Annotated in this window: 116 protein-coding genes and 1 tRNA gene (1 of these 117 cut by a window edge); 92 read left to right on the top strand and 25 right to left on the bottom strand. The window is 63.7% G+C overall.

Features of this window, described 5'->3' with window-relative positions:
* From AC1EJR_RS18685 to dsbD, 32 genes are all read left to right on the top strand, one after another.
* A partial coding sequence (locus AC1EJR_RS18685; protein WP_477147380.1) for an EF-Tu C-terminal domain-related protein occupies positions 1 to 143 on the top strand: 143 nt, incomplete at its 5' end.
* An 81-nt stretch (positions 144 to 224) separates the two neighbouring features.
* Positions 225 to 533 carry a 30S ribosomal protein S10 gene (rpsJ, locus tag AC1EJR_RS18680; protein WP_006160488.1) on the top strand — a complete coding sequence of 103 codons (309 nt, stop codon included), beginning with the start codon at positions 225 to 227 and terminating at the stop codon, positions 531 to 533.
* Positions 534 to 902: 369 nt separating this feature from the next.
* On the top strand, positions 903 to 1,553 hold the full coding sequence (gene rplC, locus AC1EJR_RS18675; protein WP_092299452.1) for a 50S ribosomal protein L3: 651 nt from the start codon (positions 903 to 905) through the stop codon (positions 1,551 to 1,553).
* A 12-nt stretch (positions 1,554 to 1,565) separates the two neighbouring features.
* Positions 1,566 to 2,186, top strand: coding sequence for a 50S ribosomal protein L4 (rplD, locus tag AC1EJR_RS18670; protein WP_092299449.1), 621 nt, complete (start codon positions 1,566 to 1,568; stop codon positions 2,184 to 2,186).
* Entirely contained in the window at positions 2,183 to 2,497 is a 315-nt protein-coding gene (gene rplW / locus AC1EJR_RS18665) for a 50S ribosomal protein L23 (RefSeq protein WP_092299446.1), read from the top strand. Before rplD ends, rplW begins: the two co-directional genes overlap by 4 nt.
* Positions 2,498 to 2,499: 2 nt before the next feature.
* Positions 2,500 to 3,330 (top strand): 50S ribosomal protein L2, encoded by an 831-nt coding sequence (gene rplB, locus AC1EJR_RS18660; protein ID WP_092299443.1) that lies wholly within the window; start codon positions 2,500 to 2,502, stop codon positions 3,328 to 3,330.
* Between the two features lie 22 nt (positions 3,331 to 3,352).
* Positions 3,353 to 3,628: a 30S ribosomal protein S19 gene (gene rpsS / locus AC1EJR_RS18655; protein WP_092299440.1), complete on the top strand. Its 276-nt coding sequence runs from the start codon at positions 3,353 to 3,355 to the stop codon at positions 3,626 to 3,628.
* 9 nt (positions 3,629 to 3,637) lie between these two features.
* Positions 3,638 to 3,967 (top strand): 50S ribosomal protein L22, encoded by a 330-nt coding sequence (gene rplV / locus AC1EJR_RS18650; protein WP_010812393.1) that lies wholly within the window; start codon positions 3,638 to 3,640, stop codon positions 3,965 to 3,967.
* Between the two features lie 9 nt (positions 3,968 to 3,976).
* Positions 3,977 to 4,780, top strand: a complete 804-nt coding sequence (gene rpsC, locus AC1EJR_RS18645) for a 30S ribosomal protein S3 (RefSeq protein WP_092299437.1) — start codon at positions 3,977 to 3,979, stop codon at positions 4,778 to 4,780.
* Between the two features lie 2 nt (positions 4,781 to 4,782).
* Positions 4,783 to 5,199, top strand: a complete 417-nt coding sequence (rplP, locus tag AC1EJR_RS18640) for a 50S ribosomal protein L16 (protein WP_006576240.1) — start codon at positions 4,783 to 4,785, stop codon at positions 5,197 to 5,199.
* 11 nt (positions 5,200 to 5,210) lie between these two features.
* The gene (gene rpmC, locus AC1EJR_RS18635; protein WP_092299434.1) at positions 5,211 to 5,405 is read left to right on the top strand and encodes a 50S ribosomal protein L29; all 195 of its coding nucleotides are present in this window, start codon (positions 5,211 to 5,213) and stop codon (positions 5,403 to 5,405) included.
* Positions 5,402 to 5,680, top strand: a complete 279-nt coding sequence (gene rpsQ, locus AC1EJR_RS18630) for a 30S ribosomal protein S17 (protein ID WP_092299431.1) — start codon at positions 5,402 to 5,404, stop codon at positions 5,678 to 5,680. The genes rpmC and rpsQ overlap by 4 nt, the downstream gene beginning before the upstream one ends.
* A 279-nt stretch (positions 5,681 to 5,959) precedes the next feature.
* A complete protein-coding gene (gene rplN, locus AC1EJR_RS18625; RefSeq protein ID WP_017225233.1) occupies positions 5,960 to 6,328 on the top strand; it encodes a 50S ribosomal protein L14 in 369 nt (122 codons plus the stop codon).
* A 9-nt stretch (positions 6,329 to 6,337) separates the two neighbouring features.
* On the top strand, positions 6,338 to 6,646 hold the full coding sequence (gene rplX, locus AC1EJR_RS18620) for a 50S ribosomal protein L24 (RefSeq protein ID WP_477147374.1): 309 nt from the start codon (positions 6,338 to 6,340) through the stop codon (positions 6,644 to 6,646).
* Between the two features lie 25 nt (positions 6,647 to 6,671).
* Positions 6,672 to 7,214: a 50S ribosomal protein L5 gene (gene rplE / locus AC1EJR_RS18615; protein WP_092299425.1), complete on the top strand. Its 543-nt coding sequence runs from the start codon at positions 6,672 to 6,674 to the stop codon at positions 7,212 to 7,214.
* A gap of 9 nt (positions 7,215 to 7,223) precedes the next feature.
* Entirely contained in the window at positions 7,224 to 7,529 is a 306-nt protein-coding gene (gene rpsN / locus AC1EJR_RS18610; protein ID WP_092141234.1) for a 30S ribosomal protein S14, read from the top strand.
* 27 nt (positions 7,530 to 7,556) lie between these two features.
* Positions 7,557 to 7,952, top strand: coding sequence for a 30S ribosomal protein S8 (rpsH, locus tag AC1EJR_RS18605; protein WP_477147373.1), 396 nt, complete (start codon positions 7,557 to 7,559; stop codon positions 7,950 to 7,952).
* A 9-nt stretch (positions 7,953 to 7,961) separates the two neighbouring features.
* Positions 7,962 to 8,495, top strand: coding sequence for a 50S ribosomal protein L6 (gene rplF / locus AC1EJR_RS18600; RefSeq protein ID WP_092299420.1), 534 nt, complete (start codon positions 7,962 to 7,964; stop codon positions 8,493 to 8,495).
* 11 nt (positions 8,496 to 8,506) lie between these two features.
* Complete coding sequence (gene rplR / locus AC1EJR_RS18595; protein WP_477147379.1) at positions 8,507 to 8,863, top strand: 50S ribosomal protein L18; 357 nt, start codon at positions 8,507 to 8,509, stop codon at positions 8,861 to 8,863.
* A 21-nt stretch (positions 8,864 to 8,884) separates the two neighbouring features.
* Positions 8,885 to 9,403, top strand: a complete 519-nt coding sequence (gene rpsE, locus AC1EJR_RS18590; protein WP_092299417.1) for a 30S ribosomal protein S5 — start codon at positions 8,885 to 8,887, stop codon at positions 9,401 to 9,403.
* Between the two features lie 10 nt (positions 9,404 to 9,413).
* Entirely contained in the window at positions 9,414 to 9,596 is a 183-nt protein-coding gene (gene rpmD, locus AC1EJR_RS18585; RefSeq protein ID WP_006160440.1) for a 50S ribosomal protein L30, read from the top strand.
* A 22-nt stretch (positions 9,597 to 9,618) separates the two neighbouring features.
* Complete coding sequence (gene rplO / locus AC1EJR_RS18580) at positions 9,619 to 10,053, top strand: 50S ribosomal protein L15 (RefSeq protein WP_477147372.1); 435 nt, start codon at positions 9,619 to 9,621, stop codon at positions 10,051 to 10,053.
* Positions 10,054 to 10,102: 49 nt separating this feature from the next.
* A complete protein-coding gene (gene secY / locus AC1EJR_RS18575) occupies positions 10,103 to 11,446 on the top strand; it encodes a preprotein translocase subunit SecY (protein WP_477147371.1) in 1,344 nt (447 codons plus the stop codon).
* Positions 11,447 to 11,471: 25 nt separating this feature from the next.
* Positions 11,472 to 11,690: a translation initiation factor IF-1 gene (infA, locus tag AC1EJR_RS18570; RefSeq protein WP_477147370.1), complete on the top strand. Its 219-nt coding sequence runs from the start codon at positions 11,472 to 11,474 to the stop codon at positions 11,688 to 11,690.
* Positions 11,691 to 11,722: 32 nt separating this feature from the next.
* Positions 11,723 to 11,839 (top strand): 50S ribosomal protein L36, encoded by a 117-nt coding sequence (rpmJ, locus tag AC1EJR_RS18565; RefSeq protein WP_008642959.1) that lies wholly within the window; start codon positions 11,723 to 11,725, stop codon positions 11,837 to 11,839.
* Positions 11,840 to 11,858: 19 nt separating this feature from the next.
* Complete coding sequence (gene rpsM, locus AC1EJR_RS18560) at positions 11,859 to 12,224, top strand: 30S ribosomal protein S13 (protein ID WP_092299405.1); 366 nt, start codon at positions 11,859 to 11,861, stop codon at positions 12,222 to 12,224.
* A gap of 24 nt (positions 12,225 to 12,248) precedes the next feature.
* Positions 12,249 to 12,650 (top strand): 30S ribosomal protein S11, encoded by a 402-nt coding sequence (gene rpsK, locus AC1EJR_RS18555; RefSeq protein ID WP_008642963.1) that lies wholly within the window; start codon positions 12,249 to 12,251, stop codon positions 12,648 to 12,650.
* A 292-nt stretch (positions 12,651 to 12,942) separates the two neighbouring features.
* Positions 12,943 to 13,566, top strand: coding sequence for a 30S ribosomal protein S4 (gene rpsD, locus AC1EJR_RS18550; RefSeq protein ID WP_092299402.1), 624 nt, complete (start codon positions 12,943 to 12,945; stop codon positions 13,564 to 13,566).
* Positions 13,567 to 13,741: 175 nt separating this feature from the next.
* Entirely contained in the window at positions 13,742 to 14,722 is a 981-nt protein-coding gene (locus AC1EJR_RS18545; protein WP_092299399.1) for a DNA-directed RNA polymerase subunit alpha, read from the top strand.
* Between the two features lie 150 nt (positions 14,723 to 14,872).
* On the top strand, positions 14,873 to 15,268 hold the full coding sequence (rplQ, locus tag AC1EJR_RS18540; protein ID WP_011299296.1) for a 50S ribosomal protein L17: 396 nt from the start codon (positions 14,873 to 14,875) through the stop codon (positions 15,266 to 15,268).
* 107 nt (positions 15,269 to 15,375) lie between these two features.
* A complete protein-coding gene (gene cutA, locus AC1EJR_RS18535) occupies positions 15,376 to 15,771 on the top strand; it encodes a divalent-cation tolerance protein CutA (RefSeq protein WP_454757376.1) in 396 nt (131 codons plus the stop codon).
* A 52-nt stretch (positions 15,772 to 15,823) separates the two neighbouring features.
* A complete protein-coding gene (dsbD, locus tag AC1EJR_RS18530) occupies positions 15,824 to 17,752 on the top strand; it encodes a protein-disulfide reductase DsbD (RefSeq protein WP_477147378.1) in 1,929 nt (642 codons plus the stop codon).
* A 7-nt stretch (positions 17,753 to 17,759) separates the two neighbouring features.
* Here dsbD and AC1EJR_RS18525 read toward each other — a convergent pair whose 3' ends face one another.
* The 3 genes from AC1EJR_RS18525 to yihA all read right to left on the bottom strand — a co-directional run bounded on the left by AC1EJR_RS18525 (position 17,760) and on the right by yihA (position 21,046).
* On the bottom strand, positions 17,760 to 19,091 hold the full coding sequence (locus tag AC1EJR_RS18525) for a magnesium transporter CorA family protein (RefSeq protein WP_477147369.1): 1,332 nt from the start codon (positions 19,089 to 19,091) through the stop codon (positions 17,760 to 17,762).
* 9 nt (positions 19,092 to 19,100) lie between these two features.
* The gene (hemB, locus tag AC1EJR_RS18520) at positions 19,101 to 20,093 is read right to left on the bottom strand and encodes a porphobilinogen synthase (protein ID WP_477147368.1); all 993 of its coding nucleotides are present in this window, start codon (positions 20,091 to 20,093) and stop codon (positions 19,101 to 19,103) included.
* A gap of 281 nt (positions 20,094 to 20,374) precedes the next feature.
* Positions 20,375 to 21,046 (bottom strand): ribosome biogenesis GTP-binding protein YihA/YsxC, encoded by a 672-nt coding sequence (yihA, locus tag AC1EJR_RS18515; RefSeq protein ID WP_092299390.1) that lies wholly within the window; start codon positions 21,044 to 21,046, stop codon positions 20,375 to 20,377.
* 396 nt (positions 21,047 to 21,442) lie between these two features.
* On the opposite strand from yihA, the gene AC1EJR_RS18510 reads away from it, so the two are divergent.
* From AC1EJR_RS18510 to msrQ, 6 genes are all read left to right on the top strand, one after another.
* On the top strand, positions 21,443 to 22,102 hold the full coding sequence (locus tag AC1EJR_RS18510) for a c-type cytochrome (RefSeq protein ID WP_477147367.1): 660 nt from the start codon (positions 21,443 to 21,445) through the stop codon (positions 22,100 to 22,102).
* Positions 22,103 to 22,266: 164 nt separating this feature from the next.
* Complete coding sequence (locus AC1EJR_RS18505; protein ID WP_477147366.1) at positions 22,267 to 24,483, top strand: cytochrome c biogenesis protein ResB; 2,217 nt, start codon at positions 22,267 to 22,269, stop codon at positions 24,481 to 24,483.
* A 111-nt stretch (positions 24,484 to 24,594) separates the two neighbouring features.
* Positions 24,595 to 25,818, top strand: a complete 1,224-nt coding sequence (gene ccsB / locus AC1EJR_RS18500; RefSeq protein WP_092299380.1) for a c-type cytochrome biogenesis protein CcsB — start codon at positions 24,595 to 24,597, stop codon at positions 25,816 to 25,818.
* Positions 25,819 to 26,032: 214 nt separating this feature from the next.
* A complete protein-coding gene (locus AC1EJR_RS18495; protein WP_092299503.1) occupies positions 26,033 to 26,461 on the top strand; it encodes a COG4315 family predicted lipoprotein in 429 nt (142 codons plus the stop codon).
* Between the two features lie 141 nt (positions 26,462 to 26,602).
* Complete coding sequence (gene msrP, locus AC1EJR_RS18490; RefSeq protein ID WP_477113531.1) at positions 26,603 to 27,613, top strand: protein-methionine-sulfoxide reductase catalytic subunit MsrP; 1,011 nt, start codon at positions 26,603 to 26,605, stop codon at positions 27,611 to 27,613.
* A 14-nt stretch (positions 27,614 to 27,627) separates the two neighbouring features.
* Positions 27,628 to 28,308, top strand: coding sequence for a protein-methionine-sulfoxide reductase heme-binding subunit MsrQ (msrQ, locus tag AC1EJR_RS18485; protein WP_477147365.1), 681 nt, complete (start codon positions 27,628 to 27,630; stop codon positions 28,306 to 28,308).
* 45 nt (positions 28,309 to 28,353) lie between these two features.
* Here the strand turns inward: msrQ and lysA are convergent, their stop codons facing one another.
* Positions 28,354 to 29,613, bottom strand: a complete 1,260-nt coding sequence (gene lysA, locus AC1EJR_RS18480; RefSeq protein WP_441593423.1) for a diaminopimelate decarboxylase — start codon at positions 29,611 to 29,613, stop codon at positions 28,354 to 28,356.
* A gap of 31 nt (positions 29,614 to 29,644) precedes the next feature.
* Positions 29,645 to 29,902, bottom strand: a complete 258-nt coding sequence (lptM, locus tag AC1EJR_RS18475; protein WP_092299371.1) for an LPS translocon maturation chaperone LptM — start codon at positions 29,900 to 29,902, stop codon at positions 29,645 to 29,647.
* Between the two features lie 168 nt (positions 29,903 to 30,070).
* On the opposite strand from lptM, the gene cyaY reads away from it, so the two are divergent.
* The gene (gene cyaY, locus AC1EJR_RS18470) at positions 30,071 to 30,406 is read left to right on the top strand and encodes an iron donor protein CyaY (protein WP_092299368.1); all 336 of its coding nucleotides are present in this window, start codon (positions 30,071 to 30,073) and stop codon (positions 30,404 to 30,406) included.
* 90 nt (positions 30,407 to 30,496) lie between these two features.
* Here cyaY and AC1EJR_RS18465 read toward each other — a convergent pair whose 3' ends face one another.
* Positions 30,497 to 32,875, bottom strand: coding sequence for a penicillin-binding protein 1A (locus AC1EJR_RS18465; RefSeq protein WP_092299365.1), 2,379 nt, complete (start codon positions 32,873 to 32,875; stop codon positions 30,497 to 30,499).
* A 456-nt stretch (positions 32,876 to 33,331) separates the two neighbouring features.
* Between AC1EJR_RS18465 and pilM the strand changes: the two genes are divergently transcribed.
* The 11 genes from pilM (at position 33,332) to AC1EJR_RS18410 (ending at position 49,017) form a co-directional block, all read left to right on the top strand.
* Positions 33,332 to 34,402 (top strand): type IV pilus assembly protein PilM, encoded by a 1,071-nt coding sequence (gene pilM, locus AC1EJR_RS18460; protein WP_177219987.1) that lies wholly within the window; start codon positions 33,332 to 33,334, stop codon positions 34,400 to 34,402.
* Positions 34,403 to 34,419: 17 nt separating this feature from the next.
* The gene (locus AC1EJR_RS18455) at positions 34,420 to 35,067 is read left to right on the top strand and encodes a PilN domain-containing protein (RefSeq protein WP_092299361.1); all 648 of its coding nucleotides are present in this window, start codon (positions 34,420 to 34,422) and stop codon (positions 35,065 to 35,067) included.
* Between the two features lie 2 nt (positions 35,068 to 35,069).
* Positions 35,070 to 35,744 (top strand): type IV pilus inner membrane component PilO, encoded by a 675-nt coding sequence (locus tag AC1EJR_RS18450; protein ID WP_092299358.1) that lies wholly within the window; start codon positions 35,070 to 35,072, stop codon positions 35,742 to 35,744.
* A 38-nt stretch (positions 35,745 to 35,782) separates the two neighbouring features.
* Positions 35,783 to 36,319 (top strand): pilus assembly protein PilP, encoded by a 537-nt coding sequence (locus AC1EJR_RS18445; RefSeq protein ID WP_177219992.1) that lies wholly within the window; start codon positions 35,783 to 35,785, stop codon positions 36,317 to 36,319.
* Positions 36,316 to 38,448 carry a type IV pilus secretin PilQ gene (locus tag AC1EJR_RS18440; protein ID WP_092299355.1) on the top strand — a complete coding sequence of 711 codons (2,133 nt, stop codon included), beginning with the start codon at positions 36,316 to 36,318 and terminating at the stop codon, positions 38,446 to 38,448. Before AC1EJR_RS18445 ends, AC1EJR_RS18440 begins: the two co-directional genes overlap by 4 nt.
* A gap of 260 nt (positions 38,449 to 38,708) precedes the next feature.
* Entirely contained in the window at positions 38,709 to 39,281 is a 573-nt protein-coding gene (locus AC1EJR_RS18435; protein ID WP_092299352.1) for a shikimate kinase, read from the top strand.
* Entirely contained in the window at positions 39,278 to 40,384 is a 1,107-nt protein-coding gene (gene aroB / locus AC1EJR_RS18430) for a 3-dehydroquinate synthase (protein ID WP_477147364.1), read from the top strand. Before AC1EJR_RS18435 ends, aroB begins: the two co-directional genes overlap by 4 nt.
* Positions 40,385 to 40,436: 52 nt before the next feature.
* The gene (locus AC1EJR_RS18425) at positions 40,437 to 41,573 is read left to right on the top strand and encodes a deoxyguanosinetriphosphate triphosphohydrolase (protein ID WP_477147363.1); all 1,137 of its coding nucleotides are present in this window, start codon (positions 40,437 to 40,439) and stop codon (positions 41,571 to 41,573) included.
* Between the two features lie 81 nt (positions 41,574 to 41,654).
* Positions 41,655 to 42,386, top strand: coding sequence for a transposase (locus AC1EJR_RS18420; protein ID WP_477113528.1), 732 nt, complete (start codon positions 41,655 to 41,657; stop codon positions 42,384 to 42,386).
* A gap of 378 nt (positions 42,387 to 42,764) precedes the next feature.
* Positions 42,765 to 47,432, top strand: coding sequence for a glutamate synthase-related protein (locus AC1EJR_RS18415; RefSeq protein WP_477147377.1), 4,668 nt, complete (start codon positions 42,765 to 42,767; stop codon positions 47,430 to 47,432).
* Between the two features lie 121 nt (positions 47,433 to 47,553).
* Positions 47,554 to 49,017, top strand: a complete 1,464-nt coding sequence (locus tag AC1EJR_RS18410) for a glutamate synthase subunit beta (RefSeq protein ID WP_477147362.1) — start codon at positions 47,554 to 47,556, stop codon at positions 49,015 to 49,017.
* Between the two features lie 346 nt (positions 49,018 to 49,363).
* Here the strand turns inward: AC1EJR_RS18410 and AC1EJR_RS18405 are convergent, their stop codons facing one another.
* The 3 genes from AC1EJR_RS18405 to AC1EJR_RS18395 all read right to left on the bottom strand — a co-directional run bounded on the left by AC1EJR_RS18405 (position 49,364) and on the right by AC1EJR_RS18395 (position 50,800).
* Positions 49,364 to 49,699 (bottom strand): DUF1493 family protein, encoded by a 336-nt coding sequence (locus AC1EJR_RS18405; protein WP_477147361.1) that lies wholly within the window; start codon positions 49,697 to 49,699, stop codon positions 49,364 to 49,366.
* The gene (locus AC1EJR_RS18400) at positions 49,699 to 50,130 is read right to left on the bottom strand and encodes an STM2901 family protein (protein ID WP_477113527.1); all 432 of its coding nucleotides are present in this window, start codon (positions 50,128 to 50,130) and stop codon (positions 49,699 to 49,701) included. The genes AC1EJR_RS18405 and AC1EJR_RS18400 overlap by 1 nt, the downstream gene beginning before the upstream one ends.
* A 145-nt stretch (positions 50,131 to 50,275) precedes the next feature.
* On the bottom strand, positions 50,276 to 50,800 hold the full coding sequence (locus tag AC1EJR_RS18395; protein WP_477105956.1) for a GNAT family N-acetyltransferase: 525 nt from the start codon (positions 50,798 to 50,800) through the stop codon (positions 50,276 to 50,278).
* Between the two features lie 195 nt (positions 50,801 to 50,995).
* Here AC1EJR_RS18395 and AC1EJR_RS18390 point away from each other — a divergent pair, with 195 nt between their 5' ends.
* From AC1EJR_RS18390 to AC1EJR_RS18260, 27 genes are all read left to right on the top strand, one after another.
* A complete protein-coding gene (locus AC1EJR_RS18390) occupies positions 50,996 to 52,117 on the top strand; it encodes a tripartite tricarboxylate transporter substrate binding protein (protein ID WP_092299324.1) in 1,122 nt (373 codons plus the stop codon).
* Between the two features lie 134 nt (positions 52,118 to 52,251).
* On the top strand, positions 52,252 to 53,103 hold the full coding sequence (locus tag AC1EJR_RS18385) for an ABC transporter ATP-binding protein (RefSeq protein ID WP_255370940.1): 852 nt from the start codon (positions 52,252 to 52,254) through the stop codon (positions 53,101 to 53,103).
* Positions 53,100 to 53,876 carry a lipid asymmetry maintenance ABC transporter permease subunit MlaE gene (mlaE, locus tag AC1EJR_RS18380; RefSeq protein WP_092299321.1) on the top strand — a complete coding sequence of 259 codons (777 nt, stop codon included), beginning with the start codon at positions 53,100 to 53,102 and terminating at the stop codon, positions 53,874 to 53,876. Before AC1EJR_RS18385 ends, mlaE begins: the two co-directional genes overlap by 4 nt.
* A 38-nt stretch (positions 53,877 to 53,914) precedes the next feature.
* Positions 53,915 to 54,469, top strand: coding sequence for an outer membrane lipid asymmetry maintenance protein MlaD (mlaD, locus tag AC1EJR_RS18375; RefSeq protein WP_092299318.1), 555 nt, complete (start codon positions 53,915 to 53,917; stop codon positions 54,467 to 54,469).
* Positions 54,466 to 55,377, top strand: a complete 912-nt coding sequence (locus AC1EJR_RS18370) for an MlaA family lipoprotein (RefSeq protein ID WP_477147360.1) — start codon at positions 54,466 to 54,468, stop codon at positions 55,375 to 55,377. The genes mlaD and AC1EJR_RS18370 overlap by 4 nt, the downstream gene beginning before the upstream one ends.
* A gap of 236 nt (positions 55,378 to 55,613) precedes the next feature.
* Complete coding sequence (locus AC1EJR_RS18365; RefSeq protein ID WP_477147359.1) at positions 55,614 to 56,249, top strand: MlaC/ttg2D family ABC transporter substrate-binding protein; 636 nt, start codon at positions 55,614 to 55,616, stop codon at positions 56,247 to 56,249.
* Between the two features lie 137 nt (positions 56,250 to 56,386).
* Entirely contained in the window at positions 56,387 to 56,689 is a 303-nt protein-coding gene (locus tag AC1EJR_RS18360) for an STAS domain-containing protein (protein ID WP_441593416.1), read from the top strand.
* A 269-nt stretch (positions 56,690 to 56,958) separates the two neighbouring features.
* Positions 56,959 to 57,909, top strand: a complete 951-nt coding sequence (locus AC1EJR_RS18355; RefSeq protein ID WP_092299306.1) for an ABC transporter ATP-binding protein — start codon at positions 56,959 to 56,961, stop codon at positions 57,907 to 57,909.
* 74 nt (positions 57,910 to 57,983) lie between these two features.
* Positions 57,984 to 58,754: an ABC transporter permease gene (locus AC1EJR_RS18350; protein ID WP_369823521.1), complete on the top strand. Its 771-nt coding sequence runs from the start codon at positions 57,984 to 57,986 to the stop codon at positions 58,752 to 58,754.
* 44 nt (positions 58,755 to 58,798) lie between these two features.
* On the top strand, positions 58,799 to 59,050 hold the full coding sequence (locus tag AC1EJR_RS18345; protein ID WP_092299300.1) for a BolA family protein: 252 nt from the start codon (positions 58,799 to 58,801) through the stop codon (positions 59,048 to 59,050).
* A gap of 57 nt (positions 59,051 to 59,107) precedes the next feature.
* The gene (gene murA / locus AC1EJR_RS18340) at positions 59,108 to 60,358 is read left to right on the top strand and encodes a UDP-N-acetylglucosamine 1-carboxyvinyltransferase (RefSeq protein WP_092299297.1); all 1,251 of its coding nucleotides are present in this window, start codon (positions 59,108 to 59,110) and stop codon (positions 60,356 to 60,358) included.
* Positions 60,359 to 60,400: 42 nt separating this feature from the next.
* Positions 60,401 to 61,075 (top strand): ATP phosphoribosyltransferase, encoded by a 675-nt coding sequence (gene hisG, locus AC1EJR_RS18335; RefSeq protein WP_477147358.1) that lies wholly within the window; start codon positions 60,401 to 60,403, stop codon positions 61,073 to 61,075.
* Positions 61,076 to 61,113: 38 nt separating this feature from the next.
* On the top strand, positions 61,114 to 62,451 hold the full coding sequence (hisD, locus tag AC1EJR_RS18330; RefSeq protein ID WP_477147357.1) for a histidinol dehydrogenase: 1,338 nt from the start codon (positions 61,114 to 61,116) through the stop codon (positions 62,449 to 62,451).
* 39 nt (positions 62,452 to 62,490) lie between these two features.
* The gene (hisC, locus tag AC1EJR_RS18325) at positions 62,491 to 63,591 is read left to right on the top strand and encodes a histidinol-phosphate transaminase (RefSeq protein WP_092299288.1); all 1,101 of its coding nucleotides are present in this window, start codon (positions 62,491 to 62,493) and stop codon (positions 63,589 to 63,591) included.
* Between the two features lie 7 nt (positions 63,592 to 63,598).
* The gene (hisB, locus tag AC1EJR_RS18320) at positions 63,599 to 64,186 is read left to right on the top strand and encodes an imidazoleglycerol-phosphate dehydratase HisB (RefSeq protein WP_092299285.1); all 588 of its coding nucleotides are present in this window, start codon (positions 63,599 to 63,601) and stop codon (positions 64,184 to 64,186) included.
* Positions 64,187 to 64,283: 97 nt separating this feature from the next.
* A complete protein-coding gene (locus tag AC1EJR_RS18315; protein WP_092299282.1) occupies positions 64,284 to 64,907 on the top strand; it encodes a YchE family NAAT transporter in 624 nt (207 codons plus the stop codon).
* Positions 64,904 to 65,557, top strand: a complete 654-nt coding sequence (hisH, locus tag AC1EJR_RS18310; protein WP_177219986.1) for an imidazole glycerol phosphate synthase subunit HisH — start codon at positions 64,904 to 64,906, stop codon at positions 65,555 to 65,557. The genes AC1EJR_RS18315 and hisH overlap by 4 nt, the downstream gene beginning before the upstream one ends.
* A 184-nt stretch (positions 65,558 to 65,741) precedes the next feature.
* Positions 65,742 to 66,485 carry a 1-(5-phosphoribosyl)-5-[(5-phosphoribosylamino)methylideneamino]imidazole-4-carboxamide isomerase gene (gene hisA, locus AC1EJR_RS18305; RefSeq protein ID WP_092299279.1) on the top strand — a complete coding sequence of 248 codons (744 nt, stop codon included), beginning with the start codon at positions 65,742 to 65,744 and terminating at the stop codon, positions 66,483 to 66,485.
* A gap of 68 nt (positions 66,486 to 66,553) precedes the next feature.
* A complete protein-coding gene (gene hisF, locus AC1EJR_RS18300; RefSeq protein ID WP_092299276.1) occupies positions 66,554 to 67,324 on the top strand; it encodes an imidazole glycerol phosphate synthase subunit HisF in 771 nt (256 codons plus the stop codon).
* Between the two features lie 2 nt (positions 67,325 to 67,326).
* Entirely contained in the window at positions 67,327 to 67,728 is a 402-nt protein-coding gene (gene hisI, locus AC1EJR_RS18295; protein WP_477147356.1) for a phosphoribosyl-AMP cyclohydrolase, read from the top strand.
* Between the two features lie 2 nt (positions 67,729 to 67,730).
* On the top strand, positions 67,731 to 68,117 hold the full coding sequence (locus tag AC1EJR_RS18290) for a phosphoribosyl-ATP diphosphatase (RefSeq protein WP_477147355.1): 387 nt from the start codon (positions 67,731 to 67,733) through the stop codon (positions 68,115 to 68,117).
* A gap of 72 nt (positions 68,118 to 68,189) precedes the next feature.
* Positions 68,190 to 68,582: a DUF4870 family protein gene (locus AC1EJR_RS18285; RefSeq protein ID WP_092299268.1), complete on the top strand. Its 393-nt coding sequence runs from the start codon at positions 68,190 to 68,192 to the stop codon at positions 68,580 to 68,582.
* A 36-nt stretch (positions 68,583 to 68,618) separates the two neighbouring features.
* Positions 68,619 to 68,975: a histidine triad nucleotide-binding protein gene (locus tag AC1EJR_RS18280; protein WP_092299265.1), complete on the top strand. Its 357-nt coding sequence runs from the start codon at positions 68,619 to 68,621 to the stop codon at positions 68,973 to 68,975.
* Between the two features lie 152 nt (positions 68,976 to 69,127).
* A complete protein-coding gene (gene tatA / locus AC1EJR_RS18275; protein WP_092299262.1) occupies positions 69,128 to 69,364 on the top strand; it encodes a Sec-independent protein translocase subunit TatA in 237 nt (78 codons plus the stop codon).
* 77 nt (positions 69,365 to 69,441) lie between these two features.
* Complete coding sequence (tatB, locus tag AC1EJR_RS18270; RefSeq protein ID WP_092299259.1) at positions 69,442 to 69,957, top strand: Sec-independent protein translocase protein TatB; 516 nt, start codon at positions 69,442 to 69,444, stop codon at positions 69,955 to 69,957.
* Positions 69,958 to 70,051: 94 nt separating this feature from the next.
* Positions 70,052 to 70,840 (top strand): twin-arginine translocase subunit TatC, encoded by a 789-nt coding sequence (gene tatC, locus AC1EJR_RS18265; protein ID WP_092299256.1) that lies wholly within the window; start codon positions 70,052 to 70,054, stop codon positions 70,838 to 70,840.
* 254 nt (positions 70,841 to 71,094) lie between these two features.
* Positions 71,095 to 72,237, top strand: coding sequence for a porin (locus AC1EJR_RS18260; protein ID WP_477147354.1), 1,143 nt, complete (start codon positions 71,095 to 71,097; stop codon positions 72,235 to 72,237).
* 354 nt (positions 72,238 to 72,591) lie between these two features.
* On the opposite strand, the gene AC1EJR_RS18255 is transcribed toward AC1EJR_RS18260, so the two are convergent.
* Positions 72,592 to 73,785 (bottom strand): Do family serine endopeptidase, encoded by a 1,194-nt coding sequence (locus tag AC1EJR_RS18255; protein ID WP_092299249.1) that lies wholly within the window; start codon positions 73,783 to 73,785, stop codon positions 72,592 to 72,594.
* Positions 73,786 to 73,805: 20 nt separating this feature from the next.
* Between AC1EJR_RS18255 and AC1EJR_RS18250 the strand changes: the two genes are divergently transcribed.
* The gene (locus tag AC1EJR_RS18250; RefSeq protein WP_092299246.1) at positions 73,806 to 74,552 is read left to right on the top strand and encodes a Nif3-like dinuclear metal center hexameric protein; all 747 of its coding nucleotides are present in this window, start codon (positions 73,806 to 73,808) and stop codon (positions 74,550 to 74,552) included.
* Positions 74,553 to 74,577: 25 nt separating this feature from the next.
* On the opposite strand, the gene mscL is transcribed toward AC1EJR_RS18250, so the two are convergent.
* Positions 74,578 to 75,012: a large conductance mechanosensitive channel protein MscL gene (gene mscL, locus AC1EJR_RS18245; protein WP_092299243.1), complete on the bottom strand. Its 435-nt coding sequence runs from the start codon at positions 75,010 to 75,012 to the stop codon at positions 74,578 to 74,580.
* A gap of 218 nt (positions 75,013 to 75,230) precedes the next feature.
* Between mscL and petA the strand changes: the two genes are divergently transcribed.
* From petA to AC1EJR_RS18215, 6 genes are all read left to right on the top strand, one after another.
* Positions 75,231 to 75,848, top strand: a complete 618-nt coding sequence (gene petA / locus AC1EJR_RS18240; RefSeq protein WP_092299240.1) for a ubiquinol-cytochrome c reductase iron-sulfur subunit — start codon at positions 75,231 to 75,233, stop codon at positions 75,846 to 75,848.
* A 2-nt stretch (positions 75,849 to 75,850) separates the two neighbouring features.
* Entirely contained in the window at positions 75,851 to 77,254 is a 1,404-nt protein-coding gene (locus tag AC1EJR_RS18235; protein WP_477147353.1) for a cytochrome b, read from the top strand.
* A 37-nt stretch (positions 77,255 to 77,291) separates the two neighbouring features.
* On the top strand, positions 77,292 to 78,035 hold the full coding sequence (locus AC1EJR_RS18230) for a cytochrome c1 (RefSeq protein WP_477147352.1): 744 nt from the start codon (positions 77,292 to 77,294) through the stop codon (positions 78,033 to 78,035).
* A gap of 244 nt (positions 78,036 to 78,279) precedes the next feature.
* Positions 78,280 to 78,891 carry a glutathione S-transferase N-terminal domain-containing protein gene (locus tag AC1EJR_RS18225; protein WP_008643086.1) on the top strand — a complete coding sequence of 204 codons (612 nt, stop codon included), beginning with the start codon at positions 78,280 to 78,282 and terminating at the stop codon, positions 78,889 to 78,891.
* Positions 78,892 to 78,918: 27 nt separating this feature from the next.
* Positions 78,919 to 79,407 (top strand): ClpXP protease specificity-enhancing factor, encoded by a 489-nt coding sequence (locus AC1EJR_RS18220; RefSeq protein ID WP_092299231.1) that lies wholly within the window; start codon positions 78,919 to 78,921, stop codon positions 79,405 to 79,407.
* A 50-nt stretch (positions 79,408 to 79,457) separates the two neighbouring features.
* Positions 79,458 to 79,533: transfer RNA gene (locus AC1EJR_RS18215), tRNA-Thr, on the top strand.
* Between the two features lie 169 nt (positions 79,534 to 79,702).
* Here AC1EJR_RS18215 and AC1EJR_RS18210 read toward each other — a convergent pair.
* The 3 genes from AC1EJR_RS18210 to AC1EJR_RS18200 all read right to left on the bottom strand — a co-directional run bounded on the left by AC1EJR_RS18210 (position 79,703) and on the right by AC1EJR_RS18200 (position 86,330).
* Positions 79,703 to 82,855, bottom strand: a complete 3,153-nt coding sequence (locus tag AC1EJR_RS18210; protein WP_477113525.1) for a BPTD_3080 family restriction endonuclease — start codon at positions 82,853 to 82,855, stop codon at positions 79,703 to 79,705.
* An 11-nt stretch (positions 82,856 to 82,866) separates the two neighbouring features.
* Positions 82,867 to 85,581 (bottom strand): site-specific DNA-methyltransferase, encoded by a 2,715-nt coding sequence (locus tag AC1EJR_RS18205; protein WP_477147351.1) that lies wholly within the window; start codon positions 85,579 to 85,581, stop codon positions 82,867 to 82,869.
* A 332-nt stretch (positions 85,582 to 85,913) separates the two neighbouring features.
* Positions 85,914 to 86,330, bottom strand: coding sequence for a DUF6573 family protein (locus tag AC1EJR_RS18200; protein WP_477113523.1), 417 nt, complete (start codon positions 86,328 to 86,330; stop codon positions 85,914 to 85,916).
* 885 nt (positions 86,331 to 87,215) lie between these two features.
* On the opposite strand from AC1EJR_RS18200, the gene AC1EJR_RS18195 reads away from it, so the two are divergent.
* Positions 87,216 to 88,007, top strand: a complete 792-nt coding sequence (locus tag AC1EJR_RS18195) for a hypothetical protein (RefSeq protein WP_477147350.1) — start codon at positions 87,216 to 87,218, stop codon at positions 88,005 to 88,007.
* 868 nt (positions 88,008 to 88,875) lie between these two features.
* On the opposite strand, the gene AC1EJR_RS18190 is transcribed toward AC1EJR_RS18195, so the two are convergent.
* The 5 genes from AC1EJR_RS18190 to AC1EJR_RS18170 all read right to left on the bottom strand — a co-directional run bounded on the left by AC1EJR_RS18190 (position 88,876) and on the right by AC1EJR_RS18170 (position 94,522).
* On the bottom strand, positions 88,876 to 89,940 hold the full coding sequence (locus AC1EJR_RS18190) for a helicase RepA family protein (protein ID WP_477113521.1): 1,065 nt from the start codon (positions 89,938 to 89,940) through the stop codon (positions 88,876 to 88,878).
* Positions 89,937 to 90,155 carry a DNA-binding protein gene (locus AC1EJR_RS18185; protein WP_477113520.1) on the bottom strand — a complete coding sequence of 73 codons (219 nt, stop codon included), beginning with the start codon at positions 90,153 to 90,155 and terminating at the stop codon, positions 89,937 to 89,939. Before AC1EJR_RS18185 ends, AC1EJR_RS18190 begins: the two co-directional genes overlap by 4 nt.
* 354 nt (positions 90,156 to 90,509) lie before the next feature.
* Positions 90,510 to 91,763, bottom strand: a complete 1,254-nt coding sequence (locus tag AC1EJR_RS18180; protein WP_477113519.1) for a DNA primase family protein — start codon at positions 91,761 to 91,763, stop codon at positions 90,510 to 90,512.
* A gap of 268 nt (positions 91,764 to 92,031) precedes the next feature.
* The gene (locus tag AC1EJR_RS18175) at positions 92,032 to 93,051 is read right to left on the bottom strand and encodes a hypothetical protein (RefSeq protein WP_477113518.1); all 1,020 of its coding nucleotides are present in this window, start codon (positions 93,049 to 93,051) and stop codon (positions 92,032 to 92,034) included.
* A 58-nt stretch (positions 93,052 to 93,109) separates the two neighbouring features.
* Positions 93,110 to 94,522 carry a tyrosine-type recombinase/integrase gene (locus tag AC1EJR_RS18170; protein WP_477113517.1) on the bottom strand — a complete coding sequence of 471 codons (1,413 nt, stop codon included), beginning with the start codon at positions 94,520 to 94,522 and terminating at the stop codon, positions 93,110 to 93,112.
* 294 nt (positions 94,523 to 94,816) lie between these two features.
* Between AC1EJR_RS18170 and AC1EJR_RS18165 the strand changes: the two genes are divergently transcribed.
* From AC1EJR_RS18165 to AC1EJR_RS18145, 5 genes are all read left to right on the top strand, one after another.
* On the top strand, positions 94,817 to 95,515 hold the full coding sequence (locus tag AC1EJR_RS18165; protein WP_454757370.1) for a DUF3348 domain-containing protein: 699 nt from the start codon (positions 94,817 to 94,819) through the stop codon (positions 95,513 to 95,515).
* 10 nt (positions 95,516 to 95,525) lie between these two features.
* Positions 95,526 to 97,421, top strand: coding sequence for a DUF802 domain-containing protein (locus AC1EJR_RS18160; RefSeq protein ID WP_477147349.1), 1,896 nt, complete (start codon positions 95,526 to 95,528; stop codon positions 97,419 to 97,421).
* A complete protein-coding gene (locus tag AC1EJR_RS18155) occupies positions 97,418 to 98,065 on the top strand; it encodes an OmpA family protein (protein WP_092299162.1) in 648 nt (215 codons plus the stop codon). The genes AC1EJR_RS18160 and AC1EJR_RS18155 overlap by 4 nt, the downstream gene beginning before the upstream one ends.
* Positions 98,058 to 98,738 carry a DUF2894 domain-containing protein gene (locus AC1EJR_RS18150; protein ID WP_477113515.1) on the top strand — a complete coding sequence of 227 codons (681 nt, stop codon included), beginning with the start codon at positions 98,058 to 98,060 and terminating at the stop codon, positions 98,736 to 98,738. Before AC1EJR_RS18155 ends, AC1EJR_RS18150 begins: the two co-directional genes overlap by 8 nt.
* A 63-nt stretch (positions 98,739 to 98,801) precedes the next feature.
* On the top strand, positions 98,802 to 99,698 hold the full coding sequence (locus AC1EJR_RS18145) for an endo alpha-1,4 polygalactosaminidase (RefSeq protein WP_477113536.1): 897 nt from the start codon (positions 98,802 to 98,804) through the stop codon (positions 99,696 to 99,698).
* Positions 99,699 to 99,737: 39 nt separating this feature from the next.
* Here the strand turns inward: AC1EJR_RS18145 and AC1EJR_RS18140 are convergent, their stop codons facing one another.
* From AC1EJR_RS18140 to AC1EJR_RS18120, 5 genes are all read right to left on the bottom strand, one after another.
* A complete protein-coding gene (locus AC1EJR_RS18140; protein WP_211942914.1) occupies positions 99,738 to 100,241 on the bottom strand; it encodes a M48 family metallopeptidase in 504 nt (167 codons plus the stop codon).
* Between the two features lie 49 nt (positions 100,242 to 100,290).
* Complete coding sequence (locus tag AC1EJR_RS18135) at positions 100,291 to 100,512, bottom strand: hypothetical protein (protein ID WP_092299156.1); 222 nt, start codon at positions 100,510 to 100,512, stop codon at positions 100,291 to 100,293.
* 74 nt (positions 100,513 to 100,586) lie between these two features.
* Positions 100,587 to 100,889, bottom strand: coding sequence for a hypothetical protein (locus AC1EJR_RS18130; protein ID WP_255370936.1), 303 nt, complete (start codon positions 100,887 to 100,889; stop codon positions 100,587 to 100,589).
* Positions 100,890 to 101,095: 206 nt separating this feature from the next.
* Entirely contained in the window at positions 101,096 to 101,539 is a 444-nt protein-coding gene (locus tag AC1EJR_RS18125; RefSeq protein WP_255370935.1) for a hypothetical protein, read from the bottom strand.
* Between the two features lie 58 nt (positions 101,540 to 101,597).
* Positions 101,598 to 102,440 carry a hypothetical protein gene (locus AC1EJR_RS18120; protein WP_092299153.1) on the bottom strand — a complete coding sequence of 281 codons (843 nt, stop codon included), beginning with the start codon at positions 102,438 to 102,440 and terminating at the stop codon, positions 101,598 to 101,600.
* A 169-nt stretch (positions 102,441 to 102,609) separates the two neighbouring features.
* Between AC1EJR_RS18120 and ettA the strand changes: the two genes are divergently transcribed.
* Entirely contained in the window at positions 102,610 to 104,277 is a 1,668-nt protein-coding gene (gene ettA, locus AC1EJR_RS18115) for an energy-dependent translational throttle protein EttA (RefSeq protein WP_441593380.1), read from the top strand.
* 57 nt (positions 104,278 to 104,334) lie between these two features.
* Here the strand turns inward: ettA and AC1EJR_RS18110 are convergent, their stop codons facing one another.
* Entirely contained in the window at positions 104,335 to 105,468 is a 1,134-nt protein-coding gene (locus tag AC1EJR_RS18110) for a metallophosphoesterase (protein ID WP_477147376.1), read from the bottom strand.
* A gap of 288 nt (positions 105,469 to 105,756) precedes the next feature.
* Between AC1EJR_RS18110 and AC1EJR_RS18105 the strand changes: the two genes are divergently transcribed.
* Positions 105,757 to 107,864: the 5' portion of a carbohydrate-binding family V/XII gene (locus tag AC1EJR_RS18105; RefSeq protein ID WP_092299146.1), read on the top strand. Its footprint extends 319 nt past the window's final position; the window shows 2,108 of its 2,427 coding nt (coding positions 1–2,108); its start codon is at positions 105,757 to 105,759; its stop codon lies beyond the right edge, outside the window.

Raw genomic sequence — 107,864 nt, 5'->3', positions numbered from 1 at the left:
AGGAAATGGTCATGCCGGGCGACAACGTGTCGATCACGGTCAAGCTGATCGCCCCGATCGCCATGGAAGAAGGTCTGCGCTTCGCTATCCGTGAAGGCGGCCGTACCGTCGGCGCCGGCGTCGTGGCAAAGATCCTCGACTAAGCAATTGTTCCTGGGACATGTCCTCGGGCATGTCCCCTTTTATCTGGGCGCACGCGCTCATCGCTCTTTCAAGGAAATATCATGCAGAACCAGAAGATCCGTATCCGCCTGAAGGCTTTCGACTATCGCCTGATCGACCAGTCGGCAGCCGAAATCGTGGATACCGCCAAGCGCACGGGCGCGATCGTCAAGGGCCCGGTGCCCCTGCCGACCCGCATCCAGCGTTTTGACATCCTGCGTTCGCCGCACGTCAACAAGACCAGCCGCGATCAGTTCGAGATCCGCACCCACCAGCGCCTGATGGACATCGTCGACCCGACGGACAAGACCGTCGACGCGCTGATGAAGCTGGACCTGCCGGCCGGCGTGGACGTCGAGATCAAGGTGTAAGCTTGCCTGACCCGGGCCGGTCCTCCGGCCCGCTGCAGCACAGAACGGCGGACGCAAGTTCGCCGTTTTTGCTTCCGGGCAACACGTGTTCTGCCCGGATGGCGCCTGCATCGGCCCGCAACGTGCCGAAATTTACCGGGAAGTGCGGAAATCGTCCCCTTCCCGGCAAAAAAGGGCCAGCACCCTCAAGAAAAGGCGCCGTGCATGTTGCCCTTTCCAAACTACTGCGATATAGTGTAAGGCTACCCGTTTATCCGGGTAGTGGGGACCGTTTTGGTCGTGCGCAATCCTTTTCGCGCAACCCGCACATCGCACAGTTTTCGTGTATCAATCAGCCCCGGCCAATCGCAGCTGGGAATGGAGCAAACCATGAGCCTTGGCCTTGTAGGTCGCAAGGTTGGCATGACCCGTATTTTCACGGACGACGGTGATTCGATTCCCGTTACCGTGGTCGAGGTCGGCGACAACCGCGTGACGCAAATCAAGACGGACGAGACCGACGGTTATACCGCCGTTCAAGTCACCTTCGGCAGCCGCCGCGCAAGCCGCGTTACCAAGCCGCTGGCGGGTCACCTCGCCAAAGCCGGCGTGGAAGCCGGTGAAGTCATCAAAGAATTCCGCATCGATGCAGCCAAGGCTGCCGAGCTGCAAGCTGGCAGCTCGCTCTCCGTCGACCTGTTCCAGGTTGGCCAGAAGATCGACGTGCAGGGCGTGAGCATCGGTAAGGGCTACGCCGGTACCATCAAGCGCTATCACTTCGCATCGGGTCGTGCCTCCCACGGTAACTCGCGTTCGCACAACGTGCCGGGTTCCATCGGTATGGCGCAGGATCCGGGCCGTGTGTTCCCCGGCAAGCGCATGACCGGTCACCTGGGTGATGTCACCCGCACCGTCCAGAACCTGGAAATCGCCAAGATCGACGCAGAGCGCAAGCTGCTGCTGGTCAAGGGCGCCATTCCTGGCTCCAAGGGCGGCAAGGTCGTCGTTACCCCGGCCGTCAAGGCCAAAGCCAAAGCTTAAGGAGCGCATGTAATGGAACTCAAGCTCCTCCAGGACAACGGCCAGATCGGCGCCGGCGTTGCCGCGTCGCCTGAAGTGTTCGGCCGTGACTACAACGAAGCCCTCGTTCACCAGATCGTCGTCGCTTACCAGGCCAACGCGCGTAGCGGTAACCGTAAGCAGAAGGATCGTGAAGAGGTCAAGCACACGACCAAGAAGCCGTGGCGCCAGAAGGGTACGGGCCGTGCTCGTGCCGGTATGTCTTCCTCGCCGCTGTGGCGCGGGGGTGGTCGTATCTTCCCGAATTCGCCGGAAGAGAACTTCACCCAGAAGGTCAACAAGAAGATGTTCCGTGCCGGTATGCGCTCGATTTACTCGCAGCTCGCACGTGAAGGTCGTATCAACGTGGTGGACGGTTTCACTGTCGACGCGCCCAAGACCAAGCTCTTGGCCGACAAGTTCAAGGCCATGGGCCTGGACTCGGTGCTGATCATCACCGACAGCCTCGACGAGAACCTCTACCTGGCTTCGCGCAATCTGCCCCACGTGGCAGTCGTGGAGCCGCGCCAGGCTGACCCGCTGTCGCTCGTGCACTACAAGAAGGTGCTCGTGACCAAGGCCGCCGTCGCGCAGATCGAGGAGTTGCTGAAATGACGCAAGTAGCCAAGAACGATCATCGTTTGATGCAGGTGCTGCTCGCGCCGGTGGTTTCCGAAAAGGCAACCCTGGTCGCCGACAAGAATGAACAGGTCGTGTTCGAAGTGGCTCGCGATGCCAACAAGGCAGAAGTGCGCGCAGCCGTCGAACTGCTGTTCAAGGTCGAGGTGCAGTCCGTTCAGATCCTGAACCAGAAGGGCAAGCAAAAGCGCTTTGGCCGCTTCATGGGCCGTCGCAACCACGTAAAGAAAGCTTACGTGTCGCTGAAGCCGGGTCAGGAAATCAATTTTGAAGCGGAGGCCAAGTAATCATGGCACTCGTCAAGACCAAGCCGACTTCCCCGGGCCGCCGCTCGATGGTGAAGGTCGTGAACAACGACCTGCACAAGGGCGCCCCGCACGCTCCGCTGCTGGAAAAGCAATTCCAGAAGTCGGGCCGTAACAACAATGGTCATATCACCACCCGCCACAAGGGCGGTGGTCATAAGCACCACTATCGCGTGGTCGACTTCAAGCGCAACGACAAGGACGGCATCCCTGCCAAGGTCGAGCGCCTGGAATACGATCCGAACCGTAGCGCCAACATCGCGCTCGTGCTGTTCGCCGACGGCGAGCGCCGGTACATCATCGCCACGAAGGGCATGGTGGCTGGCCAGCCGCTGATGAACGGCTCGGAAGCGCCGATCAAGGCCGGTAACAACCTGCCGATCCGCAACATCCCGGTCGGTACCACGATCAACAACGTGGAAATGCTGCCTGGGAAGGGTGCGCAAATCGCCCGCGCTGCTGGTGGTTCCGCTGTGCTGCTGGCCCGCGAAGGCGTGTACGCCCAGGTGCGTCTGCGCTCCGGCGAAGTGCGTCGCGTGCACATCGAGTGCCGCGCCACCGTTGGTGAAGTGGGTAACGAAGAGCACAGCCTGCGCGTCATCGGCAAAGCCGGTGCGACGCGTTGGCGCGGTATTCGCCCGACCGTCCGCGGCGTGGTGATGAACCCGGTGGATCACCCGCACGGTGGTGGTGAAGGCAAGACCGCCGCTGGTCGCGATCCGGTTTCGCCGTGGGGTACCCCGGCCAAGGGTTACCGTACCCGCAGCAACAAGCGCACTGCCAGCATGATCGTGCAGAAGCGCCACAAGCGTTAATCGGTAGGTAGGAGCCTAGAACATGACACGTTCCGCAAAAAAGGGTCCGTTCTGTGACGCCCACCTGCTGAAGAAGGTGGAAACGGCTGCAGGCGGCAAGGATAAGAAACCCATCAAGACTTGGTCGCGTCGCTCGACCATTCTGCCGGAGTTCATTGGCCTGACGATCGCCGTTCACAACGGCCGTCAACACGTGCCGGTGTACGTTACGGAAAACATGGTTGGCCACAAGCTCGGCGAATTTGCGCTCACGCGCACGTTCAAGGGCCACGCGGCTGACAAGAAAGCCAAGAGGTAAGGTGCCATCATGGAAGTGAAAGCGATTCATCGCGGTGCCCGTATCTCCGCCCAGAAGACGCGTCTGGTTGCTGACCAGATCCGCGGTCTGCCGATCGAGCGTGCGCTCAACGTCCTGACGTTCAGCCCGAAAAAGGCTGCCGGGATCGTGAAGAAGGTGGTCGAATCGGCCATCGCCAACGCCGAGCATAACGAAGGCGCCGACATCGACGAGCTGAAGGTCAAATCGATCTTCGTCGACAAGGCAACCTCGCTCAAGCGCTTCACGGCACGGGCAAAGGGCCGCGGCAACCGCATCGAGAAACAAACCTGTCACATCACTGTGACGCTCGGCAACTAAGGAGTCACGATGGGACAGAAGATTCATCCGACTGGCTTCCGTCTGGCCGTCAGCCGTAACTGGGCTTCGCGTTGGTACGCCAACAACACGAAGTTCGCCGGCATGCTGAAAGAAGACATCGAAGTTCGCGAGTTCCTGAAGAAGAAGCTCAAGAACGCATCGGTTGGCCGCGTCGTGATCGAGCGTCCTGCCCGCAATGCCCGTCTCACCATTTATAGCTCGCGTCCGGGCGTGGTGATTGGCAAGAAGGGTGAGGACATCGAACTGCTCAAGGCCGAGCTGCAACGCCGCATGGGTGTGCCCGTGCACGTGAACATCGAGGAAATCCGCAAGCCGGAAACCGATGCGCAGCTGATCGCCGACTCGATCACCCAGCAGCTCGAGCGCCGTATCATGTTCCGCCGCGCCATGAAGCGCGCGATGCAGAACGCGATGCGCCTCGGTGCCCAGGGTATCAAGATCATGAGCTCGGGTCGTCTGAACGGTATCGAAATCGCACGTACCGAATGGTACCGTGAAGGTCGTGTGCCCCTGCACACCCTGCGCGCCGACATCGACTACGGCTTCTCCGAAGCCGAAACCACCTACGGCATCATCGGTGTCAAGGTGTGGGTCTACAAGGGCGACTACCTGGGCCGCAATGACGCGCCTGTGGTGGAAGAGCCTCAAGAAGACCGTCGTCGTCGCCCGGGTCGTCCGGAAGGCCGTCGCCGTGAAGGCGAAGGTGGCCGTCCGGGTGGCAACCGCCGCGGTGGTGCAGGTGCTGGCGCTGGTCGCCGCGCTGCGCCTGGCGATGCGAAGAGTGGAGAATAAGAATGCTGCAACCGAAGCGTAGGAAGTATCGCAAGGAGCAGAAAGGCCGCAACACGGGTAAGGCTACCCGTGGCAACGCCGTGTCTTTCGGCGAATTCGGCCTGAAGGCAATGGGCCGTGGTCGTCTGACCGCGCGCCAGATCGAGTCGGCCCGTCGTGCGATGACCCGTCACATCAAGCGTGGCGGCCGCATCTGGATCCGGATTTTCCCGGATAAGCCGATCTCGAAGAAGCCCGCCGAAGTCCGTATGGGTAACGGTAAGGGCAATCCGGAATACTACGTGGCTGAAATTCAGCCGGGCAAGATGCTGTACGAAATGGATGGCGTGAGCGAAGAGCTGGCACGTGAGGCGTTCCGCCTCGCGGCCGCCAAGCTGCCGATCGCCACGAATTTCGTGGTGCGTCAGGTCGGGACGTAAGGAGAGCAGGGATGAAAGCATCCGAACTTCGCGGCAAGGACGCCGCAGGGCTGAACCAGGAGCTCTCCGAGCTTCTGAAGGCCCAATTTAGCCTGCGCATGCAAAAGGCCACCCAACAGCTGCAGAACACCAGCCAGCTGAAGAAGGTGCGCAAGGACATCGCGCGTGTGCAAACCGTGCTGAGCGAAAAGGCAGACGCGAAATGACTGAAGCTGCAAAGACTGAAACGTCGCTTCGCCGGACTCTCGTAGGCCGTGTCGTTAGCGACAAGATGGACAAGACCGTTACGGTCCTGATCGAAAACCGCGTCAAGCATCCTCTGTACGGCAAGTACGTGCTGCGTTCGAAGAAGTACCACGCACACGACGAAGCCAACCAGTACAAGGAAGGCGACAAGGTCGAGATCCAGGAATCGCGTCCGCTGTCGCGGACCAAGTCCTGGGTGGTTTCCCGGCTGGTAGAAGCTGCGCGCGTCATCTAAGAACAACAGTTCTTCGCTGACTTGCAAGTCCAGGGTTATGTTGCTATAATCCTGGACTTCCGCTTTGTAGCGTTCGTCGAAGCTTCACCAACACGGCGTACCTCCGAAGCGAGCCAAGGCCTGGTGGTCCTGGAGTTGTCCGGGCTGCCTGGTGACTACCGACTTCCAAGTTGATCAACCCAAGCGGTACTGGCGCAAAGCCGGGGCCGACGGGACCAAGACTGACCGGCGGACTTCCATCTTGAGAAATCCGGCGGATTAAGTTGGGAAGATAACACCATGATTCAGACAGAAAGCCGGCTCGAAGTGGCCGATAACACTGGTGCGCGCGAAGTGCTGTGCATCAAAGTGCTGGGTGGGTCCAAGCGCCGCTATGCGAGCGTGGGCGACATCATCAAGGTGACCGTCAAGGACGCAGCGCCGCGCGGTCGCGTAAAGAAGGGCGATATCTACAACGCCGTCGTTGTACGTACCGCCAAGGGCGTGCGCCGTGCAGACGGTTCGCTCGTCAAGTTCGACAGCAATGCCGCTGTCCTGCTGAACACCAAGCTCGAGCCGATCGGCACCCGTATTTTCGGGCCGGTGACTCGTGAACTCCGTACCGAGCGCTTCATGAAGATCGTGTCGCTCGCACCGGAAGTGCTGTAAGGAGCCGCCATGAACAAGATTCGTAAAGGCGACGAAGTCATCGTCCTGACCGGCAAAGACAAGGGCAAGCGCGGTACCGTGCAAGCCATGCTCGGCGACAAGGTCGTTGTGGAAGGTGTGAACGTTGCCAAGAAGCACGCTCGCCCGAACCCGATGCTGGGCACCACCGGTGGTGTGGTCGACAAGGTCATGCCGCTGCATATTTCCAACGTTGCGCTCGTGGATGCCAATGGCAAGCCGTCGCGCGTCGGCATCAAGGTTGAAGAGGGTAAGCGCGTGCGCTTCCTGAAGTMGACCGGCGCCGTCGTGGCCGCTTGATTCTGGGCACAGATAGGAGTTGAGCATGGCAGCACGTCTGCAAGAGTTTTACAAAGAGAAGGTTGTGCCGGCGCTCATGGAGCAGTTCGGTTACAAGTCGGTCATGGAAGTGCCGCGTATCACCAAGATCACCCTGAACATGGGTCTTGGCGAAGCCATCAATGACAAGAAGGTCATTGAACTGGCCGTGGGCGACCTGACCAAGATCGCTGGTCAGAAGCCGGTTGTGACGAAGGCCAAGAAGGCCATCGCCGGTTTCAAGATCCGCCAGGGCTACCCCATCGGTGCGATGGTGACCCTGCGTGGCGAGCGCATGTTCGAATTTCTCGATCGTTTCGTGACCGTGGCCCTGCCGCGCGTGCGTGACTTCCGTGGTGTGTCGGGTCGTTCGTTTGACGGCCGTGGCAACTACAACATCGGTGTGAAAGAGCAGATCATTTTCCCCGAAATCGAGTACGACAAGATCGACGCACTGCGTGGTCTGAACATCAGCATCACGACGACGGCAAAGAACGACGAGGAAGCCAAGGCTCTCCTGAACGCGTTCAAGTTCCCGTTCCGCAATTAAGGGGTTACCGTGGCTAAACTGGCTCTGATTGAACGTGAGAAGAAGCGCGCCAAGCTGGTGGCGAAGTACGCCGCCAAGCGCGCAAACCTCAAGGCCATTATTGACGACCAAGAAAAGTCGGAAGAAGAGCGTTATCTGGCGCGTCTGGAGCTGCAACAGCTCCCGCGCAACGCGAATCCGACCCGCCAGCGTAATCGCTGCGCGATCACCGGTCGTCCCCGCGGTACCTTCCGCAAGTTTGGCCTGGCGCGTAACAAGATCCGCGAAATCGCCTTCAAGGGCGAAATTCCGGGTCTGACGAAAGCCAGCTGGTAATTACGCACAGGCTACAGGAGAAACAGTATGAGCATGAGCGATMCTATCGCCGATATGCTGACGCGCATCCGCAACGCCCAAGGCGTGCAGAAGGCGTCGGTGGTCATGCCCTCGTCGAAGCTGAAAGCGGCGATCGCCAAGGTCCTGAAGGACGAAGGCTACATCGACGACTTCGCAGTGCAGGAAGAAGGCGGCAAGGCACAACTGAGCATCGGTCTGAAGTACTATGCCGGCCGTCCGGTCATCGAGCGCATTGAGCGCGTCTCGAAGCCCGGCCTGCGCGTGTACAAGGGCCGTAGCGAGATCCCCCAGGTGATGAACGGCCTCGGTGTTGCGATCATCTCGACCCCCCAGGGTCTGATGACCGACCGCAAGGCACGTGCCACAGGCGTGGGCGGCGAAGTTCTCTGCTACGTCGCTTAAGGAGCAAACATGTCCCGTGTAGGTAAGGCTCCCATCTCGCTGCCGAAAGGCGCGGAAGTGAATGTGGCGGCTGGCGTGCTCTCCGTGAAGGGCCCGCTCGGTACGCTGTCCCAGCCGATTCACAACCTGGTCAAGGTCAGTGTCGAGAATGACACGCTGACTTTCGCGCCGGTTGACGAATCGCGTGAAGCAAACGCCCTGCAAGGCACCATGCGCGCCCTGGCGGCAAACATGGTCAAGGGCGTGACCACTGGTTTCGAGCGTAAGCTGAACCTCGTTGGCGTGGGCTATCGTGCCCAGCTGCAAGGCGCTGCGCTGAAGCTCCAGCTTGGTTTCTCGCATGACGTGATCCATGAGATGCCGGAAGGCGTGAAGGCGGAAACGCCGACGCAGACCGAGATCATCATCAAGGGTGCGGACAAGCAGAAAGTCGGTCAGGTTGCCGCTGAAGTTCGCGCGTACCGTCCGCCTGAGCCCTACAAGGGCAAGGGTGTTCGCTACGCTGACGAGCGCGTCATCCTGAAAGAAACCAAGAAGAAGTAAGGGGTGCAATGATGAACAAGAAAGACGCTCGTTTGCGCCGTGCACGTCAGACCCGCGCCAAAATCGCGGAACTGAAAGTCAATCGTCTGACCGTGTTCCGTACGAATTCGCACATTTACGCTCAGGTGTACTCGCCGTGCGGCACGCAAGTGCTGGMATCGGCCTCGACCGCCGAAGCAGAAGTGCGCAAGGAACTGACCGGCAGTGGCGCGACTGTTGCCGCCGCCACCGTGGTTGGCAAGCGCGTGGCCGAGAAGGCCCGTGCAGCCGGCGTGGAAACCGTCGCGTTCGATCGTGGTGGCTTCCGCTTCCACGGCCGCGTGAAGGCCCTGGCTGACGCTGCGCGCGAAGCCGGCCTCAAGTTCTAAGCGCACAAAGAGAGATACGTCATGGCAAAGATGCAAGCAAAAGTCCAGCAGGACGAACGCGACGACGGCCTCCGCGAGAAGATGATCTCGGTCAACCGTGTCACCAAGGTGGTGAAGGGTGGCCGGATTCTCGGTTTCGCTGCGCTGACCGTGGTCGGTGACGGCGATGGCCGCATCGGCATGGGCAAGGGCAAGGCCAAGGAAGTTCCGGTGGCCGTGCAGAAGGCAATGGACGAAGCCCGTCGCAAGATGGTGAAGGTTTCGCTCAAGAACGGCACGCTGCAACACGAAGTCATCGGCAAGCACGGCGCTGCCAAGGTGCTGATGATGCCCGCCAAGGAAGGTACCGGCGTGATCGCCGGCGGCCCGATGCGCGCAATCTTCGAAGTGATGGGCGTGACGAACGTGGTGACCAAGTCGCACGGTTCGACGAACCCGTACAACATGGTTCGCGCCACCATCGATGGTCTGCAAAAGATGAGCACGCCGGCGGAAATCGCTGCCAAGCGCGGCAAGTCGGTTGAAGACATCCTCGGCTAAGGTGAACGAAATGTCGCAACAAACCGTAAAAGTGCAACTCGTGCGCAGCCTGATCGGCACGCGCGAGGATCACCGCGCCACCGTTCGTGGCCTGGGCCTGCGCCGCATCAACTCGGTGTCGGAGCTGCAGGACACGCCCGCCGTGCGCGGCATGATCAACAAGGTCTCGTACCTGGTGAAGGTTCTGGCCTGATCCCGGGGACTTGGAGAGCAACATGCAATTGAATAACCTGAAGCCGGCCGACGGTTCGAAGCACGCCAAGCGTCGCGTCGGCGGTGGTATCGGTTCCGGCCTGGGCAAGACCGCCGGTCGTGGTCACAAGGGTCAGAAGTCGCGTTCGGGCGGCTTCCACAAGGTGGGTTTCGAAGGCGGCCAGATGCCGCTGTATCGTCGCCTGCCGAAGCGTGGTTTTACCTCGCTGACCAAGGCGTTCAACGCCGAGGTGACCCTGCGTGACATCGAACGCCTGGAAGCTGCTGAAGTGGACCTGCTGGTCCTGAAGCAAGCTGGCCTGGTGGGCGACCTGGTCAAGAACGCCAAGGTCATCAAGGCTGGCGAACTGACCCGCAAGGTAACGATCAAGGGTCTGGGCGCCACCGCTGGTGCCAAGGCCGCGATCGAAGCCGCTGGCGGCCAGATCGCTGAGTAATTCTGCAGCAGTATTCGCAGCATAGGCGAAGTCACAGTCGGAGCATCGTTTGGCCACGGCGAAACCCAATGCAAGCGCGCAGGCTAGGAACACGGCGAAGTACGGCGATTTGAAGCGTCGGCTGATGTTCCTGGTGCTGGCCCTGATCGTCTACCGCATCGGTGCACATATTCCGGTGCCGGGAATCGATCCGGAACAGCTCGCGAAGCTTTTCCAGAGTCAGTCGGGTGGCATCCTCGGGATGTTCAACCTGTTCTCGGGCGGTGCGCTGTCGCGCTTTACCGTCTTCGCGCTCGGCATCATGCCGTACATCTCGGCGTCGATCATCATGCAATTGCTGACGATCGTGCTGCCGCAGCTGGAGACGCTGAAGAAGGAAGGGCAGGCAGGGCAACGCAAGATCACGCAGTACACGCGTTACGGCACGGTGGTTCTGGCCACGTTCCAGGCGCTGTCGATTGCGGTCGCGTTGGAGTCGCAGCCGGGTCTGGTCATCGATCCGGGCCTGATGTTCCGGGCGACGGCGGTGATCACGCTGGTGACCGGTACGATGTTCCTGATGTGGCTGGGTGAGCAAATCACCGAGCGTGGTCTGGGCAACGGCATCTCGATCATCATCTTCGGCGGTATCGCGGCGGGCCTGCCCAACGCGATCGGCGGACTGTTCGAACTGGTMCGCACGGGGTCCATGAGCGCGTTCGCAGCGATTGTCATCGTAGCGATCGTGGTCGGTGTGACCTTCGCCGTGGTGTTTGTCGAGCGGGGTCAGCGCAAGATCCTGGTGAACTATGCCAAGCGTCAGGTCGGCAACAAGGTGTACGGCGGTCAGTCGTCGCACCTGCCGCTGAAGCTGAACATGGCAGGGGTGATTCCGCCGATCTTCGCATCGTCGATCATCCTGTTCCCGGCGACGATCGCGGGCTGGTTTACGTCCGAGTCGACGGGCGCGGTGGGACGGTTCATCAAGGACCTGGCCGCTACGCTGTCGCCGGGCCAGCCGGTCTACATCCTGCTGTACGCTGCTGCAATTGTTTTCTTCTGCTTCTTCTATACGGCTCTGGTGTACAACAGCCGCGAAGTTGCGGATAACCTGAAGAAAAGCGGTGCCTTCATTCCGGGCATCCGTCCGGGCGAGCAAACGACGCGCTATATCGACAAGATCCTGGTGCGCCTGACGCTGGCTGGTGCGATTTACATCACACTGGTCTGCCTGTTGCCGGAATTCCTGGTGCTGCGCTGGAACGTTCCGTTCTATTTCGGCGGAACCTMGCTGCTGATCATCGTGGTCGTCACGATGGACTTCATGGCCCAGGTTCAGTCCTATGTCATGTCGCAGCAGTATGAGTCGCTGCTGAAGAAGGCGAATTTCAAGGGTAATCTGACCTTGCGTTGATGCCGGGTCGGAACAGGCTCTAGGTATGGCAAAAGACGACGTCATCCAGATGCAAGGGGAGGTCCTGGAAAATCTCCCCAACGCGACGTTCCGCGTCAAGTTGGAGAACGGCCACGTAGTACTCGGGCATATCTCGGGCAAGATGCGAATGAACTACATCCGGATACTTCCGKGTGACAAGGTGACAGTCGAGCTGACCCCATATGATCTGTCACGCGCACGCATCGTCTTCCGGACGAAGTGAAGCGAACAGGAATTGAAGGAAAGAGGAAAATCATGAAAGTGCTGGCTTCTGTGAAGCGCATTTGCCGTAACTGCAAAATTATCAAGCGCAACGGTGTCGTGCGCGTGATCTGCTCGTCGGATCCCCGCCACAAGCAACGCCAAGGCTAATCGGAAAGAGGATTGACGAATGGCACGTATCGCAGGGGTTAACATCCCGAACCATAAGCATACCGAAATCGGCCTGACGGCTATTTACGGTGTTGGCCGCTCGCGCGCTCGCAAGATTTGCGAGGCCACCGGTGTTCCGTTTGACAAGAAGGTCAAGGACCTGACCGACGCCGACCTGGAAAAGCTTCGTGACGAAGTGGGCAAGGTCACGGTCGAGGGTGACCTGCGTCGTGAAACCACGATGAACATCAAGCGTCTGATGGACCTTGGTTGCTATCGTGGCGTCCGTCACCGCAGGGGCCTGCCGATGCGCGGCCAGCGTACCCGCACGAACGCCCGCACCCGCAAGGGTCCGCGTAAGGCCGGCGTGGCTCTGAAGAAGTAAAGCCGAAGGCATAGGAAGAAACTAATGGCAAAAGGTCCGAACAACGCCGCCCAGCGCGCGCGTAAGAAGGTCAAGAAGAACGTTGCCGACGGCATTGCGCACGTCCACGCTTCGTTCAACAACACCATCATCACGATCACCGACCGTCAGGGCAACGCCCTGTCGTGGGCGACCGCCGGTGGCCAGGGCTTCAAGGGTTCGCGCAAGTCGACCCCCTTCGCTGCCCAGGTTGCTGCCGAGAACGCCGGCCGCGTGGCGCAAGACCAGGGTATCAAGAACCTGGAAGTGCGCATCAAGGGCCCCGGTCCTGGCCGCGAATCGGCTGTCCGCGCACTGAACGCGCTGGGCATCAAGATCGCCGTGATTGAAGATGTGACGCCGGTGCCGCACAACGGCTGCCGTCCGCCGAAGCGCCGCCGTATCTAAGCGCCCGGTTGGTCCGGAGGCGAGCAGGGTTTCTCGCTMGTCCCCCGAGATGTGGTAATATCGCGCGTTGACCTGCTGCAATTCATTGCGGCAGGTTTTCGTTTTGCGTTCACGCTTTGCAGGGTGCCAGGTAACCGGCGCACTCGGTGTGGGCGATCGTCATGCTTTTGCGTTGCCTCCGCGTGGCCCAGGCCGCTGCGGATGAAGAACCATAAGCCCACCGTCCGTCACATGCAGATGACGGACTCGCGGCGCGTCCGAATGGCGTCGCGATCGATCAAAGGAAGATAAAGTGGCACGTTATACCGGCCCGAAGGCCAAACTTTCCCGCCGCGAAGGCACAGATCTGTTCCTGAAGAGCGCCCGTCGCTCGCTKGCCGACAAGTGCAAGCTGGACAGCAAGCCTGGCCAACACGGCCGCACCTCGGGTGCCCGTACGTCCGACTACGGCAACCAGCTGCGTGAAAAGCAGAAGGTCAAGCGTATCTACGGCGTGCTCGAACGTCAGTTCCGCCGCTACTTCGCCGAAGCCGACCGCCGCAAGGGCAACACGGGTGAAAACCTGCTGCAACTGCTGGAATCGCGCCTGGACAACGTCGTGTACCGCATGGGCTTCGGCTCGACCCGCGCTGAAGCGCGTCAGCTCGTGTCGCACAAGGCGATCCTGGTGAACGGCATTGCCATGAACGTGCCGTCGGCCCAGATCAAGTCCGGCGACATCATCACCGTGCGCGAACAGTCGAAGAAGCAAGTGCGTATCGCTGAAGCACTGTCGCTGGCCGAGCAGTCGGGTTTCCCGACCTGGGTGGCCGTGGATTCGAAGAAGTTCGAAGGCACCTTCAAGCAAGCCCCGGATCGCACCGATATTTCGGGCGACATCAACGAAAGCCTGATCGTCGAATTGTATTCGCGTTAATCGCCGAACCGATCATCGGACGATTCAGCGCTTGCCCCTACCGCAAGGCTTCGCTTTCAGCCCGACGCGCCGTTTGGCGCGCCGGGCTTATTGCCCATCGTGCGATGGGATTTTCGGGTTCCAAACGTCAGCCTTATCGGTGTAACGAGCCGAGGGTATTGAAAAGGACAACCTAATGCAAACAGCACTCCTCAAGCCAAAAATCATCGCCGTCGAACCGCTTGGCGACCATCACGCCAAAGTCGTGATGGAGCCGTTCGAGCGCGGCTACGGCCATACGCTCGGTAACGCCCTGCGTCGCGTGCTGCTGTCGTCGATGGTCGGCTATGCCCCGACCGAAGTCACGATCGCTGGGGTGGTCCACGAGTATTCCACCATCGATGGCGTGCAAGAAGACGTCGTCAACCTGCTCCTCAACCTGAAGGGCGTGGTGTTCAAGCTGCACAACCGCGACGAAGTCACGGTGTCGCTGCGCAAGGATGGCGAAGGCGTTGTCACGGCTGCCGATATCGAGCTGCCGCACGACGTCGAGATCATCAACCCGGGTCACGTGATCGCCCATCTGTCTGCCGGCGGCAAGCTGGACATGCAGATCAAGGTCGAGCAAGGCCGCGGCTACGTGCCGGGCAACGTGCGCAAGTTCGGCGACGAGTCGGGCAAGGTCATCGGCCGCATCGTGCTGGACGCGTCGTTCTCGCCGGTCCGCCGCGTGTCGTACGCCGTGGAATCCGCTCGTGTGGAACAGCGTACCGACCTGGACAAGCTGGTGATGAACATCGAAACCGACGGCGTGATCTCGCCCGAGGAAGCGATTCGTCAGTCGGCCCGCATCCTGGTTGACCAGCTGTCGGTGTTCGCCGCGCTGGAAGGTACCGAGTCGGCCGCCGAGGCCGCCTCGAGCCGCACGCCGCAGATCGATCCGATCCTGCTGCGTCCGGTGGACGACCTCGAGCTGACGGTGCGTTCGGCCAACTGCCTGAAGGCCGAAAACATCTACTACATCGGCGATCTGATCCAGCGTACCGAGAACGAACTGCTCAAGACCCCGAACCTGGGTCGCAAGTCGCTGAACGAGATCAAGGAAGTCCTCGCCTCCCGTGGCCTGACGCTCGGCATGAAGCTCGAGAACTGGCCGCCCGCAGGTCTGGAGAAGTAATTGGCGGCGCGGGATTCCGGCAACGGGGTCCCGCCTGTCATCGCGCCAAGGGCATGTTGCCTGCGGCATTGAAGCACTACCGGCCCGCGCCCGTGCCTTTGCATTGGCGATAGAAGAGCTGGTCAAACACTGAAATCGAAAGGAATCATCATGCGTCACCGTCATGGTTTGCGGAAACTGAACCGCACCTCGTCGCACCGTCTCGCGATGCTGCGCAACATGTCCAACTCGCTGTTCCAGCACGAGCTGATCAAGACCACCCTGCCCAAGGCCAAGGAACTGCGCAAGGTTGTCGAGCCGCTCATCACGCTGGCCAAGAAGGACACCGTTGCCAACCGCCGTCTGGCTTTCGCCCGTCTGCGCGACCGCGACATGGTCACCAAGCTGTTCACCGAACTGGGCCCGCGCTACAACGCTCGTCCGGGCGGCTACACCCGTATCCTGAAGTTCGGCTTCCGTCAGGGCGACAACGCGCCGATGGCGCTGGTCGAACTGGTGGATCGTCCGGAAATCACCGAAGCCCCGGCTGAAGAAGCTGCGGAATAAGTGATAGCCGTGCCCGTCCTCGCTGACGGGCAATCGAGCACCGCTTTACAATTGAGCCAGGCTTTTGCCTGGCTCTTTTGTTTTTGGCGACGTTTTCCGAGAATGACATGACCGTTTCAGAATCCGCTCATATCCAGCCGACCGGCGAGGCGGCAGAATCGGTGCTCGTGGCGATGACGAACCTGCCAGACGAGGCCTCGGCGGCGCGCCTGGCACGGGCAGTGCTGGAGGCCCGCGTGGCGGCCTGCGTGAACCGGCTCGCGCCGTGCCAGTCCGAGTACTGGTGGCAGGGCAAGCTGGAGCAGGCGCAGGAATGGCCGTTGCTGATCAAGACCACGCGCGCCCAGTATGCGGCCCTCGAGGCGGTGATCCGCGCCGAGCATCCTTATGATGTGCCGGAGCTCGTCGCGTGGCCGGTTGGAGCAGGATTTGCGCCATATCTGGCCTGGGTGCGGGAGGAAGCCAGCGGCATGCCCACTGGCGACGCCAACGCGCCGCGCTAACACTTTGAAGAATCGGAAAAGCGACATGGGATCGACGGGAACGGGCATCGGCATGGGGTGGAACGCCGTTGCGGAATGGCAAATGCAGGGTCGGCGGGTGCGGCAAATCGTCGCAATGCTGCTGATGCTGTGCGCCTGCCTGATGCTCGGGCGCGTGGCCCATGCCGCGACCGAGGAGGATTTCCTGCCGCCCGAGAAGGCATTCCGGTTCGCGGCGAAGCAGGTGGACCCGCAGACCATCGAAGTCCGCTTCGATGTGGCCGATGGCTACTACATGTACCGCGAGCGGTTTGCGTTCGCCACCCAGCCGGCCACGATCAAGCTCGGGCCGCCAGTGTTGCCGCAGGGCCAGGTTCATTTCGACGAGACCTTCGGCAAGGACATGGAGACCTATCGCGGCAGCGTGGTGGTGCGCGTGCCTGTGGTCCAGGCCCCCGCCGATGGCAGCTGGTCGCTGGTCGTGACCTCGCAGGGCTGCGCGGACAAGGGGCTCTGCTATCCGCCGATGGAGAGCATTTACAAGGTGGGCGGGTCGGTGCTCGGCAACCTGTTCGGCGACCGTACGACACCCGCACCTTCCACGCAGGCGCCGGCAACGCCTGACCAGCCTGCTGCATCCGCTAAGGCGCCGCCGGTCACATCCGGGGCCATCGCACTGCGGGATGACAACGATCGCATTGCCGGGGCGCTGGCAAGCCGCAATCTGGGTCTCATCGCCGCGCTGTTCTTCGGACTGGGGCTCCTGCTGACCTTCACGCCGTGCGTGTTGCCGATGGTGCCTATCCTGTCGTCGATCGTTGTGGGCGAGCATGTGACGCGCGGTCGGGCGCTGCTAGTCTCTCTGGCCTACGTGCTGGGGATGGCGGTGGTCTACACCGCTGTGGGCGTGGCGGCCGGCCTCGCCGGCGAAGGGCTTTCCGCCGCGCTGCAGAACCCGTGGGTGCTAGGCGCATTCGCCGCGCTGATGGTGGCGCTCGCGCTGTCGATGTTCGGCCTCTATGAACTGCAACTGCCCCAGCGCTGGCAGACACGGCTCACGGCATCCTCAAACCAGCGCCAGAGCGGCCAGATTTTCGGCGCGGCGGCCATGGGGGCGATTTCGGCACTGATCGTCGGCCCGTGCGTGACCGCGCCACTGGCCGGTGCGCTGGCCTATATCGCCCAGACTGGCGATGCGTTCACCGGCGGTGCGGCGCTCTTCGCAATGGCCATTGGCATGGGGGTGCCCCTCGTGCTGGTGGGCGTGGGTGCTGGCAACCTGCTGCCCCGTGCGGGCAAGTGGATGGAGGCTACCAAGCGCTTTTTCGGATTTCTGCTACTTGGCGTCGCGCTCTGGATGGTGACGCCCGTGGCGCCGGTGTGGGCCGTGATGGTTGCCTGGGCCGCGCTGCTAATCGTGGCGGCGGTCTATCTGGGAGCTTTCGATGCGCTTGGCCCCGACCCGCGCGGACTGATGCGGCTGGGCAAGGGCCTGGGCCTGCTGGCCGCGCTGGCGGGTGCGATCCAGCTGGTGGGGCTCGCCTCGGGCGGACGGGATCCGTTGCAGCCGCTGTCCCACCTCGGGGTGGTGACTTCCGGCGCCGCGCMCCAGGCGAGTGCGGATCACATTCGATTCGAGCGCGTCCGTTCGGTGGCAGAACTTGACGCCCGCGTGGCGCAGGCAGCCGCCAGTGGTCGGCCGGTGTTGCTCGACTTCTATGCCGACTGGTGCGTGAGTTGCAAGGAAATGGAGAAACTGACTTTTCCGGATGCGAAGGTGCGCGCCAGGCTTACCGACGTCGTTCTGTTGCAGGCGGACGTCACCGCCAACAATGCCGACGACCGCGCGCTGCTGAAGCGTTTCGGGCTATTCGGGCCCCCTGGGATCATCCTGTTCGGCCCTGATGGGCGCGAGCGCCCGGTCCGCGTGATCGGCTATCAGACGGCCACGCGCTTCCTGGACAGCCTCGAGCGCGCGCTCGGCCCCAAGACGCGTACCTGAACCAGCGTCAGCGGTCCAGCCAGCGGCCAATCGCCCAGATCGTGCCGATGGTGGCCACCACGCCGCCCATCAGGCCGATCGACCACCAGAACCCGTTCGCCTCCCGCAGCCACGGCATTCGATCGAAATTCATGCCGAAGACGCCGGTAATCAGGGTCAGCKGCATGAACAGCGCGGTGATGACGGTCAGCGTGCGCATGGTGCGATTGGTCCGATGGGCCACTGCCGAGAAGTGGATCTGCACTGCCGACTCGATCGAGTCCTCCAGTCGCCGGGCGTGGGCCAGTACGCGCAGGATGTGCTCCATCAGGTCCGCGATGCGGACCAGCAGGACCTCATCGCGGCCCGCCACCACCGTGCCTTCGCCGCCGTCGCCGACGGCAGGATCGTTACTGCTGTAGCGATTGTCGAGCAGGCTGTCGCGGAATTCCTGGAGCGCGTCGCGCTGCTCCTCGCTCAGGTGCTCGAGCCGGCGCAATTGGATCCGGGCGTCGAGCAGACCTTCCCAGCTCGAGAAGTTCTTCTGGGTGCTGAGCAGGGCGCGTTGCCAGCGGTCCAGCTGGCGAGTGAGTGGCGCGCGCAGGTCGAGGTAGCGGTCCACCATCGCATTGAGCAGCCGCAGCATCAGGTCCTCGGGTCGCGTGGGCGGCCGCACGCCATGCACGAGCGGCGTCTGGCCATTGGCGCGCGCGGAGACGGGGCGAGGGGCGCCGCATAGTTCGAGCAGCCGCTGCCGGACCTGGTCGACGGTCCGGGAGGGCCCGGGGCGCACCGTCACCAGCACGCTGTCGAAGACGAAGAAGGTCACGGGCTGGGTGTCGATGCGGGCCAGCGCCGGCAGGAAGCCGGCCGGATACTTGCGCGCGGGCTTCTGCGGCGCGGCGGCGGGTGGCGCAGCAGGCGCCACTGGCACGGTTGCCGCAGGCGAGCCCGCCACGGCAGCCATCCCCGCCGCGGGCATAACCGAGGCTCCGGGCGTACTCACTGCTGCGCCCAATGCAACCCCGCCGGCGCCAGCGTGCGCAGCGTCGGCTTCCGCGAAGAGCCTGCTCGTTTCAAACGTGAGCTTGCGGAAGATCATCATGTCGTACGCATTGGTCGTGTCGAAGAACGACGGATGCGTGGGATTGATGGCATCGACCAGGTGCAGGTCGTGGATCGGCGAGCCGGTCAGGCCCGCCAGACGATCGCGCCACGCGGCCGGCGCCGGGCTGACTTCGTCGAAGAGAAAGTCGGCCCAGACAAAGCGCGCGGCGGCGTTGCCGGCCAGGAAGTCGTGGGCCTCGTCCAGCGTGGTCAGCGGATGGACCTGGCTGGCCGAGAAGCCAAGCAGTTGCATGCGTGGGGGTCAGGCGGCCAGCAGCCGCGCGGCGTCGCGCGCGAAATAGGTCAGGATGCCATCGGCGCCGGCCCGACGGAACGCCAGCAGCGACTCCATCATGACCTTGTCGTGGTCCAGCCAGCCGTTCTGCGCCGCCGCCTTGAGCATGGCGTACTCGCCGCTCACCTGATAGACGTAAGTCGGGAAGCGGAACTCGTCCTTCACGCGCCGCACGATGTCCAGGTAGGGCATGCCGGGCTTCACCATGACCATGTCGGCGCCCTCCAGGATGTCCTGGGCCACTTCGCGCAGCGCCTCGTCCGTGTTGGCGGGGTCCATCTGGTAGGTCATCTTGTTGCCMTTGCMCAGATTGGCCGCCGAGCCCACCGCGTCGCGGAACGGGCCGTAGAACGCCGACGCATACTTGGCCGAGTACGCCATGATGCGCGTGTGGATGTGCCCGGCGTCTTCCAGCGCCGCGCGCACGGCGCCGATGCGGCCATCCATCATGTCGGACGGCGCGACGATATCCACGCCGGCCTCAGCCTGCACGAGTGCCTGCTTGACCAGGATCTCGACCGTAATGTCGTTGATCACATACCCGTTGTCATCGAGCACGCCGTCCTGGCCGTGGCTGGTGTACGGGTCCAGCGCCACGTCGGTCAGCACGCCCAGTTCGGGGAAGCGGTCCTTCAGCGCGCGCACCGCACGCGGCACCAGGCCTTCGAGGCGCGTGGCCTCGATGCCATCAGGCGTCTTGATCGACGGATCGATCACAGGGAACAGCGCGATCACCGGAATGCCGAGCTTCACGCAGTCTTCGGCGATAGGCAGCAGCAAGTCCACCGACACGCGCTCCACGCCGGGCATCGACGCCACTTGCTGGCGCTGGTTCTGGCCTTCCAGGATGAAAACCGGGTAGATCAGGTTGTCGGGCGAGAGACGATTTTCACGCATCAGACGGCGCGAAAAGTCGTCGCGACGCATGCGGCGGGGGCGGTACTCGGGGAAAGTGGACATGTCGGGATCGAGGCAGATTTCTGAACGGAAGCGGGACGAATGCGGGGCGCGCGTCACCGCGAAACCCCGCGGCCAGCCATCTCGATCGCGCGCCGAAAGAAAAACTAAACTTTTGTGCCTGCCCGCTATCATACTCGCGGACACCTTGTGTTGCTTCGCGCAGCGCGGGTGTCCCCCGCTACTCCTCCCTGAGCGGGTACCCGCCCTGAACCGGTGGGAAAGTTCGTCCCCGTTGCTTGCAACGGGGCTTTTTTTTGCCGGTTCGATGGCGGCCCGCCGGCTCAGGCGGCGGGCGCCTCCGGGGCCACGGGCGGCTGGGCCTCGGGCAAGGACAACCATCCGGCCACTACGCGCTGGGCTTCCTCGATGCCGCGACGCTTGAGGCTCGAGAACAGCTGGGCGCTCATCGGCGGGGGATTGTCCATCTGGGTCGAGTACTCGGCCAGGATACGACGCGTCTCGCGCAGGGCGTTGGCGTTTTCATTGTTCGTGAGCTTGTCGGCCTTGGTCAGCAGCACATGGATCGGCCGCCGCGTGGGCAGGAACCACTCCACCATCTGGCAGTCGAGATCCGTGAAGGGGCGCCGCGCGTCCATCATCAGCACCAGGCCGGCCAGTTGCTGGCGCGTCTGGACGTAGTCGGACAGCAGGCCCTGCCAGTGGAACTTGGCCGAACCGGACACCTCGGCGTAGCCGTAGCCGGGCAGGTCGACGAGGAAGGCCTGCGGGTCCGGTACCTTCACCGGCGCCACCGAGAAATAGTTGATGTGCTGCGTGCGCCCGGGAGTGCGCGAGGAGAACGCGAGCCGCTTCTGGTTGCACAGGATGTTGATGGCCGTCGACTTGCCGGCGTTGGAGCGGCCGGCGAAGGCCACCTCGGGGACGGCCGTGGCGGGCAGGTCGCGGAGGTGGTTGACGGTAATAAAGAAGCGAGCCTGGTGTAGGAGCGACATGCGGGTGGTGCGTTGAAGCACGGTGAGGCGTTGAGGCGGACGAGCGCGCGCGCCGGGGGCGCGCGGGCGGAATGCTCGCGCCGCGGGAAGGGGAGCCGGGACGGCTGGTGCGCCGGTGCCACACGGGCAGGGCCAAGACCTGAGCCAAGTCAATCCGGAAAGCGATTTATTGTACAATAACCCGGTTTACGGTCTCCTGAGCGGGTGACGTGTGGCATCCTTGCGGGTTGTAGTGCAGGGTGTCCTGTCCGGTCCGGGGCACCTTCGTGTATCCCGTTCCATCATGATCGGATGCACGATGCTCAGGCCCTTGCAATAAGGCGCGTCCTCACCGCCAGCAGGGGCAGATCGGCATGCATTACGGTGTTCATAACAATTCTGACAAGGTGTGTGCGAATGAACCGCATTGCGAAACTTCTGGGAGTCATGGCGCTGGCTGTTCCGGCCGCCGCGATGACAGGGCTGGCATCTGCCGCAGAGCAGGCCGCCGCCAAGGCTGATCCCGCCAAGGGCGAAACGCTGTACACCCAGGGCGCGCCCGATCGCAATGTTCCCGCATGTCTCTCCTGCCACGGCGCCGCCGGCAATAGCGGCGCGGCCGCCAATCCCAAGCTGGCAGGCCAGCAGGCTGAGTACACCCACAAGCAACTCTCCGATTTCAACGCCAAGACGCGTACTAACGCCATCATGACGCCGTATGCCTCCGCCCTGAGCGATCAGGAAATGAAGGACGTCGGTGCGTACCTGGCCAAGCAGCAGCTGAAGCCGGCCACGGCGAAGAACAAGGATACGATCGAGGCCGGGCAGAAGATCTACCGCGGCGGTATCGCGGCCAAGGGCGTGCCCGCGTGCGCGGCCTGCCATGGCCCGACCGGCGCCGGCATCCCGGCCCAGTACCCGCGCATCGGCGGCCAGTATTCTGAATACACCGAAGCGCAGCTGGTGGCGTTCCGCCAGGGCACCCGTAAGAATAATTCGGTCATGAGCACGATCACAGCCAGGATGTCGGATGCCGAGATCAAGGCCGTGGCGGATTACGTCGCTGGCGTCCGTTAAAGTCGTACCGGCCCACGCGCCACGGCACCTCCAGCGGTGAACCGGACGCGCGGGCAACAATCGAAGAGGGTGGCCCTGCCTGCAAGCGGGACCACCCTTTTTTCATGTTTTTGCGACGTCAGCCGCATGCTGCACCGGCATTACCCAGAAACCTGTCACCGCCCATGTCCACCCCATCCACTTCAGGGCTGCACCTGAAGACCCCCCACCGTGTGCTGCGCGACGGCGTGGAACTGCTGTCCTCGATGCGCTTCGCCATCACGCTGCTGACGGTGATCGCCATCGCCAGCATCATCGGTACGGTGCTCAAGCAGAACGAGCCGTATCCAAACTACGTCAACCAGTTCGGGCCGTTCTGGGCGGACCTGTTCCACGCGCTGTCGCTCCAGAAGGTCTACAGTTCCTGGTGGTTCCTGCTGATCCTGGCGTTCCTCGTGATTTCCACGTCCCTGTGCATCACCCGCAACGGTCCGCGGATGATTGCCGACATGCGCTCGTGGAAAGACCATGTGCGCGAACGCAGCCTGCGCGCGTTCCACCATCGTGCCGAGTACGAGGCCCCGCGCGGCCGCGAGGAGGCGGTGGGCAGGCTGACCGCGCTGCTGCGCAACCGTGGCTACCGCGTGAAGCCGGTGGCACACGAGGGGGCCACGCTGCTGGCGGCCAAGGCCGGGGCAGCGAACAAGCTCGGCTATATCCTGGCGCACACGTCCATCGTGGTGATCTGCATCGGCGGCCTGCTCGATGGCGACATGCTGATCCGCGCCCAGATGTGGTTCGGCGGCAAGAGCCCAATCGACGGCAACGCCATCATCAGCGAGATTCCGGCCAAGCACCGCCTGTCGGCCAGCAACCCCGGGTTCCGGGGTAATGCCTTCGTGCCCGAGGGCGCCACGGTGTCCACGGCCATCCTGAACATTGCCGATGGCGCGCTGGTCCAGGACTTGCCGTTCACGATCACGCTCAAGAAATTTTCGGTGGATTACTACACCACGGGCATGCCGAAGCTGTTCGCCTCGGATGTGGTGGTGACGGACCGCGCCACGGGCAAGCAGACCGAGGCAACGATCAAKGTCAATGAGCCGCTGATCGTCGATGGCGTGGCAATTTACCAGTCGAGCTTCGAGGATGGCGGCTCCAAGCTCAAGTTCGTGGGCTATCCGATGTCGGGCGCGGCGCACCGCACCTTCGCGCTGGCTGGCACGGTCGGCGGCAACGCCAAGCTGGCTGGCACCGGTACCGGGGCGGATCAGGAGGATCTGACCGTCGAATTCAGTGATTTTCGACTGATGAATATCGAGAACGTCACCGATGCCTCGGGCAAGCCCGACGCTCGGGGCGTGGCGCGCAAGTCGCTGAACCAGACGCTCGAGCAGCACCTGGGCGCGGCGGCCAGCACGGACAAGGAGAAGACGCTGCGCAACGTCGGCCCGTCGGTGCAATACAAGCTGCGCGACCGCACCGGCCAGGCGCGCGAATACAACAACTACATGGTGCCGGTGCAGCTGGAGGGCCAGTCGGTGTTCCTGGCCGGCATGCGGGAGTCGCCGAGCGAGGCGTTCCGCTACCTGCGCATTCCGGCCGACGACCAGAACGGCGTGGGCGACTGGATGCGCCTGCGCGCGGCGCTGCAGGACAGCGCGATGCGTGGCGAAGCCGCGCGCCGCTTTGCGGCCATCTCGATGCCTGGCGCCGATAAGGACACGCTGCGCAAGCAACTCGCCGAGAGCGCCCAGCGCGCGATGGACCTGTTCGCCGGCGCCACGCGCAGCGCGCCCGATGCGCCGCCGGGCGGCTTCACCGCCATCGCCGCGTTCCTCGAAAAGTCCGTGCCGCCCGCCGAGCAACAGAAGGCGGCCGATGTGCTGCTGAGGATTCTCAATGGCTCGATGTGGGAATTGTGGCAACTGTCGCGTGAGCGCGACGACCTGCCGGCCATCGCGAACGACGCGAAAAGCGGCGCTTTCCTGCAGCAGGCCATCAACACGCTGTCGKACAGTTTCTTCTACGGCGCGCCGGTTTTCCTGCAGCTCGATGACTTCCAGCAGATCAAGGCCAGCGTGTTCCAGATGACGCGTGCGCCGGGCAAAAACATCGTGTATCTTGGCTGTTTGCTGCTCGTTCTTGGCGTTTTTTMGATGTTCTACATCCGCGAGCGGCGCGTGTGGATCTGGATCAAGGACAGTGCCGCGCAGGGGCCGGACAATGCGGCGCAGCAGGCCGGCAGCCATGTGCTGATGGCCATGTCGACGCAGCGCCGGACGATGGATTTCGAGAAGGAGTTCACGGCACTGCGCGACGATATCGGACGCGCAGCCGGCGCGGGGCCATCGCCGGGGACGCACCCGTCGCACCCCTCAGCCGATTCGTCGGCACATTGATGCGCACCGATCACCGGGATTCACGGCATCAATGCCCGGTGATATGCGGGTGCGATCGATATAGTACATATGCATAACTCCCAAAAGCGCAGGAAATAGAGCAGGAATGTCATGTCGTCCAATGTCAACCACGCCAACCCGGGCCTGAACCCGTCGCGCGCCAACGCTTCCAATGCCGCCAACGCCTCGATGGCGGATGCATCGGAGGCCTACCTCGAACCCTCGTTCCTGCGCCGGCTGGGCTGGCTCGACTGGGCCTTCGCGCTGTTGCTGGTGGTGGGCGCCGGGTTTGCGCTCACGCGCTACGGCGCCTGGATGAATGTCTACGACAAGGCCGTGCTGGTGGCCGCCGTGCCCACCTTCGCGCTGCTGGGCTGGCACTGGAAGGCGGTGCGGCCGCTGATGGTCGGCATGGCCGTGCTGGCGCTGTTCGCGATCCAGCTCTACCAGGGCGACCTCGCTCGCGCTGAGCAGGCCTTCTTCCTCAAGTACTTCCTGTCGAGCCAGTCGGCCATCCTGTGGATGAGCGCGCTGGTCTACCTGTCCACGCTGTTCTACTGGGTTGGTTTCCTCGCGCGGTCCGATACCGGCTCGAGTATTGGCAGCAAGCTGCTGTGGGCGGCCGTGGTGCTCGGCTTCACGGGCCTGCTGGTGCGCTGGTACGAGTCGTACCTGATCGGCGCGGACATCGGCCATATTCCCATCTCKAACCTGTATGAAGTCTTCGTCCTGTTCACGCTGATCACCTCGCTGTTCTACCTCTATTACGAACGCCGCTACGCCACGCGCGCGATGGGGCCGTTCGTGCTGCTGGTGGTGTCGGCGGCGGTGGGTTTCCTGCTCTGGTACACGGTCACCCGCAACGCGCAGGAGATCCAGCCGCTGGTGCCGGCGCTGCAAAGCTGGTGGATGAAGATCCACGTACCGGCGAACTTCATCGGCTACGGCACGTTCGCGCTGGCGGCGATGGTGTCGGTGGCGTACCTGCTCAAGGAGCGCGGGATCCTGGCTGAACGGCTGCCGTCGCTGGAGCTGCTCGACGACGTCATGTACAAGGCCATCGCGGTCGGCTTCGCGTTCTTCACCATCGCCACCATCCTGGGCGCGCTCTGGGCCGCAGAGGCCTGGGGCGGGTATTGGAGCTGGGATCCGAAGGAAACCTGGGCGCTGATCGTCTGGCTCAACTACGCAGCGTGGCTGCACATGCGTCTGATGAAGGGCCTGCGCGGCACGATGGCGGCGTGGTGGGCGCTGGTCGGCCTGCTGGTCACGACGTTCGCGTTCCTGGGTGTCAACATGTTCCTGTCGGGGCTGCATAGCTACGGCGAACTCTGACGCTGAGGTCTCCCGCTTGATCGACGAAGGCCCGCTTTGCTCAAGCGGGCCTTTTTCTTTGTGGCTACCCGGTAGAAAGTGCTGCATTGGGCTTTTATTGACGCCTGCACCACATTTTTTTAACTTTTCGGGAATAAACGGATCACATCAGGTGTTTACTGAGGAAGTACGGCGTCGACTGGCGGCGCCGCCCTGGAGAAAAGGAGACCCAATGATGACCACTCATCGTCACACCGCTGCATCGCTGCTGCGTCCCGCCCTGCTGGCCGTGGCTTCCGCGTCCGTCGTGCTGCTGGGCGCGTGTTCCAGCATGGGCATGGGCGGCGGCAACATGCCTCCGACCGTCAAGGTGACGAACGGCGCGCTGACCGATCCGCAGGGCCTGACGCTGTACACGTTCGACCGCGACCCGGCGAATGGCGGCAAGAGTGTCTGTAACGCCACTTGCGCGACCAACTGGCCGCCACTGCTGGCGGAACCGGGCACCAGCGGCACGGGCAGCTACACCATCATCACGCGTGACGACGGCACCCGCCAGTGGGCCTACAAGGGTATGCCGCTGTATCGCTTCGCCAAGGATGCCAAGGCTGGCGACCGCGCCGGCGACAACCTCAATAACGTCTGGCACGTCGCCAAGCCCTGACCGTCTGCGCATTGCTCCCCGGGCCACGTCCGGGGAGATGTCGGACGGCAAACGGCGGGGAAATAGTTGTCAGGTTTCCCCGCACCATCCKACCAAGCCCCATGTCCAACAGAACATGCGGCCATCAGGAACGCTCCCATCATGTTGATCCCTTCCCCCAAATGGCTTCGTGGTGACGATATCGCCACGTCCGAAATCACCCCGCGCCATATTTTCGAGTCGCGCCGCCGCCTGCTCGCGATGGCCGCCGCCGGCGCCGCGGGCAGTGTGCTGACGCCGTGGTTCGCCCGTGAGGCGTTTGCACAGGGCAACCCGGGCAAGGGCCAGCGCCTGGCGGCCACGCCGAACAACACCTACGTGATCACCGAGAAGCGCACGCCTTACGAGGACGTGACCACGTATAACAATTTCTACGAGTTCGGCACGGACAAGTCGGACCCGGCCCGCAACGCCGGCACGCTGCGGCCCCGGCCGTGGCAGGTGTCGGTGGAAGGACTGGTCAAGCAGCCGAAGGTCTACGACATCGACGAACTCGTGAAGCTCGCCCCGCAGGAGGAGCGCGTCTACAGGTTGCGCTGCGTGGAGGGCTGGTCGATGGTGATTCCGTGGATCGGCTACCCGCTCGCCGAGCTGATCCGCCGCGTGGAACCGCTCCCCGGCGCGAAGTTCGTCCAGTTCATCTCGCTGGCCGACAAGAAGCAGATGCCTGGCATCAGCAGTTCCGTGCTCGACTGGCCGTATAGCGAAGGGCTGCGCATGGATGAGGCGATGCACCCGCTGGCGTTGCTCACCTTCGGCCTGTACGGCGAGGTGCTGCCGAACCAGAACGGCGCGCCGGTGCGCATGGTGCTGCCGTGGAAGTACGGGTTCAAGAGCGCCAAGTCGATCGTCAAGATCCGCTTCCTGGACAAGCAGCCGCCGACCAGCTGGAACCTGGCCGCTTCGAATGAATATGGCTTTTATTCGAATGTGAATCCAGACGTCGATCACCCGCGCTGGAGCCAGGCTACCGAGCGGCGCATCGGCGAAGAGAAGGGCGGCGGCGGTTTCTCCGCGCTGTTCGCGCCCAAGCGCAAGACGCTGCCGTTCAACGGCTACGGCGCGCAGGTGGCGTCGCTGTATCAGGGCATGGATCTGAAGAAGAACTTCTGATGGCGGAGCCGGACATGATCGMGAATCAAGCCACGGCGCCGCGTGCGTCGGCCGCCGCTGCGCCCGCCCCGCGCGCCGGCGGGCTGGCGACGCTGTCGCCGTCGGGCGTGCGCGCCGTCAAGGTACTGGTGTGGATCCTGGCGCTGCTGCCGTTCGCCCGATTGCTCTATCTCGGCGCCACGGCGCAGTTCGGCGCCAATCCGCTTGAATTCGTCACGCGATCCACCGGAACCTGGACGCTGGTCATGCTCTGCGTCACGCTGGCCATCACGCCGCTGCGCCGCTTCACGGGGTGGAACTGGCTGATCAAGCTGCGGCGCATGCTCGGGTTGTTTGCGTTCTTCTACGCCGTGCAGCACTTCCTGTTGTGGCTGGGCGTGGACCGCGGGTTCGACGTCGCGTACATGATCAAGGACATCGCAAAACGTCCATTTATCACGGTGGGGTTTGCTGCGTTCGTGCTGTTGGTGCCGTTGGCGGCTACGTCGACCAATGGCATGGTCAAGCGGCTGGGCGGCAAGCGGTGGCAGGCGCTGCACAAAGCGATCTATGCGATCGCCGTGCTCGGCATCCTGCATTTCTGGTGGCACAAGGCGGGCAAGAACGACTTCAGCGAAGTGTCGATCTACGCCGCCGTGGTGTTCGTGCTGCTGGGCCTGCGGATGTGGTGGTGGGCGCGCAAGCGCGCCGCGTAGCGAGGATGGCGCGCCCCCCGCCGTGCGGAGAGGGGCGCCGCTGGGTCAGCCCTTKAGCAGGTGCTCGCCCTTGAACAGGTCGGCCGGCAGTTCGCGCTCGCGCACCAGGTGCACGGTGTCGCCATCGACCATCACCTCGGCGGCGCGGCCGCGGGTGTTGTAGTTGGAACTCATCACGAAACCATAAGCGCCGGCGGACATCACCGCCAGCAGGTCGCCCGGCTGCACGGCCAGCGCGCGGTCGCGGCCGAGCCAGTCGCCCGATTCGCACACCGGGCCCACTACGTCATAGGTCACGGGCGCGTCGGCGCGCGGCGCCACGGGCTCGATCCGGTGGTAGGCCTCGTACATCGCCGGGCGCGCCAGATCGTTCATCGCCGCATCGACGATGCAGAAGTTCTTGGCCGCGCCGGGCTTCAGGAATTCCACCTGCGTCAGCAGCGCGCCGGCGTTGCCTACCAGCGAGCGGCCCGGCTCGAACAGCACCTCGCGGTGGCCATGGCCACGTGCTGCTACGCGGTCCAGCAGGGTGGTGGCGAAGCCGGTGATGTCGGGCGGGGTTTCATCGGCATAGGTGATGCCCAGGCCGCCGCCCACGTCGATGTGGTCCAGACGGATACCTTCGCGCTCAAGCGCTTCCACCACGTCGAGCACCTTGTCGAGCGCCTCCAGATAGGGCGCCACTTCCGTGATCTGCGAGCCGATATGGCAGTCGATGCCGACCACTTCGAGGTGCGGCAGCGCGGCGGCGGCACGGTAGGTCGGCAGTACGTCCTCGAACGCCACGCCGAACTTGTTGCCCTTGAGACCGGTTGAGATATAGGGATGCGTCTTGGCATCCACGTCCGGATTGATCCGCAGCGACACGCGCGCGCGCTTGCCCAGCCGGCCGGCCACGGCGTTCAGCCGGTCCAGTTCGGGGATCGATTCGACGTTGAAGCCGCGTACGTCGTGCTCCAGCGCCAGCGCCATGTCGGCCTCGCTCTTGGCCACGCCCGAGAACACCACCTTGCGCGGATCGCCGCCGGCGGCCAGCACGCGGAGCAGTTCGCCACCGGACACAATGTCGAAACCGGCGCCCAGCTGGGCGAACACCTGCAGCACGGCCAGGTTCGAATTCGCCTTCACGGCGAACTGCACATGCGCGTTGCGGCCCTTGCAGGCGGCGGCGTAGGCCTGGTAGGCCGTGGTCAGCGCGGCGCGCGAGTAGACGTAGGTCGGCGTGCCGAACTCGGCCGCGATACGGGCCAGCGGCACTTGTTCGACGGCCAGGGCGCCGTCGCGGCGGGTAAAGAAATCAGTCATGTTCTGCGTGCGGAGGGGCGAGGCGCCCAGGTTACTTCGTCGAATTCGTGTTCGTGGCCGGCTCGGCAGGAACCGGCGCGCTGGTGGCGGGTTCGCCCATCGGCCGTGCCGGTGCCACCGCGCCCGCCTGGCCCAGGCCCGGATCGGGCACCGTGGGCGGGGTCGGGGCGGGCGGTACCCGGGGCATGGTCAGCGGGCCGCGAACGCCGCATCCGGTCAGGGTCATCGCGAGTACGGCGGCAAACGCCGATACAATCGCACCACGACGCAGCTTCGGGGAGTCCTTCATTGTCTGAATGCCTTGGATGGCTTGGGGTGACTTTCTGGATGGCTGGCGAAACGGCCCGGAATCCGCAGGAATCCGCGGCAAGTCCCGACAATTTTCCATTTTTCCGCCAGCCGGATCGCGACCCGGGACGTCTGTCCGGGCGCGCTGCCGGCGGCCTTGGAGTGTAGCATGCCCCCCCTCACCGAAAGCGAGTTCCTGGTACTGGCCGGCAAGGCCCTGGACCGGCTGGAAGCCGACATCGAAACCGCCGCCGACGCGGCCGACGCCGATGTCGAGATCAACCGCACCGGCAATGTCATGGAGCTGGAATTCGAGGATGGCTCGAAGATCATCGTCAATAGCCAGGCGCCGATGCAGGAGCTGTGGGTGGCAGCGAAGGCCGGCGGTTTCCACTTCCGCCACGACGGCGCCAAGTGGATGGATACGCGCAGCGGCGCCGAACTGTACGCGGCGCTCTCCACCTATATGAGCCAGCAAGCGGGCGTCACGCTGACGCTCGGCTAAGGCAGCGCCGGCCCCAGCCAACAAAAAACCGGCCGAGTGGGCCGGTTTTTTGTTGGGGCGAAAATTACCGTCCGGATGCCGATCAGGCGTTCAAGCGCCGCCGAACATCTCCAGGATCTTGCGCTTCTCGGCTTCCGTATCCTGCGCCGGACGCGCGCTCTCGTCGGGTTTGCCGGGCCACGGATCGCCCAGTCCCACCGATGCCACGCCGGCACCCGCCGCGTTCTCCTCGAGCGTCCAGTCGCCGGCCACCATCACCACGCCTTCCGGCGCCTGCCGGTCGGGGCTCTCGGGCACGCCCTTGAGCGCCTTGCTCATATAGCTGACCCAGATCGGCAGCGCCAGGCCGCCACCGGTTTCGCGCACGCCCAGGCTCTTGGGCTGGTCGTAGCCCATCCACGCAATCGCCACGAGCTTCGGCGTGTAGCCGGCGAACCAGGCATCCACGGCATCGTTCGTGGTACCGGTCTTGCCGGCCAGGTCGTTGCGGCCCAGGCGCTGCTTGGCCGGGTTGGCCGTGCCGCTACGTACCACCTCGCGCAGCATGCTGTCGGCGATGAACGCGGTACGCGCATCCAGCACGCGCACGGCGTCCTGGCCAGCCTTCTGCGGACGGGTCTCGGAGATCACGTTGCCGCGCGAATCCACCACGCGCTGGATCAGGTACGGATTGACGCGATAGCCGCCGTTGGCGAACACCGAGTAGGCGCCGGCCATCTGGAGCGGCGTCACCGCGCCGGAGCCCAGCGCCATCGGCAGGTAGGCCGGGTGCTTGTCGGCCTCGAAGCCGAACCGCGTGATGTAGTCCTGCGCGTACTGCGTGCCGATCGCGCGAAGAATTCGTACGGATACGAGGTTCTTCGACTTGGCCAGCGCGCGGCGCATCGTCATCGGGCCTTCGAACTTGCCGTCGTAGTTCTTCGGCTCCCAGACCTGGCCGCCGGTGTCGGGGCCGATCGTCAGCGGGGCATCGTTGATCACCGTGGCGGGCGAGAAGCCCTTCTCCAGCGCGGCCGTGTAGATGAATGGCTTGAAGCTCGAGCCCGGCTGGCGCCACGCCTGCGTCACGTGGTTGAACTTGTTGCGGTTGAAGTCGAAGCCGCCGACCATCGCCCGGATCTCGCCATCTTCAGGATTCAACGAGACGAAGGCGGCCGCCACCTCAGGCAGCTGGGTGACGGACCACGTGTTGTCCTTGGCGTCCTGCGTGACGCGGATGATCGCGCCGGGGCGGATCTTGACCTTGGGCTGGGCATTGGCCGACAGCGACGGTGCGATGAACCGCAGCGCCGTGCCTTCGATCGTCGCCACCTCGCCCGAGAGCAGCGTGGCGCGTACCTGCTTCGGCGTCACGCTGGTGACCACGGCCGAGCGCAGGTCGTCGCTGCCCGGGTGCTCCACCAGGGCGTCGTCGATGGCCTGCTCGCGTTCGGACGGATTCGACGGCAGGTCGACGAACGCCTCCGGGCCGCGATAGCCGTGCTTGCGCTCGTAGGTCATGATGCCGCCGCGCACCGCGTCGTACGCGGCGTCCTGGTCGGCCTTGTTCAGCGTMGTGTAGACGTTGAGGCCGCGCGTATAGGTTTCCTCGCGATATTGTGCGTACATGAGCTGGCGCACGATTTCCGCGACGTATTCGGCATGGGTGGAGAACTCGTTACCCTCGCCGCGCACCTTCAGCTCCTCGCGCACGGCCTGGTCGTACTGCGCCGGCGTGATGTAGCCGAGGTCGCGCATGCGCTGGAGGATGTATTCCTGGCGCACCTTGGCGCGGCGCGGGTTCACCACGGGGTTGTAGGCCGACGGCGCCTTCGGCAGGCCAGCCAGCATGGCGGCCTCGGCCGGCGTCACGTCCTTGATCGACTTGCCGAAGTAGACCCGCGCGGCGCTGGCGAAGCCGTAGGCGCGCTGCCCCAGGTAGATCTGGTTCATGTACAGCTCGAGGATCTGGTCCTTGGTCAGGTTCGCCTCGATCTTGTACGCCAGCAGCATCTCGTAGATCTTGCGCGTGTAGGTCTTCTCGCTCGAGAGGAAGAAGTTGCGCGCCACCTGCATGGTGATGGTGGAGGCGCCCTGCGACAGCCCGCCACGCAGGTTGGCCAGCCCGGCGCGCAGCACGCCCACGAAGTCGACGCCGCCGTGCTCGTAGAAACGGTCGTCCTCGATCGCGAGCACGGCCTTCTTCATGACGTCCGGGATCTCGGTGATCGGCACGAAGTTGCGGCGCTCCTCGCCGAACTCGCCGATCAGCACGTTGTCCGCCGTGTAGATCCGCAGCGGGATCTTCGGCCGGTAGTCGGTGATGGTGTCCAGCGATGGCAGGTTGGGCGCGGCCACGACCAGCGCGTAGCCCACCAGCAGCGCCACGGCGACCAGCCCGGCGACAAGCAGTCCAATCAGCCCGAACATGATCCGCGCCCAGAGCGGACGGCGGACGGGAAGGGACGGCTTCTGTTGTGCTGTGGCCATAAGGGTTTACCTAATCAGAGTGCCCGGATTATATCGTCGGGGATGGGGCGTCCCAGGTGCGCCGTGCCGCAAAAGGCGCTATCGCCCTGTTACAAGATGTAATCCTGTTGAGATCAGGTTGTCACGGCGCGCAGGTCTTCGGCGCAGGGCGGGTTGGCGGGTGTCGCGAAGGCGTGTTGGCCGGGAGACCGGATCGAGGGTGACCGATGCGGTGGCGCGACGCTCTGTAACGGGCTTGAGGTGGACCGTGGGATTTTGGCAACGCTTTCGCGCGGCCCGTCTGAAAAAGAAAGCGTGGTCAGATCGGCACATTGCGCGCGCCTCTGCTTTTTGTGAGAATCCACGAACATAAAAGAGCAAACGTTTCATCCAAGAAACTAATCTGGCTCGCCCCATTAGAGCAGTCATGCCGTGGGCGAGTTCAAATGTCAGGGGGTCACCTTGCGACGGGGCATCTTGTCGGGTCTTCTGCGCCGGACTACGGTCGGCGTAGATATCGGGTCGTCCAGCGTCAAGGTCGTGGAGCTGTCCGTTGGGGCGGGCAAACACGACTTCAGGCTGGAAAAATGCGCCAGCGAACTGCTGGACCGCAACGCCGTTGCCGATGGCAACGTCGTCAACATCGAGGCCGTGGGCATCGCGCTGAAGCGAGCCCTTGGCAAGGCCGGTATTCGTACCAAGGACGTTGTCCTTGGCGTGCCGTCCATGCTGACGGAATCTCAGACTGTCAGTCTTCCGGACAACCTGTCCGAGGACGAACTCTATTCGCAGGTCGAATCGGAGGCGCACCGCCTCTATCCGCCTTCCCAGGCGGTGAATTTCGACTTCGCGGTGATTGGCCCCAACGAGACCGAAGGCGGGATTGGCGTGCGCGTGACGGCCGCCAACAGCGATCGCGTGCAGGAGCGGGTGACGGCGGCCGAAATGGCTGGCCTGAAGCCGCAGGTGATGGATGTCGAGGAGTACGCCGTGCAGCGCTCGGTCGTACAGATGCTCGGCGTGCCGTCCTCCCTGACCGAGACCGATGCCAAGGATCTCCCCGTGGTCGCCGTCATCCACCTCGGTGGCAGTCGCTCCAAGGCGATCTTCTACCAGGGCTGGAAGGAACTCTACGAACAGCCACTGAACAGCTACGGCGACCAGCTCACGCAGAGCGCCGCGCGCATGTTCACGCTGGATGCCCTCAAGGCCGAGATCAAGAAGCGCAAGAACACGCTGCCTGAAGCGTGGCGCGCGCAATTGCTCAAGCCGTCGCTGGAAGCCCTGGCGATGGAAGTGCAGGGCGCCATCGGCAACTTCGTAGCCAGTTCCAGCCTGGGCCGGGTCGACGAGATCCTGCTCTCGGGCGGACATGCCTCGCTGCTGGGGGTGCAGGCCGCCATCCAGCAGCAGACGCAGATCACTACCACGCTGGCCAATCCTTTCGCCAACATGATGACCGCAGGCAACGTCAACGAGCGCTATCTCCAGCGCGACTTGCCGGCCTACATCGTCAGTGCGGGACTGGCATTGCGCGGGCTGCAATAACCCACGGGGGGAGAAGCATGTCCACGACGACGAACACCATCCCGTCGGTCAACCTGCTGCCGTATCACGAGGCCCGCAAGGCCGCGCGGCGCAAGAAGGTCTATTCGCTCCTGGGCGGCGCGGCAGCCGCCGGGGCGGTMATCGTGCTGATCGGCGGGTTCTATATCGACTCGCAGATCGAGGCCGTGACGGCGCGCAACGCCGTGCTGCAGCAGGCCAACACGCAGATGGATGGCCAGATCCGCGAGGTCAACACGCTCAAGAAGGATATCGAGGCCCTGCTGGACCGCCAGCGCGCCATCGAGAGCCTGCAGGCGGAGCGCAACCTGCCTGTGCAGCTGCTCGAAGAGCTGGTGCGCCAGGTGCCGGAAGGCGTCTACCTGACCAGCCTGAAGCAGACCGGCGACAGCTTTGTCATGGCTGGCGTGGCGCAGTCCAACGAACGCGTGTCCGAACTGCTGCGCAATATCGACCAGGTGACGTGGCTCGACCGCGCCGAACTGGTGGAATCGAAGGCCGTGACGATGACCAACAACCTGCGCGAGCAGCGCCGGCTGTTTGATTTCTCGATGCGGTTCTCCTATCGCGCGCCGGAAGTGCCTGGCGACAAGAAGAAGGGCGCCGCCTCCGATGCCGCGGCCAAACCTGCAGCGGGGAAGGTCTGATCATGGCACTCAATTCGGATATTTCCCTCAATGACCTGACCGCGCAGTTCCGCGGCCTGAACCTGAACGAGCCCGAGACCTGGCCGGCCGCGCCGCGCCTGCTGTTCTCGGCGCTGGCCGCCGTGATCGTGCTGGTGGTCGGCTGGCAGTTCTACTGGAGCGACAAGAACACCGAACTCGAACGCAAGCATGCGGAGCACGAGACGCTGAAGCAGTCGTTCAAGACCAAGGTGGCGCAGGTGGCCAATCTGGACGCGCTGCGCGCCCAGAAGACGGAGGTGGAAAAGCGCGTGGCGCTGGCCGAGCGCCAGTTGCCGAACAGCACCGAGATGGATGCGCTGCTGGCCGACGTGAACCACGCCGGCGTGGCGCGCGGCCTCCAGTTCGAGCTGTTCAAGCCGCAGGCCGCCGTGGTCAAGTCGTATTTCGCCGAAATTCCGGTGAACCTGAAGGTCACCGGCCGCTACCACGACGTCGCGCTGTTCAACGCGGACGTGGCGGCGCTCTCCCGGATCGTTTCGATGCGCAACCTGAACATGGCGGTGGCCAAGGACGGCACGTTGTCGATGGAAGCGCAGGCCATGGCCTACCGCGCCCTGGATCCGGACGAGCAGGCGGCCCAACGCCGCGCCGCCGCGGACGCTGCCGCCAAGAAGGCCAAGGGAGGTGCCAAGTGAGCCGGTTGACACATCGCCCCCCGCATCGCATTGCCATGATGTCACGCACGTCCCGCACGCCGCGCCGGCTGGCAGCCGCCGCTGTTGCGATGCTGGCCGCCACCACGCTGACCGCCTGCGGCGCCAGCGAGGACGAAGGGCTGCAGCAGTGGATGAGCCAGACGCGCGCCGCCAAGGCGCCGCCGCCGGAGCCGCTGCCCGAGGTCAAGCCGTACGTGCCGCGCGAATACGGCGGCCGCACGTCGCCGGAACCGTTCGCGCAGACCAAGATTGGTGAGCTGAACAAGACGATGTCTGAGTCGCCGGAGGCCGGACGGCGACGCGAGCCGCTTGAGGAATTCCCGCTGGAAAACTTCAAGATGCTCGGCATGCTGAAAAAAAACGGCGAGACCTACGGTGTCGTACGCGTAGATAACAAGATCCACCACGTCAAAGTGGGTCAGTATCTCGGCCAGAGTTATGGCCGGGTGGTCCGCATCAACGATCAAGAGATCGTGTTGCGCGAATTGGTTCGGGAAGGGGTCTCAGATTGGAAAGAGAAAATGACCAGCCTGAAGCTGGAGGCATCCGCATGATCACGGCACGATGGTACCGGGCGCTTGCGGGCGCAGCAGCGATGGCATTGGTGCTGGCCTCTCCGGCCGCACACGCTCAGACTAACCAGCTCAAGCAGGTGGAAGCCAACGTCGTTGGCGAGCAGACCGTGTTCACGGTCGACCTGCAAGGGCCGCTCACGCAGAAGCCTGCGGACTTCACCACGCAGAATCCGGCGAAGATCGCGATCGACTTCTTCGACACGGGCTTCCCTGCCGGCCGTGCGCAGTACGAGTACGCCGGCAAGGTGCTCAAGAGCGCCAATGTGATGCAGATCGGCGACCGCACCCGCGTGGTGCTGAACCTGAGCCGCTCGGCCACGTATCGCACGGAAGTGCGCGGCAACCAGTTCGTGGTGTTGCTGGACAACGTGGCGCAGACCAGCACGACGTCGGCACCGACGTTCGCGGCCAGCCCGGCGCCGGCACAGGCGGCCAACCGCCCGGCGCTGCGCAATATCGACTTCCGGCGCGGCACCGACGGTGCAGGGCGGGTGGTCGTGGACCTGTCCTCGCGCGACTCGGGCATCAATATCCAGCAACAGGGCCAGAACCTGGTGGTGGACTTCATGGGCACCGCGCTGCCGCAGGACCTGCGCCGCCGCTTCGACGTGACGGACTTCGGCACTCCGGTACAGGGCATGCGCGCCAGCGACGCCAACGGCAACGCCCGTCTGACCATCGAGCCGCGCGGTAACTGGGAGTACAGCTCGTACCAGACCGACAACCAGTTCGTGGTGGAAGTGCGTCCGGTCAAGGATGATCCGAACAAGCTGATCGCCGGCCAGGGTTACCGGGGCGAGCGCCTGTCGCTGAACTTCCAGAACATCGACATCCGCTCGCTGCTCCAGGTGTTCGCCGACTTCACGAACCTGAACATCATCACGAGCGACACGGTGCAGGGCAACCTGACGCTGCGTCTCAAGGATGTGCCGTGGGACCAGGCGCTCCAGATCGTGATGGATTCGAAGGGTCTGGCCTCCCGCCGCAACGGCAACGTGCTGTGGGTGGCACCCAAGGCGGAACTGGCGACCAAGGAGAAGCTGGAACTCGAGGCGGCGCAGCAGATCACCGAGCTCGAGCCGATCCGCAGCCAGGTCTACCAGCTCAACTACCAGCGGGCGGACGATGTGCGCCGCATGCTGCTGGGCCAGAGCACCGGCGGTTCGGGTGCCAGCTCGGGCGGCGTGGCCGCGGGCGGCGCGGCCGGCACGATGGGCGCGACGCGCATGCTGTCCAAGCGCGGCTCGCTGACGGCTGACCCGCGTACCAACCAGCTGTTCGTGTCGGACGTGGCGAGCAAGCTCGAGGAAGTGCAGAACTTCCTGACGAAGATCGACATCCCGGTGCGTCAGGTGATCATTGAGGCACGTATCGTCGAGGCCAGCGACACCTTCAGCCGGAACCTCGGCGTGAAGCTGGGCTTTGCCTCGCAGCGGTCGGGCGCTGGCTACGGCAACTCGTACACCAACGTGGTGAGCCCGATCACGCAGGACGCCACGTGGGATAACGGCCCGGCCCTGAGCCTGCCGGCCGCCGCGATCAACGGCACGAACCCGGCATCGGTGGCGTTCAGCATCTTCAACGCCGGTGCGGGCCGCTTCCTGGCGCTCGAACTGTCGGCGCTGGAAGCCGACGGCAAGGGCAAGATCATCTCCAGCCCGCGCGTGGTCACTGCCAACAACATCAAGGCGCTGATCGAGCAGGGCACGGAGTTGCCGTACCAATCCGCCACGTCGAGCGGTGCCACCTCGGTGCAGTTCCGCAAGGCCAACCTGAAGCTCGAGGTCACGCCGCAGATCACGCCGGAAGGCAACGTGCTGCTGGATGTGGACGTGAACAAGGACAGCGTGGGTATCCAGACCACCAACGGCTTCGCCATCGACACCAAGCACGTGCAGACGCAGGTGCTGGTGGAGAACGGCGGCACCGTGGTGATTGGCGGTATCTACAGCCAGGAAGAGAGCAACAACTACAACAAGGTGCCGTTCCTGGGCGATATCCCGGTGATCGGCTACCTGTTCAAGAACAACGCCAAGGTCAACAACCGCACCGAGCTGCTGGTGTTCCTGACGCCGCGTATCCTGAACGACAACGTGTCGCTGAAATAACCGCGCCGGGTGCAGTACCGGGCCCGGATGCAGTAGACTGAGAGGCCGCGTCGCTTGCCGACGCGGCCTTTTTTCATTGGCGGCGTCGTCAGGCAGCCAGGCCGGAAGCGCGCGATGCCGCGTGATGTATTGTCATCACCTGTTTTGCGAAAGTCCCGGCCGGGGCGATAATGCGAAGCCGCCAGGCACCACGCCTGCTTGACCTCGATACCCCAGTGACCGCGCAAGCCACTCGCCCGAATCTCTTCTTCGTTGGCCTTATGGGCGCCGGCAAGACTACCGTCGGCCGCACCGTGGCCCGGCGTCTCAACTACCCGTTCTTCGACTCCGACCATGAGCTCGAGGCGCGTTGCGGCGTGCGGATTCCGATTATTTTCGAGCACGAGGGCGAGGCGGGCTTCCGCGACCGCGAGGCGCACATCATTGCCGAGCTGGCTTCGCGCCAGGGCATCGTGCTGGCCACGGGCGGCGGCGCCGTGCTGCGCCCGGAGAACCGCGAGGTGCTGCGCGCCAATGGCACCGTGGTCTACCTGCGCGCGAGCCCGCACGACCTGTGGCTGCGCACCCGCCACGACCGCAATCGCCCGCTGCTCCAGACCCAGGACCCCAAGGGCCGGCTCGAGGCGCTGTACGCCGAGCGCGACCCGCTCTACCGCGAAGTGGCGGATTTCATCATCGAAACCGGCAAGCCGTCCGTGGCACAGCTTGCTAATATGGTTCTGATGCAACTTGAGATGGCCGGCTTTGTGTTTCCGCCCGCGGAAGCCATCCCGGACGGCGATGCGGCCACGCCCGCGGCGCCGGACCAGCCGGCGCAGGACACCCATTCATGATTACGCTTGAAGTCGACCTCGGGACGCGCAGCTACCMGATCCATATCGGTGGCGGTCTGCTCGACCGCGCCGAATTGCTGGCGCCGCACGTGCGCGGCCAGCACGCCGTCATCGTCACCAACGAGACGGTCGGCCCGCTGTACGCCGCCCGGGTGGAAGCCACGCTGGCCGCGCTCGGCAAGACCGTGCGCGTGGTCACGCTGCCGGACGGCGAGCGTTTCAAGCATTGGGAAACCCTGAACCTGATCTTCGATGCGCTGCTGAGCGCCGGCGCCGACCGCAAGACCACGCTGATCGCACTCGGCGGCGGCGTGGTGGGCGACATGACCGGGTTTGCCGCCGCCTGCTACATGCGCGGCGTGCCGTTCGTGCAGATGCCGACCACGCTGCTGGCGCAGGTGGATTCCTCGGTGGGTGGCAAGACCGGCATCAACCACCCGCTCGGCAAGAACATGATCGGCGCGTTCCACCAGCCGAACGCGGTGATCGCCGACATCGACACCCTGCGCACCCTCCCGGCCCGCGAGCTGGCGGCCGGTCTGGCCGAGGTCATCAAGCATGGCGCGATTGCCGATACGGCCTACTTCGACTGGATCGAGACCCATATCGCCGGCCTGAACGCCTGCGATACCAGCCTGATGGCCGACGCCGTGCGCCGCTCCTGCGAGATCAAGGCCGCCGTGGTGGCCCAGGACGAGCGCGAGGGCGGCCTGCGGGCGATCCTGAACTTCGGCCATACCTTCGGCCATGCCATCGAGGCGGGCATGGGCTACGGCGAGTGGCTGCACGGCGAGGCGGTGGGCTGCGGCATGGTCATGGCTGCCGACCTGTCGCACCGGCTGGGCTTCATCGATACCGAGACGCGCGCGCGCATCCGCGAGCTGACCCGGGCGGCCATGCTGCCCGTGGTGGCGCCGGAACTCGGCATCGACCGCTATATCGAACTGATGAAAGTGGACAAGAAGACCGAGGCGGGCAGCATCAAGTTCATCCTGCTGAAGAAGCTTGGCGATGCTTTCATCACCACCGTGCCCGACGCGGACCTGCGCGAGACGCTGCGCCACGCGACGTTGAAACCCCCAACCGAGGCACCGGTCGCCTGAACCCGCGATCGGCCATGCCTTGCAACCCCAAGCCCCGCCACCGGATTGCCGCATGACCGACCTCGAATCCCACCTCGCCCCGTACGCCGCCCACTCGTCGCAGTCGCGGGGGCKGGTGCATGCCGAACCGGCGTCGTCGTCGCGCAGCGAATTCCAGCGTGACCGCGACCGCGTGATCCACAGCACCGCGTTCCGGCGCCTGGAGTACAAGACCCAGGTGTTTGTGAACCATGAGGGCGACCTGTTCCGCACCCGGCTCACGCACAGCCTGGAGGTGGCGCAGATCGCCCGGTCCATCGCCCGCAACCTGCGCGTCAACGAGGATCTGGTCGAGGCGATCTCACTGGCGCACGACCTTGGACACACGCCGTTCGGCCATGCCGGGCAGGACGCGCTGAACCTCTGCATGAAGAACCACGGCGGTTTCGAGCACAACCTGCAGAGCCTGCTGGTGGTGGACGAGCTGGAGGAGCGCTACGGCGGCTTCAACGGCCTGAACCTGACGTTCGAAACGCGTGAGGGCATTCTCAAGCATTGCTCGCGGGTCAACGCGGCGGCGCTCGGGGAGCTGGGGCGGCGCTTCTTGGAGGGCGCGCAGCCGTCGCTGGAGGCCCAGCTGGCCAATCTGGCCGATGAGATCGCGTACAACAACCACGATATCGACGATGGCCTGCGCTCGGGGCTGCTGACGCTGGAACAGCTCGACGAAGTGCCGATGTGGGGCCGCCACCGGGCGGAGGTCACGGCCGCATTCCCGGGCATCAATGGCCGGCGCGCCATCAATGAGACGGTTCGCCGCATGATCAACACGCTGATCGTCGACCTGATCGAGACCACCGGGCGCAATATCGCCGCAGCCAACCCCAAGAATATCGATGCGGTGCGCGCCGCCGGGCCGCTTGTCGCCTTCAGCCCCAAGGTCCACGAGGAGGCCGCGGCGCTCAAGCGCTTCCTGTTCCGTCATCTATATAGGCACTATCTGGTGATGCGGATGTCCGCCAAGGCCCAGCGGATCATTTCGGACCTCTTCGGGGCCTTCATGCAGGACTCCCGCCTGTTGCCGCCGCAGTACCAGGCCAGCCATGGCGGCGACCAGCCGCGCCTGATTGCCCATTACATCGCCGGGATGACGGACCGCTACGCGATTCGCGAGCACCGCCGGATCTTCGCCGTCAGCGAGAGCGACTGATCCCGCCACGTCCCCGAATTAAATGGGGACGGATCAGGCTATCATGCGGGGATTGCTGATTCACGTTCCTCGAATCCCCCGATGGCGCGCCTTTCCCGATTCTCCCCAGCCGGCTTTCCGGCGCTCGTGTTGCAACGCGGCAACAATCGTCAGCCCGTGTTCCTGGGCCCGGACGACTACCTCCATTACCTCGATTGCCTGCGCATGGCCGCGCGCGAGCATGAACTGGCCGTCCATGCCTACGCGCTGCGCCCAAACCATATCCATCTGGTGGCCACGCCCAAGGGGCCCGATTCCCTGAGCCTGGCGATGCAGGCCGTCGGCCGCCGCTACGCGCGGCACTTCAACCGGGTGGCCAATCGCACCGGCACGCTCTGGGAAGGGCGCTTCCGCTCGGCCGTGATCGAACCCAATGCCTGGCTGCTGCCGGCCATGCTCTATGCCGAAGGCAACGCGCTGCGTGCCGGCGAGGTGATGACGGCCGAAGCCGACCGCTGGAGCAGCTACCGCCATCACGCCGGCATCGAGTCCAGCCCGCTTGTGAGCGATCACTCTGCCTACTGGGAGCTTGGCAACACGCCTTTCGAGCGCCAGTCGAACTATCGCGCGCTCACTGCCGAAGGGCTGTCCGGCAAGACGCTCGCCACACTGCGCAAACATGCCCATAGCGGGTGGCCGCTCGGCAACGAAGCCTTCCTGGCGCATCTGGAGCGTCACGCCACGCGGCGCGTGCAGCCGTTGCCGAAGGGCCGGCCGCGCCGCGCCAGCGAGGAAGATCTCGACGAGGCTCCGGCCACCGATGCACCAGCCTGAAGAACAAGTGCGCAAAAGTTAATGTGTCCCCATTAAAAATGCGCCCTGAACCGGGGCGATTTTTAATGTGTTCTGACCCCATTTAAAATTTTTGCGATACATTCCCGATTCTCATATAGTTGCTCCACCCACAGTCATTGTGCGGCGCGTCACGCTCGTGTACGCCGCTGCGGTCCCGCTGCCTGCCATCCGCCCGTCAAAGAGGCGCCTGCATCCAGCCACCCCCGTTCGGTCTGCCTTGCCGCGCGCGCTGCCTTCACCGGAATTCAGCCCGTGGACCACTCGCAACACCCCGCCGATCCCATCGATACCGCCGCCCGCCCGCAAGCGCAGGGCCTCTATGACCCGGCCAACGAGCATGACGCCTGCGGCGTCGGCATGGTTGCGCACATCAAGGGCCGCAAGTCGCACGAGATCATCTCGCAGGGCCTGAAGATCCTCGAGAACCTCGACCATCGCGGCGCCGTGGGTGCCGACAAGCTGATGGGCGACGGCGCCGGCATCCTGATCCAGATCCCGGACCAGTTCTACCGCGAGGAAATGGCCAAGCAGGGCGTGACCCTGCCGCCGAACGGCGAGTACGGCGTGGGCATGATCTTCCTGCCGAAGGAACACGCCTCGCGCCTGGCCTGCGAGCAGGAGCTCGAGCGCACGGTGCGCCTGGAAGGCCAGGTCGTGCTGGGCTGGCGTGACGTGCCGGTGGACTGCAACATGCCGATGTCCCCCACGGTGCGCACCACCGAGCCGGTAATCCGCCAGATCTTCATTGGCCGTGGCCGCGACATCATGACCACGGACGCGCTGGAACGTAAGCTCTACGTCATCCGCAAGACCGCCAGCCACGCCATCCAGGCGCTCAAGCTCAAGCACGGCAAGGAATACTTCGTGCCGTCGATGTCGGCCCGTACCGTGGTGTACAAGGGCCTGCTGCTGGCCACCCAGGTGGGCGAGTACTACCTCGACCTGCAGGACCCGCGCGCCGTCTCGGCCCTGGCCCTGGTGCACCAGCGCTTCTCCACCAACACCTTCCCGGCCTGGGAGCTTGCCCACCCGTACCGCATGGTCGCCCACAACGGCGAAATMAACACGGTCAAGGGCAACGTCAACTGGGTCAACGCGCGCACGGGCGCCATCTCGTCGCCGGTGCTCGGCGACGACCTGCCCAAGCTGTGGCCGCTGATCTACCCGGGCCAGTCGGATACCGCATCGTTCGACAACTGCCTCGAACTGCTGACGATGGCCGGCTACCCGCTCGTCCACGCGATGATGATGATGATCCCGGAAGCCTGGGAACAGCACACGCTGATGGACGACAACCGCCGCGCGTTCTACGAGTACCACGCCGCCATGATGGAGCCGTGGGACGGCCCCGCCGCCATCTGCTTCACCGATGGCCGCCAGATCGGCGCCACGCTGGACCGTAACGGCCTGCGTCCGGCCCGTTTCTATGTGACGGAAGACGACGTGGTCGTGCTGGCCTCGGAAGCCGGCGTGCTGCCGTTCCCCGAGTCGCGCGTGGTGCAGAAGTGGCGCCTGCAGCCCGGCAAGATGTTCCTGATCGACATGGAACAGGGCCGCATCATCGACGACAAGGAGCTCAAGGACAACCTGGCCAATGCCAAGCCGTACAAGAGCTGGATCGATGCCGTGCGCATCAAGATGGACGAACTCGAAGCCAAGCCCGAGGACGTGGCCGCCGAGAAGAAGCCCGTGGCGCCGCTGCTGGACCGCCAGCAGGCCTTCGGCTACACGCAGGAGGACGTCAAGTTCCTGATGGCGCCGATGGCGCTGGCCGGCGAGGAAGCCACCGGCTCGATGGGCAATGACTCGCCGCTGGCCGTGCTGTCGTCCAAGAACAAGACGCTGTACCACTACTTCAAGCAGCTGTTCGCCCAGGTGACCAACCCGCCGATCGACCCGATCCGCGAGAACATGGTTATGTCGCTGGTGTCGTTCATCGGCCCGAAGCCGAACCTGCTCGAACTGAACAACATCAACCCGCCGATGCGCCTCGAAGTGTCCCAGCCCGTGCTGGACTTCAAGGACATCGCCAAAATCCGCAACATCGAGCACTACACCGGTGGCAAGTTCCGCGCTTATGAGCTGAACATCTGCTATCCGACGGCATGGGGCAAGGAAGGCATCGAGGCGCGCCTGGCGTCGCTGTGCGCCGAGGCCGTTGATGCCGTGCGCTCGGGCTACAACATCCTGATCGTGTCCGACCGCCGCGTCGATGCCGATCATGTGGCGATTCCGGCACTGCTGGCGACGTCGGCCATCCACCATCACCTGGTGGAGAAGGGCCTGCGCACGTCCGCCGGCCTGGTGGTGGAAACCGGCTCCGCGCGTGAAGTGCACCACTTCGCGCTGCTGGCTGGCTACGGCGCCGAAGCCGTCCACCCGTACCTGGCCATGGAAACGCTGGCCGACATGGCCACCGGCCTGTCGGGCGACCTGTCGCCGGAGAAGGCGGTCAAGAACTTCGTCAAGGCCATCGGCAAGGGCCTGTTCAAGGTGATGTCCAAGATGGGCATCTCCACGTACATGTCCTACACCGGCGCGCAGATCTTCGAGGCCATCGGCCTGTCGCGCGAACTGGTGCAGAAGTATTTCCACGGCACGCCGTCCAACGTGGAAGGCATCGGCATCTTCGAGGTTGCCGAGGAAGCCATCCGCCTGCACCGCGACGCGTTTGGCAACAACCCCGTGCTCGAGTCCATGCTCGAAGCCGGCGGTGAGTACGCCTACCGCGTGCGGGGCGAGGAGCATATGTGGACGCCGGATTCGGTGGCCAAGCTCCAGCACTCGGTGCGCGCCGATGACGGCAAGGGTGCCTACCAGACGTACAAGGAATACGCGAACATCATCAACGACCAGAGCCGCCGTCACATGACGCTGCGTGGCCTGTTCGAGTTCAAGGTCGATCCGTCGCGCGCCATTCCGCTCGAGGAAGTGGAGTCGGCCAAGGACATCGTGCAGCGTTTCGCCACGGGTGCCATGTCGCTCGGCTCGATCTCGACCGAAGCCCACACCACGCTGGCCGTGGCGATGAACCGCATCGGCGGCAAGTCGAACACCGGCGAAGGCGGCGAGGACGAGAAGCGCTACCGGAACGAACTGCGCGGCATCCCCATCAAGCAGGGCGATACCCTCAAGGGCCTGCTGGGCGACCACGTGATCGAGCGTGACCTGCCGCTGCAGGCAGGCGACTCGCTGCGCAGCAAGATCAAGCAGGTGGCATCGGGCCGCTTTGGCGTGACCGCCGAGTACCTGGCGTCGGCCGACCAGATCCAGATCAAGATGGCCCAGGGCGCCAAGCCTGGCGAGGGCGGCCAGCTGCCCGGCCACAAGGTGTCGGACTACATCGGCAAGCTGCGTTACTCGGTGCCGGGCGTGGGCCTGATCTCGCCGCCGCCGCACCATGACATCTACTCGATCGAGGATCTGGCACAGCTGATCCACGACCTGAAGAACGTGAACCCGGTGTCGGACATCTCGGTCAAGCTGGTGTCCGAAGTGGGCGTGGGCACCGTGGCGGCCGGCGTGGCGAAGGCCAAGGCCGACCACGTGGTGATCGCCGGCCATGACGGCGGCACCGGCGCTTCGCCGTGGTCGTCGATCAAGCACGCCGGCACGCCGTGGGAGCTGGGCCTGGCCGAGACGCAGCAGACGCTGATGCTCAACGGCCTGCGCAACCGCATCCGCGTGCAGGCTGACGGCCAGATGAAGACCGGCCGCGACGTGGTGATCGGCGCGCTGCTGGGCGCTGACGAGTTCGGCTTCGCCACGGCACCGCTGGTGGCCGAGGGCTGCATCATGATGCGCAAGTGCCACCTGAACACCTGCCCGGTGGGCGTGGCCACGCAGGATCCGGCGCTGCGCAAGAAGTTCCAGGGCAAGCCCGAGCATGTGGTGAACTTCTTCTTCTTCGTTGCCGAGGAAGCGCGCGAGATCATGGCCCAGCTGGGCATCCGCACGTTCGATGAGCTGATCGGCCGCKCCGACCTGCTCGACATGCGCAACGGCATCGAGCACTGGAAGGCGCGTGGCCTGGACTTCGGCCGCATCTTCTATCAGCCGGCGTTCGCCGCCGACGTGCCGCGCTTCCATACGGACGTGCAGGACCACGGTCTGTCGGTGGAAGCCGGCAAGGCGCTGGACCATGTGCTGATCGCCAAGGCGCGTCAGGCCATCGACAAGGGTGAGCGCGTGTCGTTCATCCAGCCGGTGAAGAACGTGAACCGCACGGTGGGCGCGATGCTGTCCGGCGTGATCGCCAAGCAGTATGGCCACGAGGGCCTGCCCGACGACACCATCCACATCCAGCTGCAGGGCACGGCCGGCCAGTCGTTCGGCGCGTTCCTGGCGCACGGCATCACGCTGGATCTGGTGGGCGACGGCAACGACTACGTCGGCAAGGGCCTCTCCGGCGGCCGCGTGATCGTGCGCACGCCGCACGAGTTCCGCGGCGACCCGACGCGCAACATCATCGTCGGCAACACGGTGCTGTACGGCGCCATCGCCGGCGAGGCGTTCTTCAACGGCGTGGCCGGCGAACGCTTCGCGGTGCGCAACTCGGGCGCCGTGGCGGTGATCGAGGGCACGGGCGACCACGGTTGCGAGTACATGACCGGCGGCACGGTGGTCGTGCTGGGCGGCACGGGCCGCAACTTCGCGGCGGGCATGTCCGGCGGCGTGGCCTACGTCTATGACGAGGATGGCCTGTTCGACAAGCGCTGCAACACGTCGATGGTGGCGCTGGAGGCGGTGCTCGCCTCGGCCGACCAGGAGAAGGGCCAGCCCAAGTCGCAGTGGCACAAGCAGGGCGGCAAGCGCGAGCTGGACGAGGTGATCCTGCGCAACCTGATCGAGCAGCATTTCCGCTACACCGGTTCGGAGCGCGCCAAGGCGCTGCTGGCGGACTGGACCACGGCGCGCCGCAAGTTCGTCAAGGTCTTCCCGACCGAGTACAAGCGCGCCCTGGGCGAGATGTACGCCAAGGAGCAGGCCGCCCGCKACAACGACCGCGAGGCGATTGCCGCCTGACGGCGCGCATCGGCCATCCCCACGAGACGGCGCCGCGCGGCATGCCCGCGGCGCCAACAAGATACTGACCCCACGCGAGGCCGGCCCCGCCGCCTCGCGCCAGCTAGACCAAGGACGCAACATGGGTAAGGCGACTGGCTTTCTCGAATTTCCCCGCCAGAACGAAGGCTATGAGCCGGTAGTCAAGCGTGTGAAGCACTACAAGGAGTTCGTCTTCGCGCTGTCCGACAGCGAGGCGAAGATCCAGGGTGCGCGCTGCATGGACTGCGGCATCCCGTTCTGCAACAACGGCTGCCCGGTCAACAACATCATTCCGGACTTCAACGACCTGGTGTACCGCCAGGACTGGAAGACGGCCATCGAGGTCCTGCACCAGACCAACAACTTCCCCGAGTTCACGGGCCGGATCTGCCCGGCACCGTGCGAGGCGGCCTGCACGCTCGGCATCAACGAGCTGCCAGTGGGTATCAAGTCGATCGAGCACGCCATCATCGACAAGGCCTGGGAAGAGGGCTGGGTGGCGCCGCAGGTGCCCGCGCACAAGACCGGCAAGACCGTGGCCGTGGTTGGCTCGGGCCCGGCTGGCATGGCTGCCGCGCAGCAACTGGCGCGCGCCGGCCATGACGTGACGGTGTTCGAGAAGAACGACCGCATCGGCGGTCTGCTGCGCTACGGCATCCCCGACTTCAAGATGGAGAAGACGCTGATCGACCGCCGCATCGAGCAGATGCAGGCCGAAGGCGTCACGTTCCGGGCTGGCGTGATGGTGACCGAAGGCGAACTGCCCGCCGGCATCGTGAACTACGCCCGCGAGACCATCTCGGCACAGTCGCTGATGGAGCAGTTCGACGCCGTGGTGCTGGCCGGTGGCTCGGAAGTGCCGCGCGACCTGCCGGTGCCGGGCCGTGAGCTGGCCGGCGTGCACTACGCGCTGGAATTCCTGATCCCGCAGAACAAGGAAGTGGCCGGCGACGCCCTGAACGACATCCGCGCGGACGGCAAGCACGTGATCGTGATCGGCGGTGGCGATACGGGTTCCGACTGCGTCGGCACGTCGAATCGTCATGGTGCGGTGTCGGTGACCCAGTTCGAACTGCTGCCGCAGCCGCCGGACGAGGAAAACAAGCCGCTGGTGTGGCCGTACTGGCCGATCAAGCTGCGCACGTCGTCCTCCCACGACGAAGGCTGCTCGCGCGACTGGTCCGTGGCCACCAAGGAATTCATCGGCGAGAACGGCAAGATCAAGGCCCTGAAGGCCTGCCGCGTGGAGTGGAAGGACGGCCGCATGCAGGAAGTGCCGGACAGCGAGTTCGTGCTGCCGGCAGACCTGGTGCTGCTGGCCATGGGCTTCACCAACCCGGTGGGCTCGATGCTGGAAGCCTTCGGCGTGGACACGGACGCTCGCAAGAACGCCAAGGCCTCCACCGAAGGCGACCGCGCGTACTACACCAACGTGCCGAAGGTCTTCGCCGCCGGCGACGTGCGCCGCGGCCAGTCCCTCGTGGTCTGGGCCATCCGCGAAGKCCGCCAGGCCGCCCGCTCCGTCGACGCCTTCCTGATGGGCCACACGGTACTGCCGCGCTGATTGCAGGCGTTCCAGGTAAAGAGCCCGCCCGGGGTTTCTCGGGCGGGCTTTTTGTTTTGTGGACGGGGTGGACTAGAGCGTCATGGTCCACGGTACAGCGGCGGCGGCGATCGTCAGCACCGCCATCCATCTCGCCGATGCGCGTCTCGCCCGGCATGCCATGCCGCTATCGCCAGGAAGACCATGGTTGCCAGGACCGCCTCGTTGCCTGAGGCGTCCTCGATTGCGCCACGCGGAATCGAGGGGGCCATCTCGTACATCCAGCTATACGAGTTGCCCGCTAGAGCCGCAAGGAGAAGCACTCCCCAGATGCAAGAAGCTTGGGCAAGCCAGCGGATCGCGGATMTCATGGCGTTTCCCAGGCGCCCGACTCGATCGCCCGTTCCAGCATGCCGACGGTCAGCGGCATCTTTTCGTACTTCAGACGAAGCTTCCGTGAGAACGGCATGGCGAGGATCTCGAGCAGGCTGAAGCCCTCTTCGCAGAAGTAACGCTGGAACGCATAGTCGCCACGCTMGATGCCGAAGTGCGTGAGAAATTCCTCCATGAAATCAAAGGCTTCGTCGCCGGTCAGGTCCAGATCGCGCTCAAGGCTGTCGGTGCGGGAAATGCGCTGGCCTTCCGGAAGGCCGGTGCTTTGCCGGATAAAGGCAGTAACTGCCGCAAGCGTGGCGTCTGTCATTAGAAGGCCCTGTCTTCGCTTTTGACCAAACGGTTGTACTGGCCCACTGAGTTAGCAGTGATGATGGCTACGTCTCGAGCGAAGAGTGCCCAGCCGAGAACCGGAACGGAGCGGCCGACGAAAGTGCCAAGGTTTCGCGTCATGAACACTTTGAGTTGTCTGACGCTCGCATTCGTGACAGTCGGCAAGATCCTTCGCTTCAGATCGTAATTCAGGTAGGTTCGCGCGAGTTTTGAAGCCACGGAGGTTCGCGGCGTGGCCCCGTGAAATTTACCTCGCGTGGGCACCCAGTTCTGGCCCGCCAGAATCGCTCCAACAGTAGCGAAATCTTCAATCCCAAGCTGCTTGCAGGTTTCGTCGATGGTGACCAGCAGGAACAATTCTCCGGGCGAAAGGTTTTCGTGGATGCCATCGCGATAAGTGTTGCCCATACGTAGATCTCCAACTCTGTTGAGCTGGAAACCGTATCGCCACACCGCCGGTGAAGAAATCGGACTTCATCGAGTTCCCGGTCGGGCTTGCTGCACGTCAAACACGCGCGACGCGCTTGCCACCGCCCACCCTGTCAGCCTCCCGTCAGCCGCCAAACCTACGCTCCATGAGGATTGCATCTGCGCCGTAGGCGGCCAGTTTTTGGGCATGCGGGGCGGCGTCGTGTGCGGTCAGCGGGGCGTACCCGATCCTGCGCCACCAGGCGGCGGCGGACTGTACAGCGATGAGGCGTGACGACGTCAGGCCCAGCGCGCGGGCCGGTTGTTCGGCGGCGGCGTAGAGGCGGGCGGCCAGGCCGGAGCCTTGGCCGGCGGGGGCCACGGCCATGTCGTGGATGAACCAGGTGAGGGGCGCGGCGGATGGCCAGTCGCGCGCCAGCACGCCGTCGAGCGGGGGCAGTGAGGCCTCCGGCCAGGCGTGGGTGAACAGGTAGGCGGCCAGCCGGCCTTCGGGCAGGGCGGCCACCCAGCAGGTTTCGGGCGACAGCGCGAGGCGGCTGGCGAGGGCGTCGGTGGATTCGATCAGCGTGGCGGCATAGCACTGCGCCTGGACGGCGAGCACGGCGGGCAGGTCGGCGGCCAGCATCCGCCGCAGGACAATTTCAGACATCGGGCGATTATAAAAGACCCATCCATTGCGCCCTGCGATCACCMATTGGGGTCCACCCGGCTATGGTTTACGTGGTCTGTGCCGTCCTGGGCATTGTTCGTACAATGCCCAAAAAACGATAACTAGAGACTGCCTCGAAATCCCTTTCAGCCGATTTGGTGCCATGACCTTTGTGTCGTGGTCCGGAGGAAATTGATGCCCGAAGTGCGCAAAAGGTCGCGGCTTTGGCGAGGTAAAACGAAGTTGCCAACACTCGCTGCCTCCCCGGCGGCTCCGCGCCGTTCCTGGCGGGCCGTCCTGATGCTGCCCGCCTTCCTCGGTGCGGCAGTGGCATTCGCGCAGCCTCCCGTCGGACTGGCCACCGCACAATTCGCCAGCATTCCCAATGGCAGCCGCCCCGAGTTGCTGAACCGTTCCGTGTCGTTCCCGGCGCGGCCCATCCGCATGATCGTGCCGTTCCCGGCCGGCGGCGTGGCCGATGCCACGGCGCGATTGCTGGCCGAGCGTCTCGCGGTGCGCCTGGGCGTGCCGGTCGAGGTGGACAATCGCCCCGGCGCGGCGGGCACGATGGCCGGCGATGTCGTCGCCAAGTCCAGTTCCGATGGCCATACGTTGCTGTTCCATCAGGCCAACATGCTGATCCAGCCCGGCCTGGAGCCGGTGCCCTACGACGTAGTGCGCGACTTCACGCCCGTGGCGCGCGTGGCCACGATGCCGCTGTTCCTCGTGATCGATGGGCGCCTGCCGATGCAGACGCCGCAGCAATGGGTCACGGCGGTGCGGTCGAGCCCGGGCTCCTATAGCTATGGCTACGGCCAGCCCGGCAGCCCGTCCCAGTTCTATGCCGAATACGCCGTGCGCGGCATCCCGAGCGGCGTGCCGCTGGTGACGGCCAAGGGCGAGGCTGCCGTGGTCCTCGAAATGCTCGCCGGCCGGATCAGTGCCTGCTTCTGTTCGTATACAGCCGTGCAGAACCACGTGCGCAGCGGCGCGCTGCGCCTGCTCGGCGTGACCGGCGGCCAGCGCTCGCCGCTGGCGCCACAGGTGCCCACGCTGCAGGAAGCGGGTGTGGATGGCTATGGCGCCACCGCCTGGTATGGCGTGATGGCACCGGCCAAGACGCCGCGCGCCATCGTCGCCCGCCTGGCCACGGAGCTGGACAACGTCACCAACGAGCGCGAAGTGCGCGCGCGGCTGATGGCGTCCGGGCTCACGGCGGTGCGCGATTCGCCGGAGGCGTTCGCCACGGCCATCCGCGCCGACACCCTCCAGTGGCAGATGCTGGTGCGCCAGTCGACGCAGGGCGGGGAGCCCTGACCGGCCACTATCCGGCGATTTGTTCCATTTCGGGAACACTGTTGTCCGGACTGGAATGTAGTGGTCGCCACACAGCAACCCGCGCGTCTAGGTGGTAGCCCTTATAATGGCGCCCTGCCCAATCCGGTGCCAACGTGACCGCTACCGTACCGAACCTCCCTGCCCAGTCCCTGATCAGCCCGGACATCGTCGAACTCGCCGATGTCGATTTCGCCTATGCGGCGGGCGACAAACCGGTGCTTGCCGGCCTGTCGATGCGCTTCCCGCGCGGCAAGGTTGTGGCCGTAATGGGCGGCTCGGGCTGCGGCAAGACCACGGTCATGCGGCTGATCGGTGGCATGGTGCGCCCCTCCAGCGGGCGGGTGACCTTCAACGGCGCCGACATCGACGCCATGGACCAGTCCGGCCTCTACGCCGTGCGGCGCCAGATGGGCATGCTGTTCCAGTTTGGCGCGCTGTTCACCGACCTGTCGGTCTTCGATAATGTGGCGTTTCCGTTGCGTGAGCACACGGACCTGCCCGATTCGATGATCCGCGACCTCGTGCTGATGAAGCTCAACGCGGTGGGCCTGCGCGGCGCGCGGGACCTGATGCCCGCGCAGATCTCCGGCGGCATGGCGCGGCGGGTGGCGCTGGCGCGGGCCATTGCGCTGGACCCGGCGCTGCTGATGTATGACGAGCCGTTCGCCGGCCTCGACCCGATCTCGCTCGGCCTCACCGCCAACCTGATCCGCAGCCTCAACGACGCGCTGGGCGCCACCACGATCATCGTCTCCCATGATGTGCAGGAGACGTTCCAGATCGCCGACTACGTCTATTTCATCGCCAATGGCCGGATCGCGGCCGAGGGCGAGCCGGCCGCGCTGCGTGCCTCGACCGATCCGTTCGTGCGCCAGTTCGTCCATGCCGAGGCCGATGGCCCGGTGCCGTTCCACTACCCGGGCCCCTCGCTGGCCGAAGACTTCGCCGCCGGAGGTAGCCGTTGACCGCCTTCTTCATCAGCATCGGCGCCGCCGTGCGCAATTTCGTGGGCGGCGTCGGCCACGCCACGCGCATATTCTTCGCGCTGCTGTCGCTGTCCCCGGCGCTGCTGCGCCGGCCCCGGCTGGTCAGCGACCAGGTGTTCTTCGTCGGCAACCTGTCGCTGGTGATCATCGCCGTGTCCGGGCTGTTCGTCGGCTTCGTGCTGGGCCTGCAGGGCTATTACACGCTGAACCGCTATGGCTCCGAGCAGGCGCTCGGGCTGCTGGTGGCGTTGTCGCTGGTGCGTGAACTGGGGCCGGTGGTCTCGGCGCTGCTGTTCGCGGGGCGTGCGGGGACGTCGCTGACGGCCGAAATCGGCCTGATGAAGGCGGGCGAGCAGCTCACCGCCATGGAAATGATGGCCGTGAACCCGTTGCAGCGCGTGATTGCGCCGCGCTTCTGGGCCGGCGTGATTGCCATGCCAGTCCTGGCGGCCATCTTCAGCGCCGTGGGCATCCTGGGCGGCTATCTGGTCGGTGTGCAGCTGATCGGGGTGGACGCCGGCGCGTTCTGGTCGCAGATGCAGGGCGGCGTGGATGTGCGCGCCGACGTGCTGAATGGCGTGATCAAGAGCTTCATTTTTGGCATCGCGGTGACGTTTATCGCCTTGTACCAGGGCTTCGAGGCCAGCCCGACGCCGGAAGGCGTCTCGCGCGCCACCACGCGTACCGTGGTGATGGCCTCGCTGGCCGTGCTGGGCCTGGATTTCCTGCTGACCGCGCTGATGTTCAGCTGACGCGGCGGCAAACGAAACGCATTCGACAAGAGACTCGCATGAAGAAAAAATCACTCGACTACTGGGTGGGGCTGTTCGTGGTGGTGGGGTTTGTCGCGCTGCTGTTCCTGGCGCTCAAGGCCGGCAACATGAGCAGCTTCTCGTTCCAGGAGACCTACTCGGTCCAGGCGCAGTTCGACAACATCGGCGGGCTGAAGGCGCGCGCGCCGGTCAAGAGCGCCGGCGTGGTGGTGGGGCGCGTGGCGTCCATCCGCTTCGATGACAAGTCCTACCTGGCCACCGTCGAGCTGAACCTGGACAAGTCGTACCAGTTTCCGAAGGACACCTCGGCCAAGATCCTGACGTCCGGCCTGCTGGGCGAGCAGTACATCGGCCTCGAGGCCGGCGGCGACACCGCCATGCTGGCCCAGGGCAGCAAGATCACGATGACCCAGTCGGCTGTTGTGCTCGAAAACCTGATCGGTCAGTTCCTGTACAACAAGGCCGCCGACGCCGGCTCCGGCGGGGGTTCCGGCTCCACGGCCGCGCCTGCCGCGCCGTCTTCCGGCGCCGCCGCGCTGCCGGCCGCACCGGGCACGGAGGGCGCGAAATGAGCCGCCGTGCCAGGCATCGGCGCCCGCGGGCGCCGGGACAACTGTGTGCCGCCGCCCTTGCCGCCCTGCTGCTGGCGGGCTGCGCCACCGGCCCCGACGCCAATCCGAAGGACCCGCTCGAACCCCTGAACCGGGGCGTGCAGACGGTCAACGAACAAGTCGACAAATACGCGCTGAAGCCGGTTGCCACGGTCTACGCGGACTACGTGCCGTCGCCGGTCCGAACCGCCGTCGGCAACTTCTTCTCGAATATGTCCGATGTCTACTCGGCGGCGAACAACCTGCTGCAGGGCAAGCCATCGCGCGCGGCGGAAGACACCATGCGGGTGGCCATCAACAGCGTGCTCGGCATTGGCGGGTTGATCGACATCGCCACGCCGGCCGGGCTGCCCAAGTACAAGGAAGACTTCGGCCAGACGCTMGGCGTGTGGGGCGTGCCGGCCGGCCCGTACCTGGTGCTGCMGCTGTTCGGCCCGAGCACCGTGCGCGACACCGGCGGGATGCTGGTGGACCGCCTGATGGACCCGTCCGCCTATATCTATCCGGTGTGGGCGCGCAATACGGCCGCCGGCGTGCGTATCGTCGATGGCCGCTCGCAGTTGATGGGCGCCTCGAACCTGATCGAGGCGGCCGCGCTGGACCGCTATGCCTTCCTGCGCGATTCCTATATGCAGCGCCGCCAGTACCTGATCTACGACGGCAACCCGCCGTCCCAGGATGACCCGGACCAGGAGGGCGCTTCACCGGCCAGCCCGGTGAGCCCGACCGCCCCGTCCGACGCGGCGCCGGCCCAGGACAAGCCCGCCAGCGAAGCCCCGGCCGACCAGGGCACCCAGCCGGCCCAGCCGATGCCGCTGCCGGCCCCGAACCTGATCGGGCCGGGCGGTGCATTGCGCTTCGGCCGGTAATTGATTAGCCAGCCCAGTGCTGGCAAGGGTTCGCGGCGACTGTGCCAGCGCTGTGAGCCCTGCAACAAAGTGTTTTAAAGCGGCGCAATAGACGCTCGGATGCTAAACGTTTCCAGAGCGCCTATGTTTCAATGAATGCGCGGTCTGGCAGCTCCACGCCTGCCGCGCTGGTTACCTGGGCACCTGACGTTGTGCGTTGGCCGACGCGAAGCCCTTGATAGATAAGGATATTTACGATGCTGAAGCGACTGTTGGTCCCCTTTGTTTCTGTCTTCACCGTGCTGGCTTTCACCGGCACCGCACAGGCCCAGCAGGCCACGGACACGTCCTCGCCGGACGCGCTGGTCAAGACCGTGGTGAACGAGGTCATGGCCACCGTGCGGTCAGACAAGGACATGCAGGCCGGCAACCTCGGCAAKATCACGGCGCTGGTCGAGCAGAAGATCCTGCCGAACGCCAACTTCGGCAAAACCACGCAGATCGCCATGGGCCGCAACTGGTCGAAGGCCACGCCGGAACAGCAGAAGATCATTACCGATGAGTTCAAGACGCTGCTGATCCGTACGTATGCCGGCGCCATCGCCCAGATCCGCGACCAGCAGGTGCAGTTCCGCCCGTACCGCGGCACGGCCGAGGACACCGACGCCACGATCCGCACGCAGGTCATCAACAAGGGTGAGCCGATCCAGATGGATTACCGCCTTGAGAAGACGCCGCAGGGCTGGAAGGTTTACGACATCAATGTGCTCGGCGCGTGGCTGACCGAAGCCTACAAGGGCAGCTTCAACACGATCGTGACGCAGCAGGGCGTGGACGGTGTCATCAAGACCCTGCAGGACCGCAATCGCCAGCTGGCCAACGCCAAGAGCTGATGCGGAATCTGGTTGCGGCGCAGCACGCCGCAGCCATTCCGGTCTACAATGGCCGCTCGGCGCCGACCTGTTTCTCGTAGAAATATGCGTGGGCGCCGGGTCTCCAAACCTCTGTTTTCCCTTCTTCGATCGATCTGATGCCTGCGCTCGGCACTTCGCTGACTAACCGCAACGCCGCCGCCGTGCTGCGTGAGGGGCTGTCGCGCGTGTCCCAGGGCGACGTGGCCATCGATTGCAGCGCACTGGCGCAGGTCGATTCGGCTGCCGTGGCCGTGCTGCTGGCGTGGCAACGCGCCGCCGCCGCACAGGGTCAGACGCTGGCGCTGCATGGCGTGCCGCCACAGCTGGCCTCGCTGGCCACGCTCTACGGGGTGGACAGCCTGCTGGGCCTGCCGCCCGCGCCGATCTCCCACCCGGAACACCACCACCACCGACATTGAACCGGCATCCATGGCTGCGCGTGATTGGCGCGGCCGATGCGATGCCCCGGCGTCAGGCTGCGGCCGGCGCCGCGTCGGAACGGTAGCGGGCCAGTCGGGCCAAAGCGAGACACCCCCCGCATCCCCTATAATTCCGGGTTGTTCGTCCCCAAGTCGCCCCCAAGTGTCCTGATACGGCTCCACCAGGTGCTGCGCGGCTAACCTCAAGGACGTCCCCCCAAACTCCAGTGAGGCGGCCCGCCCAGGCGCCACTCACAAGACCATCGGCCATGAAAGCCATCGAAATTACCGATGTCCGCAAGCGCTACCGCAACCTGCAGGCGCTCAAGGGTGTCAGTTTCACCGTCGAGCGCGGCGAGTTCTTCGGCCTGCTCGGTCCCAACGGTGCCGGCAAGACCACGCTGATCTCGATCCTCGCGGGCCTGAACCGCGCCGATTCGGGCCGCGTGAGCGTGCTCGGGCACGATGTGGTGGACGACTACCGCATGGCGCGCCGCATGCTCGGCGTGGTGCCCCAGGAACTGGTTTTCGATCCGTTTTTCACGGTTCGGGAGACGTTGCGGCTGCAATCGGGCTATTTCGGCCTGACGCGCAACGACGACTGGATCGACGAAATCATGGCCAACCTGGACCTCACCAGCAAGGCGGACGCCAACATGCGCCAGTTGTCCGGCGGCATGAAGCGGCGCGTGCTGGTGGCGCAGGCGCTGGTACACCGGCCGCCCGTGATCGTGCTCGATGAACCGACCGCCGGCGTGGACGTGGAGCTGCGCCAGACGCTCTGGAAGTTCATCTCGCGCCTGAACAAGGAAGGCCACACGATCATCCTGACGACGCACTACCTCGAGGAAGCCGAGGCGCTGTGCGATCGCATCGCCATGTTGAAGTTCGGCGAGGTGGTGGCGCTGGACCGCACCAGCAGCCTGCTGACCCAGTTCGCGGGGCTGCAACTGGTGCTCACGCTGTCGCGCGGCACGCTGCCGCCGGCGCTGGAGGCGCTGCGCACCCCGTCCAACCCCGGGGAGCGCGCCCACCGGCTGCGGCTGTCCGGCTATGAAGCCGTCGAACCGATCCTGGCCGCGCTGCGCGAGGCTGGCTGCGAAGTGGAAGACATGGAAATCAGCAAGGCCGACCTCGAAGACGTGTTCGTCCAGATCATGCGCCGAGAAGGTCACATGCCGGGCGCGGTGCCTGATGCGTCGCTGGAGGCCGCGGCATGAACCAACCCATCGAGCATCTGGACAATCGCGCCTCGGAGGCGTCCGACCTGACCGAGAAGGCCCGGCTCGACACCATGGCCGTGGGCGGCTTCGTCGGCTTCCGCACGCTGCTCTATAAGGAAGTGCTGCGTTTCTGGAAGGTGGCGTTCCAGACCGTGGCCGCGCCGGTGCTGACCGCCGTGCTGTACCTGCTGATCTTCGGCCATGTGCTGGAAGACCGCGTGCGGGTGTACGACCAGATCAGCTATACCGCTTTCCTGGTGCCGGGGCTGGTGATGATGAGCATTCTCCAGAATGCGTTTGCGAACAGTTCGTCGTCGCTGATCCAGTCCAAGATCACCGGAAACCTTGTATTCATCATGCTGCCGCCGCTTTCCCACTGGGAGATGTACGGCGCCTACGTGGCGGCGTCGGTCATCCGTGGCCTGAGCGTGGGTCTGGGCGTGCTGCTGGTGACGGCGTGGTTCGCGAACCTGCATGTGTACAACGTCGGCTGGATCCTGGTCTTCGCGCTGGCCGGGGCCGGCATTCTCGGCACGCTGGGGCTGGTGGCGGGTATCTGGGCCGAAAAGTTCGACCAGCTGGCCACGTTTCAGAATTTCCTGATCATGCCGGCGACATTCCTGTCCGGCGTGTTCTATTCGATTCACTCGCTGCCGCCGTTCTGGCGGGCGGTGTCGCACGCCAACCCGTTCTTCTACATGATCGACGGGTTCCGCTACGGCTTCTTCGGCGTATCGGACGTGCCGCCGCTGCAGAGCCTGGCCGTGGTGGCCGTGTCGTTCGCGGTGCTGGCCGGGCTGGCGCTGCGGATGCTCAGCACCGGCTACAAGCTGCGCCACTGACGCTACCCCCTCACGCGATCGACACAAATTCACAAGAGACAGACATGCTGCCTACACCGGAACAAGTCAGGGAATACATTGCCCAAGGGTTGCCCTGCGACCATCTGGAAGTGGAAGGCGACGGCCAGCACTTCTTTGCCACCATCGTCAGCGCCGAGTTCGACGGCAAGCGCCTGATCCAGCGGCACCAGCGCGTCTACGCGGCGCTGGGCGACCGTATGCGCGCCGAGATCCATGCGCTGTCGATGAAGACGCTGACCCCGGCCGAATGGAAGTCCGGGTCGGGCGCCGCCTGATGTCCGTCCAGGGACACATCACGCCGCCTAACGCTGCATAACGAATACCGACACAACATGGACAAATTCCAGATCGAGGGCAACGGCCCGCTCAAAGGCGAGATCCGGGTTTCCGGCGCCAAGAATGCGGCGCTGCCGATCCTGTGCGCCAGCCTGCTGACCGCCGATGCCATCACCATCGACAACGTGCCGAACCTGCAGGACACGCGCACGATGCTCAAGCTGCTGCGCCAGATGGGCACCCGGGCCGACATTGACGGCGCCACGGCCACGCTGGCCGCCGCCGACATCAACGCGCCCGAGGCACCGTACGAGCTGGTGAAGACCATGCGCGCGTCGATCCTCGTGCTGGGGCCGCTGGTGGCGCGCTTCGGCGAGGCCCGCGTCTCCCTGCCGGGCGGCTGCGGCATCGGTGCACGGCCGGTGGACCAGCACATCAAGGGCCTGCAGGCGATGGGCGCCGACATCACCATCGAGCACGGCTTCATCCACGCCCGCGCCAGCCGCCTGAAGGGCGCGCGCGTGGTGACGGACATGATCACCGTGACCGGCACCGAGAACCTGCTGATGGCCGCCACGCTGGCCGAGGGCGAGACCGTCCTCGAAAATGCCGCGCGCGAGCCCGAGGTGACCGATCTGGCCAACCTGCTGGTGAAGATGGGGGCCAAGATCGACGGCATCGGCACCGACCGCCTGGTGGTGCAGGGCGTGGACCGCTTGCACGGCGCGCGCCACGCCGTGGTGGCCGACCGCATCGAGGCCGGCACCTTCCTCTGCGCGGCCGCGGCCACGCTGGGCGACGTGACGTTGCGCGACATCCCGCCGACCATCCTGGACGCCGTGCTGATCAAGCTGCGCGAAGCCGGCGCCACGATCGAGACCGGCGACGACTGGATCCGCCTGGCCATGCCGCGCCGCGCGCAGGCCGTGAGCTTCCGCACCTCGGAATATCCGGCCTTCCCGACCGACATGCAGGCCCAGTTCATGGCGCTCAACGCCGTGGCCGAAGGCACCGCGCGGATCACCGAGACGATCTTCGAGAACCGCTTCATGCACGTGCAGGAACTGAATCGCCTGGGCGCCAACATCACCGCCGAAGGCAACACGGCCGTGGTGACCGGCGTGCCGCGCCTGTCCGGCGCGAGCGTGATGGCGACCGACCTGCGCGCCTCGGCCGGGCTGGTGATTGGTGGCCTGGTGGCCGATGGCGAGACCGTCATCGACCGCATCTACCATCTGGACCGCGGCTACGACCGCATGGAAGCCAAGCTGTCGGCCGTGGGCGCGAAGATCCGCCGCATTGCCTGAGACGGCCCCTGAAACACTGCACGACGAATTGAAGAACGTACGATGAGCCCAGCTTTCAACGCCTCGCCCGACCAGCTTACGCTGGCGCTGTCCAAGGGCCGCATCTTTTCCGAGACGCTGCCGCTGCTGGCGGCCGCCGGCATCCACGTGACCGAGKACCCGGAGACGTCGCGCAAGCTGATCCTGCCGACGTCGGACCCGGCGGTGCGCGTGATCATCGTGCGCGCCTCGGACGTGCCGACCTACGTGCAGTACGGCGCGGCGGACTTCGGCGTGGCGGGCAAGGACGTGCTGATGGAAACCGGCATGACCGGGCTGTACGCGCCGATTGACCTGAATATCGCCCGCTGCCGCATGTCGGTGGCGGTGCCGGCCGGCTTCGACTACGCCAACGCGGTGCGCCAGGGCGCGCGGCTGGCCGTGGCCACCAAGTATGTGCAGACCGCGCGCGAGCACTTCGCCAAGAAGGGCGTGCACGTCGACCTGATCAAGCTGTACGGCTCGATGGAGCTGGGCCCGCTGGTGGGCCTGTCCGATGCCATCGTCGACCTGGTGAGCACTGGCGGCACGCTGCGCGCCAACAACCTCGTCGAAGTGGAAGAGATCGTGCAGATTTCGTCGCGGCTGGTGGTCAACCAGGCCGCGCTCAAGCTCAAGCGGGAACGGCTCACGCCGATTCTCGAAGCATTTGAACGGGCCTCGGCGGCACTCGCCTGAGGCATTGCCGCACCCGGGGACCCGTGAGGAAGGAAGTCATGACCGAAAGCGAAATGGATAACCTGTCGATACGCCGGCTGGACGCGGCGGAGCCGGGCTTCGCGCACGCGCTGCGCCAGGTGCTGGCGTTCGAGGCGTCCGAGGACGAGGCCATCGACCGTGCCGCGGMCGAGATCCTGGCCGATGTGCGCCAGCGCGGCGACGAGGCCGTGCTCGAATACACGCGCCGCTTCGACCGCCTGGAGGCGGCCTCGATGGGCGCGCTGGAGCTGTCGCAGTCCGAACTGGAAGCGGCGCTGGAAGATCTGGAGCCGAAGCGCCGCGCCGCCCTGGAGGCCGCCGCCGCGCGCGTGCGGGCCTACCACGAGAAGCAGAAGATCGAATGCGGCAGCCATAGCTGGGAATACACCGAGGCCGACGGCACGATGCTGGGCCAGAAGGTGACCCCGCTGGACCGCGTGGGCCTGTACGTGCCGGGCGGCAAGGCCGCGTATCCGTCGTCGGTGCTGATGAACGCCATTCCGGCCCGCGTGGCCGGCGTGAAGGAAGTGGTCATGGTCGTGCCCACGCCCGGCGGCGTGCGCAACGAACTGGTGCTGGCCGCCGCGCAGATCGCCGGCGTGGACCGCGTGTTCACGATCGGCGGCGCCCAGGCCGTGGGCGCGCTGGCCTACGGCACGGCTACGCTGCCGCAGGTGGACAAGATCGTCGGCCCGGGCAATGCCTACGTGGCGGCGGCCAAGCGTCGCGTGTTCGGCACGGTCGGCATCGACATGATCGCCGGGCCGTCCGAGATCCTGGTGATCTGCGACGGCACCACCGACCCGGACTGGGTGGCGATGGACCTGTTCTCGCAGGCCGAGCACGACGAGCTGGCACAGTCGATCCTGCTGTGCCCGGACGCCGACTACCTGAACCGCGTGGAGGCGAGCATCCGCCGCCAGCTGCCGACCATGCCGCGCCGCGAGGTGATCCATGCCTCCCTGACGGGCCGKGGCGCGCTGATCAAGGTGCGCGATATGGAAGAGGCGTGCGAGATCGCCAACGCCATCGCCCCGGAACACCTGGAGATCTCCGCCGAGAATCCGCGCCAGTGGAGCGAGAAGATCCGCCACGCCGGCGCCATCTTCCTGGGCCGCTATACCAGCGAGTCGCTGGGCGACTACTGCGCGGGCCCGAACCACGTGCTGCCGACCTCGCGCACGGCGCGCTTCTCGTCGCCGCTGGGCGTGTACGACTTCCAGAAGCGCTCGAGCCTGATCGAGGTCAGCGAAGCCGGCGCCCAGATGCTGGGCCAGATCGCCGCCGAACTTGCCTATGGCGAGGGCCTCCAGGCCCACGCCCGCAGTGCGGAATACCGTTTCAAGCGCGGCTGATGTCAGTGCGCGCAACGCTTTGAACCAAAAGGACTTTTCATGTCGGCCGTAGACCCTTCCCTGATCGAACGCATCATCCGTGACGACGTACGCGCCATGGGCGCCTACCACGTGGCGGACTCGCACGGTCTGGTGAAGCTGGACGCCATGGAGAATCCGTACCGCCTGCCGCCCGTGCTGCGCGACCAGCTGGCCGCGCGGCTAGGCGAGGTGGCGCTGAACCGCTACCCGGTGCCGAGCAGCGAGGCGCTGCGCGCCCGGCTGCGCGACGTCATGGACGTGCCGGCCGGCATGGACGTGCTGCTGGGCAACGGTTCGGACGAGATCATCAGCATGCTGTCGCTGGCCGCCGCGCGCCCCGGCGCCAAGGTGCTGGCCCCGGTGCCCGGTTTCGTCATGTATGCGATGTCGGCGCAGTTCGCCGGGCTGGCGTTCGTCGGCGTGCCGCTGCGCGCCGATTTCACGCTGGACCGCGCCGCGATGCTGGCCGCCATGGCCGAGCACAAGCCGGCCATCATCTATCTCGCCTACCCGAACAACCCCACCGGCAACCTGTTCGATGCGGCCGACATGGAGGCCATCGTCCGTGCCGCCCAGGGCGAGGTCTGCCACAGCCTGGTGGTGGTGGACGAGGCCTACCAGCCGTTCGCCCAGGAAAGCTGGATGCCGCGCCTGACCGAATTCGGCAACCTGCTGGTCATGCGCACGGTGTCGAAACTTGGCCTGGCCGGGATCCGCCTCGGCTACGTGGCCGGCGCGCCCGAGTGGCTGGCGCAGCTGGACAAGGTGCGCCCGCCGTACAACGTCAACGTGCTGACCGAGGCCACCGCGCTGTTCGCGCTCGAACATGTGGATGTGCTCGACGAGCAGGCGGCCCAGCTGCGTGCCGAGCGCGGCCGGCTGGCCGAGGCCATGGCCGCCCAGCCGGGCGTGACGGTGTTCCCGAGCGCCGCCAACTTCCTGTTGATCCGCGTGACGGATGCAGCACAGACGTTCGACCGACTGCTCGCGCGGAAGGTATTGATCAAGAACGTGAGTAAAATGCACGCATTGCTGGCCAACTGTCTGCGCGTGACGGTCAGCACACCCGAAGAAAACGCGCAGTTTCTTGAAGCATTTGCTGCTTCATTGCAGGATTAACCCCACCATGCGTGTAGCAGAGGTCACCCGCGATACCTCGGAAACGCAGATCCGCGTTTCGCTGAATCTTGATGGCACCGGTCGCCAGAAGCTGGCCACCGGCGTGCCGTTCCTCGACCACATGCTGGACCAGATCGCCCGCCATGGCATGGTCGACCTCGAGGTCGAGGCCCGTGGCGACCTGCATATCGACGACCACCATACGGTGGAAGACGTCGGCATCACGCTCGGCCAGGCCGTGGCCAAGGCGATCGGCGACAAGAAGGGCATCACCCGCTACGGCCACAGCTATGTGCCGCTGGATGAGTGCCTGTCGCGCGTGGTGATCGACTTCTCGGGCCGCCCGGGCCTGGAATTCCACGTGCCGTTCACCCGTGCCCGCGTGGGCAGCTTCGACGTGGACCTGACCATCGAATTTTTCCGAGGTTTCGTCAATCACGCCGGCGTGACGCTCCATATCGACAACCTGCGCGGCATCAATGCCCACCATCAATGCGAAACGGTGTTCAAAGCCTTCGGGCGGGCCCTGCGCATGGCGGTGGAGCTTGACCCGCGCGCGGGCAACACGATTCCATCGACAAAAGGGACGCTTTAAGGCATAAGGCGAGGGGCCCGCTGCCGGGCCCGACCCGAACCTGCAGGCGTGCCGGCCGGTTGCGGCGCCCGCTGACGCTCACCCGACCCCGCAACCGATGGATACGCTCAAGTCCTTTATCTCGCTGCTGGCGCTGATCAATCCGATCGGGGCGATCCCGTTCTTCATCAGCCTGACCAGTCAGCAGACGGAAGCGGAAAAGCTGCGTACCATCAAGACGGCGTCGATGTCGGTGGCGATCGTGGTGGCGGTTTCGGCGCTGCTGGGGCAGCAGATCATCGAGTTCTTCAATATCTCGGTGGCGTCGTTGCAGGTGGGTGGCGGGCTGATCATGATCATGATGGCCATGAACATGCTGAACGCGCAGACCAGCCGCACCAAGGCCACGCCCGAGGAAGAGGACGAGGCTGACGCCAAGGCAAGCATCGCGGTGGTGCCGCTGGCGATTCCGCTGCTGACCGGGCCAGGGTCCATCAGCACGGTGATTGTCTATGCCGGCAAGTCCGCGCACTGGTGGCAGTCGCTGGTGCTGGTGGGGATTGGCGTGTTGCTGGGGGCCGTGGTGTACCTGACGTTCCGCGCGGCGGACCCCATCGCACGGGTKATGGGGCGCACCGGGATCAATATTGGCACGCGTCTGATGGGTTTGATCCTGTCGGCGCTGGCCGTCGAGTTCATTGTGGACGGGCTGAAGACATTGTTGCCTGTTTTGAAATCATGACTACCATAGCAATTGTGGATTACGGCATGGGCAACCTGCGCTCGGTGGCGCAGGCGTTGCGCGCCGCGGCACCGGAAGCGGATGTCCAGGTGGTGGATCGGCCCGAGGCCATCCGCGCGGCGGACCGCGTGGTGCTGCCGGGGCAGGGCGCCATGCCCGACTGCATGGGCGCGCTGGGCGCATCCGGGTTGCAGGAGGCCGTGCTGGAGGCGGCCGCGAGCAAGCCGATGCTCGGCGTGTGCGTTGGCGAACAGATGCTGTTCGACCGTAGCACCGAAAGTCGCACTGGCAACGCGGCCACGCCGTGCCTGGCACTGATGCCGGGCGAAGTGGTCCGTTTCGAGCTGGAAGGGCTGACGCAGCCCGACGGCTCGCGCTTCAAGGTGCCGCAAATGGGCTGGAACCGCGTGCGGCAGTCGCGCGCGCACCCGCTCTGGCAGGGCATTCCGGACGATAGCTGGTTCTATTTCGTCCACAGTTACTATGTGCGCGCGCAGGATGCGTCGCACATCGCGGGCGAAACCGACTACGGCGGCGTGTTTACCAGCGCGGTGGCACGCGATAATATTTTCGCCACGCAGTTCCACCCGGAGAAGAGCGCCGCGATGGGTTTGCAGCTTTACCGGAATTTCGTGCACTGGAATCCGTAACGCGCCGAGAAGCGCGTGAGAAGCACCCGAGAACCGAAGCGCCCCGATACTGACCAGCGATCGTTCAGAGCCACCGACCAGACTGCGCATCCAACTGCCAAACTGACATGACCTGAGCCCACCGGCGCTCGCGCCGGCATCGCTGCCTTTTTCCTTTTACACAACCACCACGCTCGTCACGCTTATGTTGCTCATTCCGGCCATCGACCTGAAGGACGGTCAGTGTGTACGCCTCAAACAAGGCGACATGGACCAGGCCACCGTCTTTTCCGAAGATCCCGCCGCCATGGCACGTCACTGGGTCAACCAGGGCGCGCGTCGCCTGCATCTGGTCGACCTCAACGGCGCATTTGTCGGCAAGCCCCGCAACGAGGCCGCCATCAAGGCCATCATCGCCGAGGTGGGCGACGAGATCCCCGTCCAGTTGGGCGGCGGCATCCGCGACCTCAACACCATCGAGCGCTGGCTCGATGACGGGCTGTCGTACGTCATCATCGGCACCGCGGCGGTMAAGAACCCCGGCTTCCTGAAGGACGCCTGCTCGGCCTTCGGCGGCCACATCATCGTCGGCCTCGATGCCAAGGACGGCAAGGTCGCCACCGACGGCTGGAGCAAGCTGACCGGCCACGAAGTGGCGGATCTGGCACGCAAGTACGAGGACTACGGCGTCGAAGCCATCATCTACACCGATATCGGCCGCGACGGCATGCTGCAGGGCATCAATATCGACGCCACGGTGAAGCTGGCCCAGTCCATGTCGATCCCGGTGATCGCCAGCGGCGGGCTGTCCAACCTGACCGACATCGAGCAACTGTGCGCGGTGGAGCGCGAAGGCGTGGAAGGCGTGATCTGCGGCCGTGCCATCTACTCGGGCGACCTCAACTTCACCGAGGCGCAGGCGCGCGCGGACAAGCTGGGCGAAGAGTAAGCCGCCCCGGCGCGGGTGCGCCGGGCAACACGCCGCCACCCGGCAAGGGGCGGGCGGCAAGGAAACCCATGTTAGCCAAACGTATCATCCCCTGCCTGGACGTGACCAACGGGCGGGTGGTCAAGGGGGTMAACTTCGTCGAACTCCGCGACGCGGGCGACCCGGTCGAGATCGCGCGCCGATACGACGAGCAAGGTGCCGATGAAATCACTTTTCTCGACATCACCGCGACCAGCGACGGCCGCGACCTGATCCTCCACATCATCGAGGCTGTGGCTTCGCAGGTGTTCATTCCGCTGACCGTGGGTGGCGGCGTGCGCGCCGTGGAAGACGTGCGCCGGCTGCTCAATGCCGGGGCGGACAAGATCAGCGTGAATTCCTCGGCCATCGCCAATCCGCAACTGGTATCCGATGCCACGGGCAAGTACGGCTCGCAGTGCATCGTGGTGGCCATCGACGCCAAGCGCAGTTCCGCGCCGGGCGAGCCGCCGCGCTGGGAAGTCTTCACGCACGGCGGCCGCAAGGCCACCGGCCTGGACGCCGTGGCATGGGCGAAGGAAATGGCCACGCGCGGTGCCGGCGAGATCCTGCTGACCAGCATGGATCGCGACGGCACCAAGAGCGGTTTCGACCTCGAACTGACCCGCGCGGTCAGCGACGCGGTGCCGGTGCCGGTGATCGCCTCGGGCGGCGTGGGCGGCCTGCAGGACCTGGCCGACGGCATCCGCCTGGGCCACGCCGACGCCGTGCTGGCGGCCAGCATCTTCCACTATGGCCAGCACACGGTAGGTGAGGCCAAGGCATTCATGGCCCGCGAGGGCATTCCCGTCCGGATGTGATCATGGCGAAGAAGTGGCTGAACAAGGTGAAGTGGGACGACAACGGCCTGGTGCCGGTGATCGTCCAGGAAGTCGGCTCGAACKATGTGCTGATGTTCGCGTTCATGAACCGCGAGGCGCTCCAGCGCACCGTGGAGCTGGGCGAGGCCGTGTTCTGGTCGCGCTCGCGCAAGCGGCTCTGGCACAAGGGCGAGGAATCGGGCCACGTGCAGAAGGTCCATGAGATGCGTCTGGATTGCGACGAGGACGTGGTGCTCCTGAAGGTGACGCAGGTGGACAGCATCGCCTGCCACACGGGCCGTCACTCGTGCTTCTTCCAGAAATTCGAGGGCGATGTGGAGTCGGGCGACTGGCAGACCGTGGAGCCGGTGCTCAAGGACCCCTCCACCATCTACGCCAAATAACCATGAGCGACACCCCGAACCCCGCCGTCCCGGCAGATCTGGCCGACGTGCTGGCGCGCGTGGCCGCCACGCTCGAGTCCCGCAAGCCCGAGAACGGCGGCGATCCGGACAAATCCTACGTGGCCAAGCTGTTCCAGAAGGGCGACGACGCCATCCTGAAGAAGATTGGCGAGGAAGCGACCGAGACCGTGATGGCCGCCAAGGACGCGCGCGCCGCCGGCCTGAGCGCCGAGGCCACCGGCAAGGTGGTCTACKAGGTGGCCGACCTGTGGTTCCACACCATGGTGCTGCTGTCCCGCTTCGGGCTGAGCCCGGCGGACGTGGTGGGCGAACTGGCGCGGCGCGAGGGACTTTCCGGCCTGGCCGAGAAGGCGAGCCGCAAGGCGTAGCATAATGCGCATGTGGGCGCGGGAATCGTCCCGCGCCGCGCGCAATGCACGCAACGGACGCTGGAGGGCACGATGGCGACTGACACCACCACGCAAGTCACGACCACGGCTGAGGACGACAGGCTGAGCAGCCTGCGCAAGCTCACGCATATCCTGTATGCGCTCTACGCCATTTTTTGGCTGACGGGCGGGATCACGGCGCTGATCGCGATCGTGGTGAACTACGTGAAGCGCGACGATACGCGCGGCACGCTGTATGCCTCGCACTTCGCCTGGCAGATCCGCACGTTCTGGTGGTCGATCCTCTGGTTCGCGCTGAGCTGGGTCCTGTTCTTCACGATTTTGCTGGCGCCGGTAGCCTGGGTGATGTGGTGCGTGTTGTCACTATGGATGCTGTATCGTATCGTCAAGGGTTGGCTGTATCTGAACGATCGCAAGCCCATGTATCCGGACCAGCAGTTCTGAGAACGCGACGATCCGACATCACGCAACAAAAACGTCATGAAATCTCAGGACAATTGCATTTTCTGCAAGATCGTGGCCGGGCAGATCCCGTCGAACAAGCTGTACGAAGACAACGAACTGCTCGCGTTTCACGACATCCATCCCAAAGCGCCGGTACACTTCCTGCTAATTCCGAAGACTCACGTCGATTCGCTGGCGGATTGCGGACCCGGCGATGGGGATGTGCTTGCTAGAATAATGCTCAAGGTGCCTGAACTGGCGCGCCAGGCCGGCTGCGATAACGGCTTCCGGACGGTGATCAACACCGGTCCGGACGGCGGGCAGGAGGTCTACCACCTTCATGTCCACGTGCTCGGCGGCCCGCGCGAACAGTGGAAGGCACCGGCGCCCTGAGCAATCGGGGCAGCCAGGGTATCAGCGGACCGGGACTCGCGTCCCGGCCACGTGCTGCGTCGGCAACCGTCGCCCGACGCGGCCTTTGAGGGACGGAACTACGGGGCCGGGCGGCCAATCTCCATCGCCCGCGGCTTCATCAGGAGCAAGAAATGGGTTCGTTTAGCATTTGGCACTGGCTGATCGTGCTGGTCATCGTCATGCTCGTGTTCGGCACCAAGAAGCTGCGCAATATCGGCACCGACCTGGGTGGCGCGGTCAAGGGCTTCAAGGATGGCATGAAGGACGGCAATGGCAACGCGGCCGAGGAGCCGGGTGCCCCGGCCAAGGAACTGCGCGATACCACCACGATCGACGTGGAAGCGAAGGACAAGTCGCGTCAGCAGTAAGCCGAATTGCCTGAATTCCTCATGGCGGCCGCGTTCGCGTCGGCCCGCCCCTCTCGTGTCCCTGGCTCCATGTCCGCATGATCGATCTCGGCATTTCCAAGCTGGCACTGATAGGCGCCGTGGCGCTCATCGTGATCGGTCCCGAACGGCTGCCCAAGGTGGCACGCACAGTGGGCGCGCTCGTCGGGCGCGCGCAGCGCTATATCAATGATGTGAAGGCGGAAGTCAGCCGCGAGGTGGAGTTGGACGAACTGCGCAAGATGCGCACGGAGTTCGAAGACGCCGCGCGCGATGTCGAGCGCACGATCCACAAGGAAGTGAACGAGCAGTCCCAGGCGCTGAACGAAGCCCTGGGCGGCACCGACACAGCGGCTTCCGACACCGGCAGCCCCGGCGTGGGTGGCGGCTACGTGCCGAGCTGGGACGCCGCGCACAAGTCGCACAACGGACGCAAGAGCTGGCGCGTCAAGCAGGGCGCGCGGCCGATCTGGTTCAAGCGCCAGCAGAACATGCGCGTGTGGGTGCAGTCAGGCGCCGCGCGCGTGAAGCGGCATCGCCCGCCCACCGGACGCTCCCGCTCGTTCTTCGAGTAACCATGCCGTGCAGCGCCGTCCCGCCGCCGTGCAGGCTGGCGGCGGCCGCCACGATAACTACGATGCCAGCCAGCACGGCTGAAGCGGCTACGCCATGAGCGACTCCCCCTCCCAAGACCCCAACGACGAAACCCAGCAGGAAACCTTCATCTCCCACCTGATCGAGCTGCGCGAGCGGTTGGTCAAGGCGGTGGCGGGGGTCATCATCGTCTTCCTCAGCCTGATCTACTGGGCGCCGCAGATCTTCAACCTGTTCTCCGCGCCGCTGATGGAATCGCTGCCGAAGGGCGGCAGGATGATCGTGACCGATGTCACCGGCTCGTTCTTCGTACCGATGAAGGTGACGATGCTCGTGGCGTTCCTGATCGCGCTGCCGTGGGTGCTCTACCAGGTCTGGCAGTTCGTGGCGCCGGGCCTGTATCAGCATGAGAAGAAACTGATCATGCCGCTGGTGAGCAGCAGCTACCTGCTGTTCCTGTGCGGTGTGGCGTTTGCCTATTTCCTCGTGTTTCCCACCGTGTTCCATTTCATGGCGCATTACAACGCGCCATTGGGTGCGGACATGTCCACGGACATCGATAAATACCTGAGTTTCGCCATGACGACGTTCCTGGCGTTCGGTATTACCTTCGAGGTGCCCGTGGTGGTCATCGTCCTCGTGCGATTTGGTGTGGTGGAACTCGAGAAACTGAAGCAGATCCGCCCGTATGTGATCGTCGGGGCCTTCATCGTCGCCGCCGTGGTGACGCCGCCCGATGTGATGTCGCAGTTGCTGCTCGCCGTGCCGCTGATCGCGCTATACGAATTGGGCCTGTTGCTCGCCCGATTTGTGACCAAGCAGCCKCTTGGTACGCCCGCGCCGGGCGAAAACCCCGCCGACTGAGTTCCCCGGTACTTGTAACGGAGATGTTTCTGCCACGTCCGAATGGGCGGTTTTGCACCAACATGGGGAAAAATGCTGCATTTGTTGTTGCTTGATGACAACAAACCACGTTGGTAAACCGTGTTTACGGCGAAAAAGTCTTCTGGCGGGGAGGGGGGGTGTCACATAATACGACGCAGACGTGAAGGTTAATGCGTCGCCCAAGCACTTGGGCAACCAAGATTTCCCAATCAGTTGACAAGGAAAGTGTCGATATGAAGATGAAACTGTTTGCAGCTGCCGTTGCCGCCATGGCCGCCGGTGGCGCGTATGCCCAATCGAGCGTAACCCTGTACGGTGTGGTTGACGCTGGTATCGAGTACCAGAACCACCAGCCGAACGTGGCTGGTAGCCACGACGTTGTGCGCCTGACCTCGGGCAACATGTCCGGCAGCCGTTGGGGCCTGCGTGGCGTGGAAGATCTGGGCGGCGGCCTGAAGGGCGTGTTCGTTCTGGAAAGCGGTTTCAACGTTGACACCGGTACGTCGGGCCAAGGTGGCCGTCTGTTCGGTCGTCAAGCGTTCGTTGGTCTGCAAAGCAACTACGGCACGCTGTCGCTGGGCCGTCACCAGACCCMGTTCTATGACTTCGGTCTGGCCTTCGACCCGATGGCCATCTCGACGAACTACTCGATCACGTCGCAAGACGCTGGTTTCAGCAGCCGCGCCGACAACTCGCTGAAGTACATCGGCAAGTTCGGTGGCCTGACCGCCTCGCTGCTGTACAGCACGGGCGCCAACACGGTTGGTACGGCTAACGCCTACACCGGCGTTGCTGGCGAAGTTCCGGGCTCGTACAAGACCGGCCGTGAGTACAGCGCAAGCCTGATCTACGCAGGCGGCCCGTTCTCGATCGGTGCTGTGTTCGACGAAACCAACCTGGGCAACCCGACGGGTGTGGGCATCGACACGACGCGCGCCAAGATCCAACGCGCTTCGCTGGCTGGTACGTACGCTTTCGGTCCGGCTAAGGTGTTCGCTGGCTACCGCTACGCGCACGCCCTGTCGAACGCTCGTCTGCCGGGCGGTACGCTGGCAAACGGTACGGTCGACGCCAACGTGTCGAACCTGTACTGGCTGGGCATGGGTTACCAGCTGACCCCGGCTCTGTCGCTGACGGGCGCCGCTTACTACCAAGACTTCCGTTCGTCGGGTGCTGATCCGTGGAGCTTCGTGGCTTCGGCTGACTACGCCTTCTCGAAGCGCACTGACGCTTACCTGAACGTGGCCTACACGAAGAACAAGGACGGCTCGACCCTCGGTCTGGGTAGCTCGGGCGCTGCTGGTTCGGGCTTCGGCACGACCAACGGCTCGGCTAACCAGTTCGGCGCTGTGGTTGGTGTGCGTCACAAGTTCTAATTTGACGCGGGTGTAAGCCCGCATCAGATTCGGCTTGATTCAAAACGCCGGCATCCGAAAGGATGTCGGCGTTTTGTTTTGTGGTGTGGGATGGGGTGGTGGTTGATAGCATGCCAGGTGCCCTGGCTTGATCGGCATGTCCCGTAAGGCCCCCCTACCTGGGAGCTGTGCGACGCGCGCTGCACGGCCTGCTCGTGGCTTGCAGCGGTCAGCCGGAGGTGCCCTCGGCGCCCGATCTCGACAATCGGCCATCGACCCACACGCCCCAACAAAAAAACCCCGCCGGCTACCCGGCGGGGTTTTTACATTCAGGCTACCTAGTCCTTCAGCTTCCGATCGACCTTCCAGCCAGTCCTACTCTTCCTCATCCAGCGGCATTGCGCGCCGTGGCGGGGGAGGGCGCTTCCCGATGGTMACCGTGACCTCGGCCGGCTTGCCACGCCGGATCACCTTCATCTTGGCCTCGGCCCCCGGTTTGAGCTGCGCAATCGCATTGAGCAGCGCGGTGGTATCGGAGATCACCTGGTTATCGACCGACACCAGCACATCGCCCGGCTTCACGCCAGCCTTGTCCGCCGGTCCGCCCTGGACTACGGCGGCAATCAGCGCGCCATCCTTGGCATCGAGCCCAAACGACTCGGCGATCTCGGGTGTCAGGTCCTGCGGCTCCACGCCGATCCAGCCGCGCGTGACCGTGCCGGAGGAGATGATCGATTCCATCACTTGCTTGGCCGTCGAGACAGGAATCGCGAAGCCAATCCCCAGCGAGCCACCCGAGCGCGAGTAGATCGCCGTGTTGATCCCGAGCAGGTTGCCCTGTGCGTCAACCAGCGCACCGCCCGAGTTGCCGGGGTTGATCGCCGCGTCGGTCTGGATGAAGTTCTCGAACGTGTTGATGCCCAGGTGGCTGCGGCCCAGCGCCGAGACGATACCCATCGTCACAGTCTGGCCGACCCCGAACGGATTGCCGATGGCCAGCACCACGTCGCCGACCTTCACATTCTCGATCCGGCCCAGCGTGATCGCCGGCAGGTCCTTGAGCGTGACCTTGAGCACGGCCAGGTCGGTTTCCGGGTCGGAACCCACGACCTTGGCGTTGGCCTTGCGCCCATCGGTCAGGGCGATCTCGATTTCGTCGGCGCCGTCCACCACGTGGTGGTTGGTTAGAATATAACCCTCGGCGCTGACGATTACGCCCGAGCCCAGGCTGGACACCGGTTCCTGGCGCTCCGGCAGCCGGTCGCCAAAGAAGAACCGGAACCAAGGATCCTCGGTTTGTGGATTGGGCGACCGCCGCGAGCCGTTCTTGCTCGTGAAGATATTCACCACCGCAGGCATGGCCTGGCGCGCCGCGTCACTATAAGAGCCCTCGGCCGCGGAACCCGTCACACTCGGCACCACTTCCTTCAGTGCCACGATTGGTGAGCCTGATTGCACGGCCACCCGCCCGCGCTGCAGCCACTCGGGTTTCAGCGTGGCCACGACGAACCACACGGCCAGCACCACGGTGACAGCCTGGGCGAAAAACAGCCAGAATCGGCGCAACATATTGGAGTTTTGAGCAGAAAATGAAAACAAAAGAGCTTGAATTGTACTTGAACGATCTACTGGAAGTTTCCCGTTTCAAGGACTATTGCCCGAACGGCCTCCAAGTGCAAGGTAGATCGGAGGTCACCCACGTCGTCACCGGCGTGACGGCCAGCCTGGCCCTCGTCGAAGCGGCGATCGAGGCCGGCGCCGACGCCATCCTGGTCCATCACGGCTATTTCTGGAAAAACGAGGATGCCCGGGTCATCGGCCAGAAGCATGCGCGCCTGAAACGGCTGCTTGGCGCCGACGTCAACCTGATGGCTTTCCACCTGCCGCTCGATAACCATCCCGAGCTGGGCAACAATGCGCAGCTTGGCCTGCAGCTCGGCTTCATGCCGAACGGCCGTTTCAGCGACGATCAACTGGGTTGGACCGGTACACTGCCGCAGCCGATGCCGCTGCACGCGCTGGCCGCGCATGTCGGTGCGGTGCTCCAGCGCGAGCCGCTGGCGATTGGCGACCCCGATCAGATGATTCGCAAGGTGGGCTGGTGTACGGGCGGTGCGCAGGGCTATTTCGACGCAGCCGTAGCGGCTGGCGTCGATGTGTACCTGAGCGGAGAGGTGTCGGAGCAGACCACCCACCTCGCGCGCGAGAGCGGCGTGGCCTACCTGGCCGCCGGTCATCACGCCACGGAACGCTACGGCATCCGCGCGGTGGGCGAGCATCTGGCGCAGCGTTTCGGGCTGCGCCATACCTTCATCGATATTCCGAACCCGGTCTGAGCCGGGCTCCGGGCGTGGCGCGCGGTCAGGCGCGCGGCGTCTTCAGGCTGTCGCGGATCTCGCGCAGCAGCACGATATCCTCGGGCGTGGCGGCCGGCGTGGCCGGCTCCTCGTGCTTCGCGGCCATCCGGTTGAAGGCGCGGACCATCAAGAAGATGATGAAGGCGAGGATGACGAAGTTCACCACGATGGTGAGAAAGTTGCCGTAAGCGAAGACCGGCACGCCGGCCTTCTTCAGTGCATCGAGGGTATGCGGCACGCCGGGAGGCGGGTCCGCAAGCACGACGAACATGTTCGAGAAGTCCAGTTTGCCGATGATGCGGCCGATCACTGGCATGATCAGGTCGTTGACGACGGAATCCACGATCTTGCCGAAAGCTGCGCCGATGATCACGCCGACGGCGAGATCAATCACGTTGCCGCGCATCGCAAAAGTACGGAATTCGCTGATCATGCTCATTGGTTATTCTCCGCTTTGTTGTTTCAGATTAACGTTTGCGTTTGACACAGACTGCATCATCGCACCCCTGAGCGCAAGCCCGCGGGCGGGATTCGCGCTGCCATGACCGATTATCGACCAGTCGGCTATCGGTAGTTCGCMTATCGTCGAGGGATGTGCCTMAGGTATAATTTTTGGTTGACGCAAGATCTAATTGATGACATCCCCTGGGGTTTGGAATGAGTGACCAGCAAAACGTGAAGAACGTGGACAAAGGTCGCCGCAATTGGTTGATCGCGACATCTGTCGCGGGCGGCGTAGGAGGCGTAGCAGTAGCAGTGCCCTTTGTCAGTACCTTTGCACCGTCGGAGAAGGCCAAAGCCGCCGGGGCACCTGTCGAGGCCGATGTCGGTGGCCTCAAGCCCGGCGAGATGATGACCGTGGAATGGCGTGGCAAGCCGGTCTGGATTCTTCGTCGCACCCCTGAAATGCTGGCCTCGCTCCAGAAAACCGATAGCGAGGTGGCTGATCCCAAGTCCGCTGTGCCATTCACGATGGAGACGCCGGACTACGCCAAAAACGAAACCCGCTCCCGTGCCGAGCACAAGGACCTGCTGGTGGTCGTCGGCATTTGTTCCCACCTTGGCTGCTCGCCGTCCGGTCCGTTCGTGTCTGGCGCCAACCCCCAGCTCGGCGCCGATCCCGGCTTCCTCTGCCCTTGCCACGGCTCGACGTTCGACCTGGCGGGCCGCGTGTTCAAGAACAAGCCGGCCCCGCAGAACCTTGACGTCCCCCCGTACCAGTTCCTGTCCGACACCAAGATCGTGATCGGCAAGGACGAGAAAGGAGAAGCCTGATCATGGCGGCCGAAAAAGAAGTCAAGACCACCGGGCTGCTGGGCTGGATCGACGCCCGTTTCCCTGCCACCCAGCTCTGGGAAGATCATCTCTCCAAGTACTACGCGCCGAAGAACTTCAACTTCTGGTACTTCTTCGGCTCGCTGGCGCTGCTGGTCCTCGTGATCCAGATCGTCACCGGCATCTTCCTGGTGATGAACTACAAGCCGGACGGCACGCTCAACGCGGCTGGCATTCCGGTGGCCTTTGCCAGCGTGGAGTACATCATGCGCGAGGTGCCGTGGGGCTGGCTGGTGCGCTACATGCACTCCACCGGCGCCTCGGCGTTCTTCGTCGTGGTCTACCTGCACATGTTCCGCGGGCTGCTGTACGGTTCGTACCGCAAGCCGCGCGAGCTGGTCTGGATCTTCGGCTGCCTGATCTTCCTGTGCCTGATGGCCGAGGCGTTCATGGGCTACCTGCTGCCCTGGGGCCAGATGTCGTACTGGGGCGCGCAGGTGATCGTGAACCTGTTTTCGGCGATCCCGGTGATCGGCCAGGACCTGTCGCTGTTCATCCGCGGCGACTACGTGGTGAGCGATGCCACGCTGAACCGCTTCTTCTCGTTCCACGTGATCGCGGTGCCGCTGGTGCTGCTCGGCCTGGTCGTGGCGCACATCATCGCGCTGCACGAAGTGGGCTCGAACAACCCGGACGGCGTGGAGATCAAGGCGAAGAAGGACGAGAACGGCATCCCGCTGGATGGCATTCCGTTCCACCCGTACTACTCGGTGCATGACCTGCTGGGCGTGGGCGGCTTCCTGTTCTTCTTCTCGGCGGTGATCTTMTTCTTCCCGGAAGTGGGCGGCTATTTCCTCGAAGCCAACAACTTCTTCCCGGCCGATCCGCTGAAGACGCCGCCGCACATCGCGCCGGTCTGGTACTTCACCCCGTTCTATTCGATGCTGCGCGCTACGACGTCGAACTTCCTGCCGGTGCTGTGGCTGTTCTTCGCCATCGTGCTGGGCCTGGTGGTCCTGCGCAGCAAGGATGTGCGCGTGAAGATCGGCTCGGTGGCGATCCTCGTGATCCTGGCGGCAGGCTTCTACTTCATCGAAGCCAAGTTCTGGGGCGTGCTGGTGATGGGCGGCTCCGTGGTCGTGCTGTTCTTCATGCCCTGGCTCGACTGCTCGCCGGTCAAGTCCATCCGCTATCGTCCCGCCTTCCATAAGACAATTCTGATTGTCTTCGTGGTGGTGTTCCTGGTCCTCGGCTACCTGGGCGTGCAACCGCCGTCGCCGGTGGGTGAGAAGGTGTCGCAGCTCGGTACGCTGCTGTACTTCGCCTTCTTCCTGACCATGCCGCTGTGGAGCCGTTCCGGCGAGTTCAAGCCGGTGCCGGAGCGTGTCACGTTCCATCCGCACTAAGCGCCGCGCGACCCCCAAAAGAGGACAAGGACACAAGATGAAAAAGTTGCTTTCGATCTTCGCACTGGTCGGCGCGTGCTTCGCGGCCATGCCCGCGATGGCTTCCGAGGGGGGCTACCCCCTGGAGCCGGCGCCGCTCGACACCAGCGACGTGTCGTCGCTGCAGCGCKGTGCCAAGCTGTTCGTCAACTACTGCCTGAACTGCCATGGCGCGTCGATGATGCGCTACAACCGGCTCAGGGACTTGGCGCTGACGGATGACCAGATCCGTCAGAACCTGCTCTTCACGGCCGACAAGGTGGGCGAGACCATGACGATCGCGATGCCACCGAAGGACGCCAAGACGTTCTTCGGCGCCATGCCGCCGGACCTGTCGGTCATCGCCCGCGCCCGCGGCAACGACTGGCTGTACACCTACCTGCGTACCTTCTACCGCGACGACACGCGCGCCACGGGCTGGAACAACCTCGTCTTCCCGGCCGTCGGCATGCCGCACGTGCTGTGGGAGCTGCAGGGCCAGCGCACGGCCAAGTTCGCCGAAGTGGAAGAACACGGCCAGAAGGTGCACAAGTTCGCGGGCTTCGAGCAGGTCACGCCGGGCAAGCTGAGCACGCAGGAATATGACCAGGCCGCGGCCGATATCGTGAACTACCTGAACTGGATGGCCGAACCGGCGCAGAGCCACCGCAAGCGTCTGGGCGTCTGGGTGCTGCTGTTCCTCGGCGTGTTCACGGTCTTTGCCTGGCGCCTGAACGCGGCTTTCTGGAAGGACGTGAAGTAAGTTGTAACAGCCGTCAGCGGCTGCCGGCAGGGCCGGCGCGGAAGTTGCACTGTTGCAGCACCGCGCCGGCCCTTTTCCGTTGCGGATCGGCAGTCTAGGTGGCTCAAGCGTCTCTTTCTCTATTTGTAACTTATTTGCTTTTCGATGGGGCGTTCTGACAGAATGTTTGCCCTGTCCGATCTAGCGCTGCCAAGTTCGCCGTCATGCACTGCATCCGGCGACTTTACACCCAAGGAATTCAACCATGATGGTGTTGTATTCGGGTACGACTTGCCCGTTTTCCCAACGTTGCCGCCTTGTCCTGTTCGAAAAGGGCATGGATTTTGAAATTCGCGACGTTGATCTGTTCAACAAGCCGGAAGACATTTCGGTGATGAACCCGTACGGCCAGGTGCCGATTCTCGTCGAACGTGACCTGATCCTGTACGAATCGAACATCATCAACGAGTATATCGACGAGCGCTTCCCGCACCCGCAGCTGATGCCGGCCGACCCGGTGCAGCGTGCACGCGCCCGCCTGTTCCTCTTCAATTTCGAGAAGGAACTGTTCACCCACGTGTACGTGCTCGAGAACGAGAAGGGCAAGGCCGCCGAGAAGAATCACGAGCGCGCCCGCGCCGCGATTCGCGACCGCCTGACCCAGCTCGCACCGATCTTCGTGAAGAACAAGTACATGCTCGGTGAAGAATTTTCGATGCTCGACGTCGCCATCGCGCCGCTGCTGTGGCGCCTGGATCACTACGGGATCGAGCTCTCGAAGAACGCCGCGCCGCTACTCAAGTATGCGGAACGGATCTTCAGCCGCCCGGCGTACATCGAGGCGCTGACCCCGTCTGAAAAGGTCATGCGTCGTTAAGACGGTATCGACGCCACCGGAAGCGTAATGTCTGAAACATCCACCAAGCCTTACCTGATCCGCGCCATTTACGAGTGGTGCACGGATAACGGTTTTACGCCGTATATCGCCGTGTTTGTCGACGGGAATACGAACGTGCCGCGCGAATTCGTGAAGAACAACGAGATCGTGCTGAACGTGAGTTTCGACGCGACGAGCGGGCTGGACATGGGCAACGAGTGGATTGGGTTCAGCGCGCGCTTTGGTGGTGTATCGCGCAAGATCGACGTGCCCGTGGAAAACGTGCTGGCGATCTACGCGCGGGAAAATGGCCAGGGCATGGCGTTCCCGGTGGAGCGCAGCATCCCCGAGACGCAGGCCGCCACCGAGCGTGAAAACAATCCCCCGCCGAAGCTGGCACCGGTGGATGCAGACACGCCGGTCACGGCCGAACAGGGCGGCACGGACGACGATCCGACTCCGCCCCCGGTACCGCGAATCGGAGGCAAGAAGCCGTCGCTGAAGGTGGTGAAGTAGCCATCGTCAAAGTGGGTCGCATGCAGTAGAATCGCGGTCTGCAACAAAATGCCGGCTTAGCTCATCAGGTAGAGCAGTTGATTTGTAATCATCAGGTGGCGGGTTCGAGTCCTGCAGCCGGCACCATATAAATCAAGGGGTTACAAGCGATACGCTTGTAACCCCTTGTTCATTTCTGGTGGCGTGTAGGCGCTATGTAGGCATTCCCGGTCATCCTGGCGTCGCTTTTTGGGCTGCGATTCCTTCCGCAGTCAGCTCAAGTTGACCAGACTGACCAGCTTGACCGGGAAATTCCTCAATCCACGTTGTCGAGCAGTTGCATCAGGTCAGCCGGATGCTTTATCAGGTGATAGCTCCAGCGACCGAATCGACCCTCGCGGTTCACCGCTTCGCACCACCGCTTGGCAGCCGCCTCCTTTACCAGTGCGTCGTCAATCACTTGTCCCTTGATTTCGACTACCAGTTTCTCGCCGGAGACCAACTCGACGATGAAATCAGGCAGGTAGTTCCGCTTGTTTCCGTCCTTCCGATACGGTACGAGGAAGCCAAGATGGTCGTTCTTAACCCAAGCCCGAACCTTGTTGTGCGTGTCGAGGCAGTAGGCCGCGCTCTGTTCCCATTTCTTGGTGTCTGCCACCATCGCGTTCAGGTGGCTGCGGGTCACTGGCCATAAGTCGCGGCCCGTGGCAAATTCAACAAAGCGTGTCGAACGCATACCCGCTGCACCTGCCGGGATATTGGGCCGCTCCTGAGCTTGTCCGTTCACATCGACGGCCTGTAAGTTGTCGATGATGCAGCCGACCGCTTTGCCGAAATACGGGTTCAGAGCCACATCCTGAGGCGCGCGGTTTCCCTTGCAGACGAGCTTGGTCGCCAGAAACTGTTGTGCATAGGACAGCAATTGCGGAAAGAGGCGATGCGTGGGGATATTGTCGCCTTTATCTCGCTGCCACTGTCTAACCAGCGTACTCGCAAGAGTGAACGCAACCTGCTGGACGCGAACGCGCTCGCGCCAAGCTTCCAAGGTCACCAATTCCGCCGTACCAGGTCCATAAGCAGCAAGGCTGCCATCGGCACCTGCCAGTCCCTTCATGAGGACGGTATCCGGCACCTCAAGCGGGTCCAGCGTGAGCGTAGGGACCTTGGCCCAATCCAACGCAATGCGAGTGATGCCGGGGTCTGTGTAACCTTCAACCACCGGGAAGGTTATTTCAAAGTTAGCCTTGGCCGGGTCGGCGTATATCTGGTTAGAAGGTGGCGTCGGCGGCGGTGCTCCGCCTCCTTCCACCTTGAACGGAATCAGCTCGAACGGAACGCCGAAGACCTTGGCGGTTTCCTCCCGAAAAAAACCTGTGGCCTCGTCGATAGCGTAGGACGTGCGGCGCAGCGCGCGGCCTACCACCTGCTCACATAGCAACTGTGAGCCAAACGGTCGCAGGCCCACGACGTGGGTCACTGTATTGCAGTCCCAGCCTTCCGACAGCATTGCCACACTGATGATGCAGCGCACGTCGCGCCCAGGGGGAATGCTGGCGTCGATGGTCACCAAGCCACTGTCTTCATCGTCCAATGCCTTGCGGTTGTGTTTCTCGACCAGTGCCTCGTATTCCTCAGGGATATGGCTACCAGGCCAAGCAGTCTTGCCGATGGTGTCCAGCACAAAGCGCAAGCGCCGAGCTTCGTCGCTACCGCTCGCACCAGAAGCGATGTCCTCCGCAATCTTGCTGTCCACGCGGATGGTATTTTCCTGGCCGGGCTTGTTGCGGAACTCAATCGGCGACTGGCCATAGTCCGGCTTGCCGTTGGCCAGCCATTCATACAATTCCTTGGCCAGCGCGGTATCGCGACACACGACAATGAAGACAGGCGGCACATCGGTCTTGCGGAATCCCTCTTTGAATTGAGCTTTCCACGTATCCAGTGTCTTGCGCCACTCATCGGCAAGCTGCGTGACAGGCGTAGTCGCATAGCGCATCACCATGTCTGGACTGAGCTTCGCCTTGCCGCCGCCGTCTTGTTCGATACGCTCTTGAACCCAGCGCCACACATTGAAGTAGGCTGGAGTTTCGCCACCGGTGATGTCCTGAGTCGGCAACTGTGGGATTTTCACCAATCCCGCTTCAATGCCCTCCAGCAAGCTGAAGTCGGACACCACCCATGGGAAGGGCTTGCCCACTTCATTGCCGGAACCTTGGATGAAGAACGGGGTGGCAGACAGGTCTACGCAGAGACGCACGCCGTTCTTCGCCCCATTCAATGCCTTGTTGATGCGGTCCAGGCCTTCAATCCAGACGGTGGCCTCGCGTGCATCGGCGTCGGCGGTTTCCTCATCGAGGGCGTATTCATCGTCGGGTTCAGCCTTGCCGCGCCGGTAGGCGTGGTGGGCCTCGTCATTCATCACCATGATGGCGGAGCTGCGCCCTTTGCGATTGCCCAGCACCCGGCGCAGGAATGCCGTGTCGCTCTCGTAGTACTTGGTTTCCTTGACCTCAAACGCCGTAAGAACGCCTTGACGGTCCTTGACCTCGCCAACGATTTCAAAAGCGCCCGTCAGCGCCTGCTGGCGAATATCGGCTTCAGTCAGTTGGTCCCTGCCACCCAGCTTAATCGTGCGCCGTTTCTCCATCGGCATACCACGTTTCACTACCTTGGCTGACGTGCCATTTACGTCCGAAAGCTCACGGCGTTCGAGGTTATGCCAGTTGGTGACAAACACCTCGCCCCGACGTAGGTCGGGCATTCGATGCAGTGGCACCAGCTCACGGGTGCGATACAGGCTGATTTCGTCCAGATTCGGGTCGAGCTCGTGTAGCCGGTCGCGGACCGTGACGTTCGGGCAGACGATGAGCACCGTGTCCGAGTAATTCGGATTGGTGGAATCTGTCACCTTGTTCAGAATCGACCACGCGGCCAGCATGCCCATGACAGTGCTCTTGCCCGAGCCGGTACACATCTTCACAGCGTAGCGGATGAATGCCTTGTATCCGGCGGCCTTGGCATCGTCGCCAGGTTCGTCGGTGGGAATCCGGATGCCCTGTTTGAGGTCGTCCGGCCCTTCTATGAGAAGAAGTACCGTTTCGACCGCCTCAAGCTGGGCAAAGAAAAGTCGTTGCTTGCGGTCGGTCGAGTGCCACAGAGCTATCAGCTCCTTAGTGACTTTCGTCGCTCCGCTGTATTCGCGAGCACGCCATTCCTTCAGGCGCTGACGGATGAGGTTCGCCGTATCGAGCAGGTACTCATTGCCTTTTGCATCCTGGTCGAAAAGTACGGTTTGCTTCTTGGCCTTTTTTCCACGACCGGCATGCTCTGGAACTCGGAAGAAGTAGCTGGCAGGGCGACGGCCTTCGCGTTTTTGTGGCTGCTTCCCTTCCTCGATGTGCCAGTGGAACTTCGGTTCCTCGAACGGGGAATTGATGATGGGCGCTTCGACGGCGTTGATTTGCGACATTGCTCGCTCCCTTACGCAATGTTCTCGATAACGCGCATCAGCTCGTTACCACGCTCGTCAATGACCTTCACTGCAATCCGGCGCCGCTCGCCAAGCACGAACGGCTCGCTCGTAGTGCCTGCCAAGTGCGACCACACTGATTCATCGAAATCAGTTTTGAGTGATTTCTGCAGATTGTCCCAAGCGCTGGTCTTGGGAAAGAACACCTGCGTGGCATAGAAGGAGCCCGAGGGGTCGTAGTCAGTATCCAGCATCCAGCAGGGCAGGTTTTCTCCCTCGACCGACTCTTGTTCCATGCTGGCTGGATTAAAGATGTCCAAGCCATTCGCGTCCACCTTATAGAGTGCATCGCCCGCGTTGTTCTTCTGTGGTAGCTTGGTCAACTTCACGTCCGGCAGGCCGGTCACAGAAAAGATTTCCGATGCGCGGGTTGTCTTGAGCAGGTCGCTCATTGCCACATCGGGGGTCACAGTCACGTAGGTGCAATGGATACGCAGCTTCGGAGCGCCGTCCTTGTTGCGCTCCTCGATGAGTTCGCGTGCTTTGGCCTGAATCGCGAAGCCGAAGAAGTACAACTGGTCATAGCGTAGAAAGTGGGCTTCGCGCGCGGCCTCGAACACCACATCGGCCGAGATAGCCCCGGATTCCGGACCAAAGACGATGGCGATGCGCTTGCCATCCGCATCGGCCGCTTCGGCGTGCAGGATGTCTCCGTCACTGGTGCGACGAATCTGGTCCAGCACCAGTTCGCGATTGCCCGGCAGCAGCAGCTTCTTGGACTGACGCAACACCTGAGTCATGCGCTCGATGTGCGTTGCTGCGTCCGTTGCCGGAACTTCCTGAACCTGAAAATTGCCTGCGCTTCCAGCAGGACCGACCCCTTCGACAACCTGGGCAGGAGCAATCGTGGCCTCAACTACGAAGGGACCTGCGACACGAACCACATCTTTTCGCTCTTCCGGGCGGTCCACGAKAACCTCTGTTGCTGGCGGCTCATCGTTTGCGATATTTTTTAATGCAATCCGAGGTACCAAGCCACCTACTTCAACTCCTTTGCGATTTTGCCTACGCTTGTATACGAAGCCACCCGCAGGTCCTAGCTTTTGGTCTTTCAGGTCATAGTAGGGGAAAGTCGCGGTCAGAAGACGCTGACGTGCTAAGGCCAATGGTACCCGTGACGTATCGCAGGTAATCCATCGGCGCCCCCACAGCTCTGCCACATACGCCGTCGAGCCGGAGCCACAGGTCGGGTCGAAAACAAGGTCGCCAGGGTCAGTCGTCATTAGCAGGCATCGCTTGATGACCTMAACCGAAGTCTGGACAACATACAATTTATCCCGAGCACCAATCGTATCTGTCCACGTTGCGGTCTGCTTCGCCAATCTGTAGTCGTCGAGGTATAGCACGTAGCGGAGATACTTTCCCTCCAGCGCGATACGCTTCGCATTCACCAACTTCTTCATGCCTTCGGGGTTTGTCGGATAGCATCCCTTCGGCGCAGGCATGTATTTCTTCCCCTCGAATTCGACAGGGAACACGCCTGACTCTGAAAATGTAGGCGGCCACATTGAAACCAATCGAAATATCTTCGCGTCTTCTGGCAGCAGGGCGTGGTTATCGACCTGCTCTTTGGTCATCTTGTGCCGGCTTCCATCGGGCAACTCGTACCATTGCCAATGGAAGTCGCCCTGTACATCCTGTTCGATATAAAGTTGGTGATATTTCGTTTTGGTTTTGTCCTTGCCATACCAGAGCAAAAAGTMATTCATTTGCTCGAGGTACGTTGCCCCGAGCGGCATCGTCTTCTTTCTAAACGGGATGACCGAAATGAAGTTTGTAGCGCCAAAAACCTCATCCAAAACCTCCCTTGCATGATGCAGGTTTTCCTCCGAGATTTGCAGGAAGATGCTTCCACCCTCAGACAGCAGGTCCCTCGCTAGCGTTACTCGGTCACGCAGATAGGTCAGGTATKAGTGGAGGCCAAGCTCCCATGTATCCCGATAAGCCTTTACCATCTCGGGCTCGCGGGTCATTTCATCATCTGCGCCATGCGTCACGGCCCGCTTGCGAACAAAAGGCTGGAAGTTTGACCCGAATTTCACGCCGTATGGGGGGTCGATGAACACCATCTGCACCTGACCACCCAAGCCCTCGAACTCCAGCATGGAATTCATGACCTGGAGGCTGTCGCCCAGAATCATGCGGTTCTGCCACGGCCCTTTATGCTCATAGGCATCAAGTCGGTCGGTCACATCCAGTTGCGGGTCGCCAAACAGGTCAAGGTTGGTACCTTTGGCCTTGCGGTTCTTGATGCCGTCCAGTATGGCTTTGGTCGAATGTCGCTCATGCACGAACAGCGGGGTGGTTGGCACGCTGAGTTGATGTCGTTCAGCTTTGCCAGCCCAGTTCAGAAAGGGTTGAGACAGGGTCTGTAGCAGGCCCGCCGCAGCCTGGAGAGACTGCACCTGAACCCCGCCCCCTTTCCAGACTTGCGGCGACTGAAAGACCGTCGTTTCGCCTTCCTCTGCGCAGCGGGCAACCAGGCCAATCAGCCACTCGCCGAGTTCGCGCTCGCGGTTCTCGTCCCAAGACAGCGCCGGGTCAAGACTAGAGTCGTAGCTATAGACTMGGTTCGGCTTCTTGATGCTGAACTGGTCCTGGACACCTACGTCAGGGCGTTGCACCGCTTCTTGCTTATGCTGGTATTGTGCGGACGTGTCGCTCACCGGGGCTCCTTTATCCCATTGCTGGTCATCTGACTAGGCTGAGATAATAGCGCCTCGGCTTGGAGCAGTCATTTATTCGCCGAGGCGCCGTGCAGCGATGCGGCTATGCGGGCTTAAGATTCGTCGCCAGTCCAGCCCAAATCGGTTGAAAACCACGGATTATGGTGCGCGTGAAAGTCAGTGCCGTAAGGGCTGCCGCCGACATCGACTCCGCCGTAGCTGTCACTCGTCATCGGCAAGCCAGTCGCGGGATTAATCGGGGAATGTGACATGGTTGCTCTCCTTTTGTGCAGTGGGTAAATGCCCCGCCGCAATGAGCGGCGCGGGAAAAATCAGTCGTCGCTCGGAAGCATGAAGGTCACCACCAGCTCGGCGTCATCGCCTGGCTCAATGGACATCACAAGCGTTATCGGTGTGCGACGAACGCCTTTCCCGCCGCGCGCGACCCGGTAGTGCTGAAAAGGCATGCGGTTGCTCGATTTGTGATGGCGGGCCAGGTTGACGGCGACCCAAAGCAAGTCGTGCAAGCGCCCGCGCTCGTCCTGCTTGATTTGTCTCGCGCTGTCTTCGTCTGACCATGCGACCACCTCCGACCACGCTGCGGCCGTGACAGCTACAGGCACTTTGAAGCCCGCTTCCTTGGCCTCCGCCGAAACGTCAATCAACGCGCCATCTGCGATTGCCTTCGCGCGCGGGTATGCCGAAATGACTTCACCAAAGATGGCTGTCAGGTCGTCAAGGTCTTCCAATTGTGTTCTCCAGAGCTGACCGGGTTCCTAGATGTCGAGCCCGCTACCGATTCCCGGTTTCGGCGTGCGGGGTGGCGTGTTGCTTGTGCCGCCGTATTTCCTGAGTGTTTCGCCCTGAGCGCGCCATACGCCAGTCGGCCAGGTGGGCAAGGTCGCGCACGCAAGCCGCAGCCACGAAGGGGAACGGGTGAGTACGCGCGCAAACGCTCGACCTTGTTTGCCTGGCAGGCTGGAGTACGGTCGCTCTGTCTTGGGCGGGACAGTCGGGAAGTGCGGTGGCAGCGCCACCGTCACGACGAAGTCGTTGTCGCGGTCGCAGGCCGCGACCTATGCACGACATGCGTCGTGCGTGACCCGCAAGCCAGTGGCGCGCAGTCGAAGGCGGTCTGCCGGAGACGTAGGGGAACCGGGCTGCATCGCGGGCCGGGACAAGTGCGAGGCCGCACGCAGTCCATGCGGGCGCATTGGCCCCAGGCCAATCGACTGCGTGCATCAGGGGAGCCGACCGGCGCTGGAGACCCCAGTCTCCCAGAAGGTGCCCCAGCACCTGGCAGCCGGAWGGGGACGGAGTCCGCGCCCCGAGCTACGCGCGGGTAAGGGGGCTGAGTCAAGAGCAGCGCGGACCAAAGCCGACGACGCGTCCAGCGACGGTGGGCAGGCCCCTTACCCGCGCGCAGCGTGGGGCGCCAGTTGTTGAGACACGACCAGCGTCCAGCAGGGAGAATGCCCGGCAAAACGTCCAGTTTTGCGAAGAGGGCATGGTGGCTCGCCGCGGCAGCGGCTACGTCTCCCCGGTTCGTCCTCCGCCGTATCGGAGGTCGAACACGGGGGCATCGTCCGTTTCGCGCTATACGAAATATCGACACCCAATTTGGAGATAACTTCGTGACGGCGCGCGACGGGCGAATCATTGCGATGGAGAACKAGGTACGCATTCTTCGCTCGCTTCATCGCTTCGGATGGCTACGGACCCGCGACCTGGCCGTGGTGGTGTGGCAGCAGTGGCAGTCGCGGCCGGTCGGCGAGCCAGACCTGCGGCAGCTCGTCGCAACGGCGTCCGGGCTGCGCATGGCCCAACGCACCTTACGCCGACTTGCCGACGTCCGTCAGGTACTACGTGGGCAGGCACCAGACGGCAGCGTGATTTACGCGCTGTCGGAAGCCGGTGCACGCAGGTTGCAGCAGGCCGGTGTACCGGCGGCATCAGGCAAGGACTTGATTCGCAGCTTTAGCACCGCGCAGTTCCGGCACCGAAGCATTGCGAATGAGATTGCCATCGGCGGCATCCTCGCCGGTTATCGCGTCTCGACGGAACGCGAGATTGCGCAAGACAGGTGGCTTGGCGGCGCGGATGGCATCGCAGGCAAAAAGCCGGACGTATTCCTGCGCGTCGATAAGCGCATTGTCTGGGTCGAGGTCGAGCGAAGCCGGCGCAATGCGCGTGACTATGCGAAGCTGCTGAAGTGGTTGAAGCTGGTCGCGGATGACGCCGCAGGCGAATCGAAGCTGCTGGGCGATGGCCTGGTCTGGGAGAAAGTGGTGTTTATCTGCACACCCGCCTTCATGGCACGGCTGCGTCGTGACCTGCTGGCTGCTGGTTGCAAAAGGAGTGCGCTCGATGCGCTTGTATGCTTCGAGACCAAGCTATACCGATTCGAGGACATCGCGTTTTCGTGACAACAGAATCGTTGCATGAGAGCCAATGAGTCAGACAGGTCATGAACGGTGATTGACCTGCGGCCCAGACCGTGCCGCTTGTACTCGTCAACTCCTTCGCCATGGCTTCTTAATTTGAAAGCTGTGGTCGTGCAGATTGCAGGATGCCGAAAGCATCACGGTCGCTGTATGAAAATGAGGATTGGGCAACGTCCCCGCCGGAGGCATCCGGTGGGGCGTTGTTTTTTCATGGGCCCGCGCATGGTGACAACCTTGGCTGGTAATCGGCGTCCGCAACACCCTGAGTACCAATTGTTGAGTGAACCCGGTCAGTCTGGTCAGCACGGTCAGTGCCTGGTTCCGCGCGGGTCTCGCTTGGTCAGTGGATGAAGCATCGGCTTACCCAGGTGCTGGTCTGTGCCGTCATCGTGCGTCTGCCATCAGAAGGCAGGGCACGCGCCACCCGTTGGGGCATGTGACCCGCCTTCTGATTGGCTTGGCGCGGCGAAAGAATGGGTAAGCCTGCACGGGCTACGCCCGTGAAAGCGTCGCGCTGGATGCGTCTGGCAAAGCGACGGCTTGCAGCCGGTCACTGCTCCCTGGTTGCCGCCGCCCGCGCGAAGCGGGCGAAGGGAATCACTGTCGTTGATGATGGCTTGTATTCGTCTCGCAACGATGGAACGGCGGGCAGCCAGGAGCAACGGTCATGGTGAGGCGCCGCGCCTGCCCTCCTGGTCAGCCGGCTTCTCACTGCGCTCCACACGCTGCACATCGCGCCACCATGTCAGGTACACAGGTACACACCTATATAGGTGTGTACCTGTGTACCTTGAGGTACGTGTGGTGCACGTTCGGTACATGTACCTACACGTACCCTCGTGTACCTGCTTTACGTCCCATTGCCCGCGAGGGACACGACATCATCAGCCTCGTGAAGATGGCCAGCCGTCACCAGATTCTTCACGGAGCGATACACCGTTGAGGTCGGGTGGTACTCCTTGAGGTGAGCCACGACATCAGCCTTCTTCACCCCGGCCTTCTGCTTACGCAGGAACGCCATAATCTTGCTCTCGATTTTGCCGAATTTCGGGCCACTACGGCGCTCTGGCGCTGCGGCAGGGGCGACAACGCAGGTTGCCGCCGTTCTTCCCCACTTTGTCGTCCCTAGCTGGACCACATGGAGCGTGAAACCGATACGCTCACCTTTAGAGCCGAGGTCACGGTTCTTCGTCACTTCGGCGCATCGGCCCGCCGTATGGTCGGTCACTTCGAGTTCGACATCAACAGCGGCGCGCACACCATTCCATCCGCGCGCGCCAGCAGCGGCATTCTTGCCACTGTGGTGAATAAGCATGAAATGCGCTCCACACGCGTTGCGGATGCGGTCGATACGTGCAACGACAAGCCCCATATCTTGGCCTGTGTTCTCGTTTGCACCAGCGCTCAGGCGGGCGAGCGTATCGCCCACAATCAGGCGTACCGGCTGCCGATGCTTAGCCTCCAGCATCTTGACCGTTTTGATGATGGCATCGGTATCCGAGTCGTCCACGAACAGGTTTATCGTGTTTTGGACGATGAAGAAGTTGGGCATGTGAATGCCATGATGCTTCTGATAAGCCTGAACGCGACTGCGCACTGAATCTGGGGATTCGGCAGCCAGGTAGACGACCAGACCTTGGTCGACACGTCGCCCCATCCAGTCGATGCCTCGGGCTACTGCGGTGGCAAGGTCAATGGCAAAGAACGTCTTGCCGCTGTTCGAGTCTCCATACACCAGGCTGCTGCCACCGATGGTCAGCAACCCTTGCACCAGTTCGTCGAGGGGCGTATAGGCACTCGACAGGTCATGCGCGCATATGACATTCAGCGGCAGCTTTTCGGCTTTCGCTACGGGAGCCGGCTCCGACTTGGCGGTGCAAGCGGCTTGGTCCTTGATGCTGGTCTTCGCGCTCATGCTGCCACCCCATTCAGCAGTGCCTGAATGTCAGCGACGCGCCATGCCAGACGACCGTTGATACGGACGGGGCGGATGGGACCGTTTTCCAGACAGGCCCACTTGCGCAAAGTCTGCGGGCGGCGGTTCAGAGCGGCGGCGGCCACGTCGGTCGGGATGACAGCCTGAATGCTGTCGCGGATGAAGCTGAGCGAAGTGCGGTTGGTAGTGTTCATATCAACGACTGCATGTAGCCGTGCACAGCGGGGCTCGAATGTCCGTTGATAACGTGCCGAAATMGCTTCAACGTGCATCCGAGCATTCCGCCGTGTGCGGCTTTGTTCTTCGGCGTTGACGAACTATTGAGTGGGGTGGTGGTGGGGTCGCAAGACTGGGGTGGTGGGGTATTTACGCCCCACTCCAGGATGGCCATGCTTGTTGTGTCGCCGCGTGACCGTCATGACCAGACTGACCGGCTTTTGAGGACAATTCCTGCGAGTGGGCTGCCGTCACTGCGGGGCGCGCAAGCAGGCAATGAAAAGGCCACCGCAAACTGCGGTGGCCTTGGTAGGTGCTGGTTGACCGGCGATTTATAGCCGGACGTTACAGGTTCGGATGCGTCCAGCTGTTGTGGTCATGCGACCCTCCTCGACTTTGCCCAGCGTATCGGGCAGACGCTTCCAGAGTTTCGGCGACGAGACAGGGACCATGCCATTTGCCTTGCACCATGCCGCGTATGCGGCATAGACCTCCATCTTCGACGTATCGACGGACGTGGTCAGCTCGATGCCCCGGTCATCGGCCCATGCCTGTACGGAATTGGTCTCCAGGCGCGCAGACCGGATGGCACTTTGAATTGCCGCCGGTGCGCACTCGTCGAATCGACCGCGCGCGAGCAGGCGCATCAGGCCATCCAGCGCCCAGTTCAGCACACCAGACAGTTCATGAGCGATGATGCGGTTTGTCAGCAAGGGGTCCCGCTCGCTGGCTGGGATTTCGACATCGAACGGCACGATGTCGAAGCGTCGCCAGAACCCGTTGGTTTGGTCATGGACTGCCGGGATTTGGTTCGAGAGAACCAACCACTTCGCAGTGATGCGCGCCGAGACCGGGTCACGGTGTTTGCGGTCAATCTGCACCGTCTCGCCGGCAATGAGCGATTTGATGGCTTGCTCGTTGATGTTCCGTTGGGGCGCTTCGTCGCAGTAGATGAGCGACGCACCTATCATGTTCGATAGGCGGAAACCATCCAGTCGGTCGAGCTGGGCGGCAGCGGTGCGCGCGTGCAGCGCCTGCACGAGATTCGCTAGCGTTCCCTTGCCGTTCGCGCCGGAGCCGACCCACAGCTGCGCACGCTGGAAGCGCGCGTCGGGCAGCAGCGTATATCCGATGTACTCTTGCACACGCGAGCGCACGTCGGCATCGGGCAGGACTCGTTCAAGGAACGCGCCGAACTCGCGCGGCATCGCAGCACCGGGCTCATAGTCGCAGTTCAGGGCGTGGCGCACGCCGAGCGTCTTGTCGTGCGTGCGCAGGCTTACGCCACCATCAATATGCAGATACCCGTTTCGGACCGGGATGACTGCCGCTCGCGTCGGCTCGGTAAGCTCGGGGAGCCACAGCACTGCCGTCTTATAAGCAGCGGTGGCATTGGAGGCTTTGACGACGCCATGTTTGCCGTCTGCAATCCATTGCAGGGCGCGTCGTTCGGCCTCTCGGTCGGGAATAGGTGCCCAGTGCGTGCCCGCCCAGTCGAACAGCATGCCGCCTGAAGAGGCGTAGTTCCCCGTGGCTTCCAGCATTTCCGCGAAGCCGATGGGCTTGAAGGTATCGGCGGCGCTCATGCGAACGCCTCCACGACAACGACCAGAACGGTGGCTGGAAGGCTATTGAGGGTGAAGCTGAGCGAAGTGTATTTGGTAATGTCCATGTCAACGACTGCATCTGACCATGCACAGCGGGTCTCAAACGAGCGTTGATAACGTGCCGAAATTGTTTCAACGTGCGTCCGAGAATTCCGCCTTGCGTGGCAGTGTTCTTCGGCGTTGACGAACTATTGGGTAGGGTGCTGGTGGGGTCGCAAGACTGGGGTGGTGGGGTATTTGCGCCCCACTACCTACCGGCGAACTTGTTTCGGTTCGACATTGCAAGCCGGTTGGCTTTGCCTGCCGCCTTCCACGCATCGTCAAACGGGGAGTCTCCCCCGCCGAACAGGTCGGGGTGTTGAGACTTGCACAGGTTGCGAAGCTCCGTTTTGCCGCCATCGGGGATTTGCTGGCGTGAATACCCCAGTTTGTCGGCCATCTCTTCGATGGCTCGAATCTGCTGTTCTCGCTTTGTTGAGCCGGCATCGTGCTGGCGCGGGCTCCTTGGTGCCGAATTCGCACTCTGTACTTGCTGGCCGGAAAGTCGGGTGACATCCGGCTTGTCGGCCTGCTGGGCTTCTGGCGCTTCGAGCGGCCACACGTAGCGATGTTGGGCACACCAGGCGCGAACGTCTGCATGTGAGAGCATCTGCTTGTGGGCCCCCTTTGTCACCGCAATGGTGCCGCGCTCGATTGCGTCGGTCAGTGCCTCATCCCATGTCCAAAATGCATCGTCGTATTTCGGTGGCAAGAGGTCGGCATCGCTTGTGCCCGCAATGAGGATTTTTGCAACCCTGCTGCGTGAAAGCCAAGCTTGACCGTCATAGGCAAGAATCCAGCCAGGAATGCGCCGCCTGTCCGGAAAGACTCGGTCCTCGGAATCATCGTCAACTGGACGCGAAACGGCAACGTCATTGCGGGCGAGGAATGGGTAAATATCCGACGCGTAGAAGCCGAATCGCTCGAATGTCGATTGGGCTTCTTCGGTTGGCCTGCCATCGGCGTCGAATAGCGTGCCGTGGCTTCCAAAAATGCTGAGCTGGCGCAACAGATGTAAACGAGCGTTCATGTTCAGCGGGAGTACGGCACCCGACTCGTCGCAACGGCGGATGTAGTTGATGCCTGTCGGGTCACTGTCCAGGGATGAAACCAGGTAGCGCGCAGCTTCATTTGCGTAACCCCGCTCAGCCTCCCCAATTTGCGGGAACAACTCCCACAGGCTAATAAATCGACCGCCGTCGTCCGGCCGGCTTGCTGCTTCACTCACTGTACCCTCGCATGGAGCGTGATAAAGACCGGCCCGCTCGGCCAGATGCTACCGCCGACTATTCTAACGATGTGCGTTCGGCGGTTTGCGGGGTGCTCGTTGTTTGTGGCGCCTCATCCGGCTTAAAATCGATGCGCGCTTGTTCGAGCATCCATGCCTCGATGCGGTTATGGTACATGCGGAGCATGTCCAGGGGACGACGGCGGTAATGCTTCTCGGCGAGTGCGCTGGGCTTGTGGCCTTGTATCTGTGCAACGATACCCACGGGTACCTCGCACCATTCGGACAGCGTGCCAAACGAGCGGCGCAGGCCGTGCAGCGTGACATGGGGGAGGCCGGCAGCCTCGATTGCTGTCTGATGCGCGTAACGGGGCTCCGCGATGTGTCCGCTTCGGGATGTGGCACTTGGGAATACCCAGAGCGAGGGCTCCCATGTTTTGCCCTCGGCTTCAATGGCCTTCAATTCGATAAGGCTTGGTGGTGTGTCATTGACGCGCTTGAGGTCCAGTAGCAGCGAACGGAAATAGGGCGTCAGTGGGATGGTGCGAGAGCCTTCTATCTTGTCGCGTAGTGTGATGCTGTTCCAATCGAAATCGACGTCTTCCCACTTCAGTTCGGCCATCTCTTCGCGACGCGGGCCGTTGATGAGCAAGCCTTGCAGATATGCCGAGATGACTGGGTTATTCAGGGCTCGCACGGCGGCAAACCATACCTCCAGTTGCTCACGTTGCAGACTGTCGCCCTCCTTGGTGCCTGCGCTTGGCAGTAGGGCCGTCACCTTCTGAGAGGAATAGCAGTCAGCCGGAATCAGGCCGGAGAATTGTTCCTGGCCTTCGCTCCACCGTGCCCAAGCCTTGAGCATGCGGTAAGCGTAGGCGGCGCTGGTCGGGCGTTCGACCACTTCATCTTCCAGCCATGAAGCAATCTTCGCTCCTGTCATTTCCGACAGTTTCACTTGCATGAGCGGGTAGAGCGGGCCTTGCGAAGTCAGCCCCTTACCACGTTTCTTTTCCGCGCCGCCTGCCGCCGCCAGCTTGCGATGGTCCTCGATGTATTGCGAGCTGCGCGGCTTTTTGGTCTTGGGAGAGACCTTCTTCTGTAGGTCGGTGAGATAGGCATCCCATCCGTCAGAAAAGGTCACGCTTTGGCGTTCCGCTTCTGCTTTTCGGGCGGAGTGTGCTGCTTGTTGCTCGGCGGCCAGCTCGCGGGGGTCGAGGCCGCTGTCAATATTGGTCTTCAAGCGGGCGGCCTCGGTGCGAGCCTTGGCAAGCGGCCACGCCTGAGCGGTGCCAATGGTTACGCGGATGGTCTTGCCAAACAGGCGAGACTCGAAGATGTACGAGCGCGCCCCGTTGGGGGTCACGCGCAGGCCCAGCCCCGCCGCCTTGGCGTCCCAGTAAATCGTCTGTGTCTTGCCGGGAGCAGCCTCGAATGAGGACACCCTCTCTGCCGTAAAGTTAACCTTTGCCATCGCTCGCTCTTTTTCCGTGTAGGCGCCATGTAGGCAAATTGTGTAGCAATCGGTCAACACTGGTCAACATGAAAAATCATCAGGTGTATCAGATATTACTTGTGAAATATGGGTTTGTGATGCCTACATGAGCACCGGTCAACACCGGGGAATACGTTTTTTCATTGATTTGTAATCATCAGGTGGCGGGTTCGAGTCCTGCAGCCGGCACCAGATAAAACAAGGGGTTACAGCAAGCGCTGTAACCCCTTGTCCGTTGTAAACTGCTTGGTTTTTCGATCGGAAACCGGCGGTATGTCCCATCTGCCACGGCGCACTGCCCATAGCGGCCCGACGCTCGTTCGGCTCCTGTCTCGCCTGATCCACGTCGATGCTGCGGAACCTACCAGTTCCCTCTCCCACCAGCTAAGCCAATGGCTCGGGTGGACGGATGCCATCGCGCTGTCCGCCGCACTTACCAGCCATCCAGTGCCGGGATCGTCGCTGCCGCCGCGCCCGGGGAATGCCGAGGCGCGTGATGCCGTGCGCGTGCGCGCGGCGCTGGCCAATGCGATTGTCGATGACGGCACATCAAGCGCGCGGCGTCGTGGGCCGGGGCGCCCAGCCGTGCCGGCGGAGTCGCCTGACGCCACGGTCGATTTTGCTGTCTATCGCCACCGCTATCTGACCACGCAACAAACCATGGCGACGGAAATCGGCATATTGCGAGGCCGGCTACGCAAGGCGCTGACCGCCCGGCAGCCCGCGATGGCGAAGCTGGCGATGGTGGATACCGTCATGGAGCGCGTGGTGGGTGCGCGCGAGCAGAGCCTGCTGGCGAGCGTGCCGGCGCTGTTGGAAACCCATTTCGAGCACTTGCGCCAAGCCCATGAGCATGCGCCCGGCGCCTGGCTCACGCAGTTCCGCAAAGACATGCAGGCTGTCCTGCTTGCCGAACTGGACATCCGTTTTGAACCGGTCGAAGGGCTGCTCGCCGCCCTGCGCGCTGGCTAACTGCATAGACATGAACAGAATTCTTCCCMATATCGTCGCTTTTGTTGCCGGTCTCGCCGTGGTTTGCTGGATCGGTGCCGGCTACGCGGGCGCGAACGCGCTCGCCCTCGCCGTGACGTTGGTGATCGGTGCCTTCTACGTGACTGGCGCGTTCGAACTCCAGTGCTATCGGCAGGCGACGGCCTCGCTGGCGCATGCGGTCTCGAATTTGTCCGAGAAACCGGCGGGTCTCGGCCAGTGGCTGGACACGCTTCCAGCCGGTCTGCGCGATGCCGTCCGGCTGCGCGTCGAGGGCGAGCGCGTGACGCTCCCCGCGCCGACGCTGACGCCGTATCTCGTCGGATTGCTAGTCCTGCTCGGCATGTTCGGCACTTTCCTCGGCATGGTGGCCACGCTGCGCGGCACGGGCATGGCACTGGAAGGGGCGACGGACCTGCAAGCCATGCGTGCTTCGCTGGCGGCACCGGTGAAGGGGCTGGGTTTCGCGTTCGGTACCTCGGTCGCGGGCGTTGCCACGTCGGCGATGCTGGGCCTGATCGCGGCGCTGTGTCGGCGCGAGCGCATCGAAGCCGTGCGGCAACTCGACACCCGCATCGCCACCACGCTGCGCCCGTTCTCGCGCAGCCATCAGCGCGATGAGATGTTCCGGCTCGTGCAGCGTCAGGCCGAGGTCATGCCGACGCTGGTCGACCGTCTGCAAGACATGATGGCCACGATGGAGCGCCAGAGCCGGACCCTGGCCGAGCGCCTTGCCGCGGGCCAGGAGGCGTTTCACGGTTCGACCGAAGCGACTTACACGCGGCTGGCGTCCTCCGTCGAAGAAAGCTTGAAATCCAGTATTGCCGAGAGCGCGCGCGTAGTCAGCGCGGTGGTCGAGCCCGCCGTCAGGGAGACGATGGCCGGTCTCGCGCAGGAGATGTCGGCATTGCGCGAGACCGTCTCTGGGACGGTGCAGCAACAACTCGAAGGCATCTCGACCCAGTTCGCGACAACCACTGCCAATGTCGCCGATGTCTGGCAGCAGGCCTTGGGCGACCATCGACACGCAAGCGAAGCCCTGACGCGCGACCTCCGCCAATCGCTCGATACCTTCGGTGAAGCCCTGGTACGCGAGAACCAGCAAGCACTGGCTGGCACTTCGGCCAGTTTCGCATTGCAATCAGCATCGCTGGCGGCGACGGTGAGCCAGTCGCACGCCGATCTTCAGGCCCAGTTGCTGGCTCGCGACGAACAGCGCCTGGCCGCGTGGACCGAAGCGCTCGGCGCCATGGCCGCCGCCATCGCCACGCAGACGCAAGCCCAGGCCAGTGAGACGATTGCGGAAGTGTCTCGCCTCGTCGAGGCCACGACGGCGGCCCCCAAGGCAGCGGCCGCCATCATCGAGGAACTGCGGGAGAAGCTCTCCGACGGCCTCGCGCGCGACAACGCGATGCTCGCCGAACGTGGGCGCCTGCTGGCATCGCTGGAGACGATGCTCGATGCCGTGAACCATGCCTCCACCGGCCAGCGCGCCGCGGTTGACGGCCTCGTGACGACCACGGCGGAGCTGCTTGAGCGCGTCGGCGCCCGGTTTGCCGAGACGGTCGAGTCCKAATCCKGACGCATGGCGACGATTGCCGCGCAGGTGTCGTGCAGCGCCGTCGAGACCGCCAGCCTTGGCGAGTCGTTCGGCGCCGCCGTGCAGGTGTTCAGCGATGCCAACGGGCAGTTGGTCGCGCATTTGGAACGCATCGAGGCTGCGCTCGACAAGTCGATGACGCGCAGCGACGAGCAGCTCGCCTACTACGTGGCGCAGGCGCGGGAAGTGGTCGATCTCAGCATGCTGTCGCAGAAGCAAATCCTGGAAGACCTGCAACGGCTGGCAGCGCCGGGCGCGGCCAACGGACCGGGCGCGGAGGCCGCATGAGTGAGGACCTCGACGCCGGCGTGGAGTCAACGGCGCCCGTCTGGGCCGTCTTCGGTGACCTGATGTCGGTGCTACTGGGCGGCTTCGTGCTGATTTTGCTTGGGGTGATCGGCTTCCAGATGGAGCTGTCGGCCCGGCTCGAAGCCGAGGTCAAGCAGCGGCAGGAGGAGATGCAGCGGCGCGAGACGCTCGAGAAGGCGCTGGCGGGGCCGCTTTCGGCGGGCCGCGTGACGCTCGTGAACGGGCGCATCGGTATCAGCGGGAACGTGCTGTTCGCGGTGAATTCGGACCAGTTGCAGCCAGAAGGGCGCGAGTTGCTGAAGGGGCTCGCTGCGCCGCTGGGGGCCTATCTGCATGCGCGCGACGAGATCCTGATGGTGAGCGGCTATACCGATGACACCCAGGTGCGCGACAGCAATCGCCGCTTTGCCGACAATTGGGAATTGTCTGCCCAGCGCGCACTGACTGTGACGCGCGCGCTAATCGATGCGGGCATTCCCGCCGCGATGGTGTTCTCTGCCGCGTTCGGCGCCGAGCAGCCGGTGGTGCCGAATGCCGACGTCGCGAGCCGCGCCAAAAACCGCCGCGTGGAGATCGCGCCGATTCCGAGAGTGTCCACGGGTGCGGCAAAGTCTCATGGCTGAATTGGACCCGCACCAGGACCCGCACCAGGACCCGCGCCAGGATCCGCGCGCCCGCCTCGCCGCCTGGCGCGAGCGCGGCGCCGAACGGATCGACGCGGTGCGCTTCCGATTCCTGGAAGCGCTGGCGCGGCGCTCGGCGACCCAGCATGGCGAAGCGCGCGAACTGCTCGATGCACGGCTTGCGCACCTCGTGGCGTCCTTTGGCGATGCCCTCACGCAAGCCGCCCCACGCGCTGACCGGCCGGCCAAGCCAGACGCCAGCCCGCTCGGCGGACTCGTGGAATACATCGCTGCGCGGTCCTCGGCCAGTGCGCTGCCACCTGTCGCTGGCGCGCAACGCGGTCCCGAGCCGGCGCCGGCCCTGATCGACTATTTCCGCGACAGTTGGGCGCGCGTCAGCGCCGACCGCCAGTTGCGCGCGGCACTGGACAGCGTGCCGGCGAACGCCGGGCCGCTCAATACGAATCATCTTGTGCATGGCGCACTTGCGCTGATGCAGGACGTATCGCCGGGCTATTTCCAGCGTTTCTTGTCCTATGTCGATGGCCTGGCGTGGCTCGAGCAGATGAGCCCCGGCGGCGCGCCCGCCGAGCCGACAGCACGCCGTGCCGCAAGCGCCCCAAAACGGCCGCGCGTCAAGCGCCGTGCCGCCGATGCCGACCCCCTTGCCTGATCGCCCATGGTTGCACGCATAATGTGCCGCATACAGTTGGGATAACAACAGGAAGGGTCAATGATGGATAACAATCAGGGCATGGGCGACCTCGCGCGCCTCGCCGCGGCGGTGGCCGTGGCAACGCTTGCCGCCTGCGGCGGTGGGGGCGATGACGACGGCGGTTCGGTCGTCCGCGTCTCGGACGCTGCCGCCACGACGAGCAAGTCCACCGCCAGCGCCAGCGTACTCCCCACAACGCGCTGGATGCCGGCCGTGACGGACACGTGGCAACTCCAGCTTCAGGGCAAGCTCAACACGTCGTACAACGCCGTCGTGTTCGATTTCGACCTCTTCGACACCCCGCAGGCCACCATCGACACGCTGAAGTCCCAAGGCAAGCGCGTGGTCTGCTACTTCTCCGCCGGTAGCAGCGAGAACTGGCGTTCGGATTACTCTCAATTCACGGCCGCCGACCAGGGCCATCAGCTCGATGGCTGGGCAGGCGAGCGCTGGCTCGACACCCGTTCCGCCAACGTCCGCAAGATCATGACGGCGCGGATGGATCTGGCGAAGGCGAAGGGGTGCGATGGCATCGACACGGACAATGTCGACGGCTACACCAACAACCCCGGCGTGCCGTTGACGGCCGCGACGCAGCTCGACTACAACCGCTTTCTGGCCACCGAGGCCCACGCGCGCGGGCTGGCCATCGGGCTCAAGAACGATATCGATCAGGTCGCCCAGCTTGCCGGCGATTTCGATTTCGCGGTCAACGAGCAGTGCTTCCAGTACAACGAATGCGGGGTCTACGCGGCGTTCACCACGCAGGGCAAGGCCGTTTTCAATGTGGAATATGCGGCGAAATGGAAGGACCCCGCGCGGCGCCCGACGCTCTGCGCGAAGGCTCAGGCGCTGAACCTGCGCACGGTGGTCTTGCCGCTGAAGCTGAACGATAACTTCCGCTACACCTGCGACTAGGCTGTTGCAATTCAGGCCGGGGGAGGCCGGCGAGCCGCCTCAGTCTGGCGTCTTGCCGGTTTTCTCCAGCTCGCGCCACGCCAGGAATAGCCGCGTGTCGAATTCGAGCTGGTGATAGCGTGGCTCCATGTGCTCGCAGAGCCGATAGAACGCCTTGTTGTGGTCGCTCTCTTTCAGGTGGGCCAGTTCGTGGACGACGATCATGCGGAGAAAGTCCGCCGGCGCCTCCTTGAACAGCGACGCCACGCGGATTTCCTTCTTGGCCTTGAGCTTGCCGCCCTGCACGCGCGAGATGGCGGTGTGCAGGCCGAGCGCGTGCTGCGCGGTGTCGAGGCGCGCGTCGTAGCCCACCTTGTGCAGCGGCGGCGCGCTGCGCAGGTATTCCTGCTTGATGTCCGACGTGTAGTCGTACAGCGCGCGATCCGTCTGGACCGTGTGCGGCGCCGGATAGCGCCGCGCGAGGTGATCCCCCAACCCGCCCGCCGCGATCAGCGCGCGCACCTGGTCGAGCACCCCGGGCGGATAACCACCCAGGAAGCGCATCGGATCCTTCACGCCGGGGCGCCAGCCTTCGCTCACAGACCCTTCCTATTTAGTGGTGATGATGGTGATGGTGCATCCAGCTGTTATCCACCGAGTTGACGAACGACTCGACGGCGTCCTTGTCCCCGGTGGCATGGCGCATCATCTCGCCGCACTTGCAGAAACCCTGGTACGGCAGGATGTGCGAGCAGGCCGACGTCTTTTGCAGATACAGTGTGACGGGTTTGGTGCACTTCTTGCACTTGAACTTGAGGGTAAGAGCAGCTTTCATGGCAATTCGGACCGAGTGTCGGACGCCTCGCGGGATTCGCGGGACAAAGGCGACATTGTAACGATGCCCACGAATCAGCGTGGATCGCTGGTTTTCGACGGGGCAATCCGGAACGGCTCGATTTCGTACTGCTCGCCATGCTTGCGACAGTCATCGGCGATGGAGATCCACCAGTCCACCGTGACGATATACGTGCTGCCGTTGATGTCGTTCTCGGTKGCAACAGTGTCGCGGCCGAGTTTGAGATTTCGGCGGGCCATCGTCAGGGCTTTCAAGCGGGTGTCGGCGTAAAGGCTGGGGTCCCAGAGCATCATCAGCCGTTTTTCTTCCCAGACCACCCAGGCCAGTTCGTTGCCGCTGGGGAATTTATAGCCCACGACACAAAAGCGATTCCGCTCTCGGTTTGCTCTCTCTATCGCGAGGAGGTACTTGATTGTCGCCCTTGGGTCTAGGTAGCCCGGATCAGCGGAGACTCTGAATCGCCCGGAGGCATTGCCGGCAACAGCATCAGGTAGATCATGATTCGCTTGTGTACTGCTCCACCCTAGAAGTGCGAATAGCAGGAAGCCCCAAGGCGCTATTTTCATTGACGCGGCTCCCTGATCGCGAACGGCTCGATTTCGTACTGCTCGCCGTGCTTGCGGCAGTCATCGGCGATGGAGATCCACCAGTCGACTGTGACGAGATAGGTGCTGCCCTTGATGTCGTTCTCGGTGGCTACGGTGTCGCGGCCGAGCATTAGGCTGTGGCGCGCCATTGCCAAGCCGGCCAGCCGCATGTCCGCGTCAGAGCTTCCTCGCCAGAGCAGGAGGGTTCGCTCCTCCTCCCACAAGGTCCAGACCACCAAATATCCTTGCGGCATCCTGTAGCCAACAGTGCAAAATCGATTGCGCTGTTGGTTCTTGCCGCTACTGGCGACCAGATAGCGAATGGCTTTAGCGGGATCCCTGTAATAGGGGTTCGTCGAAGCTCTTGTGCGTCCCGTTGCGGTTTCCGAAACGGCGTCCGGTAGCTTGTCTTTGGCCATGGCATTTATCGAGCAGAAGGCCAAGAGAGCCAGGATTGTCTTTCTCATGGAAGTCGCCCTATTTTTTGGCATTCAACTGCGCAAGAAACGACTTGGTCAATGTGTAGAACTGCTGGCCTCCAAGTTGTTGAAATGGCTCGAAATTGGGCCCCGGTGGCTTTGACGGAAGCGTTCGCCATGCGTACATCTCGCCGGCAGATGGGTCGTTTCCAAAATGCTTTCCACTGGCGACCGCTATCGCATTTTCCACGTAGGTTCGGAAGGCCGCGTTTTTTGCGTGCGTACCGTCGTTCGCAATGTTCATGGTTTTGTTCAGCAGAAGCGCCGGACGGTCCGCAATGATCGGGTAGCTTTCGAAACCCTCTACCTGATTGGGTGCCTTGATAAGATCGGTCAAGCTGGTGGCACCGCGCGCTGCAAAATGTGTTGCCCCGAGGCGTAGCCGATTACGCATGACATGCACCATCCATTGCATGCACTTGAGCGCCTCATCCAGACTGCTGAATTTGTCGCTATCGGGGTTCGCGTTCTCCACCACCAACATCCGCGTCAAAATCCCCGCCTCGGTCCCCGCGTCTGGCAACTCAAGCCTTGGCAACACCTCCACCGTCAGCCTCGGCGTATTCGCATCCCGCTGGGTGGTGCCATATATATAGGCATCGACATGCACCACCCGCCGGCTCACGATGCCGGTTTCGCTGACTTCGATCTTCAGTTGTTGCTCGATATCCCGGTCATTGACCTTGAGCGGGAGGATTCTCAAGGTGGAGTCGCTGCTCCGGAAGGCGAGATGCCTGCGGTTCGGGCCCAGGCCCGAGACCCTGAAAGGGAGTTGGTTTCCAGCGAAGAGCGTGATTTGCGCGCCCATTGCCGCGCCGCTGCGGCGCAATAGTTTTGCCATGTCGGGTCCGATCCAGTGGTGAACCCGCCTGATTCTCCGAACCGCTCCTTGCCTCTGCAATGAGACGAGTCTGAAATTGGGCGCCATTTTTGCCGTGCCCGCGGCACGCCGGCCCCGCCCATCCGCCTGCTACACTCCCGCCATTCCTAGTCACACACCGCACACCTCCATGGCACAGTACGTTTTCACCATGAATCGCGTGGGCAAGATCGTTCCGCCCAAGCGTCACATTCTCAAGGACATTTCGCTGTCCTTCTTCCCCGGCGCCAAGATTGGCGTGCTGGGCCTGAACGGCTCGGGCAAGTCCACGGTGCTGAAGATCATGGCTGGCCTGGACAAGGAGATCGAGGGCGAAGCCACGCCGATGCCGAACCTGAACATCGGCTACCTGCCGCAGGAACCGCAGCTCGACCCTGAGCAGACCGTGCGCGAGTCCGTGGAAGAGGCGCTCGGCGGCGTGTTCGAGGCGCGCAAGAAGCTCGACGAGATCTACGCGGCCTATGCCGAGCCGGACGCCGATTTCGACGCCCTGGCCGCCGATCAGGCGAAATACGAGGCCATCCTGGCCGCCAGCGACGGCAACAACGTCGACCTCCAGCTCGATATCGCCGCCGATGCGCTGCGCCTGCCGCCGTGGGAAGCCAAGGTCGGCCATCTGTCCGGTGGCGAGAAGCGCCGCGTGGCGCTGTGCCGCCTGCTGCTGTCGCGCCCGGACATGCTGCTGCTCGACGAACCGACCAACCACCTGGACGCCGAGTCCGTGGACTGGCTCGAACAGTTCCTCACGCGCTTCCCGGGCACCGTGGTGGCCGTGACCCACGATCGCTACTTCCTCGACAACGCCGCCGAATGGATCCTGGAGCTGGATCGCGGACACGGCATTCCGTGGAAGGGCAACTACAGCTCGTGGCTGGACCAGAAGGAGCAGCGCCTGAAGCAGGAAGAGTCGACCGAGTCGGCGCGCCAGAAGGCACTGAACAAGGAACTGGAGTGGGTGCGCCAGAACCCGAAGGGCCGGCAGGCCAAGTCGAAGGCGCGTCTGGCGCGGTTCGACGAACTGAACAGCCAGGAATACCAGAAGCGCAACGAAACCCAGGAGATTTTCATCCCCGTGGGCGAGCGCCTCGGCAACGAGGTCATCGAGTTCGACGGCGTGAGCAAGGGCTATGGCGACCGCCTGCTGATCGACAACCTGAGCTTCAAGGTGCCGCCGGGCGCGATCGTCGGCATCATCGGGCCGAACGGCGCCGGCAAGTCCACCTTCTTCCGCATGCTGACCGGCAAGGAGCAGCCGGATAGCGGCGAGATCAAGATCGGGCCGACCGTGAAGATGGCGTTCGTCGACCAGAGCCGCGATGCGCTGGATCCGAACAAGACCGTGTTCGAGGAAATCTCGGGCGGTTCGGACGTGCTGACCGTGGGCCGCTACGAGACACCGTCGCGCGCCTACATCGGCCGCTTCAACTTCAAGGGCGGCGACCAGCAGAAGCATGTGGGCACGCTCTCCGGCGGCGAGCGCGGCCGGCTGCACATGGCCAAGACGCTCATCGCGGGTGGCAACGTGCTGCTGCTCGATGAACCGTCGAACGATCTCGACGTGGAAACGCTGCGCGCGCTGGAAGATGCGCTGCTGGAATTCGCGGGCTGCGTGATGGTGATCTCGCATGATCGCTGGTTCCTGGACCGCATCGCCACGCACATCCTGGCGTTCGAGGGCGATTCCCACGTGGAATTCTTCCCCGGCAACTACCAGGAATACGAGGCGGACAAGAAGCGCCGCCTCGGCGAGGAAGGCGCCAAGCCGAAGCGCATCCGCTACAAGCCGATCGTACGTTGATCGTGGGATTCCCCTCTCCCGCGCGGGGGAGGGGAATCCGCAGGCATCACCCCCGCATCACCCCCGCACCAGCCTCACCTTCGTGATCTCCGAAGGCGCCCCGAAGCGTTTCGGTGGCCCCCAGTAGCCCGTACCGCGGCTCACATACACCCACAGGTTTTCATGCCGGTTCAGCCCATGCACGTAGGGCTGCTGCATCGGCACGAACAGGTTCCACGGCCAGAACTGCCCGCCATKGGTATGTCCGGACAATTGCAGCTGGAAGCCGGCCGCCGCTGCCGCCGGTGCGGTACGTGGCTGGTGGGCCAGCAGCACCCGCACCGCCGCGTGCGCCGGCGCGCCGGCCAGCGCCTGCACCGGGTCGCTGCGATGGCTATCGATGAAGTGGCCTGCCGAATAGTCGGTCACGCCGCCCAGCACCAGCGCTGCGCCGTCCCGCTCCACCACCACATGCTCGTTCATCAGCACGCGCAGGCCCAATCGGCGTAGTTCAACGATCCACGCTTCGGCGCCCGAGTAGTACTCATGGTTGCCGGTCACGACGAAGGCCCCGTGTTTGGCCGATAGCCGGCCCAGCGGTGCGGTGTGGTCGGCCAGCTCGCGCACGGTGCCGTCCACGAGGTCGCCGGTCACGGCCACCGCATCGGCCTGCAGCTGGTTCACGCGGTCCACGATGCGGTCCAGGTAGGGCTTCTTGATCGTCGGGCCGACGTGGATGTCGCTGATCTGGGCGATCGTGAAGCCGTGCAGCGCCTCGGGCAGATTGGGAATCGGCACATCCACCTCGACCACCCGGGCCAGCCCGCGCGCATTGAAATAGCCGATCACGCTGACCAGCAGCGCCAGCCCCACCACGGCGGCCGCGCTGTCGGGCAGCAGGGCGGGCGGATGCCAGCCCACGGCCAGCGTCCCGAGCAGGAACAGGTCGCGCGCCACGGTCAGGATCAGCAGCGTTGAGAAAAATCCCATCGCCAGCATGCCGAGCCAGGAAACCCGGTCCGCCCAGGGCGGCGTCAGGCGCCGTGCCAGCAGCGCGGTGGGCAGCAGCAGGGCCGAGATGACGAGCCAGAGCGCGCCCAGGCAGGCCACGGCCATCGGCACGGGCAGGTCCGGCAACAGCCGCACGCCGATATAGCCATGCAGCAGCGCCGTGATGGAGGCGGCAAAGAGAATCGAACGGCGGGGCGGCAGGGCGCTCATCGGATGGCCTTAGGCATCGTAGTTATCCGAGGAAGGTGAGGCTGGCATAACGCGGCTTCAAGGGCAGGGTGCCAGATTCAGAGGATTTTCAAGCGAAGCAAGATGCACACCTGGCCTCAGGCCGGGCGGTCCAAACCGTACCCAGTGCTGCGGTGATCTGCGCGGATTCAACGTACGAAATGAATGTTTTCGACAGGGATTGTCCCGTCTGAGCGCCTCCATTAGATTCCTCTCAGCAKCCCGCTTGTGCCGGATGCTGCGCAATTCGACGGAGTCGCCATGTCGTTCCGCTTCATGCGTGGGTTGTCCTGCCGGGCGATGGTCGCCCTGGCCTTGCTGGGCGCCACCGCGCCAATCCTGGCTGCACAGCCGCCGGCGCGCTCGCCGCTCACGCCACTCACGTGGCCGCGCAACTTTGATACCGCCGGCGACCACATCGAGCTCTATCAGCCAGAAATCGAGAAATGGGATGGCACCCGCATGTCGGGCCGCGCCGCCGTGGCGGTGGGCCCGCGCGACGGCACGCCGACCTACGGCGTGGTGCATTTCTCCGCGACGGCCGACATCGACAAGCCCTCGGCGCTGGTCCAGCTCTCCCAGATCGAGATCGAAAGCGTGGAGGTCCCCACCCGCCCCGACGCGGCCGACACGGTGCGCCAGGCGGTCATCGCGCGGCTGCCGGCCAAGGGGCTGACGGTGCCGCTGGATCAACTGCAGGCCAGCTACGCGGTGTCCCAGCAACTGGGCCGCGCGGTGCGCGTGCCGGTGAAGAACGACGTGCCGCAGATCCTGTTCGCCACCACGCCGACCTTGCTGGTGCATGTCGATGGTGAACCCGCGTGGCGCGCCGTGGGCGGCACGTCGCTGGAGCGGGCGATCAACAGCCGCGCCCTGCTGTTGCGCGAAGCGGGCGGGGAGCTTTGGCTCAACGCCGCCGGTTACTGGTACAAGTCCGAGTCGGCGGGCGGCGCGTGGGCCGTGGTGCCGTCGCCGCCGGCGGCCCTGCTCGGCGCGGCCAGCAAGATCCAGGCAAACAAGGCCGAGCCGAAGCCCGATCCGATGTTGCCGGCCAGCGGCAAGCCGCCCGCGCAGGCGCCGGCCGTGCTGCTGGCCACGCAGCCGGCCGAACTGATCGTCACCAGCGGCGAGCCGAAGATGACCCCGGTGGGCGGCACCAGCCTGCTCACGGTGTCCAACGCCGATCACGCGGTCTTCGTCGATCCATCCACCAACCAGTCTTACGTGCTGCTCTCGGGCCGCTGGTTCCGCGCGCCAATGCTGACCGGGCCGTGGACGCACGTGGCTGGCAATCAGCTACCGGCCGACTTCGCCAAGATCTCCCCGCAGGATCCCAAGGCCAACGTGCTGGTCTCGGTGCCGGGCACGCCGCAGGCGCGCGAGGCCGAGATCGCCGCCACGATTCCGCAGACGGCATCGGTGGCGCGGGCCAAGGCCACGGTGGCCGTGGTCTATGACGGCACGCCGAAGTTCGTGCCGATCACCGGCACCTCGCTGCAATACGCGGTGAACACGGGCACGCCGGTGATCGAGGTGGATAGCAACCATTACTACGCCGTGGCCAACGGCGTCTGGTTCACGGCGAGCGTGCCGGGCGGACCGTGGCATGTGGCCACCGAGGTGCCGTCCGCCATCTACACCATCCCGCCGAGTTCGCCGATCTACTACGTCACCTACGTGCGGGTCTACTCGGTCACGCCTGAGGCGGTGGTGGTCGGCTACACCCCGGGCTACATGGGCGTGGTGGTCAACCCGGACGGCACCGTGGTCTACGGCACCGGCTATGTCTATCCGCCCTATGTGGGCGCCTACTACTACGGTTACCCCGCCACCTACGGCTATGGCGCCGGGTTTGCCGTGGGCGTGACCGAGGGCTTCGCGTTCGGCTTCGCGGCCGGCGCCATCTGGGGCGCGGCGTCGCCGTACTGGGGCCCGTACTGGTGGGGCGGCGGCTACGGCTGGAACTACGTCAACGTGAATCAGGCGAATTTCTATGGCCGATGGGGCCAGGGCACGGTCACGCACGCCCAGGGCTGGAACGCGTGGACCGGCACCCAGTGGCGCGGCACGGCGGGGTCCGGCTACAACCCGGCCACCGGCGCGCGCTACCAGGGCAGCCGGGGCGCCGCATTCAATCCGTATTCGGGCGACTACGCCGCCGGGCGGCAGGGCTCGTTCTCGAATCCATCCACCGGGCGCGAAGGCGCCGGGCGCGGCGGCGTGGTCGGCAACGAGTACACGGGCAACTACGCGGGCGGCCGGCAGGTGGCGGGCTACAACGCGCAAACCGGCCGGGCTGGCGCCGCCGAGTTCGGCGTGGCCGGCAACACCCAGACCGGCGACCACACCGCCGGCAGCCGCGGTGTGGT

The sequence above is a fragment of the Cupriavidus sp. 05T42 genome (assembly GCF_056396345.1).
This window is presented reverse-complemented; position numbering and strand designations above follow the sequence as displayed.

Bases quoted from the DNA above. Each gene is read 5' to 3' on its own strand.
- rpsJ (WP_006160488.1), top strand. From the start codon at position 225: ATGCAGAACCAGAAGATCCGTATCCGCCTGAAGGCTTTCGACTATCGC.
- rplC (WP_092299452.1), top strand. From the start codon at position 903: ATGAGCCTTGGCCTTGTAGGTCGCAAGGTTGGCATGACCCGTATTTTC.
- rplD (WP_092299449.1), top strand. From the start codon at position 1,566: ATGGAACTCAAGCTCCTCCAGGACAACGGCCAGATCGGCGCCGGCGTT.
- rplW (WP_092299446.1), top strand. From the start codon at position 2,183: ATGACGCAAGTAGCCAAGAACGATCATCGTTTGATGCAGGTGCTGCTC.
- rplB (WP_092299443.1), top strand. From the start codon at position 2,500: ATGGCACTCGTCAAGACCAAGCCGACTTCCCCGGGCCGCCGCTCGATG.
- rpsS (WP_092299440.1), top strand. From the start codon at position 3,353: ATGACACGTTCCGCAAAAAAGGGTCCGTTCTGTGACGCCCACCTGCTG.
- rplV (WP_010812393.1), top strand. From the start codon at position 3,638: ATGGAAGTGAAAGCGATTCATCGCGGTGCCCGTATCTCCGCCCAGAAG.
- rpsC (WP_092299437.1), top strand. From the start codon at position 3,977: ATGGGACAGAAGATTCATCCGACTGGCTTCCGTCTGGCCGTCAGCCGT.
- rplP (WP_006576240.1), top strand. From the start codon at position 4,783: ATGCTGCAACCGAAGCGTAGGAAGTATCGCAAGGAGCAGAAAGGCCGC.
- rpmC (WP_092299434.1), top strand. From the start codon at position 5,211: ATGAAAGCATCCGAACTTCGCGGCAAGGACGCCGCAGGGCTGAACCAG.
- rpsQ (WP_092299431.1), top strand. From the start codon at position 5,402: ATGACTGAAGCTGCAAAGACTGAAACGTCGCTTCGCCGGACTCTCGTA.
- rplN (WP_017225233.1), top strand. From the start codon at position 5,960: ATGATTCAGACAGAAAGCCGGCTCGAAGTGGCCGATAACACTGGTGCG.
- rplE (WP_092299425.1), top strand. From the start codon at position 6,672: ATGGCAGCACGTCTGCAAGAGTTTTACAAAGAGAAGGTTGTGCCGGCG.
- rplF (WP_092299420.1), top strand. From the start codon at position 7,962: ATGTCCCGTGTAGGTAAGGCTCCCATCTCGCTGCCGAAAGGCGCGGAA.
- rpsE (WP_092299417.1), top strand. From the start codon at position 8,885: ATGGCAAAGATGCAAGCAAAAGTCCAGCAGGACGAACGCGACGACGGC.
- rpmD (WP_006160440.1), top strand. From the start codon at position 9,414: ATGTCGCAACAAACCGTAAAAGTGCAACTCGTGCGCAGCCTGATCGGC.
- rplO (WP_477147372.1), top strand. From the start codon at position 9,619: ATGCAATTGAATAACCTGAAGCCGGCCGACGGTTCGAAGCACGCCAAG.
- rpmJ (WP_008642959.1), top strand. From the start codon at position 11,723: ATGAAAGTGCTGGCTTCTGTGAAGCGCATTTGCCGTAACTGCAAAATT.
- rpsM (WP_092299405.1), top strand. From the start codon at position 11,859: ATGGCACGTATCGCAGGGGTTAACATCCCGAACCATAAGCATACCGAA.
- rpsK (WP_008642963.1), top strand. From the start codon at position 12,249: ATGGCAAAAGGTCCGAACAACGCCGCCCAGCGCGCGCGTAAGAAGGTC.
- AC1EJR_RS18545 (WP_092299399.1), top strand. From the start codon at position 13,742: ATGCAAACAGCACTCCTCAAGCCAAAAATCATCGCCGTCGAACCGCTT.
- rplQ (WP_011299296.1), top strand. From the start codon at position 14,873: ATGCGTCACCGTCATGGTTTGCGGAAACTGAACCGCACCTCGTCGCAC.
- cutA (WP_454757376.1), top strand. From the start codon at position 15,376: ATGACCGTTTCAGAATCCGCTCATATCCAGCCGACCGGCGAGGCGGCA.
- yihA (WP_092299390.1), bottom strand. From the start codon at position 21,046: ATGTCGCTCCTACACCAGGCTCGCTTCTTTATTACCGTCAACCACCTC.
- AC1EJR_RS18510 (WP_477147367.1), top strand. From the start codon at position 21,443: ATGAACCGCATTGCGAAACTTCTGGGAGTCATGGCGCTGGCTGTTCCG.
- AC1EJR_RS18495 (WP_092299503.1), top strand. From the start codon at position 26,033: ATGACCACTCATCGTCACACCGCTGCATCGCTGCTGCGTCCCGCCCTG.
- msrP (WP_477113531.1), top strand. From the start codon at position 26,603: ATGTTGATCCCTTCCCCCAAATGGCTTCGTGGTGACGATATCGCCACG.
- lptM (WP_092299371.1), bottom strand. From the start codon at position 29,902: ATGAAGGACTCCCCGAAGCTGCGTCGTGGTGCGATTGTATCGGCGTTT.
- cyaY (WP_092299368.1), top strand. From the start codon at position 30,071: ATGCCCCCCCTCACCGAAAGCGAGTTCCTGGTACTGGCCGGCAAGGCC.
- AC1EJR_RS18450 (WP_092299358.1), top strand. From the start codon at position 35,070: ATGGCACTCAATTCGGATATTTCCCTCAATGACCTGACCGCGCAGTTC.
- AC1EJR_RS18445 (WP_177219992.1), top strand. From the start codon at position 35,783: ATGTCACGCACGTCCCGCACGCCGCGCCGGCTGGCAGCCGCCGCTGTT.
- AC1EJR_RS18440 (WP_092299355.1), top strand. From the start codon at position 36,316: ATGATCACGGCACGATGGTACCGGGCGCTTGCGGGCGCAGCAGCGATG.
- AC1EJR_RS18435 (WP_092299352.1), top strand. From the start codon at position 38,709: ATGGGCGCCGGCAAGACTACCGTCGGCCGCACCGTGGCCCGGCGTCTC.
- AC1EJR_RS18420 (WP_477113528.1), top strand. From the start codon at position 41,655: ATGGCGCGCCTTTCCCGATTCTCCCCAGCCGGCTTTCCGGCGCTCGTG.
- AC1EJR_RS18400 (WP_477113527.1), bottom strand. From the start codon at position 50,130: ATGGGCAACACTTATCGCGATGGCATCCACGAAAACCTTTCGCCCGGA.
- AC1EJR_RS18395 (WP_477105956.1), bottom strand. From the start codon at position 50,800: ATGTCTGAAATTGTCCTGCGGCGGATGCTGGCCGCCGACCTGCCCGCC.
- AC1EJR_RS18390 (WP_092299324.1), top strand. From the start codon at position 50,996: ATGCCCGAAGTGCGCAAAAGGTCGCGGCTTTGGCGAGGTAAAACGAAG.
- mlaD (WP_092299318.1), top strand. From the start codon at position 53,915: ATGAAGAAAAAATCACTCGACTACTGGGTGGGGCTGTTCGTGGTGGTG.
- AC1EJR_RS18360 (WP_441593416.1), top strand. From the start codon at position 56,387: ATGCCTGCGCTCGGCACTTCGCTGACTAACCGCAACGCCGCCGCCGTG.
- AC1EJR_RS18355 (WP_092299306.1), top strand. From the start codon at position 56,959: ATGAAAGCCATCGAAATTACCGATGTCCGCAAGCGCTACCGCAACCTG.
- AC1EJR_RS18350 (WP_369823521.1), top strand. From the start codon at position 57,984: ATGGCCGTGGGCGGCTTCGTCGGCTTCCGCACGCTGCTCTATAAGGAA.
- AC1EJR_RS18345 (WP_092299300.1), top strand. From the start codon at position 58,799: ATGCTGCCTACACCGGAACAAGTCAGGGAATACATTGCCCAAGGGTTG.
- murA (WP_092299297.1), top strand. From the start codon at position 59,108: ATGGACAAATTCCAGATCGAGGGCAACGGCCCGCTCAAAGGCGAGATC.
- hisC (WP_092299288.1), top strand. From the start codon at position 62,491: ATGTCGGCCGTAGACCCTTCCCTGATCGAACGCATCATCCGTGACGAC.
- hisB (WP_092299285.1), top strand. From the start codon at position 63,599: ATGCGTGTAGCAGAGGTCACCCGCGATACCTCGGAAACGCAGATCCGC.
- hisH (WP_177219986.1), top strand. From the start codon at position 64,904: ATGACTACCATAGCAATTGTGGATTACGGCATGGGCAACCTGCGCTCG.
- AC1EJR_RS18285 (WP_092299268.1), top strand. From the start codon at position 68,190: ATGGCGACTGACACCACCACGCAAGTCACGACCACGGCTGAGGACGAC.
- AC1EJR_RS18280 (WP_092299265.1), top strand. From the start codon at position 68,619: ATGAAATCTCAGGACAATTGCATTTTCTGCAAGATCGTGGCCGGGCAG.
- tatA (WP_092299262.1), top strand. From the start codon at position 69,128: ATGGGTTCGTTTAGCATTTGGCACTGGCTGATCGTGCTGGTCATCGTC.
- tatB (WP_092299259.1), top strand. From the start codon at position 69,442: ATGATCGATCTCGGCATTTCCAAGCTGGCACTGATAGGCGCCGTGGCG.
- AC1EJR_RS18250 (WP_092299246.1), top strand. From the start codon at position 73,806: ATGAAAACAAAAGAGCTTGAATTGTACTTGAACGATCTACTGGAAGTT.
- mscL (WP_092299243.1), bottom strand. From the start codon at position 75,012: ATGAGCATGATCAGCGAATTCCGTACTTTTGCGATGCGCGGCAACGTG.
- petA (WP_092299240.1), top strand. From the start codon at position 75,231: ATGAGTGACCAGCAAAACGTGAAGAACGTGGACAAAGGTCGCCGCAAT.
- AC1EJR_RS18225 (WP_008643086.1), top strand. From the start codon at position 78,280: ATGATGGTGTTGTATTCGGGTACGACTTGCCCGTTTTCCCAACGTTGC.
- AC1EJR_RS18220 (WP_092299231.1), top strand. From the start codon at position 78,919: ATGTCTGAAACATCCACCAAGCCTTACCTGATCCGCGCCATTTACGAG.
- AC1EJR_RS18210 (WP_477113525.1), bottom strand. From the start codon at position 82,855: ATGTCGCAAATCAACGCCGTCGAAGCGCCCATCATCAATTCCCCGTTC.
- AC1EJR_RS18190 (WP_477113521.1), bottom strand. From the start codon at position 89,940: ATGAGCGCGAAGACCAGCATCAAGGACCAAGCCGCTTGCACCGCCAAG.
- AC1EJR_RS18185 (WP_477113520.1), bottom strand. From the start codon at position 90,155: ATGAACACTACCAACCGCACTTCGCTCAGCTTCATCCGCGACAGCATT.
- AC1EJR_RS18180 (WP_477113519.1), bottom strand. From the start codon at position 91,763: ATGAGCGCCGCCGATACCTTCAAGCCCATCGGCTTCGCGGAAATGCTG.
- AC1EJR_RS18170 (WP_477113517.1), bottom strand. From the start codon at position 94,522: ATGGCAAAGGTTAACTTTACGGCAGAGAGGGTGTCCTCATTCGAGGCT.
- AC1EJR_RS18165 (WP_454757370.1), top strand. From the start codon at position 94,817: ATGTCCCATCTGCCACGGCGCACTGCCCATAGCGGCCCGACGCTCGTT.
- AC1EJR_RS18155 (WP_092299162.1), top strand. From the start codon at position 97,418: ATGAGTGAGGACCTCGACGCCGGCGTGGAGTCAACGGCGCCCGTCTGG.
- AC1EJR_RS18150 (WP_477113515.1), top strand. From the start codon at position 98,058: ATGGCTGAATTGGACCCGCACCAGGACCCGCACCAGGACCCGCGCCAG.
- AC1EJR_RS18145 (WP_477113536.1), top strand. From the start codon at position 98,802: ATGGATAACAATCAGGGCATGGGCGACCTCGCGCGCCTCGCCGCGGCG.
- AC1EJR_RS18140 (WP_211942914.1), bottom strand. From the start codon at position 100,241: ATGCGCTTCCTGGGTGGTTATCCGCCCGGGGTGCTCGACCAGGTGCGC.
- AC1EJR_RS18135 (WP_092299156.1), bottom strand. From the start codon at position 100,512: ATGAAAGCTGCTCTTACCCTCAAGTTCAAGTGCAAGAAGTGCACCAAA.
- AC1EJR_RS18125 (WP_255370935.1), bottom strand. From the start codon at position 101,539: ATGGCCAAAGACAAGCTACCGGACGCCGTTTCGGAAACCGCAACGGGA.
- AC1EJR_RS18120 (WP_092299153.1), bottom strand. From the start codon at position 102,440: ATGGCAAAACTATTGCGCCGCAGCGGCGCGGCAATGGGCGCGCAAATC.
- ettA (WP_441593380.1), top strand. From the start codon at position 102,610: ATGGCACAGTACGTTTTCACCATGAATCGCGTGGGCAAGATCGTTCCG.